Consider the following 115343-nt stretch of genomic DNA (forward strand, 5'->3'; position numbering starts at 1 on the left):
TAACATGCCGAATGGAAACCTTGTTGGGGCGCTACGCCCCTAAATTCCCATTTAATTAAGAACTGCATAGAAACGAGTTAAACGTTGCGCTAATGAATGGGTCAAGGGTGAGGGGTGGTGAGGGTAGATTTATAACCTTTTATTTTATTATTTTCTATACTATCTCCTTTTTTTATCTATAAAAAAAAATACGAAAGTTATAAATCTACCCTCACCACCCCTCACCCTTGACCCATATCTTATAATAAAAAGATAACGGGGAATCTTAAAAACTCAATCATCTTTTTCAGATTTGCCACAACGTTTCCAGAATACTCCATTATTTTATTCAAAACGGTACCGGCATGAACAAGATTCCCCTCTGTATCCTCTGCGTCCTCTGTGGTGAATAAATGAACTTTATAAAGCGACTATTGTTTTCTTCAAACCTAAACTTTTAACGAATAAGCATTATGAAGATACAGACGGGACGAGGAACAATTCCTCTTATCACTTTAATTGCCATTTGGTCTATTTCGGCATTGACTTCATTGCCGGGACTCGCTGTTTCACCTATATTGGGTGACCTTACAAAGATATTTCCGAAAGCTACGGATCTGGACATACAGATGTTAACATCACTGCCATCATTGCTCATCATACCTTTTATATTGCTGGGTGGTAAACTGACGGAGAAAGTCGATTATGTCCGTGTATTGAAAGTCGGACTCTGGCTTTTTGCCGCAAGCGGTGTTCTGTATCTGATATCCAATCGAATGTGGCAGTTGATTGTGGTTAGTGCTCTGCTCGGCATCGGGTCCGGACTTATTATCCCTTTGTCTACCGGATTGGTTTCCAGATATTTTGTGGGAACTTATCGGGTGAAACAGTTCGGGTTGAGTTCGGCCATAACTAATTTTACGTTAGTGATAGCAACTGCCGTGACGGGCTATCTGGCAGAAGTCAGTTGGCACCTGCCTTTTCTTGTTTATCTTCTTCCGTTGGTTTCCATTCTGCTGGTGGGACATTTGAAAGAAGACCGGTCCGGAGAAGCCGCTTTAACGGCATCTTCTTCGTCTGATACTGCTACTACTACGGCGGCAAATGTAGCAACTGCGAATGCGGCGACGGTGACTGTGTCGGAGACGAGTTCAGCGGACGACAGCAAAGCTGCCCGACACTCTGCCATAGACATTGGAGGCAGTAAATATGGTATTCACATCAAGCATCTGATAGAATTGATGCTTTTCTATGGGGTGATTACATATATCGTGGTAGTAGTGATCTTCAATCTGCCTTTCTTAATGGAAAAGCATCATTTCTCCAGTGGTAATTCCGGACTGATGATTTCGCTTTTCTTCCTGGCTATCACGGCTCCGGGCTTCTGTCTGGATAAAATTGTAGGCTTGCTTAAAGAACGTACGAAGGCATATAGCCTGTTGTCGATGGCATTGGGACTATTATTAATCTGGATAGCTCCGATAGAGTGGTTGATTATTCCCGGGTGTATTCTGGTCGGTTTAGGGTATGGCATTATCCAGCCTATGCTTTATGACAAGACCACGCAGACCGCATTACCGCAAAAGACCACATTAGCTTTGGCATTTGTGATGATGATGAACTACCTGGCTATTTTGCTCTATCCCTTTATCGTCGATTTTTTCCAGTGGGTATTCCATACCCAATCGCAAGAGTTTCCGTTTATCTTTAATCTGCTGATTACTGTTGTTACTCTTTTCTGGGCATATAGGCGCCGTCATACCTTTTTGTTTAACGACCAATTGAAATAAAAAATGAAGAATAAGAAACTGGAAGCCAATCTTAGCATGGCCGTCTCGAAAGTTTTTAGCGGGTTAAATATGAATGCCCTGAAGTATCTTCTGCCTTTGTGGATGAGTCCGCTGACAGGAGCAACCCTTCGCTGCACGTTTGCGGCAGCAGCCTTTTGGGTAATCGGGTGGTTTATGCCTCCGGAAAAATCATCCGCCAAAGATAAATGGCTCCTTTTCCTGTTGGGGGCCTTGGGACTTTATGGCTTTATGTTTCTCTACCTGGCGGGATTGAGTAAAACAACTCCTGTTTCCAGTTCCATTTTTACCAGCCTTCAGCCTATTTGGGTTTTTCTCATGATGATATTCTTTTATAAGGAGAAGGCGACCACTAAAAAAATAATAGGAATTTCTATCGGTCTGATAGGAGCATTGGTTTGTATTTTAACCCAGCAAAGTGATGATTTGGCGTCCGATGCTTTCACGGGAAATATGCTTTGTCTTCTTAGCTCTGTGGTATATGCTGTCTATCTGATTCTTAGTCAGCGTATCTTGACTGCTATCGGAGCAATAACCATGTTGCGCTATACTTTTTCCGGTGCTGCTGTATCTGCTATAATAGTAACGTTCATTACGGGATTTGATGCTCCGGTATTCTCCATGCCGTTCCATTGGACACCTTTCCTTATCCTGATGTTCGTATTGATTTTCCCGACCACTATCAGTTATATGTTGTTGCCTGTCGGTTTGAAATATCTGAAGACAACGGTGGTTGCCATTTATGGTTATCTGATTCTGATTGTGGCAACTATTGCCTCCCTTGCTTTGGGACAAGACCGTTTTAGCTGGACGCAGACGTTTGCCATTATTTTTATCTGTATCGGAGTTTATTTGGTAGAAGTTGCCGAAAGTAAGGAGCGATAAAAGTTTCTCGGTGTGGAACAGGTTGTTCCTCGGTGAGGAACACTTCGTTTCACACCGAGGAACACTTTGTTTCAAGGCATGGAACAAAAAAAGAGCGTCCTTCACAGAACGCTCTTGCTTATTTCATCATCATGTTTTATAGAGAGGAGTTGATTGCTTGTGCTATGGACTTGAATTCTCCATCCGACAATTTCAGTTTCGGATTCGAGAACAACATATCCGATTCCTTTTGAATAGGAATTAAATGAATATGTGCATGAGGAACTTCCAGTCCGATAACCGCTTCGCCCACCTTTTTACAGGGGAAAGCTTTTTCAATGGCACGGGCCACTTTCTTTGCAAATACATGCATAGCAGCCAGGTCCTCATCGCTCAAATCGAAAATATAGTCTACTTCCTGTTTGGGCACCACCAATGTGTGTCCCTTTACCAACGGATTGATATCGAGAAACGCAAAAAACTTTTCGTTTTCCGCCACCTTGTAGCAGGGGATTTCGCCTGCGATGATTCTACTGAATATTGTTGCCATAACTTTTATTGATAAATGAAGGCAAGCCCCACAAGGAGACCTGCCTTTACGTTAAATTGATATGTTTACTACTTCCAATGCAATTTTACCTTGTGGAACAGTGATTTCGGCTACATCACCCACCTTCTTGCCAAGCAGACCTTGTGCAATCGGGGTGTTAACGGAAATTTTTCCTTCCTTCAGGTTAGCTTCACTTTCGGAAACGATGGTATAAGTCATCTTCATACCGTTCTTTACATTCTTCAGTTCCACTTTATTTAAAATCTGTACAGAATCTGTTTTCAGCTTAGATTCATCAATGATTTTTGCGTCTGCAATGGTAGCTTTCAATTTGTTGATGCGCATTTCAAGCATACCCTGCGCCTCTTTGGCGGCATCGTATTCTGCATTTTCCGACAAGTCTCCTTTATCTCTGGCTTCGGCTATTGCCGCAGAGATCTTCGGGCGTTCCACTGTTTCCAGTTCCTTCAGTTCCGCCATCAGTTTCTTGTAACCTTCTTCTGACATATAAGCCATGATGTTTTCCTCCTTTAATTGTTTTAAATGGTCATATAAACAAAAAAGAATTCCAACATGAGCCATGTTGGAACCCTCTTATCATTATTTCTTTGCAAAGATAGACTTTTAAGTGATACGTGTCAAGTGAAAAAAGATGCTATGTAACATATTTAAATGAAATATGCTAAATTATAACAACTTAGAGCAATGACTTGACAGCTGCTTCCAAATCCTTGATATCTTCGCCGCGAAGCTTTAATTCGTTGTTACGGTTAATCAAAAAGATAGATGGAACTTGACGAACATTATATACAGCTACGTTGGTAGAATACACTCCGTTTCCATCGCGTACACAAACCCAGGGAAGGTTGTCTGCCGCAGTTTTCCAGTAGTGTTCGTCCGCATCGAGAGATACCTGATATATTTCCAGTCCTTGTTTTGCGTATTCATTATATAGTTCGCGAAGCATCAGGTTGTGAGGAGAACCGGCAGGCGACTGGAATACAGAGAAATCGAGCAATACGACTTTTCCTTTCAGGTCGGTCAGTTTGCGCACATTTCCTTTCACGTCACGCAGGGCGATGTCGATAATGCCGGTTTCCACTATTTTCTCTTGAGGAATTTCCAATGCTTTCGCCTGTGGCTGGCGCGTGTTCTTCATCCCCTTAATTACAATATTATAAAGGTTCTTGGAACGTACGGCATGAGGGAACGCATTGTTGAGGCTCGTAGCGACAGCAGCGAAACATTTCACATCATCTTTATTGTTCAACGGATCGAATATCAGATAATTATTGAGTTTTTGGAACAGGGCAAAGTAAGCGGCTGCCGTGTTGGGAGCAGCGAAAATATAGTTTACCTTGACATCTTCCTTGTAATTGTTGAGCAACGTTGCCAGACTGTCTTCAAATACATCGTGCCCCATTCTGTTACTGCGTAAAGCTGCCAGCAAGTCGTCCACCTCTTTTTGCAGGCGGATCTGCTTCAGCGTCAGCTCTTTTATCTTGTTGCTGTTTTCCGAACCTTCCACCGTGTAAGTAGTGGAGAAATCCACATACGGCGCTTTAATCTGAATCGTTTCGATAGAATCTACAGAAAAATTGATGATTTTGTCGTCAATCCGCAAGCGATAAAATTCGGGTGATTCGGGACGAGGCTGCTTGAAACTGAATGTACCTTCCCCCTTCAGCTTCACTGAATCGAGCGGAACAATACCTTCCAGACCGGAAGCTTCGAGATAAAGCATTTTACCATCGGCTCCTGATACATCCCCGTTCACCTGGAATTTAGGACCGGAACTACAAGCAGTAATAGTAAGTGCGGCGAGCGCTGCAAAAGTAACCTTTTTCATATAGTGTGTGTTATTAACGAGATGCAAATATACTTCTTTTCGAGATTAGTCAAAGCATTTTGCCGGGTTCTTCATCCTAATTTTGAAAAAAAATCAGTTCACCACTAACTTTTTACCTCATTTCCACCTGATTACCACGATAAATGTATATCTTTGCAGGAATTTTGAAAGAAAAAGTATAGATAAAACAATTTTTATGATTAACCCAATTGTTAAGACAATCGAGTTACCTGATGGAAGAACCATCACACTCGAGACGGGAAAGTTGGCAAAACAGGCAGACGGTTCTGTAATGCTTCGCATGGGCAACACCATGTTGTTAGCTACTGTTTGTGCCGCTAAAGATGCAGTTCCCGGAACAGATTTTATGCCTTTGCAGGTAGAGTACAAAGAAAAATTTGCGGCATTCGGCCGTTTCCCTGGTGGTTTCACCAAGCGAGAAGGTAGAGCTTCTGATTATGAGATTCTGACTTGCCGTCTTGTAGACCGTGCTCTCCGTCCTTTATTCCCCGATAATTATCACGCAGAGGTATATGTGAACATCATCCTCTTTTCTGCTGATGGTGTGGATATGCCGGATGCATTGGCAGGACTTGCCGCTTCTGCAGCACTTGCCGTTTCAGATATTCCTTTCAACGGACCGATTTCTGAAGTGCGTGTAGCGCGTATCGACGGTCAGTTCGTTATCAATCCTACTTTTGAACAACTGGAAAAAGCTGACATGGACTTGATGGTAGCCGCTACTTATGAGAACATCATGATGGTAGAAGGTGAAATGCATGAAGTATCTGAAGCTGAATTGCTGGAAGCAATGAAAGTGGCTCACGAAGCTATCAAGATTCATTGCAAAGCGCAGATGGAGTTGACTGAAGAGGTTGGAAAAACTGTAAAACGTGAATACAACCACGAAGTAAACGACGAAGACTTGCGCAAGGCTGTTCGCGAAGCATGTTACGACAAGGCTTACGCAGTTGCCGCTTCCGGAAACAATAACAAACACGAACGTTTTGCTGCTTTCGAAGCGATCCGCGAAGAATTCAAAGCTCAATTCTCTGAAGAAGAGTTGGACGAAAAGGCTGCATTGATCGACCGTTACTACCACGATGTAGAAAAAGAAGCCATGCGCCGTTCTATTTTGGACGAAGGTAAGCGTCTGGATGGTCGTAAGACTACCGAAATCCGCCCGATCTGGTGTGAAGTAGGTCCTCTGCCTGGCCCTCACGGATCTGCTATCTTTACTCGTGGTGAAACACAGTCATTGACTTCTGTTACTCTGGGTACAAAACTGGATGAGAAGATTATCGACGATGTTTTGGAACACGGAAAAGAACGTTTCTTGTTACATTATAACTTCCCTCCTTTCTCTACAGGCGAAGCAAAAGCACAACGTGGTGTAGGCCGTCGTGAAATTGGTCACGGTCACTTGGCTTGGCGTGCTTTGAAAGGACAGATTCCTGCTGACTATCCGTATGTAGTACGTGTGGTTTCAGATATCCTCGAATCTAACGGTTCTTCTTCTATGGCTACCGTATGTGCCGGCACATTGGCATTGATGGATGCAGGTGTGAAGATCAAGAAACCAGTATCGGGTATCGCTATGGGATTGATTAAGAATCCGGGCGAAGAAAAATATGCTGTATTGTCTGATATCCTGGGTGACGAAGACCACTTGGGAGATATGGACTTCAAGGTGACCGGAACAAAAGACGGTATCACTGCTACACAGATGGATATCAAGGTAGACGGTCTGTCTTATGACATTCTGGAACGTGCTTTGAACCAGGCTAAAGAAGGACGTATGCATATCCTTAATAAGATTACTGAAACAATTGCTGAACCACGTGCCGACCTGAAAGAACATGCTCCACGTATCGAAACGATGACAATTCCTAAAGAATTCATCGGTGCTGTGATCGGTCCTGGTGGAAAGATCATCCAAGGTATGCAGGAAGAAACTGGTGCTGTGATTACTATCGAAGAAATTGATGGTATGGGACGCATCGAAGTTTCCGGAACAAACAAGAAATGTATTGATGATGCAATGCGCATGATTAAAGCAATCGTTGCTGTTCCTGAAGTAGGCGAAGTTTATAAAGGTAAAGTTCGTTCTATTATGCCTTATGGTGCATTTATCGAATTCTTGCCGGGCAAGGATGGTTTGCTGCACATCTCCGAAATTGACTGGAAACGTCTGGAAACAGTAGAAGAAGCCGGAATCAAAGAAGGTGATGAAATCGAGGTAAAACTGATTGATATCGATCCGAAAACTGGCAAATTCAAACTTTCAAGAAAGGTTTTGTTGCCAAGACCGGAAAAGAAGTAAGAAAGCGATAACTTCTATATATAATGAAGGCTGTTTCAAATTTAATTTTGAAACAGCCTTCTTTTTTATTAGTATCCTCCGGAGTTGAACTGTTTTATATATAGAGTTAGTATATATTAGATTTATCCAGTTTATTAAAACCTTTAAAAAGATGAAAGACACCTTATTATATCCTCCCCAAAAAAGAATCGGAAAGTACCCCCATACTTCCCGATTCGAAACAGTCAAAAATCGACCTTAATCAATTTATTAACTTAACACGTCGCAAAGATATGAGAAAAATTTCTTTGAAAGAGCTTTTTTATTTAAAAAGTTTATGATACAGGCAAATATACCTGTTAATAAGGTCGTTTTTCTTGCTTTAAAACCAAAGCTTCACTCCTTTTAAAGGAACGCCCCCTTCCTTTAAAAGGAAGAGGCCGTTGGTTCTAAAGAAATCTGGTGGGGTGTTTATATCGAAATTTGGATTAATGATTTTTCAATTATATAAATCCGTTTACAAGTTTGTTTTATACTCCTCTTTTATTCGTATTATGTGTGCTAAGTTCTTTTCCAGTAATTCATTTAGCTCATTATCCGAAAAATATTCTCCTAAATAGATCGTGCTTTCTGTTTCAAAATCAAATGATTCGTCGTCTTCATTCACAACAATCTCAATTTTTCCTTGTGCATCTGTAGAGATCACTGCATTGTATTTAGTCATCAATTCTTTGAGCTCTTTTATGAACCTGTATTCTTTATTTGTCAATATTCTTTTCATGTTCGTAAGCTCTTTTGTTTTGTTGCCCTTTCGTGCGGTAAAGTTCGTGATAATTTAACACATTATACGCTGTTTGAAGTATTCATTTTATTCTATTTGTCAGGTTGTAATATTCATTTTATCCATATTATCACATCTATTCGTTTTTTTCGTATATTTGCTTCGAGCGAAACTTTTCATTTGTATATTTGTTGGATTTTAAAAAGAAAGAAAATAAAAATGGAAACAGAAGAATTGACAATTGGGAGAGTCCATCACGGACGCAATATACGTCGTACCCGTATTGAAAAGAATATGAACCAGGAGGGTTTGAGTGAATTAGTACATCTCTCACAACCTGCTGTTTCTAAATATGAGAAGATGAAGGTGATTGATGATGAGATGTTGCAACGCTTTGCACGTGCATTGAATGTCCCTTTCGATTATCTCAAGACTTTGGAGGAGGATGCACAGACGGTGGTGTTTGAAAATAATACGGTGAATAATTCAGAACAAAGTGCAGGTGGGGCAAACATCAGCATGGGTATAGTTAAGTCTGATACCGAAGATAGTATTAATGATAGTCGAGTTAACAACTTCAATCCTATCGACAAAATCACTGAACTCTACGAGCGTCTTTTAAAAGAAAAGGATGAAAAGTATGCAGCATTAGAACGCCGTTTGCAGAATATTGAAAAAAGTCTGCAGAAATAAGGGACAGATAAATTGAAAGGAATCGCAATATGATGAAACAAATACCTTACGGAATAACTGATTTTAGCCGAATTCAGAAAGAGAATTATTATTATGTAGATAAGACAATGTTCATTGAAAAAATAGAGATGCAACCGCCTTATCTGTTTCTGATACGTCCCCGTAGATTTGGGAAGAGTCTGACTTTGGCTATGTTAGAGGCCTATTATGACGTAAATCATGCTGAACAGTTTGACGAGTTGTTTGGTCAGCTATACATAGGTCAGCATCCGACGAAGCTTCACAATCAGTTTCTCATCATGCGATTTAATTTTTCGGAAGTGAGTTCCAATGTCAATGAAGTAGAACTATCGTTTAAGCTGCATTGTTGTAGCAAACTTAAAGATTTTGTCTTTAAGTATGAAGATTTATTGGGAAAAGAAATTTGGGATGTTCTTGATGAGAAAATACAAGAAGAACCCGGTGTTTTTCTGTCTGCGATTAATTCCTATGCTACCCGTAAGAAAAATATTCGTATTTATTTACTCATTGATGAATATGATAATTTCACCAATACCATTCTTTCAACTTACGGTACGGAGTTTTACAGGAAAGCAACGCATGGCGAAGGTTTTATTCGTGGCTTCTTTAACGTGATAAAATCCGCTACTACCGGAACCGGAGCTGCTCTTGAACGCTTGTTTATTACCGGAGTGAGTCCGGTGACGATGGATGATGTGACTAGTGGCTTTAACATCGGAACTAATATCACAAATGATTCATGGTTTAATGATTTGGTTGGATTCAGTGAGAAAGAGTTGCGTGAGATGTTGACATATTATAAAGAGCAGGGAGTACTTCAAGAATCTATAGATGAAATAGTTGCCATGATGAAACCCAATTATGACAATTATTGCTTTAGTGAAGATACATTGGAACAGTGTATGTTTAATTCTGACATGGCACTTTATTTTCTGAAATCTTTTGTACTTCATCATAAAAAGCCTAAAGAAATTGTAGACCCTAACATTCGCACTGACTTTAACAAGTTGGCATACTTGATAAAATTAGATCATGGATTGGGAGAGAATTTTTCTGTTATAAAGGAAATAGCCGAGCAAGGAGAGATTATTACTGACATTGTTACTCATTTTTCTGCATTGGAGATGACGGACCCCAGTAATTTCAAGTCTTTATTATTCTATTTCGGACTTCTTTCCATCAAAGGTGTAGATATGGTGGGAAGACCCATCCTGCATGTACCGAATTTAGTTGTAAGAGAACAGCTTTTTAACTTCTTGATACAAGGCTACATCAAGCATGATATCTTTAAAATAGACATGAACAAGATGAGTGCTTTATTTGAGAATATGGCTTTCAGAGGAGATTGGAAACCTTTGTTCGATTTTATCGCCAACGCTGTTCGTGAGCAAAGCCGTATTCGTGAATATATTGAAGGTGAAGCGCACATTAAAGGCTTCTTGCTTGCTTATTTAGGAATGTATCGTTATTATCAACTTTATCCAGAATACGAATTGAATAAAGGCTTTGCAGATTTCTTCTTCAAACCTAGTCTGTCGGTTCCCGTACTTCCTCCTTTCACCTATCTGCTTGAGGTGAAATATGCAAAAGCCGGTGCTTCGGAAAAAGAAATACGTGCCCTTGCTGATGAGGCGCGCGAACAGTTACTTCGTTATAGTGAAGATGAGCTGGTGGCAGAAGCCAAGGCGAAAGGTGAACTGAAGTTAATTACTATTGTTTGGCGTAGCTGGGAGCTTGCCTTGTTGGAAGAAGTAACTCTTTCTTAAGAAATAAGTACCATAAATGTTACTACAAGGTTTGCGGTTCATCCATCTCACCTGATTCTTGAAGAATTGATAAATAAGGAGATAGCAGGTAAAAGTATAGAGTAAAATAAGATGAAACCGATGGAACCGATAAATCAATAGTTTATGTTACTTGTAAACTTGTATCGGCAATTCTCCTTTCAATGCTCCTATGGCATTAAAAGCTAATGACTCCATTTCATTCTCTCCCGGATAAACATAGATGGGAGCCAGGAAAGAGATTCTTTTTTTCAGCCTTGAAACCACATAGTCCGAATAAGCGATTCCTCCTGTCAGGAGGATAGCATCTACTTTCCCGCAAAGTACAGTAGCACTGGCGCCTATCGCTTTTGCAACATTATAAATCATGGCGTCCAGTATTAATTCCGCCTTTTTATCTCCTTCTTCTATCGATTGGATGATGGCAGGCACATCGGTCGTACCTAAATGAGCAGTCAATCCGGCACGTCCGGAAATACGTTTCTTCAATTCGTCTTTGGTATGCTGACCGCTAAAACAAAGGTCGATCAGTTGACCGGCAGGAAGTGTGCCGGCGCGTTCCGGTGAGAAAGGGCCTTCGCCGTCCAACGCATTGTTGGCGTCGATGGCTCTTCCATGGTGATGGACTGCGACAGAAATACCTCCTCCTAAATGGCAGATGATTAAATCCAACTCTTCGTATTGCGTCCCTTGTTCTTTGGCGAAACGCCGCGCGATTGCTTTTTGGTTCAAGGCGTGCCAGATGGTAATTTTCGGCATTAACGGAGAACCTGTAATGCGGGCTATGTCTTCCAGTTCATCCACCACTCCCGGATCAGCGATGAAAGCCGGGCAATCGGGTAGGGTGGCGGCCAGTTCGCTGGCAATCAGTCCTCCTAAGTTGCAGGCATGGGTACGCATGGCATGCACTGTATCACGTTTCATGGCATCGTTCACCTCATACACTCCGCCCGGTATCGGTTTCACCAAACCTCCGCGTCCGATGATTGCGTCAAAAGAAAAAGGAATCTTGTTATTCTCCAATTCTTGTAATACCAGATTTTTGCGGAATTCAAACTGATCTATTACCTCGGGAAAAGCAGACAGCTCTTCTACGGAATGTTTTATATTGCTGATAAATAACGGAGTCTCGTTTTCGTAAACCGCAATCTTTGTAGAAGTTGAGCCGGGGTTGATAACCAGTATTTTCATGAATGGTGAGTTTTAAATGGTGAATTTAGAATGATGAGTTGGTGACCTGACTGGCCTGTTTTCTGCACTCGCAATCTCCTGACACTTGTAAGCATGCCATCGCAATGCTATAATATTTGGACAAGCCGGAATCGCTACGCGACGGAAGTACTACAGGACAAATAGGTCCTTGCAGTAATCCTGCCATCTCTGCTTTTGCAAACAGGGAGACAGATTTGTAGAATGCATTGCCCGATTCGATGTTCGGGAATATCAGTACGTCTGCCTGTCCGTTGATAGGAGATACAATCCCTTTAATATCACCACTTGCCTGTTCGCACGCAGTACGTACATCCAGCGGGCCGTCAATAATCACATTTCCGAATTCTCCCGCTTCGGCAAGCTCTACGATATTCACATAATCTAATGAATGAGGGAACTTGGCACTCACTTTTTCCGTACAGTGAATCAATGCGACACGCGGCTGCTCGATGCCAAAGTGGCGGCAGGTACAGATAGCATACCAAATCATCTCTATGCGTTGTTGTAGCGTGGGACGCGGAATGACCGCAGCATCCGAAAAGAAAAGCAGTTTATGATAAGTAGGAATTTCCATCACTGCCAAATGCGTGAGGATTTTTCCTTTCGGCAACAACCCTTTTTCTTTGTCGAGTATGGCGTGCAGTAAGTTGTCTGTATTGATAATCCCTTTCATCAAAATATCGGCTCCCCCTTCGCGAACGATACGGACAGCCTCGCGTGCCGCTTCGTCCGGATTTTCGATATGGATAGTTTTTACATATTCGGGATATTGTTTGAGCGTGGGATATTTCTTCAGAATTGTAGAATCTCCAATCATAAGAAATTCTGCAATTCCCTCTTCCAGCGCACGAGAGATGGCATACTCTGTGTTAGGATCGTTGGCACAGACCACGGCAATTCGTTTTCTATGGTTTAGTTTTTTGAGATGGGCCGTTAGCTGGGCAAAATTTAGAATAGGTTCCATAACGTTAGATTTTTAGCAAATATCAGAAAAATGATTGAAAAAATAACGATTATAACCCGAAAAAATGCATCCGTTATGTAACATTTTGCTATATTTCATTTGTTTTGACTGTTGGATGTGCATGGAACCGTTTTTTCCTGTATTTTTGCAGATGAAAACAAATGCATCCGGGCAGTCTGGTATTTTATCAACGAAAGTCAATTAAATAAGAATATATATGGATATTCAATTTCCTCCCTTTTTGCAGAAAGGTGATAAAGTGGTTATTGTATCACCTTCGAGTAAGATAGACCAACAATTCCTGAAAGGAGCCAAGAAACGGATAGAATCATGGGGCTTGAAAGTGGCTATGGGAAAATATGCCGGAAGTTCATCCGGGAGATATGCCGGAACAATCAGGCAACGGCTGAAAGATTTGCAGGACGCGATGGACGACCCTGAGGTGAAAGCTATTCTGTGTAGTCGCGGAGGGTACGGGGCGGTACATTTGATTGATAAAATTGATTTTACGGCTTTTCGTGAACATCCGAAATGGTTACTGGGTTTTAGCGATATAACAGCGTTGCACAATCTGTTTCAGAAAAATGGATATGCTTCTCTACATTCGTTGATGGCCCGTCATCTTACGGTAGAACCGGAAGATGATCTTTGTACGAACTATCTGAAGGATATCTTATTTGGGAATATCCCTTCTTATACGTGCGAGAAGCACAAACTGAATAAGCAGGGGACTGCACAAGGCGTTTTGCATGGTGGTAATATGGCGGTAGCATACGGTTTGCGGGGAACTCCATACGATATTCCGGCAGAAGGGACGATACTGTTTATTGAAGATGTCAGCGAACGTCCGCATGCCATCGAGCGTATGATGTATAATTTGAAATTGGGAGGCGTGCTTGAAAAACTGTCCGGACTGATTATCGGCCAATTTACGGAATATGAAGAAGACTGTTCGTTGGGTAAGGAATTGTATGCAGCTTTGGCGGATTTAGTAAAAGAGTATGATTATCCGGTCTGCTTTAATTTTCCGGTAGGACACGTGACTCATAATCTGCCGCTTATAAATGGCGCAAAAGTGGAACTTGTGGTCGGAAAGAAAAATGTGGAACTGAAGTTTATATGTTAATAAACCATTCCATCTGAACGATGCTGTGATGAAAATAACTAATTTTGAAGCCCTAATAGATGAAAGGACGATGAAAAAGAAAACTATGATAGTATTAATGAGTGCCTTTTTGTTATTATCAGCATTCTCTTGCGGAGGAGGTAATAAGGCAAATAGTACGAGTGAACAAAGCGAAGAGACAGCAGTGAATGTACCTCAATTTGATGCGGATAGTGCTTATTTGTATGTAAAGAATCAGGTGGATTTCGGACCTCGTGTTCCTAATACAAAAGAACATGTTGCCTGTGGCAATTACCTTGCCGGTCAGTTGGAGGCTTTCGGTGCTCAAGTGACTAATCAATATGCAGATTTAATTGCTTATGACGGAACTCTGTTGAAAGCGAGAAACATTATCGGTTCTTATAAGCCGGAAAGCAAAAAACGAATCGCTCTGTTTGCGCACTGGGATACACGTCCATGGGCTGATAACGATCCTGACGAGAAGAATCATAATACTCCGATTTTGGGTGCCAATGATGGTGCCAGTGGTGTAGGGGCTTTATTGGAAATAGCTCGCTTGGTCAATCAGCAACAACCGGAGTTAGGTATCGATATTATTTTGCTGGATGCAGAGGATTATGGTGCGCCGCAGTTCTATACGGGGCAGCATAAAGAGGAATTCTGGTGTCTCGGATCACAGTATTGGGCACGCAATCCTCATGTACAGGGATATAATGCACGTTTTGGCATCCTGCTCGATATGGTGGGCGGTGAAGGTAGCGTGTTTATGAAAGAGGGATATTCTGAAGAATTTGCTCCCGATATAAATAAGAAAGTCTGGAAAGCGGCGAAGAAGATTGGCAACGGGAAGACGTTCATGGATGGTAACGGAGGATTTGTTACCGACGACCATCTGTTCATTAATCGCTTGGCACGTATTAAAACAATCGATATTATTCCATATAATCAGGAGGGTGACTTTACTCCGACATGGCATACCGTCAATGACAATATGGAGCATATAGATAAGAATACGTTGAAAGCAGTAGGCCAGACGGTATTGGAAGTGATCTATAATGAGAAATAACAGGATTAAATAATTATTTATAATGTCAATTAATGAATTACAGGACGAAGTGATTGCAGAATTCAGTGACTTCGACGATTGGATGGACCGTTATCAACTACTTATTGACTTAGGAAATGAGCAGGAACCACTTGAAGAAAAATATAAGACGGAACAAAATCTGATTGAAGGATGCCAAAGTAGGGTGTGGCTTCAAGCGGATGATGTAGATGGTAAAATCGTTTTTAAAGCGGAAAGTGATGCTTTGATAGTCAAAGGAATTATTGCCTTATTGATTAAAGTCCTTTCAGGACATACTCCTGATGAAATCTTGAATACAGATCTTTATTTTATAGACAAGATTGGGCTGAAAGAGCATCTGTCGCCAACGCGTAGCAATGGTTTGCTGTCGATGGTGAAACAAATACGAATGTATGCATTGGCATTCAAAGCAAAAGAGGGGAAGTGAAAAACTTCCCTTTTTTTATGGTTGCTTTTTGGAAGTCAGATTGTTCATGGTCAGTATGGTGCAGATAAGTAGCAGGATTGAACCGACCAGAGCGACGAGATACGGGCTACCGTTAATCAGGTCATCCATATTCTCGGCTTCGGGATATTTGATGCTAAGATATACGGATAGCGAGTTGTTGAGCACGTGCATGAGTATACAAGGTATCAGGCTGCCTGTTTTGTAATAAGTCCATGCCAGCAGGATACCGATCAGAAATGCGGGAAGGATCTGGGCCGGATTTATATGAAAGACGCCGAACAGAAGCGCGGAAATCAGAATGGCTTTAGTCGGATTGTATTGTTGAAGTAAAGCGCGGGTGATTGCTCCGCGAAACAAGATTTCTTCAAGTACAGGACCGATGATAGCTATTGCAAGAATACCGCCCCAACCGGATTGGAGAATGTCGAAAGATTGCTCCATGATGTTGGGTATCCAGTCTAGCAGTCCCATAAGTGCAGATACCAGAAAGCCAGCGGTGAGAATAGCCAGCCCGCTACAAATTAGGAATGGCACTGATACAGGCGACCATGTCGCTTTCTTTTTACTGATATAGCCGGCTTTCCATAGATAAATACCCATCATAATCTGACCGGCTAATTGGGCCGGAATCATAATCATTTGCGTCAGGGCAACCTTATCCAAATCTCCTGTGGTGACTAACAAATAGATCGTACAGGGAATCATAATCAGGATAGGGGCGACAATCTGCGCAATGAGAAGGTCTATTAATATCAGTTTGATAGCCGTTTTCATTGGTCTTTAGTTAGTTGTAAAGAAACTATAGATAAACATAGCTAACATCGAAATAGCTATTACCACCAAAGAGATGCTCATAAATGACTTTTGCATAAGAATCTATTTTTAAATTATTATTGTTCGGTTATTGTATTATTTATTTTGTTTCTCTGCTGTTACTGCCTGCCTTGCTGGCAAGAAGAATAGCTTCCGTCTCTTCTGCATCTTTATGGAGTTGCACTATTAACTCGTCGATACTGGAGAATTTCAGTTCGGGACGCGTCCGTTTTACAAAAGTAAGCCGGATGAATTTATCGTATATGTCCGAATGGAAGTGAAGGATATTCACCTCAATGGTCCGGTTGGGCCCATTATCAATCGTGGGGCGGACACCTATGTTCAGCATCCCCATATATGTCTTTTTATCGAATGTCACCCATACGGCATATACACCATCCGCGGGGATCAGTTTATCAGGATCATCCACGCTTAAATTGGCCGTTGGAAAACCTATTTTGCGGCCTACCTGATAGCCGCCTACTACTATTCCGTCCAGGAAATATTCATATTTCAGGCAGTCGGCAGCCAGGTCTACTTCTCCTTGATGAAGAAGTTTGCGGATCAGGGAAGAACTTACCGGAACATTGGGTACGTTCTCTATTTCTATATTGCTGGTATATGCTTTGGCGCGGATCACTTCTATGCCAATTTCTTTTCCGTAGCGTACATAATCCTCGAAGCCTTCGCTGCGGTTGTGCCCGAAACGATGGTCATAGCCGATAACCAGGTATTTTACCTGATAGCGTTCTTTTAACAGCTGTGTCATGAACTCCCGGGCGGTAAGCCGGGAAACTTCCGGGGTGAAATCAAGCATCAGGCAGTAGTCTACCCCGATGTCTGCAAGCAGACTTATTTTTTCTTCCGGGGTAGTCAGAAGTTCCGGACGGTAATCCACATTCATCACTTTGCGGGGATGAACGGGGAAAGTAACTAATGCAGAGCGTAGACCTTTGGCGGCGGCTATCTCTTTCACTTGCTGAATCAGATAGCGATGTCCTGCATGTACTCCATCAAAAAAACCGATGGTAGCTACACTGGGTTCCGGGTTAATAGCCGATGTGTCACGTATAATCTGCATATCTCTAAAATTATTTGCTGTTGAAAAGATGGCTCCAGTCTTCGCCTGCTTTTGCTGTATAAGTGATAATTCCTAAATTTTGCGCTGCCTTACAGTTCATCTCGGAATCATCGATGAAGAGTGTTTCTTTCGGCTCGATACCGGCATCCTCTATGATTGCCTTGAAGATCTCCGGTTCGGGCTTGGCCATTTTCATTTCAAAAGAGAGATATGTTTTCTCAAAATAGTCTTCCACCCTAAATGTGCGGTAGGGAAACAGATGAATACATGTCCAGTCCCAGTGGATTTGGTTGGTATTGCTCAATAAATAGACGACATATTTCTCACGTAATTTTAATAATAAATCAAGTTTGTGTGTCGGTATGTCTACTAAAAAACTATTCCAGGCTGCATCTATTTGTGTGTCGCTCACTGCTTTGCCTATCATTTTATGAACTCCGTCACGGAATTCGGCGGGTGTAATCAATCCTTTTTCCTGTTGCATCAGGAGGCCGTTCGGATTATGGATGTCCAGTAGGTCCTCCACGTTCCGGAGCCCTAATTTCTGAAAGTTCTCAATGCAACGTTGGCGGTCGAGATTGATAAGTACACCACCCAAATCAATAAGAAGGTTTTTTATTCCTTTACTTTTCATTTCTGTTTTTTTTGTGAATAATACGTTGAACAAGGCGAATAAGTTCTCCAACCCATAACACCGTGGACGAAACGCCTATAATAAGAAGCCAGGTTTGCCAGTTGAGCGGCTCCGTACGGAATACAGCTCCACCGAACTGTACGATCAGGAATTGTCCGGCAAGAATAGCCAATACAATAAGTTCCATACCATACGATTTGGAAAGTCCCTTGAATGCCGAATCGGTAGTGCCGAATACACGGGCATTGAACAGATTCCAGAATTGCAGCATGACAAAGAAGGTGAAGAAAATGGTCAGGTTGTGTATATCCATACCTTCCGTGCTGTGGTCGAAATAATAAATCATTCCGAGCAGTACGATGAGGAAGATGGAGCCCACACCTAATATATTAGACCGCATTGCCTTACTGATAATAAAATCAGTGCTTCGACGGGGTTTCTCAAGCATCACGGTTTCGCTGGGCGGAATGGAAGCAAGTGCCAAAGCGGCAAAAGTGTCCATAATCAGGTTCACCCATAACATTTGTGTTACAGTCAGCGGAAGTTCCGTACCGATCACAGAACCTAACAAGACAATGAGCAGTGCTACGAAGTTGATCGTCAGCTGGAAAACAATGAAACGCTGGATATTCTTATACAGGGAGCGTCCCCACATAACGGCAGTTCCGATACTGTTGAAGGAGTCGTCGAGCAGGGTAATATCGCTGGCCTCTTTGGCAACAGAAGTACCTGTACCCATTGACAAACCTACTTGGGCATGATTCAAAGCCGGGGCATCGTTGGTTCCGTCTCCGGTTACGGCTACGACTGCTCCTTTTTGCTGAAGCAGCTGCACCAGGCGTTGCTTGTCAGTCGGGCGGGCACGGGACATGATTTTTAAATCCATCACTCTATTCAATGCTTCTTCATCGCTCAATTCAGCAAATGCAACACCGGTGATTCGATTTCGTTCGGTATCTGTTTCGGGGTTCCAAAGACCTATCTGGCGTGCGATTTCCGTTGCAGTTCCCGGAGTATCACCGGTCACGATCTTGATGCCGATACCTGCGGACTGGCATTTAGCAACCGCAGCAGGTACGTCCGGACGAATCGGGTCGGAGATGGCAACTACTCCCAAGAAATTCAGGTCGTTGGCTGAAACCAGTTCCGTACAATCGTTTGGCTCATTTTCTCCGACAATCTTGAATGCAAATCCAAGTGTACGCATAGCCATATTCTGATAGCCCAACAGTTGTGCTTCTACTGTGGAACGATATTCTACGGCGTCCACTCGTCGTCCGTCCAAGACAACTTCTTTACACTTGCCCAGAACAATTTCCGGGGCTCCTTTTATATAGAGTATTTTTTTCCCGATCAGTGGCGACTCAACAAGGGTTGCCATGAATTTCCGTTCGGTAGAGAAAGTGAGTTGGTCGAGGATATGTGCTTTCTCGCGAAGTTCCAGATAATTTTTTCCCTGCTTGTTAAGCCAGAGTAATAAAGCTACTTCGGTGGGATTTCCTACTCCTTTCGGCTTCTCACCGGTCGTTGACTCTTCGAGGAAAGCGGTTGAGTTAGCGCTGATTCCTTCCGCAATGAGTGTGCTGATATCATCATCGGACAAAACACTGCCATTTTTGATGCCGTAAAAATTAGGCTCGTGCACTTGCATCAGGTTTTGAGTCAGTGTACCGGTTTTATCCGTACAAATCACGGTGATGGCTCCCATTGTTTCGCAAGCGTGCATTTTCCGCACCAGGTTGTTGGTAGAAAGCATGCGGCGCATATTCAATGCCAGACTAAGCGTAACACTCATTGGCAATCCTTCGGGCACAGCTACCACAATCAGCGTAACTGCCATCATAAAATATTTCAGTGTCCGTTCGAAAACAGGAAGCCACTCGTGCCATCCGTTCAGTGAACCGAAATCAAAGAATAACAATACGTCTTTGACAAAGAAAATAAGGAAAGCGAGACCGGCAACGGTAAAACCAATCTTTCCGATGAGGTTTGCGAGTTTGGTCAATTGTATGTTCAGCGGAGTAGGTTCGAGATTGTCTTCCGTGCTTTGTCGGGCTACTTTCCCGATTTCAGTAGCATCTCCCACATGCAGCACGCGCATGGTGCCATGACCGTCCACCACTGTCGTTCCACGCATCACCAGATTGGAAGCATAAGTTGCCTCTTCATCAAAGTCAGCTTCTACAGTTGTTTTATTAATAACGGGTTCGCCTGTCAGATTAGATTCGTTTACTTGCAAAGAGATGGCTTCCAGTAATTCTCCATCGGCAGGAATTTCTTCACCGGTTTCCAGAATTACAATATCACCTACCACTATGTCTTTGCGGGGAATTTCCTGTACACGTCCGTTTCGGATCACTTTTACCAATGTTTCTTCATTGACTGCATTCAGCAGATCAAACTTTTTGCTGGCATCATACTCAAAAAAGAAACCGATTCCGGTAGCCAGTAAGATAGCTGCTATAATTCCGATTGTTTCAGCGTATTCGTTTTCGATGATAGAAATGATTAACGAGAAAGCGGCTGCTACTAATAGTACGCGTACAACCGGGTCTTCAAATTTTTCCAGATAAAGTTTCCAGAGGGAAGGACGCTTGGGAGGTGTTAACAGGTTAATACCATTTTTCTCCCTGCTTTGTAGGACTTCGTCATCCGTAAGTCCTAAATGATAATAGTCATTTTTATTTGTACTCATGCAGATACATGCGTTTAGTTTGAACCGCAAAAATACAACATAAAATTGTGATAAAATGTTTAATTAAAACTTTTTATGAAGTCGAATTTGTTACCGTGGTTTACCACATGTGCGATAAGGAATTGTAAACCAGAATGTAGAGCCTTCACCTTCTACGGAATCCGCACCAATCTGACCGCCTAGTTTCGTGACAATGGTTTGAGAGATAGAGAGTCCCAGTCCGGCTCCTTTCTTATCTTTGTTCAGTTTTACAAAACGCTCGAATACATCCGGTAGTTTTTCTGCCGGAATTCCGGCTCCGGTATCTTTTACATAAAAGTAAAGTTCGGTATCTCTTGCCTCATATCCGATACGGATACTACCTTCATGGGTGAATTTAATGGCATTACCGGCAAAGTTGGAAAGCACCTGTGCCACCCGGTTACGATCCGTTTGAATCATGCACGAAGAACGAGACGATTCTGCTATAATTTGTATCTTTTCTCCAGCGTCATTGACTCTCATCTGGAAAAGTTGTTGTAAATCTGAAAGCAATAGATTGACGTCGACCGTTGTCTGTACAAATTCCAAGGTTCCGGCTTCGATTTTGGACATATCCAGAATGTCGTTGACCAACTGCATCAGGAGATCAGCATTCATTTTTATGATTTCCTGGTATTGAGCCTTTTCCTCTTCGGTATTTGCGCTGCCCAATATCTCTGCAAATCCGGTAATAGCGTTGAGAGGGGTACGGATCTCATGGCTCATATTAGCTAAGAAGGCAGATTTTGAAATATCGGCTTTTTCAGCTTTTTCTTTGGCTAGTCTCAATTCATTTTCGGCCTGTTTCCGTCGGGTGACGTCATGTACGGTGATAACCATATTCTCTTCTTCATTGAGAAGGAAGTAGGAGCCGGATATGACTGCATCACATTCCACAGTCGTATTATCCGATGTGACTACGGATAAAGTTGCTTCAAGATCCGTGAAGTTCCGTCTCTGTTCGAAGGCCTGACGTATGGCAGTACGTATCGGACAGGAACCGCAGAAGCTATGTGTGCCGCAGCCTCCTTCGGCAGCCAATGCGTTACGGCATTGCAGCAGGTCGCCCACTCTTTTTTCTTCTGTTCCTTTTCTGGTTCCGGTTTTTTGGTAATAGTTGGTCTTCAGTACTTTAAAATCGTTATCTATTAGCAGAATAAAAGCATGTACATTCTTTAAAACGGCACCGGCGATATGGCTGGTACGTTCCAACTTTCTGGATTCACGGAACAATCGTTGTTGCATCCGTAGGCATTTCCTGCGTTCCCATAAAAAACTGATTAGTAGGACTGCGCATAAAACTATTAAAGTTGACAATAGTGCTATAAGCATAGTATAATATTGTTGTTTTAGCTTGATAATATGACTACAAAGATAGCTTTTTTCTTTAGTTTGGAAAATAGTGTTGAACAAATATCCAGCTATTTGTGTTATATTATTCAGAAAACCATTTAAAAATACGAACGTTATGAAAAAGTACATTTGCACGGTCTGTGAATATATTTACGACCCCGAACAAGGAGATCCGGAAAGCGGAATTGAACCAGGAACAGCCTTTGAAGACATTCCAGATGATTGGACTTGTCCGTTATGCGGAGTCGGCAAAGAAGATTTTGAACCGTACGAAGGATAAAACCAAGAGAGAGAGAATTATTTAAGAGGAGAATGGCCGGGTGTATAGATATATGCCCGGTCTTTTTTGTTTTTCTGGAGGATGATTTAAATTAAAAAGGAGAATCAGTAATGCTATGATAGACTGATTCTCCTTTTTTATCATTCAATTAAGCTCTATCAAGAAGCTTTTTTCTCTTTTACATCACTACTGGCTTCTACTACATTCACCACGTAGTCACCTAGTTTTTCACATTCGGCGATAATATCCATGTAATAAACTCCCATCTGATAATCGTATTCTTTGTTGTTTACGTCCAGAATGTTCTGATTCTTCAGTTGGTTACGGTAGTTATTAATTTCATTCTCGATGTTGAAGGACTTATTGATGTCAATGTTCTGATGTTCCGGTTTTTCTACTACCACAATCATTTGAGCAAGTGCATCGTTAGTCAGCTTCATCATGAAATGAATATGCTCATATTGTTTCTCGGTAAAATCTTGGTTGGTCTGACGTTTCCGGTTGATGGTACGTGCCAGGTTATAACAGCTGTCGCCGATACTTTCAATTTCCGTCACTTCACGCAGCATGGCACGTATCTGTAATTTACTTTCAGAGCTTAACCGACCTTCAGATACTTGATTCAGGTAGTTGGCTATTTCAAGTTCCATGTTGTCGCTGATATTCTCATACTTCTCGATCCGGCTGAACAGCTTGTTGAAATCGTCATCCTTTTCTGTGTGTAGCAAATCCTGCACCATGCCGAACATCCGGTGTGTACGTTCTGCAAAAAGATGGATTTCTTTGCGTGCCTGAAGGATAGAAAGTTCAGCGGTAGAAAGCATACCACCGGTGATAAACCGCAAACGGGGCTCTTCGTCCTCTTCTTTGGGGTGGATAAGAGCACATACGGTACGTTCAATCAGTTTAACCGCCCATATCAGAATACATACATTACAGATATTGAAAATCGAGTGGAAAGCCGATAACTTGTAGGAGATGGCAACTTCCGGATTGTTACTTTGGAAAAAGGTATCTACTACCCAGTTTACCAGTTCCATGAAAGGATGGAAGACAATCAAGACCCAGATAACGCCGAACACGTTAAAAACAAAATGAGCCAATGCTGCCCGCTTAGCCTGTGTATTGGCTGTAAGTGCGGCAAGATTGGCCGTGATAGTGGTTCCGATGTTTTCTCCCAAAACAAGTGCTGCTCCCAGTTCCAGACTGATCCATCCGTTGGCGCACATAATCAATGTAATTGCCATGGTGGCGGCGGAGGCCTGTACAATCATCGTCAATATAGTACCGATGAGTAAGAACAGAATGATGGAGAAGAATCCCATGTCCGTGTAGTTCTGTACGAAGGCAAGCATTTCCGGGTTGGCGTTCAGGTCGGGCGCGTTTGCTTTCAGATAAGAAAGCCCCATGAAAAGGAAAGAAAAACCGAAAATGAATTCACCGATGGACTTGCGGTTGCTTTTGCCGGAGAAGATGAGCGGGAGGGCGATGGCTAAGAGCGGAAGAGCGAAGGCAGCCATATCAACCTTAAATCCGAAAATTGAAATGATCCAGGCAGTCACGGTAGTACCGATATTAGCACCCATAATGACGCTGATGGATTCGGCAAGTGTGAGCAATCCGGCGTTTACGAAACTTACGACCATCACTGTCGTTGCTGAAGAAGACTGGATAAGAGCTGTTATCAACACTCCTGTTAAAACTCCCGTTACCCGATTGGTAGTCATTGCCGTTAGAATACTTCGCAATCTGTCACCCGCGACCTTTTGTAAACCCTCGCTCATAATCTTCATTCCGTAAAGGAAGAGTCCTAATGAGCCTATGAGCTTTAAAAAATCATAAAAAGAATATTCCATCTATAATATTTTTAATGGTTATTTGTTCTCTATCTGATTATAAGTATATTAGTCCCAAATTATTCACCTTTTAACGAACTCGATGAAACAGATGTTACAAATATGTTGCAAAAATAACAATATTTCCAAAGAATTCCCTATCGGAAGCTCACTTTTGGATATTTATTACGGTTTTAATCTTAATTTTCCTTATCAAGTAGTAAGTGCCAAGGTCAATAATCGTTCCGAGGGACTGAATTTCAGAGTTTATAATAATAAAGATGTAGAGTTTCTGGATGTGAGAGATCAGTCCGGTATGCGTACGTATGTCCGTTCGCTTTGTTTTGTCTTGTTTAAGGCTGTCACGGAACTGTTTCCCGACGGAAAATTGTTTGTAGAACATCCTGTTTCAAAAGGCTATTTCTGCAATTTGCGGATTGGCCGTCCCATCGAACTGGAAGATGTGACACGCATCAAGCAACGGATGCAGGAGATTATCGCGGAGAATATTTCCTATCATCGCATCGAATGTCATACGGCTGAAGCTGTGCGTGTTTTCAGCGAACGGGGAATGAATGATAAAGTGAGATTACTGGAAACTTCCGGTTCGCTCTATACCTATTATTATACATTGGGTGATACCATTGATTATTATTATGGGAATCTGCTACCCAGTACCGGATATCTTAAATTATTCGATATCGTGAAATATTACGATGGATTGCTCCTTCGGATTCCGAGTCGGGAAAACCCGAATGTGCTTGAAGATGTAGTGAAGCAGGAAAAAATGCTGGATGTCTTTAAAGAATATCTGAACTGGAGTTATATCATGGGGCTTAACAATGCCGGAGATTTTAACCTGGCCTGTGAAGAGGGACATGCAACCGATCTGATAAATGTTGCAGAAGCACTGCAGGAGAAGAAAATAGCCCAGATAGCCGATACCATATTCCATCGTGGTGAAAACGGTAACCGGGTAAAACTGGTATTGATTGCCGGACCATCCTCTTCGGGAAAGACAACTTTCAGCAAACGGCTTTCTATACAGCTAATGACCAATGGACTGAAACCATTCCCGATCTCTTTAGATAATTACTTTGTGGATCGTGAAGAGACTCCTCTGGATGAAAACGGAAATTATGATTATGAATCACTGTATGCACTTGATTTGGAACTGTTCAATCAACAGTTGCAGGCACTCCTGCGCGGTGAAGAGGTCGAACTGCCTCGTTTTAATTTCTCCCTTGGCAAGAAGGAGTATAAAGGTGATAAACTGAAAATAGAAGATAATACGATTCTGATTCTGGAAGGTATTCATGCCCTGAACCCGGAACTGACGCCGCATATACCGGCTGAACGGAAATTCAAGATTTATGTTTCGGCATTGACCACCATCTCTTTGGATGACCATAACTGGATTCCGACAACTGACAACCGTCTGTTGCGTCGTATTATCCGTGACTTCAATTATCGGGGATATTCGGCACGTGAAACGATATCACGCTGGCCGAGTGTACGTGCCGGTGAAGATAAATGGATTTTTCCCTATCAGGAGAATGCCGACGTAATGTTTAATTCAGCGTTGCTTTTTGAGTTTGCAGTACTCCGTTTGCATGCCGAACCTATTCTGATGGGTGTACCGCGCAACTGTCCTGAATATTGCGAAGCATACCGGTTACTTAAGTTTATCAAATATTTTGTTCCTGTACAGGATAAGGAGATTCCGCCTACGTCTTTACTGCGCGAATTTTTGGGAGGTAGTAGCTTTAAATATTAAGTAGAAAAATTAGGATATATTCGTTATTTGTACTTTCTTTGCAGAAAATATGAATTACCTTTTGTTGTAGTAAGGCAAGAGAACACAAAATAAACAATATTTGAATAGGATTCTTTAGGGGAGAATACTGTATAATGACTGTTATACTAAACTATAATATTGAACCTTTGGTTACTTTTGCTGTTATAAAAGGACTACATGCAACAAAAAAAATGTGAATATGATTTTTTATAATAGTCTTTTAGCAAAGTGGTTCTTGGGAAAAGGAAAGAAACACTATTTTATGTTAGGCTGGTTTTTCTTTACCCGGTATAAATATCTGGAAGTTTGGGAAGATATGGAGTTACGGATACATGCAAAGCAATATTGGGAATGCTTTTCTCTGACTCTGATACCAGCGTTGATTTTGTCATTACTGTTTTCATGGTGGTGTATGATACTACCATTCATAACTTATGACCTCCTTTATTGGTTTGAAAAGATCATCTACCACCATTCAATATTTAATTGGGAGGCGATAAAGCATAGCGGTGATACGCTTTATCTCCGAAAGAGAAAAGCGTATGCCTGGAAGAAAGGTTACGGGAAGAAAGAGTTGCCCGTATCCAGATGGAATGATTGATTCTTTATTTTAAATGCTTCTTTATCCAAAGCAGATGTCCATACTCCGTATCGTTAGAGGTCCAATGCTCATTAATAGGAGTAATTAGGGCTTCTTTCGGACAGTTTAGTACATTGTATACAATATAACTGGTGGTTGGAGGACAGGTGTCATCATTGAATCCCCATGTTATATAGGTGTCTGCTTTTATCAATTTAGCAAAGTTCACTACATCATAATAGGCCATTGTCTTTATTTTTTCGGGGGTATCCATATCTACCGAATTTCTAAAGAAATGAGGATATCCACCGGCACGTCCGGCTTTATAGCCTGCCATATCGCTTAATGCAGGATGATTGGCGACACAAGCTGTCACCCGTTCATCCAGTCCGGCGGTGATTAATGCCAGGGCGCCTCCCTGACTACCTCCTTGTGCAATTACATTTTTGCCATCCCATTCCGGCAGGGAAGTTAGAAAGTCGATACCGCGTACACAGGCCAGATATACCCGTTTCATATAATAATTATCACGACTGTCGAGCCCATTGGTCAGATAGCCGTTTTCTCTGCCATTGAAAGCGTTGCTGATTTCTTTAAATTCTTCATCAGTCATTTCCGGATTCAGGCCGTGTATCTCGAATTCAAAACGGATGCATCCTTGCTCCGCATAATATTTATGACGTAGAGGTTCTTTGATGGTTTTGATACCTGCTCCCGGAGGGCACAGGACAACCGGAAACTTTCCTTCTTTTTTCGGATAGAATAAATATCCGTAGACGCATTGCCCACGTTTGTTCAGTTGCAATTTTACGAGATAACAGTCTATTTCATCAGTGGAATATTTTTCGACATGTTCTTTGGTATACGTTAGGGGAAACTCCTTTTGTTCCGCTTTTGCCTTTTCCCAAAATTCCTTGAAATCGGAAGGCATGGTGGTATACGGACGAAGTTTTTCCGGTGAAAATCCTACTTTGATATGATGTGAATAGGTCTTTCCATCTACGGTTGCTTTCAGGCGACAGTCGCGGAATCCCGGCTCTTTCATTGTGCCCACAGGAATCACTCCCCTGCCATTCTTTAAAGTTACACTTCCTTTGGTATCGGCAACAGGCATCATATCACCACCTATTTCATAAGTGACGGTTACGTTATCTCTGGGGATACCGTATTTATAGAATTGTACCTCCACAGTTGCTTTTTCTCCTGTTTTATAAAGCCAGTCGGCATGATTGGGTACGGTGACCCAAAGCACATCGCTTTTATAAGGATAGTTTTCAGCTACGGCGGATAGCAAGGTAAGTGACAATAGCCATACAGATAAAAGTAGTCTCTTCATGGTGTTATTCATTGTTTTATCTTAAAGCTTCCACCTCTTCCGGTGTCAAAGGAATCTTCTTACCTAATCGGCGGGCGCCGGTTTCTGTAATTAGATAATCTTCCTCATTGCGGATACCACCGAAGTCCTTATAAGTTTCCACTACATCATAATTGATGAAATCGGTAAATTTCTTTTCTCCTTTCCACATGTCAATCAGTTCCGGAATAAAATAAATACCTGGTTCTACCGTGTGTACAAATCCCGGTTCCAACGGAATGGCGAGACGTTGCGATTTGCGACCGAACTGTGTGCTCTTCGGCTGACCGTTATATCCTACCCATATCTCTCCTAGATTTTCCATGTCGTGTACATCCAATCCCATCATGTGACCTAATCCGTGAGGATAGAATAACGCATGAGCACCTTCGCGGACCGCATCTTCCGTATTTCCTTTCATCAATCCGAGTGCCTTCATACCGTCTACCATGACACGGGCAGACAGTTCGTATACCTCCATATAAGGAATACCCGGACGGAGGGCTTTTACAGATTCCAGATGCATCGCATTCTGAATCTCGTATACTTCGCGCTGGCGGGCTGTAAACTTTTTGTCGGCAGGAATGGTAGACGACATATCGCCTGCATAGCCTGATTCTACTTCTGCGCCTGCATCAATTAGGAATAAATCACCCGGTTTTACTTTATTTCCATGATAGTGGTTGTGTAAAGTCTGTCCGTTGATAGTGGCAATGGTGGCAAAAGAAAGCTGGCAGTTGTTAGATTCGGCTACCCGGTTCATTTCCGCTACCACTTCGTATTCATACATGCCCGGACGGAGCACTTTCATGGCGGTGATGTGCATATCGGCAGTTACATCGCAAGCCTTCTCTATTTCTACAATTTCTTCGGCAGATTTGTAATTACGTTGGGCGATAACGGCACGGATGAATGGAACAGAACCTTCCTGGCGTGTAGGGGGAATACCCAACCAATCCATCAGTTTCAATTTATGCTCGGGACGGTAAGGTGGCAGATAATGAACCGCTTTCCCTTTCTGGACGCACTTGTGGAGATAGCTTGTAATTTCTGCGGACGGCATCAGATTTTTTACGCCCACACGTTCACATTTTTCGTGTAATGTAGGTTGCGATCCCATCCATACGATTGCGTCGATAGACAGTTCATCTCCAAAAATGATTTCTTTGTCTTCATCAATATCGATAATAGCCGAAAGGCCGGCGCATGAAAGTCCGAAATAATAAAGGAAAGTAGAATCCTGACGATAACGGAAGGTGTTATCCTCGTAGTTCAGTCCGCACTCGTCATTTCCGAGAAATAACAATACCCCGGAGCCTAAATTCTTTTTTAGCAGGGCTCTTCGCTGCATATACGTTTCTTTGGCAAACATATTGTCCTAATTTTTAGTTTTGTAGCAAATTTACATAAAAACGTTGGAATAAACGAATAAAGTTGGAAGAATATGTGTCTTACTCATGAACATCCTAAACACATAATAAAGAAGTTTATTTCAGTAGTTTCCTCTTTCCGTCACCTTCTAATATCTTCATTTGTTGAATGGCAATTTGATTGAGCTTAATCAGCCGTTCACCTTGTGGGATGCTTTGATTAATAAAGACAGCATTGAGATTTTCCATATTAGAAAGACAAATGAGTTCGTTGATAGAGGCATAGTCGCGGATATTTCCTTTTAGTTCGGGGTTCTGTTCATGCCACATCTTAGCTGTCATGCCGAACATCGTTACATTTAGTATATCAGCTTCGTCGGCGTAGATAATACTTATTTGTTTGGGGGTAACTTCGGTAGGAATTAGATTTTGCTTAATAGCGTCAGTATGAATACGGTAATTAATCTTAGATAGTTCTCTTTTTGCATTCCATCCTACTTGAGTCTGTTCTTGCTCTTTTAAACGTTGGTATTCTTTAACAAGCAACAATTGAAAACGAGGACTGATCCACATTCCGAAATGGTAGGCAATGTCACGGTGAGCATATGTGCCTCCATATCGTCCTGCCTTTGAGATAATGCCGATAGCTCCTGTGCGCTCAATCCACGTCTTTACAGAAAGTACAAAATTATTGCTTCCGGCTGCATTTTAATTGTACCGAATTCGGTACAATTAAAATTAGTGTTGTATAGCATTTCCTATTCACCTATATATTCAAGGGTACTTTTCAGACTAAGCCATCTGAAAATAATATGTTCTTGCATTTGACTGCGTGCCATATCGGTTAATGAAATATAATCGTCATCATGATATGATACGACTGCAATCTCTGTATTCTGTACTTTTATCTTTGTCATGTCAGTCTTTTAGGTTTTAACTTTTCAAAGGTACGATAATATATTAGTAAATAACCGAGTAATCCAATTTCCTTTTATACCTTTTTAAAAACAACCTTCGGCAATACAATCTTGGCTTCTTTCTTATCTTCCTGTTTTTCCCAATATACAACGAAGTTGACAGAAGCTTTTTCCAGTTTATAATCTTTCTGTATTAATTCGTTGAGTATATCTTTAAACTTTTTAGAGAAACGTAGAATCTCATTATTTGAAAAATCTGTGCATCCTTTCTCTGTAAGTCGTAGAGACATACCGCTTTTTAGGGTATTTATTGCAGCCTGGCAATGAGAGTCAATGAAGAAATCAAGCCATAAGTCTCTATGAGTTAACGTATAACATAAACTTTGCGGAGCCGGATATGTATTGCTGTTTATCCGGTATTCTGCAAGACCATTAGCAATATTGCTCAGATAATGTCCGTTTGTGTGAATAGACAGATTTTGTTTGGCACGAGTGATGGCGACATAGACTTCACGCTTCTTTTCGTCCGAAAGTGATTCTATATTAGTAAGGAGCAGAAAAACATTGTCGAATTCTTTTCCTTTCGCTTTATGAATAGTAGAGACAACAATCGCTTCACCTTGAACCGGATAAAAATCTTCCAACTTTGACTCAAAAAGATAATTAGTCCAATCCGAGTGATATTTGCGCGAATAGACTTGTTCAAAATTGAGTATTATATTGCGACATATTTCCCATGATTGGGCATGGCCGAATTCTCTTTTAAGGCATCTCTTAGCAGTTTCCCACCGTTCGTCATCAATAAGATGAGTATCTTGACTCAGATCCAATGCCCGGTTGAAATAACGAATCTCGTCTAAATCACCCAGATAAAAGTTTCCACTATTAGTTTGTACCAACCGGACAGGCATCCCTTGTTCCTGTAAAAGACAAGCTATAAAGACAGCGTCCTCATTTGTTTTTGTAAGTATGCCGGTGGTGCCGGCTAGCGGACTTTCGAGAACATCCTTTATTAGCGGAACAATTAAATTGTCGGATTGATATTGTGTAATACGGATGGAACCTTTTTCAAGTTGATGGGCTTGTATCGGTGTATGTTTCATCCGGTGCGGGATCAGATTGACGAACGCGTTGGCAAATGCAACGAGATTGCTCCTGCTTCGAAAATTCTCGCATAACTCATAATGCCGTGCCTGATAGTTGGTAATAAGAGACTGCATATGCCGGGAGTCGGAATTTCTGAAAGCATAGATATTCTGGTCATCATCTCCCACAGCAATAACTTTCAATGATTCATTCTTTTCGATAAGTGCTGCGATAAGTGCGAACTCGTCTTCTGTCATATCCTGGGCTTCATCAATCACGAGTACGCTTTTGGTGATGCGGCTGATTTCCACTTCGCTGTTTCTAATCTTTTCTACTGCATCCTTAATTACGGATTTTGATTTCTCGATAGACCCTTGGCGTCCCAACAAATCAAAGCAATAGGAGTGGAATGTCTTTATCTCAATATACCCCACCGCATTACCTATTAAATCGTGTAACCTGCTTCGGAATTCATTGGCGGCTGCTCTGGAGAAAGTGAGCATCAATAATTGTTCATGCTTCACATCTTCCATTAACAGGAGAGAAGCCAGTTTATGCACAAGCAGGCGTGTCTTTCCGCTTCCCGGACCGGCGGCTACAACGATATGCCCCGGTTGATTGTCATTAACGATTTCCAACTGCGTTTTGGATAATTCCCCAAATAACTGCCTGTATTTGCCCGGTGTGATTCGTCGGTTAATTTCATCCTTCCGGCTGCCGGGAAAATACTTCTGAATAAAAGAAGTACTGTTCAAACTAAAATAATCGTCTACAAGTCGCAAGGCAGCCTGATAGTCATGGACCATTTTCCGGGCATATTCGCCTACAATATGTATCTGTTGTATCTTATTGGTGTAGAACTGTTCCAACTTACGGTAATCATCCTGTTTATATCGTATATTAGTAGCCCCCAACCGCTCAATGTTCATCCGGTTATATATCACAAGAAACCCACCCTCTATCTGTAAAGCTCCCATTCGGGAGAGATAAAAGAGAGTATCTTCTATTTCTTCGAGAGTGACTGATTCTTGGAACAGAACATTCTGATTCTCGTAAGCCTTCTTTAATTCCAAAATGGAAAACTCGACAAGAATTTCTTCTCTTGTTACAGATTCAGTATCTGATTCGATTTTATTGAAAAGATAATCGATAATGAACTCGGACAGGCAATGCCTGTTCTCACATCTTTTTTCGAATGGAATGCCGGTTTGCGGACGAAGATAAACGGAAATATGATTTCTGTTGTCGTCCCGATAGGAACGTTTTATCCAGTTTTTCTCCGCCCAGAAGTTTATAAGTGCTTTTAGCTTGTCCGGGCTTACATTTCTTTGAATTGCATTTTCCGCTTCTTCCCGTAATTCCTTCAGATTGACTATTTTTTGTTCTTCCTCAAAAACAGTCAGTAGGAAATTCTCTAGCTTATTATAAAATCTGATTATTTCCAGTGAACGGTTGCACTGCTCTTTTCTTAAAATATAAGCAGTGAGGTCACGTGAGTCAGCCAGTATCTTTTCTTCCCGAAGCAGGGTGATGATTTGAATAACCTCTTCATTGGAGATGCCTAGATGGTCGGAGATATAATCAATCCGGGATTCCGGTACTTCGCTGTTTGCATGCTTGCGACTTTTGGTTGAAATCAGTTTCTTGATGATTCGTGTAGCCTGCATCTTCTGTTTCTCGTTGAAGCGGGGAGACAGATTTATTTTGTCAATAGCTTCTTGAGCCGTTTTGGCCAATATGCTGTCGGCAAACACCCGGGGAGAGTTTTGTCCGCGATGCAGATAACCGGACTCTTCAAGTGCCGCTATGGCAGTGGTGACACGGGTTTCTATGTTGGTTACGTTTTCATCCCATCCGGCTTTGCGTGCTATCTCTAAAGCGGACTGGGAAACCTTGGGGCGAAGACGGGTAATTTCTTTAATGGATTTCCATACTTGCTGTATTTCTCCGATATGCAATTTGGTCTGGTTGAGCAGGATAAAATGTTTATTCAAGTCTTCCTCATCGAAGAGAATATAACAGGAAGCGTTGATGTGCTCGTCGCGTCCTGCCCTGCCTGCTTCCTGAACATAATTCTCGAGAGAATCCGATATTTCATAATGGACGACTAGACCGACATCTTTTTTATCCACTCCCATTCCGAAGGCAGAAGTAGCTACCATAATCTGTATGTTGCCGGCGATAAAATCATTCTGGTTTTCTGTCTTATCCTTAATGTCCATTTTCCCGTGAAAAGCGGCAACCGAAAATCCATCCTGTTTCAGGCGTGCTGCCAGTTTGGTAGCTGTACGGGTACGGGCGACATAAACAATGGTCGGACAGCTTTTCTGCTCGATAATATCTCTCAGACTATTGTATTTTTCATTTTCCTGATTCCGCTCGAAAACCTGATATTGCAGGTTGGTCCGGCTGATGTCGCTACGGAACAGTTCGAGACGGATATTTAATTTATCCTTAAAGTAGGTAGAGATATCCTCAATAACTTTCTGTTTCGCCGTGGCTGTGAAACAGGAGACGGGTATCGGCTGTTGCAAACCTTTCTTCTCCTGAAGCTGTTTAAGATAATCACCTATATAAAGATAATCCACACGGAAATCCTGCCCCCAAGAAGAGAAACAGTGTGCTTCGTCAATAACAAAGCGGACTACTTTCCGTCCTAATAGTAACCTTTCGATACTTTTTGACCTTAATGATTCCGGTGATATATAAAGTATTGAAGCGGAACCGTTTTCTACACTTTCGAAGGACTTGGCACGTTCTATAGGATCCAACAGTCCGTTGATAGTGACAGCGTCAGTGATGTTGTTTTTTCGCAGATTATCCACCTGGTCTTTCATTAAAGATTGCAGGGGAGAAATGACTACGGTAAGTCCTTTTACCTGTTCCCCGCTCATTAGAGCTGGTACTTGGAAAGTGATAGACTTTCCCCCGCCGGTAGGGAAAACAGCGAGAATCGATTTCCCTTCTACCGCCGCTTGTACCGCATTCTCCTGTAAAGGCTGGTTGTTGTAAGTACGATAAGCGTCAAAACCGAAAAAATGTTTTAATCCACGGTGTATATCGAAAGCCTGGTTGCAATAGACGCACCCTGTCAGGCAAGGAGTATTGCGCAACACGTACATGATTGATTCCACTCTTGGAAAGTTATGCAGCACCCATGGCGGGGTGATGGAATACCGATCCCGGCAATTGATAAGTGCAAGGCAATAAGCCAGTTCGATGGGAGCCCGGGAAATATAGTTTTCGAGCTGGGCATGCTCGCATACTTCCTTTGCGAAACGACGACGGATAACTGTTTCCGGATTATCGTACTTTCCGAATGGTATGGTATAAGCAATGAAATCGAAGAAAGACTTAAATTCGTCAGTAGGATGCAGCAATGAGTAATAGATATATTTCAAATCTTCGTCCAGGCGTCCGAAGGCTTCCACTTCCGCTAGAAAAAGTTCATGCGCTTTCATCGAATCATTCAGCGGATTGTTGAGGCTGTCCGTTTGCAACTTGTCATCCTTTAGTAAATGATGGTACGGTTTGGCAGGAAACAGAAGTGGGGACAGATAGAGCGTATCTATTGTTTTGGGCTGTATATACCCGGTTTGTTGAAATAGGGGAATGATATATTTAAGATCGTGATTGAGTATATTGTGCCCGCCTATGTATTCCGTTTGCGTGATGAATTGTATGAATTGGGCAGGCGAATTGGCATGAAAAGGGACTCCGTCGTTGCGGATGGCTCCCATGTCCAATATTTGACGATTTACAGGATTAACTTCAAGGTCGATGAATGTGATATTTGTCATACGTGTTGTTTTATTTTGTAAATCAACTGTCCAAAGATAATACTAACTGATTGAAATTTCGTGAACTTCGGTGGATAAATATTTGTTCATTAGATAATTTTAGTGTTATAGGATTAAAAATTATCTCCCTAATCTGTGTAATCTCTCGTTAAAAAGTTACTTTTGTAGCGAGAAATAGTAGAAAGCAAAAACGAATATGGCACAAGGTTCCCGTCAAATACAATCTCAGGCGCAACAGCAAGTACAAACGCTCTCGCCCCAGCAGATTCTGGTCGTGAAACTGTTGGAGCTTCCCGCAGTAGAGCTGGAAGACCGTATCCATGCTGAACTGCTTGAAAATCCGGCACTTGAAGAAGGTAAAGAAGAAAACACTGCGGATGAGTATGCTGATTCCGACACTACGGAAGATGGCATGGATAGCGATGCCAACGATTATGATTCTTTGAGTGATTATCTGACTGAAGACGATATTCCCGATTATAAATTACAAGAAAACAACCGTTCGAAAGATGAACAGGCGGAGGATATTCCGTTCTCCGATTCCACTTCTTTTTATGAAATCCTGAAAGAACAGTTGCGTGAACGCAACCTGACTGAACATCAGCGTGACTTGGTGGAATATCTGATCGGTTCATTGGACGATGACGGACTGCTCCGTAAGTCATTGGAGAGCATCTGTGATGAACTGGCGATTTATGCCGGCATCGAATCGACAGAAGAAGAACTGGAAGAAGCACTCTGTATCTTGCAGGATTTTGATCCCGCTGGTATCGGTGCCCGTAGCCTTCAGGAATGTCTGTTGATACAGATTTGCCGGAAGAAGGATGAAGAGAAGAAGCCCAATCCGATACTGGAGTTGGAAGAACGTATCATTAGAGAGTGCTATGAAGAATTCACCCGTAAACACTGGGAGAAGATTATAAAGAAACTGGACATTGATGAAGAGACTTTCCAGGAAGCTCTTAATGAGATAACCAAGCTGAATCCCCGTCCGGGTGCTTCTTTGGGAGAAGCGATCGGCAGGAATCTCCAACAGATAGTTCCCGACTTTATCGTGGAAACGTATGATGACGGAACCATCAATATAAGCCTCAATAACCGTAATGTCCCCGAACTCCGTATGAGTCGCGACTTCACGGAAATGGTGGAAGAACATACCAAAAACAGGGCTAATCAATCAAAAGAATCCAAAGAAGCGATGATGTTCCTGAAGCAGAAAATGGATGCGGCACAAGGATTTATCGATGCTGTGCGGCAGCGTCAGAATACCCTGATGACTACCATGCAGGCTATCATTGACTTACAACGTCCTTTCTTCTTGGAAGGAGACGAATCTCTGTTGAAACCGATGATTTTAAAAGATGTGGCTGAACGTACCGGACTGGACATTTCAACGATCTCCCGCGTGAGCAACAGTAAATATGTGCAGACAAATTACGGCATCTATCCGCTCAAATTCTTTTTCAGCGACGGGTATACCACAGAGGACGGTGAAGAAATGTCTGTCCGTGAGATACGCAAGATTCTGAAAGAGTGTATTGATGGGGAGGACAAGAAGAAACCGCTGACAGATGATGAATTGGCGGACATCTTGAAAGAGAAAGGTTATCCCATTGCTCGTAGAACGGTAGCCAAATACCGCCAGCAGTTGAATATTCCGGTTGCGCGACTTCGAAAATGAGAACGAATATAAAGTATTAAGTATAAAGTATTAAGTATTAGTGCTGATGGACAGAGAGAGAGAACATATCATAGCGGATAAGACAATGTTGCAGGTGGCGAGAGCTACTTCGATGGTCTTTACTCCATTTTCTATTCCGTTTTTATCGTTTCTGGTGTTATTCCTGTTTTCTTATCTTCGTATCATGCCGATACAATATAAGTTGATTGTGTTGGGAATTGTTTACTGCTTTACCATACTGACACCTACCATTACCATTTTCCTGTTTCGTAAAATCAATGGCTTTGCCCGTCAGGAGTTAAGTGAGCGCAAGAAACGTTATGTACCGATTCTGCTGACTATCATCTCGTATGTGTTTTGCCTGTTGATGATGCGCCGGCTGAATATACCTTGGTATATGACAGGTATCATCCTCGTTTCTTTGGTAGTATCTATTATCTGCATTGCAGTGAATTTGAAATGGAAATTGAGTGAACACATGGCAGGAATAGGCGGAGTGATCGGCGGACTGGTTTCTTTCAGTGCTTTGTTCGGTTACAATCCGGTCGGATGGTTATGCCTGTTTATATTGATTGCCGGTATATTAGGTTCTGCACGAATTGTATTGGGACATCACACGTTGGGTGAGGTGCTTTCCGGTTTTGCGGTTGGCTTGATATGTGCCCTTTTGGTACTTCATCCGGTGAGCAACATCTTATTTCGAGTATTTTTATTTTAAAACAGTATAAATCCTAAAAACTAATTATTATGAACTTTCCACAGAATTTGAAGTACACGAACGAACACGAATGGATTCGCGTTGAAGGAGACATTGCATACGTAGGTATCACTGATTATGCTCAAGAACAATTGGGTGATATCGTGTTCGTAGACATACCGACTGTTGGTGAAACGTTGGAAGCCGGTGAGACATTCGGAACCATCGAAGTAGTGAAAACAATTTCCGATCTTTTCCTGCCTGTAGCAGGTGAAGTGATGGAACAAAATGAAGCATTGGAAGAAAATCCGGAACTGGTTAATAAAGATCCGTATGGCGAAGGTTGGTTGATTAAAGTGAAACCGACAGATATAAAAGCTGTGGAAGATCTGCTGGATGCCGAAGCATATAAAGCTGTGGTAAACGGATAATTCTTACCTCACTTTAAATTGTAAATAGTAAATCGTAAAATAGTAAATCAAAATGACTCCAATTGTAAGTATTATCATGGGTAGCACGTCCGACCTTCCTGTTATGGAGAAGGCTGCGCAATTGCTGAATGATATGCATGTACCGTTCGAAATGAACGCGCTTTCTGCTCACCGCACGCCTGAAGCTGTGGAAGAGTTTGCAAAGAATGCCCGCAACCGTGGCATTAAAGTTATTATCGCCGCTGCCGGAATGGCTGCCGCCCTTCCCGGTGTAATTGCAGCCAACACTACACTGCCGGTGATCGGAGTACCCGTAAAAGGTTCTGTGCTCGATGGTGTAGACGCACTTTATTCTATCATCCAGATGCCTCCGGGCATTCCTGTGGCAACGGTTGCTATAAACGGAGCGATGAATGCCGCTATCCTTGCCATTCAGATGTTGGCATTGAGTGACGAGAAATTGGCAGAAGCTTTTGCTGCTTACAAAGAAGGACTGAAAAAGAAAATCGTAAAAGCAAACGAAGAACTGAAAGAAGTTAAGTTTGAATATAAAACAAACTAATGTGATTTACGATTTGACAATTTACGATTGACGATTGAAATATCTTCGTAAATCGTATGTTGTCTTTGTACATGGTATCTTGTCTTTCACATTGTGCATAAAGTATTTTTAATCGTAAATCGTAAAATCATAAATCAAAATGGTTGATCTATTCAATTATTTTCGAAGAGAAACCACAGAAGTAAATATTGGGGCTGTGCCGTTGGGCGGCCCCAATTCTATTCGTGTCCAGTCGATGACCAATACGTCTACGCAGGACACGCAGGCTTGTGTGGAACAGGCGAAACGTATTGTTGACGCAGGTGGCGAGTATGTCCGCCTCACAACGCAGGGTATTAAGGAAGCGGAGAATCTGATGAATATCAATATCGGACTGCGCAGTCAGGGATATATGGTTCCATTGGTTGCCGATGTGCATTTCAATCCGAAAGTGGCAGATGTAGCTGCTCAATATGCGGAAAAGGTGCGCATCAATCCGGGAAACTATGTAGATGCTGCGCGTACTTTTAAGAAACTGGAATATACAGACGAGGAGTATGCGCAGGAAATACAGAAAATCCATGACCGGTTTGTCCCGTTCCTGAATATCTGTAAGGAGAATCACACTGCGATCCGGATCGGTGTGAATCATGGTTCTTTGTCCGACCGCATCATGTCACGCTATGGTGATACTCCCGAAGGAATGGTGGAATCCTGTATGGAATTCCTTCGTATCTGTGTAGCGGAGAACTTCACAGATGTGGTGATTTCTATCAAAGCCTCCAATACAGTGGTAATGGTGAAAACCGTTCGTCTGTTGGTGGACGTCATGGAAAAAGAGGGGATGACTTTCCCGCTACACCTCGGAGTGACAGAAGCCGGAGACGGAGAGGACGGGCGTATCAAGTCTGCTCTCGGCATCGGCGCATTGTTGAGCGACGGGTTGGGCGATACCATCCGCGTATCTTTGAGTGAAGCGCCCGAAGCTGAAATTCCGGTGGCCCGTAAATTGGTGGATTATGTTCTGTTGAGGCAGGATCATCCTTATATTCCGGGATTGGAGGCGCCTGAATTCAACTATCTGTCTCCTGAACGCCGGAAGACAAAAGCGGTCCGTAATATCGGAGGCGAACATGTGCCCGTAGTCATTGCCGACCGCATGGACGGAAAGACGGAAGTAAATCCGCAATTCACTCCGGACTATATTTATGCCGGAAGAGCCTTGCCCGAACAACGGGAAGAAGGCGTGGAATATATTCTTGATGCGGACGTATGGCAAGGAGAGGCCGGAACCTGGCCTGCTTTCAATCATGCGCAATTACCGTTGATGGGTGAATGTGATGCAGCGCTTAAATTCCTGTTTATACCCTATATGGCCCAAACAGATGAAGTGATAGCCTGTCTGAAGTACCATCCGGAAGTGGTAATCATCTCTCAAAGCAACCATCCGAACCGTTTGGGTGAGCACCGTGCATTGGTGCATCAGCTAATGACGGAAGGTTTGCAGAATCCGGTTGTCTTCTTCCAGCATTATGCGGAAGATGATGCGGAGAATTTGCAGATAAAATCCGCAGCCGATATGGGAGCCTTGATTTTTGACGGTCTTTGCGATGGTATCTTCCTGTTCAATCAGGGCAGTTTGAGCCATGCCGTTGTCGACGCCACTGCTTTCGGAATCTTGCAGGCCGGACGTACCCGTACCTCTAAGACAGAATACATATCCTGTCCCGGTTGCGGCCGTACGCTTTACGACTTGGAGAAAACAATCGCCCGTATCAAGGCAGCCACTTCACATTTGAAAGGCTTGAAGATCGGCATTATGGGCTGTATCGTGAATGGTCCCGGTGAGATGGCGGATGCTGATTACGGTTATGTAGGTGCCGGACGGGGTAAAATCAGTCTTTATAAAGGCAAGGTCTGTGTAGAAAAGAATATTCCTGAAGAAGAGGCGGTAGAACGACTCCTGGAGTTTATCCGAACAGATCGGGAAGAGAACCAACAATGATAATTGGGCACGGAATACAGGTGATGGGAGACTGATCTCATAGAAAACCTGTCATCCGTGCCTAACTATGTACTACATATCTTCCAATGACAAACACATTGTTTCAATAGTATAACGAGGCAATAGCTTTTTCTTCAAATGTTCAACTTTCTGTTCCAGCAACTCTGGCTTAAAGTTTTTACGTTGGCGTTTTACTTCAGCAACTACTGCTTTGTTTTTTTCAAGACCGAGTGCAACAATATCTATTTCGTTTTGATTCCCTTTGGCTTCCCACCATGACCCGATGGCACGGAATTGATAACTTTCTGCGAATTTCTGTTTGAAGTAAAGTTCTAATATCTTTCCGCTGTAGGTTGGATAATCAGCTTCTATGATATTACGCAGCCCTACAAAGTTTTTAATTTCTATCAATGAACGGTTACGATCGAAGTAATTGAACCAAAACCTAATAAAATTATCACATATTTCATATCGGACAGTTGTTGAGCTCTCTTTAGCTAAAATGGGACGTTGGCGTATGATAATATTATAATCGTCTATCAGACGTTTCAGGTAGCCACCTGCGCTTTTTTCTCCTAGTGCTGCCTCAATTTCTGCTTGTGTATTTCTGCCTCCGGCAATTGCACTTAAAATAGAAAAGTAGGTTCCGTAATTTTTTCCAAATTCTTCTATCAACAAATTTTTTCCTTCTTCGGTAAAGGGAGAATTATCGCGAGCCATAAAATGGATCATGCTTTCCACGTGAAGCGTATGGTTGTCGCAAAAAAGTTCCACGTATTTAGGCACCCCGCCAGTAAAAGTATAAAGTGCTAAAAGATCATCATTCGAATGTGTCGGGGCATATTCATGCATGATTTCTTTTAGAACAGAGAGACTAAAGGCTGACAGCTTGATTATGTTATCAGCTCTTCCGAAGAGTGGCTCTTTGTTGTCTTGGAAAATTTTTTGCATAAGGGAATAGATGGAACCACTGACAATCAAATTCATGTGTGAGGACTTCCGATATTGGTCCCAAATATTTTGCATATCGCTGAATATGGATTCATTAATAGTATAGAATTCCTGAAATTCATCAATAACCAGGTTGAAAGTCCGTTGTGTCGAAAGCTGCATTAGGTATTGGAATAAGTTTCGGAAACTTCGGATTTCTGTCGGAACAAAGATTTGTAGGGCTTGTGCGATAAGTGGGATGAATTCTTCGCACAAGGTTGCTTCATTTTTGCGCCCTATAAATAAGTAGACAGTGGGAGTTTGTTCAACGGCTTTCATGATGAGGCTTGTCTTCCCAATTCTACGGCGACCAGTAACGACTGTCATTCTTGAACTTTCCTCAAATGCCAATTGCTGAATTCGTTTTAGCTCTTTTAGTTCTTCTTCTCTATTATAAAACCTCATAGTCAGTGAATTATATTAGTAACTGTGGTTACTGTAACCACGGTTACAAAGATATTTATTCTTAGGGGAACGGCAAACTTTTTCTTTCTTTTTATAAATTCTTTACCCTTCCCAATTAAAAATTTTATGATCGTTTCTATTGATTTATACCAATTTTATTGTCAAACTGTCAGGGTGATATTCAAGTATATGAATATCAATACTATATCACCTGACAATAGATGCTGATAATAGGCTGACAATAAAATATATCTACTTTTACTGTCAGCCTTATTTTTATCTCTTATGATCCTTTTATGACTTGATAAATAATAGCTTTAGAAGCATGTTCTGAAGTAACGTCGCATTTTAGTAACAGCCTCCCAAAGTGATATCTACCTATATAGTTCCATTAACGTGCCTATGTAGTTGCCCTAGAGTGCCAGTATAGTTCTACTAAAGTACCGCTATCTTTACTTTGTCACGGCCGTGGTGACTTCTTCCCACAGCCGTGACGAGTTCCTACCACGGCTGTGGAAAGATCTCGTCACAGCCGTGGAGAGTTAACAATACTGATGCTTTAATGGAACAATACCTACTTGTTAAGTGAAAGATACCGGCTATATAACATTCATTTAATAGGGGGATTCATTTTAAAAAGCTGCTTTCTATGTGGATGGTATGGTTACTGCAGGCGATGATGTCCTTCAGGTGCTTATAAAATGGAACAGGCTGACAATAAAAGTTCTGATTTTTTATTGTCAGCCTATTGTCATGGCTTATTGTCAGCATGTAAACCGGTGATAATCATTATACTATCGGGAAAAAACTTTGGTTGACAATAAGAATCATCAAATTTATATGTAATCTTCTTCTGTCCTGTCAAAGTTCGTCCTGTAAAGGATAAGTAGCAGTTGACAACTAAAGAAAATAGTAGCTACAGTTGGAAAGAAAAAGAAGTCTTGCTTAATATATTAAGTATGTTTTTGCTATATTTGTGCAATATAAAGAGCATATTTTATGGAAAAACGAATAATAAAGGCAATTATAGCCGAGCGTCAGCAAGAAATTAGTAAGATTCAGCTGGTTGAAAGACCGATATCATTACTTGGGATGAAGAAAGGACAATTTCAGGGAATGAGTTGGATATAGAAGTCGTGCCGGTTTGGAAATGGCTGTTGCGATATTGCTGACATTGAAAGGTGCTAAAACCGATTTTGCAACTTTGTTGCATAAATCATTTGCTACCTTTGCATCAACTAAATGATGAATGTTATGGGACATTGTAGTTGTGGCGCTCACTCATGCGCAGCAGAAAAAAAGGTTGATGCAAAGGTTTCGGTATTCCATGAATATGGGAAAGTGATATTCTCTCTCCTGCTGCTGGCAGGTGGAATAATCATGAATGCTCTTGATTTAGCATTCTTCCGTGAAGGATATGTTTCTTTGATATGGTATATCGTAGCCTATCTTCCGGTAGGAATTCCGGTGATGAAAGAAGCCTGGGAAAGCATCAGGGGAAAAGACTATTTCAGTGAGTTCACCCTAATGGTTATTGCTACTTTGGGAGCTTTCTATATTGGCGAATATCCGGAAGGCGTAGCCGTGATGCTATTTTATACAGTAGGAGAACTGTTTCAGGGTAAAGCGGTAGATAAAGCCAAACGTAATATCGGAGCCTTATTAGACGTAAGACCCGAAAAAGCACTGGTACTTAGAGAGGGTAATCTTGTTACTGAAAGTCCTAAAAAGATAAAAGTCGGTGAAATCATAGAAATAAAGGCAGGTGAGCGAGTGCCATTGGATGGAATCATGCAGAATGAAGTTGCCGCCTTTAATACAGCTGCATTAACGGGCGAAAGCGTGCCTCGTAATATTCGGAAAGGGGAGGAAGTGCTTGCCGGAATGATTGTAACCGACAAGGTAATCCGACTTGAAGTGACGAGACCTTTTGACAAGAGCGCACTCGCCCGAATATTGGAACTTGTTCAGAATGCCGCCGAACGCAAAGCCCCGGCAGAATTGTTTATTCGCAAGTTTGCCCGTGTTTACACACCGATTGTTATCATACTGGCCGTATTAATTGTATTATCTCCATTTGTCTATTCACTTATCAATCCTGCATTTGTATTCACATTTAATGATTGGTTATACAGAGCTTTGGTCTTTTTGGTGATTTCATGTCCATGCGCATTGGTGGTTAGTATTCCATTAGGCTATTTTGGTGGTATCGGAGCGGCATCCCGATTGGGTATTTTATTCAAAGGCGGTAATTATCTGGATGCTATCACCAAAATCAATACGGTGGTATTCGATAAAACAGGAACCCTGACAAAAGGAACCTTTGATGTGCAGGCTTGTAAAAGTGCAGGCGATATTTCGGAAGAAGAATTAGTGAAACTGATTGCTTCGGTAGAAAGTGATAGCACACATCCGATTGCCAAGGCTGTTGTAAACTACGCAAAAGAACAAAACATAGAACGCGTAACCGTTACCGATACGAAAGAATATGCCGGCTTCGGATTGGAAGCAACGGTAGGCGGAATACCGGTTCTGGTTGGTAATTGCCGGTTACTGTCCAAGTTTGATATATCCTTTCCGCAAGAATTGTTGAAGATAACAGATACCATTGTAGTCTGTGCTGTTGGAAACCGTTATGCCGGTTATCTGTTGTTGGCTGATGCCTTGAAAGAAGATGCAAAGGTAGCTATTGACCGCTTAAAAGCTTTAAATATTGAAAACATACAGATATTATCCGGTGATAAACAGAGTATTGTTACTAACTTTGCGGAGAAGCTCGGCATATCGAAAGCCTATGGCGACTTGCTGCCGGAAGGGAAAGTGAAACACCTGGAAGAATTGCGTCAGGATGAGGCAAACCGGATTGCATTTGTCGGCGATGGAATGAATGACGCACCGGTGCTTGCTTTGAGTCATGTCGGTATTGCTATGGGAGGATTGGGCAGTGATGCAGCCATTGAAACAGCCGATGTCGTGATACAGACAGATCAGCCGTCGAAAGTAGCCGAAGCTATCAAAGTAGGAAAGTTGACACGAAGAATCATTTGGCAGAATGTATCACTGGCATTTGGAGTGAAATTGCTTGTATTGATTTTGGGAGCCGGTGGAATCGCTACTCTTTGGGAAGCTGTCTTCGCAGACGTAGGCGTTGCGTTGCTTGCTATTATGAACGCCGTCAGAATACAGAAAATGATAAAATAGGAGAAAGATGGAAGAAGATATTTATTTGGATAAGCTGGTCAGAAGAGACATTAAGCCAACTGCAATAAGGCTCTTGGTGATAAAAGAGATGATGCAGGCAGAGCGTGCAGTGTCATTGCTTGACCTCGAAACATTGCTCGACACAGTTGATAAATCGACCATATCCCGTACTATTGCTCTCTTCTTGTCTCATCACCTCATACATAGCATAGACGATGGAAGCGGCTCGTTGAAGTATGCCGTTTGCGACAACTCTTGCAATTGTGTGGTACAGGATTTACATTCGCATTTTTATTGTGAGAAATGTCATCGTACATTCTGCCTGGAAGGTACCCATATCCCGGTGATTGATTTGCCTAAAGGATTTACTTTGCATAGCATTAATTATGTCCTTAAAGGGATTTGTCAGGAATGTTCCTCTCCAAAATAAGAAAACTTTTGTGATTATGTAGCGGAAAGCCTAAAGCTATTTATTAATTTGGACACAATAATCACTGTTTTATATGACTTAAGCGCCTAAAATGTCTATTTAGGCGCTTTCTTTATTTTAATCATTTTTTTATTCTATAAAATATTCTCACCTTTGCGAAGTAATTGGGACTGCCGATATTCTATGTGAAAAATACAAATAACGAAGAACGGCAATAAAAATATGCAAACATAACATTTTAAATGCATTGAAATATGACTAGAAAATTGTATTATTTAATTCCTTGCCTGATGATGGCAATGGTAACATTTACGGGGTGTGGTAACGACGATAATGATGGACCGACAGGCGGTGATGTATTATCAGCCGAGAAGAGTAAAGAGAAATTGAGTGAAATCGGACAGAACTTAATCAATCTGGTAAATGCTGACGATCAGAAACAGTTGGCACAAGTAGGGAATTACTTCTCGGAAATCGTAGGCTCTTTGGAAATTCAGGAAAAAGCAAATGTACAGCAGATGGTACATTCTTTAGTAGCTGCTTCACAGGGTAATATGGCTAAAGTGTACGCTATGGCGGCTGTCAACAATGAAATGTATCAGGCTAGTGACTATTATGGCGTTTATACCTATAATGAGAGCAGAGACGAGTGGGAACGCACCAACTCTGATTCTGAACTCGCATTGAAGTTTGGTTATGAGGGTCAAACAGCTGAAATCAAGATTGCAGCTACCGGCAATACAACAGATTTTACTTATGATGGCGTTACAGTGAAAGTTCCGGCTAAACTTACTTCTACTATTAAACTGGGAACAACTACTTTGACTTCTCTTGAGATTGCTACAGCAAACGTAAGCAGCTCTCCAAGAAAAGCAGATATTACAGTAAATATAGATGCAAACGGTTACAAAGTATCTACTTCAGTAAGCGCAACACCTCAAGTTGTGAAAGCCAACTATTCAATCAACATAAAAGGAACAGAAGCCGTAAAAGGTGAAGCTTATCTGAACGGTAGCAACATGACAGCAGACGAAGGCGCAAACGAGAATGTTGGAGATCGTTTTAAAGATGCGCGCATAGAGGCAAATATAATGGGTGAGGCTACTGTGCTTATGCAATGTAGTAGTTACAAGGATTTAGCTCGTGAACTGGAACAAGTGGATGACCAGTATGATAATGCTACTGGAATGTGGGGCCAATCTCATGAAGCTGCACAAGCTGCTGCAAATGTATTTAAGAAGTATCTTAGTGGAAGTCTGACATTCGGAGGAAGCAATGAAGCGTCTGCTACTTTGACATTCCAACCTTATATTGACTATTCATATACAGATTCTCAAGGAGTGAAGCATGAATACTGGTATACAGAGCCTCTGTTACAGTTTGAAGATGAATCTTTGATTAGCTTTGAAGATTATTTTGATGCTGCTTCCGGACCATTCAAATCATTAGCTGACAGCTTCGATGCATTGGTTAGAAGTTTTGAAGGATTCATAGAATAAGCATGGGGTATAGATTAGATAAATGTGAGTAAATTGACGAGGACCGAGGAAGGGAATAATTCTCTTCTTCGGCTTTCTTTTTTATAAGTAAAGTGAGTTGAATGTGATAAGATACATATTGGTACTGTTTGCGGTATTGGGAGATATAGGTGTATATGCCCAAACGGGAACACGTGGCGATGATACGATTCGAACTGATTCTATTTGGAGGATTCAGGAGGTGGAAGTGGTGGCGTCCAAGAAATCTCCTGCGTTGCAGCGTAGTGCAAAAGGTGATTGGAAGCTTGATCCGAATGCGGTAAACTTCATGCCGCGTATGCTGGGAGACAGCGATCCGATCAAGACTTTTCAGTTATTGCCGGGAGTGACTACTGCCGGCGAATTGAATGGGGGACTTTATGTACATGGTAGCGAACCGGGACATAACCTGATATGTATAGATGGTGTGCCTGTGTACAACTCTTCACATCTGCTGGGCTTTTTTTCTATATTCAATAATGATCATTTTTCTTCTTTCTCACTCAATAAGTCTTACCAACCGGCAGACCGCGGCGGAAGATTGGCAGCGGTAGTAGAAATGACTCCTCGTGATTCGGTGGTGCAGCGGGCAAGCGTGTCCGGTAATGTCGGTATATTGGCTTCGAGAATTACCGGTGCAATACCGGTTACTCAAAATAGTGCTATTTATCTATCCGCGAGAGTCACTTATGTAAATCCGATAATCTCCTTGATAGAAGGGGGATTTGAGGATAACACAAGGCTTCGTTACGGTTTTCAGGATTATAACCTTACTTATGTGTGGAAGCCGAACCCTAAAAACAAAATTGTATTGAACGGCTATGTCGGCAATGACTTGTTGAAACTGAAAGAACACCAGTATCAGGTAGACTTCAAAATGCAGTGGCTCAACGCTGTTACTTCTTTGAAATGGGAACGTCAGTGTAGCGAGAAGACGTTGTTGACACAAAGAGTCTATATGACGCATTACCGTACCAATCTGCGGGCAAATCAGAATACGCTGAATATGACGATGCCTTCCCGATTGACGGATTTAGGATATATGGGAAATCTGGACTGGCAGTTGGGGACATGGAAGATGAAGACGGGTGGAAGTTTTATACATCATATACTTCATCCGCAATATCCTGAATCGGTGAATATTTTTGAAGGTATCAATGCCGGAGATCCCGGCAGATACGAAATGGAAGAATTTGCTATGTATGCCGAAGCAGAGAGAAAGTGGGGAAGATTGGCAATGAACATGGGGTTGCGTTATAGTGGCAGTGTACAGGATGGGTATTATAACGGAGGAGCGGAACCCCGTATTCGTCTGGAATATGAATTGCCAAAGAACAGAACATTGAGTCTTTCCTATCAACTGAACAGGCAATATATGAATCAGATAACAGTATCAAGTGCCGGATTGCCCATTGATTTCTGGATGCCTTCGACGAAAGATATATCAGGGCAGAAAGTTCATTCATTAGACGTCTCTTTCTCGCAGCCGCTTCGAAATGGAGAGTATGAATTGTTGGTGGAAGGTTATTATCGGAAATTATCTCATCAAACGATATTCAACGGCGGACTGTTGGATATGTTTAATCAGACGTACCGGATAGAAGACCATGTACTGACAGGGAAAGGACAGAATTATGGGGTAGAACTGATGCTGCGGAAAAGCAGAGGACGCTGGAATGGCTGGATTGGCTATACACTGGCCTGGGCTGATCGACAATTTCCGGAGTTGAGAAAAGGAAATACATTTCCTGCCAAATATGACCGTAGGCATAATTTAAATGCAATGGTTCATTATACGTTGGACGATCATTGGGATTTTGTGATGACATTTGTATATGCTTCGGGTAATGCGGTGACATATCCAAGGGCAATGTATATGATAGGTGAGAATGCGGTTTGTGTATATGATGAGTATAACAGCAGCCGTATGCCGGCTTATCACAGAATGGACTTGTCGGTGAACTACTGGCTGGGACATACCAAAAACAGTTGTATTAATCTGTCACTTTATAATGCTTATATGAGGCATAATCCGGTCTTTGTGCAGGTTGGCGTTAAGCCATCAGAAGATAAATCCGGCTTGCTCATTAAGAAGAAAAATATGTCTCTTTATAGTTTGTTGCCTTCAGTCAGTTATATATTTAAATTTTGAAGATGTTGAAAGCTTTTTTATATAGTTGGATAGTGATGCTGGTTGCAGTTTTTACCTCCTGTGAGCCGGATTGGGATTTTGACAGTGACTATGAATCGGAAGTCGTGGTGGAAGGTGGTATCACGGTAGACGGATTTGCAAAGGTATACCTTTCACAAAGTAAAATCCTGAATAGTACATGGGATAGTATAGCACTTTCCAAACTGCCTGTCATGAGCGCTAAGGTAACCGTTAGTGATGGGAGTCAGACCGAAATTCTGGTAGGAAGAATAGATAAAGGCAGATTGCCTTACTTTGTCTATACCGGTTCACAAATCAGGGGAGAAGTAGGCAAAGTGTATACGCTGACTGTCATGTATCGCGGGAAAGAAATAACAGCGCATACTACCATTCCTGAACCGATTTTACTGGATAGCATACGTTTGCAGCCAACCGAAGGATGTGATACGCTTTATCAGGCTACTGCGTATTTTAATGATCCGGAAGGTGAAGCCAACTATTATAAAATATTCACTCAAGTGGAAGAGAAAGATGAGGACTATTATAACGCGTTTATGGGTACATTTTCTGATGAGATATTAGTGTCTCCTGTCGCAACAGCAGAGATTTACCGGGGATTCCGGCATACGGAACTCAACAAGTATACTCCTTTTTTTACTCCTGGTGAAAAGGTGGGCATTTGTTTCTCACAAATAACGGAAGAGGGTTTCCGCTTTTGGAGTCAATATGAAAATGAAGTAATCAACAGTGGTAATCCTGTGTTTCCCAATACGACTAATCTACCTGGTAATATAGATGGAGGGCTGGGTATTTGGATGGGGTATGGAACTGCCGTTTATCATGTTGAAGTGAAGAATACCTGTTATCATTACAAGCATTGATTCTTTTTTTCATTATCTCTGAACTTGAATAATAAAGGCCGAACCCCGGAACGATAAAAAGATCGTCAGGTTTCGGCCTTCTGCTTTCGCTAATATTGTTTGATTAGTCAATATTGGGATTCAATGCATGCCAGTCCTTGATGGCTGGGATGATCCCCATTTCAATCACTTCGTCACGAAGTTTACATAAGTGTTCGTAGCTCTTTTCTAATTCTTCCTGTTCGGCAGGAGTTCCGGCTATTTCTTTATAAGTAACGCCGTCTTTAGTAATCGAAGTTTCCATCGCCATCATGATATGGTCGAATTTGCCATTGGAAACATACGTTCCGGCAGGCCAGCGGAATGGCTGTCCGCCCATAGCAGCAGCAATCATTTCGATAGACAGATAAGCCGGGCTTTGGAAAGAAGAACGACCGCGCAGGTCGATGATATGTTTTCCACCCTGGATGACACGTACTTTCAGTGCTTCCCATTCCGTCAACGGAAGACGGGTTGTACCGATGAAATCGGTCAGGGGTTCTCCTTTTATTTTGGTGGTAGATGCAAATACAGCCATTTGTTCTCCATGACCGCCATACGTACGGCAATTCTGAATGTCGGAAGCGGGGATATGGAAGTATTTCACCAGTTCGTTTTGCAGGCGGGTGCTATCCAACGCAGCCAATGTAGAAACTTGTGAAGGTTTCAAACCTGAATACAATAAAGTAATCAAGCCGGTGATGTCTGCAGGATTAAAGATGACAACGATATGTTTTACGTTCGGGCAATATTGACGAACGTCTTTTCCGAATTGAGCGGCAATCTCTGCATTTCCTTTCAACAGATCTTCGCGGGTCATACCTGCCTTACGGGCTGCTCCACCGGAAGAAACAATATAAGAAGCTCCGGTCAGCGCTTCTTTGATGTCGGAAGTATAGGTAAGGTTGACACCTTCAAAACCGCAATGATACAGTTCTTCAGCTACTCCTTCCAAAGCTGGTGCGAATGGATCATAGAGACAAATATTCGGAGTGAGTTTCATCATCATGGCTGTTTGTGCCATGTTGGAGCCGATCATTCCGGCAGCTCCCACAATCGTAAGTTTCTCGTTGGTTAGAAATTCCATAATTTTATATGTTTAAAAAGGTGAATAATTTACTATTTCTTTTTGTCGCTACAAAGTTAACATATTAGAAAGCAAATTGTTCATTGCAAATAGTTTTGCCCGATAACGAAAAGTTATAGCTGACTGATTGAGGGATCTATTCAAAATAGATTATCTTTGCTGCTTATATAATATAATAGATAAGAATATGAGCATCGAATTAGGAAAGTTCAACCAGCTTGAAGTCGTGAAGGAAGTCGATTTCGGCGTATATCTCGATGGTGGGGAAGAAGGTGAGATTTTGTTGCCTACCCGCTATGTGCCCGAGGATTGTAAGATAGGAGATTTTTTGAATGTGTTTCTTTACCTGGATATGGATGAGAGGCTGATTGCTACGACACTAACCCCGTTAGTGCAGGTCGGACAGTTTGCTTGTCTGGAAGTCTCCTGGGTAAATCAATACGGAGCTTTCCTGAACTGGGGATTGATGAAAGACCTGTTTGTTCCGTTCCGTGAGCAGAAGATGAAAATGCAGGTTGGACGGAAATACGTGGTTCATGCACATGTGGATGAAGAGAGTTACCGTATTGTAGCTTCAGCAAAAGTGGAACGTTATCTGTCGAAAGAAAAGCCGGAATATACTCCGGGAGCAGAGGTGAATATTCTTATCTGGCAGAAGACGGACTTAGGCTTTAAGGCAATTATAGATGATATGTATAGCGGTTTATTGTATGAAAATGAAATATTCTGTCCGTTGGAGACAGGGATGGAAATGAAAGCTTTTGTGAAACAGGTGCGTGAAGATGGTAAGGTCGATTTGATTCTTCAGAAACCCGGTTTTGAAAAGATTGACGATTTTTCGAAAACGCTGTTAGACTATATCAAAGAGCACGGGGGACGAATCAACTTAAATGATAAAAGTCCTGCGGAAGATATCTACGACACGTTTGGTGTCAGCAAGAAAACCTTTAAGAAAGGAGTGGGCGACTTGTATAAGAAACGTCTGATTACCTTGCACGAGGATGGCATTGTTTTGGTGGATTCCTAAACAGAATAGGGATTTCCCTACATACGAATAGAGAGAATCATTGGGGTGGGGAGTTTCCTCACCCTATTTTTGTGGTATCAGATTAAAGATATAAATAATAAAACGAGATAAGTTATGCGTAAGATTATAATAAGTTTCTGCATCCTGTTCGCTGCCCTTTCCTTACAAGCGCAGTCTGTTAACGGAATCCGTATCGATGGCGGGAATACTCCGATACTTGTTTACTTGGGAGGAAACCAAATCAGTTTGCCTACTACTACCTGCTTTATAGCCAATTTGAATCCCGGACATTATACTGTTGAAGTATATGCCACCCGCTTTACCCGTCCGGGAGAGCGAGTATGGAAAGGAGAAAAATTGTATAAAGACTATGTTTATTTCGATGGTAGGGGAGTGAAAGAGATATGGGTAGACGGACGTGATGACGTGCACCCGGAAAGACCCGACCGCCCCGGACAGGGGGGACATCGTCCGGGACAAGGAGAACACCGCCCAGGATATGGTTACAACAGGGTCATGAACGATCAGCTCTTTCAAACGTTTTATAATGAGATGAAGAAGGAGCCTTTTAAAGATGATCGTATAAAGTTGCTTAATGCTGCATTGGCCGGTTCTGATTTTACATCTGCCCAATGTCTCCAACTGACCAAACTTTATACATTTGACGATGACCGGATGGAAATTATGAAGATAATGTATCCCCGCATTGTAGATAAAGAAGCTTTCTTTACAGTGATTAATACCCTGACATTTACTTCCAGCAAGGACAAGATGAATGATTTTATGATAGGGTATGGTCGGCGTTGATACTATTAACTGTACGGTTATAGAGATATGTTACGCATGTTTATTGAGGAATATTATCGGAATAATAAATGATAGGAGATTAAATGATGAAACGAATACTGTTTTTACTCTTTGCGGTCGGTCTGACTGCCAATATGACCGTAATGGCTGGAATGAGCACCAGCAAGGTACGTAAGGAGACACGTTTTCTTACCGATAAGATGGCGTATGAATTGAGTTTGAGTACACAGCAATATAATGATGCGTATGAGATTAATTACGACTTTATTTATTCTGTCCGTAATATAATGGATTACGTAGCACGTGGTTACGAATGGGCATTGGATGATTATTATGAAGCTTTGGATATCCGTAACGATGATCTTCGCTGGGTATTGAGTGATGCGCAGTATCGCCGGTTTCTTGGTGCCGAGTATTTCTATCGGCCGATTTATGTAACCGGAGGGAAATGGAGTTTCAGGGTGTACATCAATTACCCGAACCGTAGCTTGTTCTATTTTGGTGTGCCTTATCATTACCGTACTTATTGTGGAGCGCATTATCGTCCGCACTTTCACCATACAAGTTACTATCGGGGAAGATATACTAATTTCAACCATTACTCTGCACCGCACCGGGTGAGAGATCAGAGAGTATATCACTCTTATCGTCGTTCGGACTTCGGTTCTGTCCGGTTCCGTCCGAATACTTCCACTCGTCCGCATAATGCACCGACACGTCCGGGTAATTCTTCCCGTCCGGGTTCATCAACAACACGTCCCGGAACGTCTCGTCCAAGCACATCTACTCGTCCTGATACGTCTCGTCCCGGAACGACAACGCGACCTGGTACGTCTACTCGTCCTCGTCCGGAATCAGGAGATAGACCTTCAACTTCTGTCAGACCGTCTACACCGTCCGGAAATGAGAGACCGAATAAAGAGGTTGTTCCTGATAGAAACGGGAATACAAACAGAGTAGAAGGAGATCGTAATTCCGGTCGCCGTCCGGAAACAAGTTCCGGTTCTTCAAGCTCTAATCGCAGACCGACAAGCGGAAGTTCGACAAGTAGCGGTTCCAACCGTGAAAGTGGAAAAACAAGTAGTAGTTCAAGGGAAAGTTCAAGTAGGCGAAACGATAGTAGTGGTTCCTATAATAGAAATAACAGTTCTGATAGAAACAATAGTTCTTCCAGTCGTGGTAGTTCCAATCGTGGCAGTTCTAGCTCCAGTCGTAGTAATTCCAGTCGCAGTAGTGAAAATACTACCAGCCGTCGCAGTAGTACTACCTCTAGCCGTAGTAGCGGTAGTTCGAGTTCTACTCGAAGCAGCGGTAGCTCTACCCGGAGCAATGTTTCCAGCGGACAAACAGAAAGACGCTCTTCTTCCGGAAGCACGAGAGGTAATAGCACTCAAAGCTCTTCCCGTTCCTCTGAAAGAAACAGCAGTTCAAGAAGATAACCTATTCCTTTATTATTTATATCAATCTCATTGCTCCTCAGCGGTAGGAGAACTAGACTCCGGTTTTTCACCGGCTAGACTATTCCGGGCGTCGCCCGTAACTTGGATGTCGGGGCGGATACTATCCGCCTCGATTTCACTTATTACTCCTTGCTGTGCAAGACGTTTTGCAATCAGTTTGTAGTAACCTTCCATATTCTCCTTTAATTGTCCGCCTTCTGCAAAAGAACTGCGGAAATGCTTGGGTTTCGGGATAATGGAAGCCAGGAAAATACTTTCTTCCGTGGTCAGTTGCGAAGGGCGTTTCTTGAAATAATAAGCAGACGCTTCCTGAATACCATAAACGAGCGGTCCCCATTCTACAATATTCAGATATACTTCGTACATACGTTCTTTGGAAGTTAGTCTTTTATTCTCTATCAGCCACACAATCAATGCTTCTTCCAGTTTACGCGCAAAGTTCTTGTTACGGTTCAGGAATACATTCTTTACCAGTTGCATGGTGATCGTACTTCCTCCGCGTGCAAAGCGTTTCACTTGCAGGTCGTAAATCAGTGCTTCCCGTAAGGCATCGGGCAGAAAACCGCGATGATAAAAGAATGCTCCATCTTCGCTTTGCATGACAGACATTCTTAGAATGGGGGAAATGCTGTCCAAGGGTGTAAAGTGTTTGCATGAAGGACCGATAGGGAAGGTTCGTACCGGCACTCCATTCTCATAAGCTGTGTAAATGAACTCGTCGGACATTTTGGAGAGTGAAGTAGCTCCGTAACTTATGATATGGAAATCTTTTTCTTTCAATTCAGATTCCAGTTTGAGACTATCCAGTTGCGCAAAATCAATGTCTAACAGAAAATGATAAGCCAGCTCGCCACTTGTCTTGATGCCTTCCAGATTACTGAATAATCCTTTCGGCAGAGAACTGAACAGATCGTCTGCCGGAAACCAGGATTTGTTGACTGCTGCAGTGAAATGCCAGTTTCCCTTCTCCTTCTCGACCCGTAAATAAGGATGAAACTGGAGTTTGTTGAAGTCAACAATGGTGGTACTGTCCAATTCAAATGAGTGTCCGTTTATGTTCATCTCGTAACAGAGTTGTCCGCGATCGAGATGAATGATTTCAGGAGAGAGGGCTTTATGAAATACGTCCAGTCCGTTCACTCTTGCTTTTCCTTTGAGATAGACTTGTTTGGAAGACCCTATTTCTTTCGTCAGGCTATACGATAAAGTGTCAAAGGTTATCTTAGCACCATATCTACGTGTTATATAAGGTATGGAAACTTTTAGAGAATCAGATGAATAAAGCGTTGCTTTTAATGAGTTGTAATGTTGGTGCAGTTCACCATTGGCTATCCAATGCTGTGCTAAACTGTCTTCTTGTATGGTGATGACGGATTGAAAATGATTTTCTTTAATGATAAAAGAAGGAAGAGTGAGAGATACAAAATTATTGTTTTTTCTTTCCGTGATACAGACATTGTTTAGTTGTCCGTTTTCGGGCATAAAACCATAACATAAATTTAATATTTTGTTGATTCTTTCTGCGTAATTTGTTTGGGGGGCCGTTTGTGGCGACGTTCGAGTGAGATATTCTGGTTTCTTTCTAAAAAGAAAATCGTAGTTGGCGACGGAATCCCGCTTTGTGAATGCAAGTGTAATTCCGTCTGCGGCTACATAACGTATCTTTATTTTTCTGCTTAGTAATTTCCAGAAGTTCAGTTTGACACGAGTGGATGTGAGTGTCAGTAGTGTGTCTCGTTGTTCGGGTACAACAGAGAGACCTTCGAGGATGATTTCATTCAATCCATTCATTTTCAGATTATCGTAATGAATACGTAGCCCGTGAGTTTGCTCAATATGGGAGGTACGTTTGTCGACTATGCTTCTTAAGAGAGCGTTGCGACTTAAATAAAGACTGATGAGACAGATGAGTAGACCCCCACTGGCTGACAGCAGAAGAATATGTTTCTTACTGTTCTTTTTCATCGTTTGATTTTGATAATTTATCGGATGCAAAGGTAGGCAATATTCTGTTTCGTAGTATATAAACTGTTTTTTTAATTGGTTGTTCGATTCTAAGCGTACAACTGTTCATTTTCGTACACCACTCTGTTTTGCAATCTTTCTGATTATTAGCTTGTTATCTTTTTGGCACGCTCGTTGCATATCTATAGTCGCAAGCGGGCAACGAAGAAAAATGAAAAAAAGGTTCAGAATGTTGCAACCGTTTGAAACACTTGATCCGTCTAATAAACAGAAGAACAAAAAACAGAATGTTGAACAAATAAAAAATATACAATTATGAAAACTACAGTATTATTCAGAATGATCGTTTTAGTTGCTATGGTATTTGCAGGTATCTCTAATGCAACAATGAAGGCACAAAACAATAACTTCATTACTAATGAAGAAACAGTAGGTGATCTTGTAGTATCGAAGGTGATTTACAGATTGGATGGTTCTCTTTATCGTCACATGAAATATGATTTTACCTATGACGATCAGAAGAGAATGGCTACCAAAGAGGCTTTCAAATGGGATGCTTCCACTGACAAATGGCTGCCGTACTTCAAGATTGATTATACTTATTCTTCTAATGAAATCACTTTGGTATACGCACGTTGGAATGACTCACACAGAGCTTACGATGCATCTGTTGAAAAGAGCGTGTACGAATTGAACGACGCTAATATGCCGGTAGCTTATATGAACTATAAATGGAATGATAAATGGATTGAAGAATCTAGTGTGAACTGGGCTATGAACGTGGCTACTCCGGCAACGAATGAAGCAACTCTGCTGACTGCCAGCAGATAAAAATAAACAGGAGTTGTGAAACTCCTTCTCTCTCTTAATTTAACTGCATTAAAAACGGTGGATTGCCCTGTGAGGAAATCCACCGTTCTGTTTATCAGATAAACAGCTTATATTGATTTGTATTACTTTCCGGTGCGGTGCCTATTTAATGAGCGGCAAATATTCTCCATAACCTTCCTCTTTCATTTTCTCTTTCGGGATAAAACGAAGGGAGGCGCTATTGATGCAATAGCGTAATCCGCCTTTCTCTTTCGGACCATCTGTGAATACATGTCCCAGATGCGCATCCCCAGTTTTACTGCGTACTTCCGTACGTATCATGCCATGCGAAGTATCTTTCTTCTCTGCGATGATATCTTTTTGAATCGGCTGGGAAAAGCTAGGCCATCCACAACCCGAATCGAACTTGTCGGTAGAAACAAACAAAGGCTCTCCGGTGGTAATATCAACATAAATGCCTGGGCGGTGCTCATTCCAGTATTCATTGTGGAAGGCCGGTTCGGTGGCATTCTTCTGGGTTACTGCATATTGTTCCGCCGACAGTTCCTTGCGGAGGGTTGAGTCATCCGGTTTTTGATACACTTTTGTTTTCGGTGCATTGGCTTTGCGTGCCATTTCAAATAAAGCAGGATTGATATGGCAGTATCCTCCCGGATTTTTATCCAGATAGTCCTGATGGTAAGTCTCTGCCGGATAGAAATTAGTCAATGGCTTTACTTCTATAGCGATAGGAGTCTTATATTGTGTAGACAATAGTTTAATAGTCTGGTTAATGACAGGAAGATCTTCTTTATTTATATAATAAATTCCGGTTCTATACTGTGTTCCCCGGTCATTACCCTGACGGTTGAGGCTGGTAGGGTCAATTGTCTTGAAATACAGATCGAGCAGCAAATTTAAATCTACCGTTTTAGGATCATAAACCACCTTTACCGTTTCCGCAGCATTGGTTTTTCCTGAACAGACCTGTTCATAACTCGGATTGGCAACATTACTGTTGGCATATCCTACTTGAGTACTTTCTACTCCTCGAATTTGTTTCAGGAAATGTTCTGTTCCCCAGAAGCATCCTCCTGCAAAATAGATTTCTGCTTGATTTTTCATTGGTTTAGCAACTCCTAAAAATGTATTACTAATCACTACGATCACTATGATGATAAAATACTTCATATCCGTTAGTTCTTTCTATAATAACGAATGAACCAACGGATATGTTTTAAGGAACTACTATACTAAACTCAAATATATTTCTTTTTATTCAATGACTTGTCCTTTGTAGAAATCCAGAATTTTAGTCCGGAACAGATACTCGTATTTAGATTGTAATTTATCAGAGAGAGATTTAGTCAGATTAAGTTTTGCTTCATTATATTCTACAAAGGTAGCCTTGCCATTATTGAATTTCTCACTCATCAAGCGGAAAGACTCTTCGTTAGCTTTCACTGCCACTTCACTGGAGTTGTACTTGCTTTCTGCAGCTAGAGCATTATACCAAGCCTGTTGAATCTCTTTGTAGAGTACTTTCTTTGCGTTATCCAATCTCAAAGATAAGTCTATTTGTTGTAAACGAGCGGTGCGTACTCGGTTTCGTGTAGAAAAACGATTAAAGATCGGAACGCTCAAATTGAATCCTATATACTTATTTAGGTTGTTCTTTATCTGACTGCCGAAGCTGTTTTCTGATCTTCCGCTCACCGTATAATAATTGCTACCCAAACCGGCGCTGAAAGAGAGTTGTGGATAGAATGCACTTTGAGCAATACGAATGCTATTAAGACTACCTTGTAAACGGTATTCTGCAGCCTTAATACTTGGTTTGTAAGCAAGAGCCTGTGTATATATATCATCCGGTGGGGTGAGAGATTCGAACTCTAGTTCTTCCTTAGGACTTTCGAGCACGAATCCTTCAGGCGTAGGTAATTCCAAAAGTTGGGTGAGGTCTAATAATGACAACTTGTACGTATTGTCTGATTGTACAGCAGTCATTTCGTCCTGTGCGACACGGGCTTGTGCTTCGGCCACTTCAGAAGGGGATGCTTTACCTACTCCGTGAAGTCCTTGGATGCGCTTTAGCTGGTCTTTGCTTAAATCTACCTGATTATGAGCAACCTTACTTAATTCTTGGTTGAATAAAACCTGCAAATAAGCGGAAGTGACATTGATTGCAATGTCTTCTTTGGCTTTATTCAAATCTTCTATAGCGGCTTTTAAATCCAACTTGGCAAGTGAATATTGGTTGGATAACTGCAAACCGGTAAATATAGGTACATTGGTTCCCAAGCTGAAACTGGTATTGGCACTGTTAATGTCACTATACGAGTTGTCTATCGGAGAAGCAGTACGTCCCCAACTCCAGTTTTGGCTGGCGCTACCGCTCAAATTCGGAAGACGTGTCCATTTACTAGTGTTTACACTCACTTTATTAGCTTCAACACTGTTGGCCGATTGACGAATCTCTATATTATGCTCGATAGCATAGTCGATACATTGCCGCAATGTCCATGCTTGCGGAGAGTTGTTCTGCGCTTGGATAGAAGTGATTCCGATCCCGGCAAGCAGAAGGGCTGATATGGTTTTACGAATTATTTTCATTGAATTCAATTATTTATCTTTTTTCTCTGCACCCCGTACTTTGTCCTGTGCAGTTATTCCTTTCTTGATTTCTATTTTGATTCCATCACTCATTCCGGCAGTCACCTGCGTACGCTGGAACTTTTGTTCAGGCACTGAATCTGTCATGATGTACACAAATGTAGAGTCGCCATTAAACTCAATAGTGCTTTCGGGCACTGCCAATACTTGATTTGCTCTTTGCAACACGATTTCCGCATTAGCCGAATATCCGGAACGAATCTGAACGGAATCCGGAATGGTAATTGCAGCCTTGATTTCAAATTGGTTGGCACCGTTGGTTTCTACCCCTTTCGGAGAGATATATTCCAGAATGGCGTTGAAAGTCAGATTCTGCAAAGCTCCGATTGTCAGTTTGATCGGCATCTGTTCATGGATACGTCCCACTTCCGTTTCATCAATATTACCACGGAAAATCATGTCGTTCATATTGGCTACCGTAGCAATCGTGGTTCCATCATTGAACGTGTTACTCATAATCACAGAGTTACCGGCTTTTACAGGTACATCCAAAATCAACCCGTCAATGGTAGAACGAATCATCGTACTACTGAACGATGCACTGTTTTTAGTAATCCCTTCTTTTACGATTTCCAGATTATCTTTAGCCGTCTGTCTCTCTTCACGAGCTTGCTTCAAGGCTACTTCACTTTTCTCATATTCTTCCCGGCTAATCAGCTGATCTTCGTACAACTTCTTTACACGGGCAAAATCCGTTTCTGCCTGTGTTGCATTAATCTCTGCCAGGCGCACACGACTTTCCGCAGAATTCAGTTGACCGAGTTCAGGGATTACTTTTACCTTGGCGATAACTTCCCCTTTCTTCACAGCTTGTCCGGCTTCTTTGTACACTTCGTCGATAATACCCGAAATCTGCGGTTTGATTAAAATTTCGTCTCTCGGTTCCACTTTTCCGGTAGCTACTGTGGTCTTTTGGAGGTTAGTGACTTCCGGTTTTACTATTTCGTAAGTGATTACCTTGGGTTTAGACTTCTGATAAAGGAATACGAATGTTCCGACAAGAATGATAGCAATGACTACCAATAATGTAATTTTCAGATACTTTTTCATGACTTTATTTATATTTTTATTGTTTACGATTAATAATTGAAATCCCTCGCACCTCTTTATTCGTCGCGGATAGCTTCAATCGGTTTGATAGCCATAGCCCGGTAAGCAGGTGCGAGACCTGCCAACATTCCCAGTGCGATCAGAAGAGCACAAGTGCCGATTGCCAGTCCGAAGGTAACCTGAAAACGGACGTCTCCTCCATCGGCGTTTGCTCCCATCTCTACCAATTGCAACACCATGACGGCAAAAGAGATTCCACACATTCCTGCAATAGTAGTAAGCACCATACTTTCCGATAGAATCTGTTGCAGGATATCTTCGGGGCGTGCGCCGATTGCCCGGCGGATACCAATTTCGGTGGTACGTTCTTTCACGGTTACCATCATAATATTAGATACGCCGATGGCACCTGCCAACAGAGTCCCCAATCCTACCATCCAAACCAGTATGTTGATACCGGTAAACAGATTATCTACCATCGAAAACATTGCTTCCGCATTTAGGTACATAAGTGCCTGTTTATCATTGGGAGCGATATAATGCGCAGCTTTAATAATCTGCTCCATTTCCGGTTGTACGTCGGACACTTTGATTCCATGCTTCACGGTGAAGCAGATGACGTCGATCCGTCCCCCTAAGTTATACGTTTGCTGCATCGTGGTGAAAGGCAGGGTGACAGCTTCCGAAGCCCGTCCCTGTATGTTCATATCCCCTTCGGAGGAAGACATGCCGATCACCTGATAATAAATTCCGTCCACACGTATGTATTTTCCACAAGGATCCTCTCCCGGTTTGAACAGGCTTTCATAGATACGTTTTCCGATAACGCACACTTTACGTGCTTCCTGTATATCCACTTCGTTGATAAACCTGCCGTAGGCCATTTCTTGTGATTCGATGTGGAGATAGTCCGGATATAATCCTTTCACGCTGCAATCGTATTTCTTATCTTCGTATACAGCTTTGGAACCCCAACGGGCAATGGAAGGAGTAATGACCTCCACATCTTTGACTTTCGAACGGAGACGCTCGATGTCGATAGCTTCCAGATTCCACCACCTGCCTTTGCGGAATCCTTTGTAAGCTTCGCCCGTTTTCTGTGCGGCAAGGAAGCCGGAGTTGGTTGCGAATCCTTCAAAGTTCTTTTTCATCATGTCTTCCAGACCTTGTCCGCCGCCGATCAGGGCGACGAGCATAAAGATTCCCCAGAAAACACCGAATGCAGTCAGCAGGCTTCTCGTTTTATTTCTTGTAATGGTAATGAGGATTTCCTCACAGGTATCCATGTCTATTCTCATAGTCTTAATCTGCTCTAAGTGCTTCGATTGGTCGGATGCTGACTGCTTTTCGGGCAGGGAATAATCCGGCTAACGTACCAGCTATTATTAATGTGAGTGTAGCCTGTATGGCGATTCTTATATCTACTGTCGGGTTCAGGAAAACAGTTTCCGTCCACATTCCGGTATCCATTGTCTGATTGCCAAAGGCGTTATTCATCCATTCGGTCACTCCGATGCCCGCCACCATACCTATATATCCGAATATCGTGGTAATGGTGACACTCTCTACGATAATCAACCAGAGAATAGAAAGCGGCTTGGCACCCAGAGCTTTGCGAATACCGAATTCACGGGTACGTTCTTTTACGGTAATCAGCATAATGTTGGACACTCCTACAATCCCGCTTAACAGCGTGAAGATACCGATCACCCAGATAGCGATGCGTAGCATGTTCGAGCCTTGCTGCTGTTGCAAGTAGTTGGTAAACCGGTTCCAAATCCAGATAGCACTATGGTCTGTCGGGTCAAAGCGATGATTAGCCCCCAGCACCTTGCGGTAATGAGCTTCAAATGCTTCATTCGCTTCTATCGTTTCCAGGTTCTTGGTAGTCATGACGAGGTTATTCAACTTGTCTCCTTTGTTGTAAATCGTTTGCAGGGTGGTGAAAGGGATATAAGCGTCACTGTCTCCGCTGTCTCCTTTATCATTATACAGCCCTACTACCTGATAAACCACATTACCGGCATTGACAAACTGCCCGATAGGCTCGGTATGCGTTTTATCGAAAAGAATCTCTGCTGTCTTTTTATGGAGCACAATTACTTTCCGGCGCTCTTTAATATCAATTTCATTGATGAAACGTCCTTTGAAGAGTTTCACCACTTCTACTTCCGTATGGTTGGGATATACGCCGGAAAGATTCAAACTGACGTATTCTTGTCCGAAACTTAAGTTAATACTTCCTTGCCACACAGTTGCCCCGGCTTTAATGACATGGTCCGGAAAATAATGGTCGGTAGCATCCACGTCTTTATTATCCAGTTGCACTCGTCTTCCTTCTTTCAGTCCATCGTATGATTTGCTGGTCCATCCCGGAAAAATCTTGATGGAGTTCATGGCACGTTCGGAAGCCGATTGCTCGAATGCATGGATCAATCCGTTGCCTGCGCCTAACAGGACGATCAGCATAAAGATACCCCATGCCACAGCAAATCCTGTGAGAAAAGTCCTTAGCTTGTTACGCTTGATGGTACTGTATATTTCTTGCCAAATATCAATCATTTTTTTAAGTATTAGGTGATAAGTAGGTATTAAGTATTAGGTATTAAGTATTAGGCTGCGCTGCGACCGTATGGAATTAATACTTAATACTTATTACTTAATACTTATTTCATGAAACCGTCTTTGCCGAACGGAGAGGCATCGTGGTCGATATTATCTTCAATGCGTTCGATGACTCCGTCTTTGATGTGTATAATCTTGTCTGTTTGGTTGGCAACTCCGCTTTCGTGGGTGACAACCACAATTGTCATTCCCAGTTTATGAAGATCTTTCAGAATTTGCATCACTTCCACGGAAGTTTTACTGTCCAAAGCTCCCGTAGGCTCATCTGCCAGAATGATTTGCGGTTGGGTGATTAAAGCCCGTGCGATTGCTACACGTTGTTTCTGACCGCCACTCATTTCGTTGGGCATGTGATGTGCCCAGTCTTTTAAACCCAGACGGTCGAGATATTCCAAGGCAAGTGCATTTCGCTTCTTGCGGCTTATCCCTTGATAAAATAAAGGAAGTGCTACATTCTCTACGGCATCTTTAAAGGAAATCAGATTGAATGACTGGAAGATAAATCCGATCATGCGGTTCCGGTATTCGGCAGCTTTGGTTTCGCTTAAGTTCTTGATGAGTACGTTATTCAGATAATACTCTCCGGTGTCGTAGTTGTCGAGAATTCCCAATATATTGAGTAAAGTTGATTTCCCAGACCCGGATGCTCCCATGATGGAAACAAATTCTCCCTGTTCGATATTGAGATTGATACCTTTAAGTACATGGAGAGGCGCTCCGTTGTTGTAGGTCTTGTTGACGTTTGTTAGTTGTATCACAATTTTCTTTATTTAGATTCTGTTTTCTAATAATTTTCTACTATTAGACGGCTGCAAGATACGAAAAGTTGCAAAGAGGTTGAACTTTTTTTGAAAAACATTTTGTAGACTCAATCTTCTTTACGTAATTTGTGTGCAGTAAACTTAATGATTAACTAACCCTTTTAAATAAAAGTATCATGAATTCAAACATGGAAAAGCCCTACGTAGTAGGTATTGACATAGGCGGAACGAATACCGTCTTTGGAATTGTAGACGCACGCGGAACTATTATTGCCAGCAGTTCAATCAAAACATCTGGTTATCCTACAGTAGAAGAATACGCTGATGAAGTGTGTAAAAGCCTGCTTCCATTGATTATTGCTAATGGTGGCGTTGATAAAATCAGAGGTATCGGTATCGGTGCTCCGAATGGTAACTATTACACGGGAACGATTGAATTTGCTCCGAACTTGCCTTGGAAAGGAATTCTTCCGTTGGCTGCCATGTTTGAAGAAAGACTGGGTATCCCCACTGCTTTGACAAACGATGCAAATGCTGCTGCTATCGGTGAAATGACTTATGGCGCTGCCCGTGGTATGAAAGACTTTATCATGATTACACTGGGTACCGGTGTGGGTAGTGGTATTGTTATCAACGGCCAGATGGTATATGGACATGACGGTTTTGCAGGCGAATTAGGACACGTGATCGCTCGTCGCGATGGTCGTCTTTGCGGTTGTGGACGTAAGGGATGTCTGGAAACTTACTGTTCGGCTACCGGTGTAGCTCGCACAGCTCGCGAATTCCTTGCCGCTCGTACGGATGCCAGCTTGCTTCGTAACATTCCTGCAGAAAACATTACTTCAAAAGATGTATATGATGCAGCTGTACAAGGTGATAAATTGGCACAGGAGATCTTCGAATTTACAGGTAATATCTTGGGTGAAGCTTTGGCGGATGCTATTGCATTCTCCAGCCCTGAAGCCATTGTATTGTTCGGTGGCTTGGCTAAGTCCGGTGACTATATCATGAAACCGATTCAGAAGGCCATTGATGATAATATCCTGAATATCTATAAAGGTAAGACGAAATTGCTCGTTTCCGAATTGAAGGATTCTGATGCTGCTGTACTGGGTGCCAGTGCATTGGCTTGGGAACTGAAAGATTTGAAAGAATAATATATCATTATTATAATAAAGGTGATGAAGCCTCGGGAGTCTATGACTTTCGGGGCTTTGTTTTTAGATGCTATCCTGTGGTTGTGTTTATTCGGTTGAGATACAAAAAACGAAGTTAATAATAAATAACCCTATATTTTTGGTACTTTTGTGGCATATACTAAGAATAGAAGAAATACGACATGAAAAAAATATCCTCATTCACCGTCCTCATTATATCCCTGATGTTATTATTTATCTGTAATTCTGCAAAAGCCAATATGGCATCACCTTTCATTGAAGGAACCAAAGCAGCCAGTGCCATTTCGAGCAGGCATGTGGATATTCTACATGAAAGTATCTTTATTCAGATAGACGAGAATTTCCATACTGCAAAATATAAGGTAGAATACACGATCAAAAGTGACGTAGTCGGTAAGCAAATTCCTCTCCTTTTTTGTGCCGTTGACTATAAAGACGACTTTTGCGTATGGCTTGATGATCGTCCGGTAAAAGTGTTCGATATTCCGTTCAAAAAAGAAGAGGGGGAAGAATCTTCTGATTCTATATTCAGTGATTTCACTAACAGTTGTGATCGTTGTGACGACAACAACAGAAAAATAGAATGTCGATGGGACGATAATACGAGCGAAACATATTATTCTTTTGAAATGAAGTACTTCCAGCCCGAACTCTCGCAAGGTACTCATCGTATCCGGGTGGAATACACTGCATATCCCTGGCGAAACTGTCTTGATTGGATAACTAAATACAACTTTCGTTACTCTCTGTCGCCAGCCAAAAAATGGAAATCTTTCGGCACACTGGACATTACTGTTGAACAAGCAGGAAAGATAAAAGACTATTCAAGTAACCTTGGAAAGCCCCAAGAGGGTGGAATCAAACAAATCAACACATGGCATTTTGATTCGTTGCCCGAAGACGAATTCATGGAACTGACTTATAAGCCCGAACCGAATTCTTATGCTAAAATATTGTTAACCTTTGGTCCGGAAGGATTGGCAGCAGTGTACGGAATATTCTTATTTCTGCTACACTTGAAATTTATAACCTGTTATCGAAAGAGTAATCGTCAAAAGCGATTCTCATGGGTAGTCATTCTGGGAAGTATTTTGGTTCCATTCTTTATTTTGCTCTTTTTCATTTACTCCTACTCAATAATAGATTTTGTTATTGGCAAAGACGCTTCGCAAAGACATGGATATATTGCACTGATAATAATATTTTATCCCATTATATTACCCTTCTACTGGGTACTCATGTGGCTGATAGACAAACGTATAAAATATAAAATGTTGCATCAACAAGAAAAATAACACAATATTAAAAATCTTATTTGTTATTTTTATATGTCAGGAGGAACATTTCAGTGCAGAAACGAGTTAAACGGTGCGCTAATGAATGGGTCAAGGGTGGTGAGGGTGGATTTATAACCTTTTATTTTATTATTTTCTATACTATCTCCTTTTTTATCTATAAAAAAAAATACGAAAGTTATAAATCTACCCTCACCACCCCTCACCCTTGACCCATATCTTATAATAAAAAGATAACGGGGAATCTTAAAAACTTAATCGTCTTTTTCAGATTTACCATAACGTTTCCAGAATACTCCATTATTTTATTCAAAACCGTGCGGAATTGAATAATCATACGGTCAGTAAATTGAAGAAATAGGATTGCTTAGAGGATGGTAGCAATAAAAAAGGGAACCTCATAATGAATGAAGTTCCCTTTTTTATTTCGAATCGAAAAGTTCGGCTTAGCCGTTAACTCTTTTTTCTTTGATTCTAGCTTTCTTACCAGTAAGAGCACGCAGGTAGTACAATTTAGCGCGACGAACTTTACCTACCTTGTTCACTTCGATGCTATCGATAGCCGGTGATTCGATTGGGAAAATTCTTTCTACGCCTATAGTTCCTGACATTTTACGTACAGTAAAACGTTTCTTGTCTCCGTGACCGGCGATTTTGATAACAACACCACGGTACAACTGTACACGTTCTTTGTTACCCTCGATAATACGATATGCCACTGTTACAGTGTCTCCTGCTTTGAAGCTCGGGTGCTGTTTTCCGGTAGCAAATGCTTCTTCTGCAATTTTAATTAAATCCATTGTTGTTATTATTAAATTGTTTCATCGTTACAACGCAACATACCAAGTATCTCTTCTCTTGACAGCGATTGCGCGAAAGCGGTGCAAAGTAACGAATTATTTGCCAGATAGCCAAATGTTTTTGTATATTTGTAGCATATCTAAAAATAGCGAACATGAAACAGACTTATGTAAAGTATCTGATGGTGGCAGCGTTTGCAGGAGGTTTCCTGTTTACTTCCTGCCGGACCGCACGCGAGACTACGGCACAGTACGAAGTAACCAAAGTAGAGGGTAGCATGATAACGATTGATTCTGTTTGGGACACCACCCCCAACGTGAAAGCTACCGAAATCTTAAAGCCTTATAAGGAAAAGGTGGATGCGATGATGTATGAAGTCATCGGTACCAGTGCGATGAAGATGGATAAAGGAGCTCCTGAAAGCTTGCTATCCGACCTTGTCGCGGGTGTTCTACAGCAAGCGGCAACCCAGGTATTGGGGAAACCGGCCGATATGGGATTGGTAAATATGGGCGGCTTGCGTAATATCTTGCCCGAAGGAGATATCACGGTAGGAGATGTTTTTGAAATTCTTCCTTTCGAGAATTCCCTTTGTGTATTGACTATGAAAGGGACAGACTTGAGACGGCTTTGTGAAGCAATAGCGTCTCTGCATGGCGAAGGAGTGAGCGGTATCCGCCTCGAAATCACAAAAGACGGAAAGCTGCTGAACGCATTTATTGCCGGAAAACCGTTAAAAGATGACCAGCTTTACACAGTGGCTACTATCGACTATCTGGCAGATGGAAACGGACGAATGGATGCTTTCCTGCAGGCAGAAAAGAGAGTATGCCCCGAAGATGCTACCTTACGCGGACTGTTTCTTGATTATGTACGCAAACAAACAGCCGAAGGCAAAGTGATTACCTCCAAACTGGACGGACGTATTACGATAAAATAAAAAAGGAGAATCTAAAAATATTGAATATGAAAAGATTTCAGATATTATTCCTGCTATGTCTTGCATTGAGTTTCACTTTTTCAATCTTTGCGCAGGATACCAAAGAAGTGATCATTTTACAAACAAGCGATGTGCATAGCCGTATCGAACCTATCAATCAGAAGGGCGACAAATATTATAACAAAGGTGGTTTTGTCCGCCGGGCTGCTTTTCTCGAAGAGTTCCGCAAAGATCATAAGAATGTATTGCTTTTCGATTGCGGAGATATTTCCCAGGGGACACCTTATTATAATATGTTCCGTGGAGAAGTAGAAATCAAACTGATGAATGAAATGGGCTATGATGCAATGACAATCGGTAACCATGAGTTTGATTTTGATGTGGATAATATGGCCCGTATTTTTAAGATGGCTGATTTTCCGGTCGTTTGTGCCAACTATAATCTGGATGCTACGGTGTTAAAAGATATAGTCAAGCCCTACGTCGTTCTGGAGAAATATGGTTTGAGAATTGGCGTGTTCGGTCTCGGAACCCAGCCGGAAGGAATGATTCAGGCCAATAAATGCGAAGGAGTCGTTTATGAAGATCCTATCCGTGTATCCAACGAGATAGCTACCTTGTTGAAAGAGGAAGAAGGTTGTGATCTGGTTGTATGCCTGTCTCATCTGGGCATCCAGATGGATGAACATCTGGTTGCCGGAACACACAATATCGACGTGATTCTGGGCGGACACTCCCATACATTTATGGAAGGCCCCAAAACATACTTGAATATGGACGGAAAAGAGGTGCCTGTCATGCACACAGGAAAAAATGGTGTTCGTGTAGGCCGTCTTGATTTGACATTGAAACATAAATGAAGATAATTCCCTTAATAGTAACGCTTTTATTCCTTATCGCGGCCGGCACAGTTTCGAGTCCGGCGCAAAATGCTACCACCGTTGAGCCTCTACTGGTGTATAAAGCCCTTCAGGACAAGGACTGCTGGCACTGGGTTGATTCGGTGATGGATAAACTTTCCTTTAAAGAAAAGGTAGGTCAGTTATTCATCTATACCATTGCTCCGGTAGACACCAAACGAAATCTGGAACTGCTGCGCGAAGTCATCGACACTTATAAGGTAGGCGGCCTTCTCTTTTCCGGCGGGAAGATGCAAAACCAGGTCGAACTGACGAACGGGGCGCAGCGACAAGCCAAAGTTCCTTTGATGATTACCTTTGATGGAGAATGGGGATTGTCTATGCGCTTGCGCGGTACGCCTGTCTTCCCGCGAAATATGGTGCTGGGATGTATCCGCGACAACCGGCTGCTTTATGAGTACGGACGTGAAGTTGCTCGCCAATGCCGGCAGATTGGAGTGCAGGTAAACTTTGCTCCGGTGGCAGACGTGAATATAAACCCTAAAAATCCTGTCATCAATACCCGTTCTTTTGGCGAAGATCCGATCCAAGTGGCCGATAAGGTAATCGCTTATGCTTCCGGTTTGGAAGGTGGAGGGGTGTTATCTGTGTGCAAACACTTTCCCGGACACGGGGATACCGATGTCGATTCGCATAAAGCGCTTCCGGTACTTCCTTTCACTCGCGAGCGTCTGGATAGTGTGGAGCTTTATCCTTTTAAAGAGGCCATCCGTGCCGGACTGGGCGGTATGATGGTGGGGCATCTGCAAGTTCCGGTGATTGAACCTATTGGCGGACTTCCGTCTTCCTTGTCCCGCAATGTCGTGTATGATTTGCTGACCGATGAACTGGCGTTCAAAGGGCTGATATTTACCGACGCGCTTGCCATGAAAGGTGTGGCAGGAAATGGAAATGTCAGTTTGCAGGCTTTGAAAGCAGGTAATGACATGGTACTGTCTCCCCGTAACCTGAAGGAAGAGATACCGGCCGTACTGGCAGCTGTTGAAAAAGGGGAACTAAGCCGTGAAGAGATTGAAAACAAATGCCGCAAAGTCTTGACTTATAAATATGTGTTGGGACTTAAGAAGAAATCGTATGTACAATTATCCGGTCTGGAACAACGCATTAACAGTCCGCAGACACGTGACCTGGTTCGCCGGTTGAATTTAGCGGCAATAACCGTTTTGAGCAATAAGAATCATATCCTTCCTCTACATACAGACAAGGAACAGAAGATTGCACTGCTCGAAGTGGGAAATCCTGGAAAAACTGATGTATTGGCCAAACAACTTTCCCGTTATACCTCTTTGGCCCGCTTTTGCCTTCGCGCTAATCAGACAGAAGAGGAAAACCAACGGTTGCGTGATTCTCTGTCTACCTATAAACGAATCATTGTAGCCATTAGCGAACAGCGCTTGGCTTCTTATCAGCCTTTCTTTGCGAAGTTTGCTCCTCAAAGTCCGGCTATTTATCTGTTCTTCACTCCCGGGAAGATGATGTTACAGATTCAGCGGGCCGTGGCTCATGCTTCGGCAGTCGTGTTGGGACATAGTTATAATGTAGACGTGCAGCGTCAGGTCGCAGATGTGTTATTTGCCAAGGCATCCGCAGACGGACAGTTGTCGGCAAGCTTGGGAGAACTGTTTCCAACGGGAGCAGGAGTGACCATTACCCCCAAGACGCCATTGCATTTCGTGCCGGAAGAATATGGGCTTTCTTCCACTCATCTGAAACGCATTGATTCCATCGCATTAGACGGTATTCGTCAGGGAGCTTATCCCGGTTGCCAGGTGGTAGTGTTGAAAAACGGGCATATCATGTTCGACAAATCTTTCGGCACTTATGCGGGTAAAGGAAGTCCGCGTGTCGAATCTACCAGTATCTACGATTTGGCTTCCCTATCAAAGACGACGGGCACTTTGCTTGCCATCATGAAACTCTACGATAAGGGACGTTTCAATCTGACAGATAAGATTTCGGATCATTTACCGTTTTTGCAACATACTGATAAGAAAGATATAACGATTCAGGAAATCCTGTATCATCAGTCCGGTTTACCTTCCTGGATTCCTTTCTACCAAGAAGCCATTGATAAAGATAGTTATGACGGAAGATTGTTCAGCGCACGCAAAGACGCGCATCATCCGTTACAGTTGGGAACGACTTCATGGGCGAATCCGAAGTTCAAATTCAAAAGTGAATACGTCTCTCCCGTCAAGACTGGTGATTACACTGTTCAAATCTGCGATAGCTTGTGGTTAAACCGTTCCTTCCGGAAGGTGATGGAAGAGAAAATAATGGAAGCTCCGTTAAAGCAGAAACGCTATGTATATAGTGATGTCGGATTTATTCTGTTGGGTATGTTGGTAGAACAACTGGTCGGTATGCCTATGGAAGCCTATCTGCAACGTGAGTTTTACGAACCGATGGGGTTGGAGCATACAGGCTACTTGCCTTTACGCCGTTTTGCCAAATCGGAAATTGTCCCTTCCAACAAAGACCGTTTCTTGCGTAAAGAGACTTTGCAGGGATTTGTGCATGATGAGGCTTCCGCTTTCTTTGGCGGGTTGGCCGGAAATGCCGGACTTTTCTCTACTGCCCGTGATGTAGCCCGTGTTTATCAGATGTTGTTGAATGGAGGAGAAATAGACGGTCAACGCTATCTAAGCAAAGAAACCTGCCAGTTGTTTACTACGGAAACTTCAAAGATCAGCCGGCGTGGCTTGGGCTTTGACAAACCGGATGCTGATGATCCGAAGAAAGGAAATTGTGCTCCTGCCGCACCTGCCGGAGTGTACGGTCATACCGGCTTTACCGGTACATGTGCATGGGTAGATCCGGTCAATGAACTGGTTTATGTATTCCTTAGCAACCGGATTTATCCGGATGTAACAAATCGCAAACTGAACCAACTGCATATTCGTGAGCGAATACAGGGAGCTATTTATGATGCGATGAAGAAAAAATAAAAAAAGAAAGGTAAAAGGTGCCTATATTAAAAGCTACCTTTTACCTTTTTTATTATTAACGTAATATTCTGATAGTTGTCAGCCAGTCTTAGAAGGATACACCCAGGCGGAAGCCGAAGTTGCTCAATCCATCTACACTGTAATGCAGTACGTCAGCCTTGTTGGTACCATAGCTGTAGTACAAAGCAAAGTGCAACCCCGGTCCGTAAACCCATGGGAATACATTGATACCTACTTCAGGAGAAGCATAGAATCCCCAACTGTTTTCTCTTGCTTCCAGCATGCTGAAATTAGAGCGGATTTTAGCATATTCAGCACCTAATTTAGCACTGACGTATGGTTGAAAGGCTCCACCGCGATTCCACTGGTAACGTGCAGCAGCACCGAAAGGCAATTGGAAAATGGTATGTTGCTGATCGGTAGTCACTTCACCGGCGCCCATCTGGAAGGTTTCGCGACCTACATATTCGTGGTTGCTGTGATAGTTGAGGAAAAGACCCAAACCGATGTTAGGAGTCACGAAATAACCACCTTCGAAGTTCATACCCCAACCGCTTGCTTTATCAGCAAAATTGTTACTTAGCGGAGCGTTGAACTGCCAGTCGATATTCGCATATCCATTGTCCGATAGCTGTGCCTTAGCCGGCATGGCGAAGGCGATGGCAATAGCCGCCAAGGCTACTACCTTGAAGTATATATTTTTTCTTGTTTTCATAACAGTTGTAGTTGTTTATTTGTTAGTAAGATAAGGTGACTGTGTAAATGACTGGTTGACAGCTTCTACTGCAAGAGTACGGTTGATAGCTTTGGAACCAGTTTCAAATCCGGTCAGATAACTTGTCCATACAACAGGCAGTTTTTTACTGTCTCCCTGTTCGGCTTTCAAGTTCACCATTTCTGTCAGGAAGGAGTTGGTGCTATAACTATAAGTTACTGCATACGGGTAGTACCATCCACCACCCCAGTTGCCACCCCAGTAGCCAGGGCCCCAATATCCGGGATAACCCCACCACCATTCAGGTTGTGTGTAGCTGGTGAAATAATAAGTACTTGCGATGTAGCTTACTTGGATACCAAGATCTGCGCTTTCTTGGTCAGCTGCTGCTTCGTAACCTCTAGCTTCCATATTGTCTGTATAAGCTGCCAGAATTTGTTCTGCGCCTTCACCTTCGAGATATTCCGGTTCTTTACTATCACTGATGACCAGAATCTGTGGTGCCAGATAGAATGTAGGAACTTTGAAATCGGCTTTCTTGTCGTAGTTAGTGTATACCAGATAATTGTCATCCAGTTTACCCATGTCCGGGTCTTTTTCACATGAAGCGAGTGCAAAGACCGCCAATAAAATAGGAATTAATTTCTTCATATCTTTTATAATGTTTAGGTTATATAAAAATCACGCCCAGGTACCTTGGGCTTTTGATACAAACAACAAGAAAGGTGGAAAAAGGTTCGCGTGGAAATTTCTTTTGCCGGAAAATTAACATATTTCTTTGGCCCGGCGGAAAGAAAAACGGTGAGCGCTCTGCCCTATTATCAGGGAGTTTGCTCACCGTTTATTATTTACAGATATTTATTTGAAAAATCCGTTTATTAAAACAGAGGTTTTAGTAGATCCGGTATTTCTACCTTATCAAGTTCCAGTTCAGTTACCCGTTGTTTACCCAATTGAGTCAGATGGAAATACATCTGTCTCCGGTCTTCACTTCCGAGTGATCGGACGATTAGTCCTTTTTCTTCCAGTATCCGCAGCATTTTGGATGTGTGTGAGGGGCTTAGTTCGGTTTGTTTAGACAGGTTGGTAGCCGTCACTTTGTCCGAAGCCTCTTTAAGGGCACACAATATCATTGCTTCATTAAGCGTTATCTGGTACATTTTTTCAAATGCTGTTTCAAAGTTTCCCATTGCTTTGAATACATCACGCATTGCACATATTGTTTTCATACCTTATTTAAATATTTCATTTGTTCATTTTTTAAATAAATAGATTAACGTTTGCGTTATCCGCCCGTTCCATATACGTTGCTACGCCGCCAATGGTCACCTCGTCCAGGAGTTCTTCTTGTTTGACTCCCATCACGTCCATTGACATCTGGCAAGCAATAAATTCCACACCGTTTTCCAGCGCTTGCTGGCGCAGGGATTCCAGTGAATCAATCCCTTTTTTGTTCATGATATACCGCATCATTTTTCCGCCTATTCCGCCCATACTCATCTTAGAAAGTTTCAGCTTTTTGGAGCTGGAAGGCAGCATCATGCCAAACATTTTTCCGAAAATATCCTTTTCGGTTTCCGGTTTGTGCAACTTCTTGATGACGTTCAGTCCCCAGAACGTAAAGAAGATGGTGACTTTTTGTCCCGTAGCTGCTGCACCATTTGCGAGCACAAAGGTAGCTAAAGCTTTATCTAAATCATCACTAAACATGATAAAGGTTTTTCCTTTGCCCTCACATGAAGTAACAATATTGCACGATTTTGGTTCTCCTTTTTCTATGACAACAACAGATTTTCCTCCGGAGCTGTCTTTCGAAATCAGTTGATTGCCCGTTGAACTGCACCATGCGGCGGCGTCACGCGGAAATCCCGGATCGGTTGAGGTGATTTCCACCCGTTCACCTGACGCCAGTGTATCCATTGTTTTCTTCATTTTCAAAATCGGGCCGGGACATTGTAACCCGCAAGCGTCTACCCGAACTGTTTTAGCGGGGGTTGCAAGGGCATCGGCGGTGACGGCAGCCGTGGCAGTAACCGTGGTATCCGAAACCTTAGCAACCGCAGGTTGCCCAACTTGGGGACTACCTCCCTGTTGTTCGGGTGATTCGTCTATTTCATTTCCATTTTCTTCGCGTATGATAATCGGAGCAGTGGCGGCTCGATAAGTCTTCAGTCCTCCCGAGAGATTACGCACCTTGTCAAATCCATGTTGAGTTAATATCCGGTAGGCAAGATACCCCCGTAGTCCGACAGCGCAGAAGGTATAAATCATTTTATCTTTCGGCAGTTCGGCCAGTCGGTCACGAAGCTCATCCAGCGGAATATTCACGGCACCCGGTAGGCTGCCTAAAGAATATTCGTCCGGGGTGCGGACATCCAGGAGGAACTTATTTTCCATTTCAATGTCCCGCAACTCTCTCCAATATACTGGATTGGTTTTGCTGGTAATGATGTCTTCCGCTACATATCCTGCCAGTGCTACCGGATCTTTGGCCGAAGAGAACGGAGGAGCATACGCTTGTTCCACTTTCATCAGGTCGTAGATCGTTCCCTCGTGTTTGATGACAAGCGCGAGTTCGTCAATCCGTTTGTCCACTCCGTCGTAACCGACGATTTGTCCGCCGTACAATCTTCCCGTCTTTTTGTCGAAAGTGATTTTGATACTCATCGGCATGGCATCCGGATAGTAGCCGGCATGAGAGGCGGGATGGATGGTAGATGACATATAATCTATCTCTTCCTGGCGCAGGCGCTTGCCGGGTAAACCGGTTGAAGCAACGGTCATGTCGAAAACTTTTGCGATTGAAGTGCCGATAGAACCTTCGTAAGGTATTTTTGCCCCGAGAACGTTGTCTGCAACGATGCGTCCCTGACGGTTGGCAGGTCCGGCAAGATAGTTGAGCCAGGGTTTTCCGGTGATCGGATGGCGGAACTCGATTGCGTCACCGATGGCATAAATCGATTCATCAGACGTTTGCAGGTAATCATTCACGGCAATACCTCCTGCGGGGCCGATAGTCAGTTCGGCAGCTCGTGCCAGACTGGTTTCCGGGCGTACTCCGATCGACAGGATAACGATATCGGCAGAAATGGACTGACCATTTTTGAACGTTACTTTCAATCCTTTTCCCTCCCGGCTAAAAGAGGCGACAGCTTGTTCCAGATAAAGATTGACTCCTTTATCCATCAAGTGCTGGTGGACGAGCGATGCCATCGAGAAGTCGATAGGAGCCATCACTTGATTGCCCATTTCCACAATCGACACTTTCGCTCCCTGTGTATGTAAGTTTTCCGCCATTTCCAGACCGATAAATCCGGCTCCTACGATAACGGCTTTTCGCGGAGCGTGGCTCTTGATATATTCTTTGATCCGATCCGTGTCGGTGACATTCCTTAACGTGAAGATTCCGCTAAGGTCGATTCCCGGAAGAGGAGGACGCACCGGGGAAGCTCCGGTGGAGATGACTAATTTATCGTAGCTCTCCTCATAAGTGTCTTCACTGCTTTGCCGGATGGTCACTGTCTTTCTTTTCCGGTCAATAAAAATCGCTTCGTTTTCTGTACGTACATCTACACGGAAGCGTGTAGAGAAGGCTTCGGGCGTTTGCACGAACAATTTATCCCGTTCCTCTATCACTCCTCCTATATAATAAGGAAGGCCGCAATTGGCGTATGATATATACTTTCCTTTTTCCAAAAGGATAATTTCTGCTGTTTCATCTACTCGTCTGATTCGGGCAGCAGTGGTGGCTCCTCCTGCAACTCCCCCAATAATAATTATTTTCATCTGTTTATAGTGTAAATAGTTTCCTGTGGAAATAACAAACAGGGGCGAAGAAATGTTCATGGATTCAGATAAAAAAACTATATTTGCGCACCCTGTTTTTCATTCTTCTATATTAATGTAGACAATTTGTATGAATAAAATTCTTATTATTGACGATGAAGTCCAGATTCGCAGCCTTTTAGCTCGTATGCTGGAACTTGAGGGCTATGAAGTGTGTCAGGCAGGTGATTGCAAAACTGCCATCAAACAACTGGAAATTCAATCGCCCGACGTAGCTTTATGTGATGTTTTTCTTCCTGATGGAAACGGAGTGGATCTGGTTTTGAATATCAAAAAAATAGCTCCCAATGTGGAAGTGATTCTTCTTACTGCTCACGGCAATATTCCCGACGGGGTGCAGGCTATCAAAAACGGTGCGTTTGATTATATAACGAAAGGAGATGATAATAACAAGATTATCCCTCTCATTAGTCGTGCCGTAGAGAAAGCAAAAATGAATGTCCGTCTCGAAAAACTGGAAAAGAAAGTCGGGCAGATGTACTCGTTCGATTCTATCCTGGGGGAGTCAAAAGTGCTGAAAGAGTCGGTGTCTTTGGCGCAGAAGGTGTCTGTGACAGATGTTCCCGTATTACTGACGGGGGAAACAGGAACAGGAAAGGAGGTCTTCGCGCAAGCTATACATTATAGTAGTAAACGGAGCAAACAGAATTTTGTAGCAGTCAACTGTTCATCTTTCAGCAAAGAACTGCTCGAAAGCGAGATGTTCGGACATAAGGCTGGTTCGTTTACCGGTGCGTTGAAAGATAAGAAAGGGCTTTTTGAAGAGGCCAATAACGGAACAATCTTTCTGGATGAAATAGGAGAGATGGCTTTCGAACTGCAGGCAAAGTTACTGCGTATTCTCGAAACAGGAGAATATATAAAGATAGGTGATACCAAGCCGACACGGGTAAATGTGCGTATCATCGCTGCTACCAACCGCAATTTGCAGGAGGAGATCAAAGCCGGGCATTTCCGTGAGGACTTGTTTTATCGTCTTTCGGTTTTTCAGGTGCATCTTCCTTCGCTTCGCGAACGTACCGGTGATATCAGGATTCTTGCGACTGCTTTCGCCAAAAGTTTCTCTGAAAAACTCTCGTATGCCGTCAATGAGATGACTCCTGCTTTTTTGGAAGCGCTGGAACAACAGCCGTGGAAAGGGAATATCCGTGAGTTGAGAAACGTGATTGAACGCAGCTTGATTGTTTGCGAAGGTGGACGGCTGGATATCTGCGACCTTCCTTTGGAAATCCAGAACACTCATTATGAATGTTCGGACGATAGTACAGGTAGTTTTGAACTGGCTGCAATGGAGCGCAGGCATATTGCGCGTGTGTTGGAATATACGAAAGGGAATAAAACGGAAGCTGCCCGCTTGTTGAAAATCGGACTTACTACGTTGTATCGGAAGATAGAGGAATATAAAATCTGAATATACATTTTAATCAGGCCACGTACTGGCTTTCGAGAAATTGTTTGGATAGCGAACTGATTAGTTTGTTTTTATCTGTGCTGTGCACAGATAGTGTGAGCCGATGATATGTATTACAGACATATTTTCGTCCATAACCATTTCGGCATATTTGTGTAGTTCTCTTTCAATGATTCGCAGGGTGTCCCGGCTGGCTGTCAGCATCATCGAGATAGATACATTGGATGAGGCCATTGAGATGACATTGATTTGATATTTGTTGATAACTTCCAATATCTTACCCATAAACAAATATCCGGGCAATACATTCAATGAGGTAAAACGTACAAAGGTAGCCGAATCCTGTGAGAGGATGGCCTTGACACTGTTGCCTGTGTCATGGGAAGATATATAGAGTCGTTCTGTTGACAGATCGTGTGTATCGGTTAGGCGGATAACTATATTAGAGCGTGCCGCAAGGGTGATACAATCTGCGTAGAGCAGGTGTACTCCGCTGTTAATCAGTTGTTCGGCTTCTATGTAAGTTAGTGAATGTTGTTCTCGCAGACAATTCCGGTTTGCGTAGATATGGTTGATAGGAGTGGATAACAGCATTTCGTCCGCTTTGAATAGGGTGGCAAGCACTGTTGCATAGTAATCATTGCGTTGTTCGCTCATGAAGTCTATTTCACCATACACATTCCTGCAAATGGAAAGTGGGGCGATAAAAATATCTACATTTCGGTTCTCGTCAATGTATTGTTGGATAGATTCTTGAATATATGGGATGTCCGGCTTTCTTTCCAGGTTGATCTGTATAAGTTTGCCGGTATCTAATGTTTGGGCACAAAGCCCCTGTTGACGTAAGCAATAAGTGAATAAATCGCTGGATAATCCGTATATTTCCGCTTTTATCATTTTATCAATCAGTAAATCAGCTTTGTCTTCTACAAGTATATGTATTTTCTTTATGCACTCCAGAATCCGGTTTTTAATTTCCTGATTTAAGTGCGAATCTGTAATGAGATGATTGGCAAGGGTACAGCAATATGCTTCGATGGCATTGACTGTGGCATGAGAAGCTTCATCTTCTTTGTGAAACCAACTGATGGAAATAGCCTGTAACCACTCCTGTAATTGTGCCAATATAGGGACTACAGCTACATAAGGATGTTCTTTCTGAATACAATTGATTACTTGCTTCATTTCATCCTCATCTTTAATTTTCTCGAATTTACAAACTTTCATTGTTGTCTGATTATTTATTGGTTACTACTCTTTTCAAAATGATATGCCTTTTTTCAAAAGAGAAAGATATTTAAGAATCATTCCTTAGCTTTAGAATGTTGTATATCTTTATAAATCAATCTGTTAATGTTGTAATCGATGTTTTTAATACATCTCTTTACTATAAGTAATCTGCTAATACCATACCACATTGGGATATGAAAATAAGATTTCTTATCTTTGTTGCGTAATTGATTGAGAAACCAACAGTATTCATCTATTTATGAAACTCTGTATCTAGCTAAGCTCAACGAATAGCATCATTTCTAACAGGGCTATTCAGCTATCCGACAGGCAACTACTTGCCTGCCAAAGAGTTTTATATCCATTTTTATAAATTTACGGAACTGTGTGCTGCTATGATGTGGTATACCGTATCGTGCTATTTTTAAGTTGAGCAATGAATTATACATATAAGCAAATATGGCTCATCAACTTTCCTGTGATGATGAGCATTCTGATGGAACAATTAATCAATATTACCGACGCTATTTTCCTGGGGCATGTGGGAGAAGTCGAACTGGGAGCTTCTGCGCTTGCCGGAATCTACTATTTGGCTGTTTATATGCTGGGCTTCGGATTCAGCATCGGGCTGCAGGTAATGATTGCCCGGAGAAATGGGGAACAACATTATAAAGAGACGGGACGTACATTTTTTCAGGGATTATATTTCCTGTCGGGAATGGCAATCATTCTTTGCCTATTGCTCCATTTGGCTTCTCCCTTGATCCTGCGTCGGTTGATAACTTCGGATGAGATTTACCGGGCAGTGATTCATTATCTGGATTGGCGTAGCTTCGGCTTGTTGTTCTCATTTCCTTTTTTAGCTTTCCGGTCTTTTCTGGTAGGGATAACAACGACCAAAGCATTGTCCGCAGCAGCTATCATGGCTATCTGTATCAATATTTCTTTTAACTATCTGCTGATATTCAAACTGAATCTGGGTATATCCGGAGCGGCTATGGCTTCTTCTTTGGCAGAGTTCGGAGCTTTTATCGTACTCCTATTATATATGTGGGTGAGGGTAGATAAAGTGAAATATGGGCTGAAGGTCGTTTATGATGGAAAATTGTTAATAAAGTTGTTGAGGCTATCTGTATGGAGTATGCTTCACTCTTTTATCAGCGTTGCTCCCTGGTTTCTGTTCTTCGTTGCTATCGAGCATCTGGGAAGGACAGAGCTTGCTATTTCCAATATTACTCGTAGTGTTTCTACCGTCTTTTTTGTGATTGTCAACTCTTTTGCATCCACTACTGGTTCATTAGTCAGCAATCTAATTGGGGCGGGGCAGGGGAAGGAACTTTTTCCCGTTTGCCATAAAGTTCTTAGGTTGGGTTATGCCGTGGGAGTTCCATTGATAGTTATGACTCTTTGGGGTAACCAATGGGTTATCGGATTTTATACGAATAACGATAATCTGGTGAGACTAGCTTTCTATCCTTTTATAGTTATGCTGTTGAATTATGCTTTTGCACTGCCCGGATATGTTTATATCAATGCTGTTACCGGTACAGGAAAGACGAAGCTCGCCTTTATCTTCCAGTTAATCACCATTCTTGTATATTTGATTTATCTGTATCTGTTAAGTGAATGTTTTCATGCTTCTCTGACTGTGTATATGACGGCAGAATATTTGTTTGTTATTTTATTAGGGATGCAATCTATCATTTACTTAAAGAGGAAATCCAACTAGAATATGTATTTTTGTACTTTCAATACTTGATACTTTCTCGAAATGACTGAAGATATAAAGAATAAACTTTTGATGTGTGCGGAGATGTATCATCGCGCAGACTTTATACAAAGCGATCCGGTGCAGTTTCCCCATCGTTATACGCTGAAACAGGATATCGAAGTCAGCGGTTTGCTGACGGCGATTATGAGTTTTGGCAATCGCAAACAGATCTTGAAGAAAGTGGACGAATTGCACGGGCTAATGGGAGATTCGCCTTATCAGTATGTACTGTCCCGTCAGTGGGAGAGAGATTTCCCATCGGGAGCAACCAGTAGTTTTTATCGGATGCTGTCACATGCTGATTTCTATGGATATTTTCAGCGATTATACATTGCTTATACACAGTTTGAAAGTCTGGAAGAAGCCTTGAAGACATACCCCGGAATACCGATGGAAAAGCTATGTGCATTTCTTGAAGTCTCTGCCAAAAGCCCTCAAAAGAAACTGAATATGTTTTTGCGTTGGATGATTCGTCGGGACTCGGCGGTCGATTTGGGGATTTGGGAAAGTTTTGATCGTAGAGATTTGATTGTCCCTTTAGATACACATGTATGCCGGGTGGCACATTATTTCAAGTTGACGGATACGGAAACTTTTTCTTTGAAAAATGCCCGCCAGATAACGGCAGCATTGGCTGAGGTCTTCCCGGATGATCCTTGCTTGGGCGATTTTGCCTTGTTCGGATTAGGGGTGAATGGGGAGATTTAATGTATAATCTGATACAATGAAATTTTCGATTATAATCGAAAAATTTGAGAGTTGTTAAAATACTGTTAGAATAATTTATTGATATTTATTCTGCCTAGTTTTTTTGGGGGAAAAGCAATTTTCCGAAAAGAGGGTATTCAGTCTCCTAATAGTCATCATAATTCCACATTTATTTTATAGGAGTGTTCCAACTTTCTTGATGACCTTATTGAGTACTTATAACTATATAAATACAATTTTAGTAATGTTGAAGGATTATACGGTAGTGTCCCTTCTGATTGAAGTTTGACATGTTTAACTCCAGCTCATTTATAGACAAGATATCCACAAATAAATCGATAACCCTTACCCTAGAATTTGGTGCAACTAATTGTTCAAGTGTTGTCATTCGAACTTGATTCCTGTTTTCTCCTACTATGTAGTTTATAGATATATTGTTTAGTTTCTTATCCATAAATATACGAAAAATAAATGATAATTCAATATAGCTTCTAAGTTTTTTGCACAGACTCCTGAAGGCTTACTTTGTTTTGAGAGTGTGGGGATTGAAGAGGTAATGAGTGCATTCTTTGTGTTTAATATTATAATTCATGGATGATAATTTTTTATCTTTGTATTAGGAATCATTTATTTTTTGTATTTAAATTTTGTATAGGTATGGTAGACGTTTTGACAAAAGAGCAACGGCGGAAGTGTATGTCGAATATTCGTAGTAAAAATACGAGGCCGGAGATTCTTGTGCGAAAATATCTATTTTCCCAAGGTATTCGTTTTCGTGTTAATGTGAAAAGGTTGCCAGGGACTCCTGATATTGTGTTAAGAAAGTATAGAACTGTGATCTTTATTAATGGGTGTTTTTGGCATGGTCATGAAGGGTGTAAATACTATGTTTTGCCGAAGACCAATACAGAATTCTGGAAAGAAAAAATAGGGAAGAATAAAGAACGGGATTTAAAAGAACGAATGCAACTCCGAAATATGGGGTGGCATGTTGTCTTATTATGGGAATGTCAATTGAAAAGTAAAGTCCGGGAACAAAATTTGAAAGGGTTGTTATATACTTTGAATAAGATAGTATTAGAAAACTATAATGCAAAACATATAGACTGACTGTATTAGCTAATTATAAAAAATAGAATGGAATATTTCTCAGGGCAATGATGTACCAGCTTTGTCCTCTCTTATTTTGGTTATTAATACTATTAGTGAAGATGGTATTCGTTATTCTCGATAAAAAACTATATTTTTGTATCCAAATCAATAATTGAATGACAGCTAAGCAATTCATCATACAAGATATAAAACTCGTTGACTTTCCGGAAGAGGTTGATGTACAAAATGGCATCAAGATATATGGCGAAACTAGTTGGGAGAACCAATTGGCAGTGTTAAGTCATTACCTGCATAATAATGATTGCATTGGTAATGAACAAAACAAGAAAGAAATATTATATACTATCCGGGAATTTTTGGAGCGAAAAAAAAGTAATAAAGAAGAGACGATAACTGAAGAGTATGTAATGAAGGTTGCTGAAAATCCAGTTGAGTATAGTCTCTTTTCTGACTTTTTTAGGGTTCCTTTCCCAAGTCCTCAATCTCCCCAATTTACTTTTATTGATTTGTTTGCGGGTATGGGAGGTTTTCGTTTGGCAATGCAAGCACAAGGAGGAAAATGTGTTTTTTCTTCAGAATGGAATAAATATGCTCAAAAAACTTATTTGGCGAACTTCGGTGAAATGCCATTTGGAGATATAACGAAAGAAGTTACTAAAAGTTATATACCTCAATATTTTGATATTTTATGTGCAGGTTTCCCTTGCCAACCTTTTTCTATTGCCGGTGTTTCTAAAAAGAAAAGTTTAGGACGGGAAACGGGCTTTAAGGACAAAACTCAAGGTACACTTTTTTTTGATGTAGCGGATATTATTAGTCGTCATCGTCCTAAAGCATTTTATTTGGAAAATGTGAAGAATTTGATGTCACATGATAAGGGTAATACCTTTAAGATTATAAAAGGTACACTGGAAGAATTGAATTATTCAATTCATTTTCAGGTTATGGATGGGCAGGCTTATGTACCTCAGCATCGGGAGCGTATTATGATTGTTGGATTTAATCGTGAAATTTTTCATGGAGAAGAACAATTCTGTTTTCCTGAACAAAAACAATCTACACGGGGCATACGGGAGATTTTAGAGTCAGATATTGATGATAAATATACATTGAGTGATAAACTTTGGAGTTATTTACAAAACTATGCAGAGAAGCATCGTGCAAAAGGAAATGGTTTTGGGTTTGGGATGGTTGATCTTAACGGTATCTCTCGTACATTGAGTGCCCGTTACTATAAAGATGGTTCAGAAATACTTGTTCCGCAAGGAAATGGGAAAAATCCTCGAAGATTGTCGCCTCGTGAATGTGCTCGATTGATGGGCTATCCTGATAAATATCGTTTAGATCAAGTTTCTGATGTACAAGCGTATCGACAGTGTGGAAATTCTGTAGTAGTTCCACTCATAACTGCAGTTTCTGAACAAATTATTAAAACAATCAATAATTATGAGCAACATACTGGACTCTGCGATACAAAGTGTACAGCAATCTAAAGCTGCTTGGTGCCGGTTTATTACTGGAAATGATACAGGTGCAACAGGAAGTCATCAAGCTGGTTTTTATATACCTAAGTGTGCATCAAGTTTACTTTTTGATGAACCGGGGAAAAAAGGAGAAAATAAGGAGAAAACTGTACAAATAAAATGGCAGGATGATTTTACAACGGAAAGTTGTATGAAATATTATGGACAAGGTACACGTAATGAGTATCGTGTAACCCGTTTTGGTCGAGGCTTTCCTTTTTTTCAAGATGATAATGTTGGAGATTTACTCATTATTGCTAAATATACTGAAGAAGATTATTTAGGCTATGTTCTTAGTGCTGATGAAGATATAGATGGATTTTTTGCTTATTTCAATCTTGCTCCAGACGAAACAAATCAACTAATAGATGTCGCGGGTGTTATTAAACCAGACGAAAAAATAGTGCAACTCTTCCGTGATTTTGTTAGTCGTTTTGATAAATTTCCAGACACTCGACAAATGGCATTAGGAGCACGAGAATGTTATAATAAGGCTTATAAAATTGGTGAAAATGTTTTTAAAACTAATCCTGATGATGTCTTGTTGAATTGGGTGGATACAGAGTTCCGACTGTTTAAATGTATGGAAGAAAAATTTTATGCGGATATGATAACACATTCTTTTGATAGTATTGATACATTTATACAAACAGCTAATGAAGTGCTTAATCGTCGTAAGTCTCGTGCTGGTAAATCATTAGAGCATCATTTATCTGATATATTTGTACATAATGCACTTGTTTTTGAGGAGCAAGCTGTAACTGAAGATAATAAAAAGCCGGATTTCCTTTTTCCCAATGGTAAATGTTATCGTAATATACAATTTCCAGCTGGGGACCTTATTGTTTTGGGGGCTAAGACTACTTGCAAAGATCGTTGGCGGCAAGTTTTGACGGAGGCGGATCGTGTGGATGTTAAATTCTTATTTACTCTTCAGCAGGGAATATCAAAGAATCAGTTAAAGGAGATGCATGATTCCCGACTTACACTTGTTGTTCCTCAAAAGTATATTTCAAGTTTTCCACGAGACTATCAAGATGAAATAAAAGATCTTTTAGGATTTATCTTAATGGTAAAGGAGAAGCAGGAACATTTACCAAAACATTATTTTTTGTAGAAAAATAGGAGCTCTTCATAACTGTATGGAGAGCTCCGAATTCTTTGTTCTCAATATGATGGAGAGTCCCTTTAAGCTATACCTATAATTCTTTGATACCGATTGTCATTTTTACAATTTTCAAATGCGGGCCAATCTCGCACAGAATATTTGAGTAAATTGTCATCTTTTATAGCTTTAGATAAATAATCCAGCGCATTTGGTATATCACCGATGAGTGAATAAGCTGCAGCTATGACATCATTATCATACAAATCTTTATTATTTAGTATTTTATTCTTTATTTTCTTATCATCTAATTTATTGAGTTTGATATCTGCTATAAAATAATTAATTGCAATTTCTGGTATACAAGTTTGAGGGTTATCGTAATATTGTTTTAAGTCCCAATAAATTTCTTTATATTGTTTTAATTTTAATTTTGCATAAGAATAACTCACAAATGTGCTAACGTCTTTCTTATGTGTTTCCCAATATTTCTCAATAAGATTGCAGACAGTTTCATATTCTTCAAATTCGAGATTGTATAAGATAAGTATTTCATGGTCAATTTTATTATATTTATCTACAATAATTTGAGCTTTTTCTTTTTCTTGTATAATAGCATATAGCTTTATTAGCATATTATTTCTGAAGTAGTTTCCATTTTCGATATCTTCTAAAATTTTTATAGATTCAGCTATGTTGTCAAACTTTTTGGCAAAGATAGTTGCCTTTTTTAATAAATAGTCATAAGATGGGTTGTATTCCTTCTCAAATTCTTCCATGAATTTAGTTAGTTCATTTTTTTGATCTTTTTCTTCAAAATAATCAAGTAAAATTAAGACTGTTGATTCTACCCATGTAGGATCATCTGTTTGCTTAGCAAAACTATATCCATTAATCAAAAGCTTATCAATTTTTTCATTAATCATATTACTATAACGGTGGCAGACTTTTAGATAATTGGGATGATATTCGTTTTGCTCTTTATACTTTTTTAATAGAGATAATATTTCTTCTTTCTTTTTTTCATTTTCCTTCTTGTATAGATGACTATACCAGTCGCATAAATTAACCCATGCTTTATTGAATATACTTCCATCTAGTTTTATGCTGGTAAGATAACATGTTGTTATTGCATTTGGAGCGATGTCTGATTCTTCTTTATTAATTAATGAATTGTAATAATCAGCCATAAAGTCTCCTTTTTTTCTATATAAGCTATAGTCATTGGGATATATTGCTATAGCTTTATCTATATATTCTATCTTATCTTTTATTTCAGGGAACGAATTGACAGCTTCTATATAATACATCTCTGTATTAGGTTTAATTGCAATCAAGGAGTCTATTGTTTGTTTATATTCTATGTTGTTTTCGAGATTCATATTATGAAGTAATGCTAATTTCATTTCTAATAATTCAGCTTTGTAACTTGAATTATCAGAATCTTCTAATTTTTGTTCATTGATTAATTTATAGGCCTGTTCTGTTTCGTCTTCTAGAAATAAAATTCTTACTTTATTTAAAGTTTTTTTTTCTTCTTCGGAGATTTTAGATGAACTATCTTTTCTTGTTGTATTATCTTTTTTCTCTTTTTTTACATCTACGTGTTTGAAAAAATCTTCAAAAATATTGTGATTGACCATTTTCTTTAATCTTTTGGAGTCTTCTTGAATTATTTTAGAATTAGATTTTTCTACATATTCATTCGATGTTAAGCTTTTAATTAATTTAATTTGATGTTCACTGCTTAGAATTGCATTATCAATGGGCAATACACCTTTGTTTAAACGTTTATTAAGTTCAGCCATTAATTCGTCAAAACCTTCAATTTGTATGAAAAAGACTTTATCTTTCCATAGTAATTTTTTGAGATCATCTGAAATATTTTCATCTCCTTTTCTAATGCACCAATAAATACCATTTTTAAAGAATTCTTCTTTTTTCAATAGAAAAGATAAAATGTCCATAATTGATCTATCATTTCCTGCATATCCAACTACAATAAGTCCATAATCTTTAGAAAATTCAATGAATTTATTTTTCATATTTCCTTCTAATGATTCAGTTTCTCTTAAAGTACTTTTTATATCTTCGAATAAATAATCTCCATGAAGTTTGATTATTTTGGGACGTTTAGAAGTAACTGTAATACTTGTAATAGCAGAGTCGTGAGCACATACAACTGGACGGACATTAGAAAATCTATAAAAAGCTTCATTCAGTAAGTCGTCAAAATTTGTTGTGAATATTGCATTAAAATAGTTGTTTTCTATAAGTTTTACTAAATAAGCATACCCGATTGAAGGATTCTTGTTTGCTACTTCATTTTCAACAAATGCTCTTCTTTGTCGCTGTAAATCATATCGTTTTTCGAAAAGAGAAGAGTAGGGATTTCTTTCATCAAACCAGTTTTGTTTTTCGAAATATTCATCAGAAGTGATACTTGTATCATAGTCATCAGCATATTCAATGATTTCTTTTTTCCAATCATTTATTAATTGGGTTCCTGATTTTATACCTGAAGTTATGGAGCAACCTGCGCCCATAAGTAAAGAGTAATTGGGAGTTTCATCACATCTAATACTTAAGAATCTAACTAAATCTGATATTTTTTTTTCTTTATGTCTTAATTCAAACAGAATGTCTTTTGCGCTTTCCATAATAATATTTGAGTTATGTGATAATATATGTCGAATATGCAAATATAATATTAATTTATTCTTTTACATCATTATATTTCTGGAAAATGTATTGACAGTGTAAGAAGAAAATTAGTAATATGAAATATTTGATGATAGTTTTTATATATAATTGTATTTATGGAAAAGTTATGTTTTAAAAAAGCAATGTCATTTATGAAGATGTCCTATTTCACCATTTGTGGGAAAGATTTTGTTTGGTAGGACGATTTTATTTAAAAGGTCTCTAATTAGGATATGATGAATTCTGTAACGTTATATCTTTTTCATTTTCTTTCTCCACCTCTGAAACCCTCTCATCAAACTTTCCTCTTCCACCGACTCCTCCATATCATACTTTACCACAAACTCATGCATCGACTTTATATACATCACCCCATTTTTGAACTTATTTTCCAACAGAAACGAATAAAGCTCCGCTTTCATTTCCACCTCAATTTCCTTTTCGATAATAAAGATACTGTCCTGACCGAAGTAATTGTAGATTTCCGGATTCTTGCCCAGCCTTGGGCTGGGAAGAACAAAAGTGATATTTCCTGCTTCTTTCCAGGAGACGCCTTGCGGATGAGGAACAGATAATTGATGCAGGAAGTGATAAATGGGAGTGAGGTGGGAGAGGTGGATTGGAATGGGGAGCCTTGAAGGTGGATTGTTGTGCGATAGAAGTTCTAAACTTTGTCCGTACCGGACATACATATACCTCGCCAGATATGGCTTGATGGCAAACGTGACTGTAACCATGGGATTTGAATTTTGAATTGTTGAAATTTGTTGTATACTGATTGCCGCTTCGTGCGGCAGATTCCGTCGTGTTTGTTGGAAAAAATCCCATGGGTTACGGGGACGGAATTCTAATTCGGTAAGAAGTTGAAATTCAAATGGTTACAAATGCCGGTTTTTCCTTTAAAACCAACGGGCCGTTCCTTTAAAAGGAACGGCCCGTTGCACACCGAGGAATGACCTCTTCCTTTTAAAGGAACGGACGGCTCCCTAAAATCCATCGTGCAAAGCTATGCCTAATATTCTGATTTTTCAAAAGAAAGAATAGCGGTATTCTTTGTGTTATGTAAAGAAATATTATAAATGATATACATATCTAATTTATGCGTATGCATATTGGAGATATGTAATAAAAATATACTGATTACTAGAGCGTGTATTTTAACTATATTTATCAGATAACTATTCTTAAAGTGGAAAAACTTTTTATTCCATTTCTTGTTTCTTGCGTAACAGGCGGAAAAATAGTTCTGATAAGTAAGGTGAACTTTGTACTTTTACGTCTCAAACAAAAAAAGCAAGATATGATAACATCAGTGAAACTTATGCTGAACAAGAGCAGGATATTGAATAATGGTAGTTACCCTTTAGTATTTCAGGTGATACACAATCGGAGAAAAAAGTTACTGTATACAGGCTACCGGATGAAAGAAGAGGTGTTTGACGAGCTGGAAGGGAAGATTATGAATGGCGTAAGTTCTACTTTTACGGCTACGGAGGTTGTGAAAATGAACCGCGAGCTACGGAAGATGCGGAATCAGATTGATACACGGATCAGGCAGCTTGAGCGGACAAGGGAAGAATTTACAGTGGAGGATATTCTGGCTCAAAATGCTTTTGGTACAGGAAAACCACAGTTTTATTTATTGCGATATATCAATGCGCAGATTGAGCGTAAGCAGGAGTTGAAGAAAGTGGGAATGGCTGCGGCCTACAAGAGTACCCGTTCGTCGTTGGCAAAATTTATAAGTCGCCCCGATGTGCGGATGTCGGAGGTTGATTTGGCGTTCGTCAGGAGATATGAGGATTTCCTGTATAGTAACGGTGCTTCCGGCAATACGGTAAGTTATTATCTGCGCAACTTGCGCTCTTTGTATAACCAGGCGGTAATGGACGGCTATCATCCCCGTGTCGAATATCCGTTTGCTAAAGCGCAGACCCGTCCGGCGAAGACTGTGAAACGCGCTTTGTCACGGAAGGATATGCAGATTCTGGCGGACTTGGATTTGACGAATGAACCGCAACTGGAGTTTGCCCGCGATTTGTATCTGTTTAGCTTTTATGCGCAGGGAATGGCTTTTGTTGATATTGTTCTTTTGAAGAAGGTCGATATTTGCAATGGTGTGCTGACCTATTCCCGTCATAAGTCGAAACAGTTGATTCGTATAGTGGTGACTCCGCAGATGCAGGGCTTGATAGATAAATATAAGACAGAAAATGAGTATCTCTTTCCGATAATCAGCGGTGAATATGCTTCTGGATACAAACAGTATCGTTTGGCGTTGGGCCGTATTAACCGGCATTTGAAGAAAATCGCTGTTGTAGCTGATATTGAAGTACCGTTGACGACATATACTGCACGCCATACCTGGGCTACCCTCGCACGTGACTATGGAGCTCCGATTTCTGTGATTAGTGCCGGACTTGGACACACTTCGGAAGAAATGACACGCGTCTATTTAAAGGATTTTGATGTATTCATGCTCAATCAGGTGAATAGCATCGTTACAAACTTATCCAAATGAAATAATTATTTGTAATATAATCTGTTGAAAATTAGAATATATCATATTTTTATTTATCTTTGCAATATTGTAATCTATTCCGTAATAGAGATGCATATTAAAAATACCTTTGTTTCTTAATATATTTCACGCTGCAAAGTAAATGAAATTTTTCATTATTGAATTTATCATAAAGTCCAATAGTTTATTCATTTTGTACAGATAGAGATAATAATGGCTAACTCGTTTGATTGGTTGCCTGACATTGCTCTATCAGTTGTTTGGGGGTACATCCGAAATGTTGTTTGCAGTAACGGTTGAAGTTACCTTGCGAATCAAATCCCAATTCTTCAATGATATCTTTTATACATACTCCTGGTTCCGTCATTTTTTCCAATATTCTTTGGTTCTTTTGTTTCAGCATCCACTGTTTAGCTGTCATACCAAACACTTCATTGAATTTGGTAAAAAAACAGCTTCTTCCCATATTCGATAGTGAGATAAGCTGCTCTATATTATCTACTTTGGTATGATTGTGCATGACAAAATCTTTAAAATCCACTTCTTTTCCGATAATGGGGTGGAATAATGCTGCAATCTCCTGTTTTTCATAAAACCCTCGTAAAAGAAAGAAAAACTCTCGTTGCATCAGCCCGTGTAAGTGTGCGCAACTCATTCCGTTTTTGATGCAGTGAGTTAATACTTCAAGAAATAGTGTTAGTGGATAGCGTATTTTAATTGGTGAAAAGTCATATTTTATGTTGTTGCATACATTTGATAAAGACTGTAATATGAGCTTGTCACAGTTCTCTGCAGGTATATCGAAAAACATGGAGAGCAGGCTTGAATCGGTTTCCGCAAATCCTTTTAGCCGGGAAGAACGAGGGATGAGTATCATTTCTCTGGCATGAAACAGCTTGTTATGAAACTGGTTGCAACAAATGGTGAAATCGCCTTTCAGAAAGAACAGAAGATAATTTTTAGTTGTATTATCTTCTTCAAATGCTGCATTCTTGGCGAATTCAAGATATTTGAATCCGGTTTCAATCGTTGTCATGTAGTTTTGACATGACTGATGTTCTTCAATGTACAAAAGTTCGCTTTTTGTATGTTTTGTTTCCATGGCAATAACTGTTTTGATTGTTTAGTCTGTTACTTATCTGTTTGTTTCACAATTGTTTCAGTATCTATTTTTTTAATGAATTATATATCAGAATAATATTATTTATTTTGTTTGTTATGATTCATTATATTATGATATTGAAACATTCTGTTATTAGTTTCTGTAATATAATTCGTTGATAGTTAAATGTTTATTATTTATATGTAATTATGCATCTCTATTACGGAATAGAGATGCATAAGAAATAGTTTGAAAAGACTGTATAAAATGAATGATTGTATAAGAAATAAAGCCGGCATACTTATTGGTCTATTTACTTTGCTAGGATGTTTTGCGGTTAGAGCACAAGATATAGCAGTAAAAACGAATTTACTTTATGGCGGGTTGTTACAAACACCAAACATAGGGGTGGAATGGGGAATATCTCCCAAACTGACTGTTGACTTGTGGGGAGCCTACAATCCTTTTCCTTTGGGTAAGAATGGTTATGGTTCCAACAATAGAAAAATGAAGCATTGGTTGATACAATCAGAGTTTCGCTATTGGCTTTGTGAACGGTTCAATGGACATTTCTTTGGCGGACATTTGTTTTATGGACAATATAATGTCAGTAATATTCGATATTGGGGACTAGGTGACTTTAGAAGACAGGGAAATCTTGCAGGATTCGGATTCAGTTATGGGTATCAGTGGATTCTTTCACCACATTGGAGTATAGAAGGGACATTAGGGATCGGCTATGCACACCTGCATTATAGTAACTACCCGTGTAAGGAATGTGGTAAGCGTTTAAGCGTAAACAACCGTAATTATTTAGGGCCTACACGTGCCGCTGTATCTATCATATATTTACTTAAATAATATCCCAAATGAATAGTTTTCAGATTATAATACTTTCCTTTTTTATGAGTATAACGGTCATGTCAGTTTCCGCTCAAAATAATGATTCGATCAAGATCAATAATTTTTCTATAGAGAAGAATGCTCAAGGTGATTCTGTGAGTTTGAGATTTCATTTGATGATTGCTCCCGGCATTACAAAAGCAAATGATGAGTTGTTGCTTACACCTATATTGATAGATATAAAGGGAAATCACTCTTTTGCTTTCCCTGTCATACGCGTAAATGGCAAAATACGGGAGAAAATAGTTCGAAGACAAAAAGTGCTTCACTCATCAAAAGCAGAGAAAGACTTAATATATACAGTATCCAATCGGCAATGGAATACAATAACATGTTCAACTCCGATGTTAGCCAATCAACTTTGGATATGGCAGGCAAAGTTAGTGTTACGGCGGCAACTTGGAAATTGCTGTATGAAAAAGGAGTTGGATATGGTGGAATTGTTTACGTGGAACCGGACGGATGGATATTCTATTGTTAAGCCGGAAATAAAGAATAAGGTGGAAATACCGGAAATGTTACCGCATAAATGTGCTACGGAAGTACTGGCTGAAACAGAGAAATTTGTAGAACCCATAGATAACTATTCAGCGGGTAAAAGGATTCTGGCGGGCGAGCAGGAAGGAGCACAGATTGTTTATTTCAAGCTTGCAAAGGCAGAGATAGATAGCAATTATCTGGATAATGAGAGAGTGCTGGAACATATCATTGATGTAATTCGCCGTATTAGTGAAGATCCCGAAGTAGAGATAGCTCGCGTAGTGCTATTGGGGCTTTCCTCACCCGAGGGCGCTTTTGAATTCAATAAACAATTGTCTGGAAAACGAGCTGAAGCGCTGAAGCAATATATAGCCGACCGGATTGCTTTGGCGGATAGTTGCTTTGCGCTTGTGAATGGTGATGAGGGCTGGGAAGAACTACGTTATAAAGTGGAACACTCTGATATGGAATACCGTAAGGAAGTATTGAATATTATTGATTCAGTTCCGATAATGAAAGGCCGTGAGGGACAGTTGCAACGTTTGAAAAGAGGAGTGCCCTATCGTTATTTGGAAGAACACTTCTTTCCGCAATTGCGTCGAGCCGGATACATCAAGGTGTATTACCGGATGAAAAATGGAACCATATAAATCTCAATATATAATAATTTATTTTTTAATCATAAGACAAAAATGAGAAAGAATTATTTTCTAATCGGAGTATTTGCGCTGGCAACAATAACGTTTGCTGCTTGTAGCAGTGAGGACAAGCTAGGTGAAGAAAGAAGCGATGACAATGGTAATACCGAAGTCATAGAGGGAGAGCCTACTTGGGCGAAGTTTACATTTAAACTGGGCAAAGATGGTGTTGTAGCACGTGCAACGGGTGACACACATGAAGGTACTACTACAGAAAAAAACATCAAAAATCTGCGGGCTTATATCTTCAATGAGTCCGGTAGCTTTGAAGCAAAGACGGATAATGCTACTGTAGATGAACATGGCACGGAGCACACTGCTGTATTGAAACTAACTTCCGGTAAAAAGAAAGTGTATGTAGTAGCTAATATGCAGGACGACTGGATTACGTCTACCACTACAACTGCTCAATTTGAAGCTGTTACTTTGACACATTGTACGAAAGCAGGACGTATTGCCCATACCAAAGGTGTAGAAACGGCAGTTGCTGTATCGCGTGTCGGTAATTTTGATAAAATATCCGGTAATGGGAATGCGGCGACCAATGGTTTCCTGATGGCAAATGTATTAAAGGCAACCGAATACACATTATATCCCGGGATTTCTGCTGAGGATTGTTCGAAACCGGCGTATGATAGTTCGGCGGAAATGAAGAAAAACAATCATTTGGAGGTGTTCATATCCCGTGCTGCTGCTAAGTTGCAGGCTACTTATGTAAATGCGGATGCTTTGATATTGAAAGATAGTGAAAGTAATACATTAGGCAAATTACTTACTCCGACTTTTACGGTTCGTAATCTTCCGGTTCAGAGCTATATATTTCTGCATAATCATGTTGATGGTTTCCTTACGCCGTTCTATACAATGACTAATACTAGCTCTACATTTGCAGATTTCGCTAAATATTATGACGAGGTGAATGAGCCTAATTTGGATTTGAAAGCAAGTGCTGACGGGGAAGCTATAGAGTCTATATATTTGCCGGAGAACTCCAATCAGACACCGGTAAGGGGAAATACTACTTATGTGTTGGTGAAAGGTGTATTTGCTCCGGCGGCTAATGTGATGATTAATGCTGTTGAAGTGAAAAAGGATGGTGGCAATCTTAGTATCGAAAATAAATTAGACGGAACTGATTATACTACAGGAGGAAAAGATGTACCGCCATATTTTATTGTCCCGGAATGGGAAAATCAGATTTATACGGCTCCTGCAGACTTTAGTGGAAACTTGGCAAACTATGGCTTGGGCATGATTTTAAAGACTTATTTGAATAAAGCCGGAAAACAGAAATGGTTAAATGCAGTAGACGAGGGAAGTGCTGTAGACGAAGGTGATATAGAGAATTCTGTAAGTGTATATTATGGAAGCTCATTCTCTACTTCTGAAGGTATTTATTCAGTTGTTACCATCAAGAAATATTCGCATCCCAAGAATGCACTACCGGGCTATAAGGAAAGTATTGAAGGAACAATACGTATTTTTCAGTACACCGGAGGTACTTGTTATTATCGTGTGAATGTTGAAGATAATATGGACGGAAAGACGGAAGCCAACAACCTGTTCTATTCGGTAATGCGCAACCGTTTTTACAATGTAAATATCTCAAAAATTACTTCAATCGGTTATCCCGATGATGAAGATGTTACCGTGGACCCGACAGATCCCATCAACCAGAAAACGTACATGCAGGCACATATCACAGTGGAACCATGGACGAAAGTTGAACAGGATGCAGAACTGGGAATGTAATTGCTATTAGTCTGCCGGTTCATTAAAAATAGATTTTAACGGATTCTTTTGCCGGGGCATTGTCCCCGGTAAAAGAATCTAAAATCCCTCTCAATCACAATTTAACATGCATAGTACATTTTACCGGAAAAGAAGGATGGTGGCATACATATCAATGCTATTATGGCTTATTACAGGATGCGTTAATGAAGATTTTTCCGATTGTCCGCAGGGAAGTTTCCAGGTGGCTTTCGAATATGTTCATCACACGGACAATATTTGTCCCGATCGCTTCAACATTGACGTACAGCAAATAGACTTGTATGTATTTGATGCAGCCGGATGTTTTTTGAAATGTATAACTCGTAAAGGGACGCCTTTCCCGAAAGATTTTCGGATTGACCCGGAACTTTCTGCCGGTAGCTATACGTTGGTGGCATGGGGAAACTTGACTGATGAAGTGACTTTACAACCGGCCTTTATTGCCGGACAAACTACGCTTGAGCAGGCGTTATTATCACTCAACGCAGCTGAAGACCGTAGCGTGAACCATAGACTGACTCCTGTTTTTCATGCTATGAAACAAGTAGAAGTAAACGATGTGAAGGAACACACTGAAGTTCTTTCACTTATAAAGAATGAGAATCATTTGCATCTGAATGTGAAGTGGTTTGAAAAAAGCGGAATACCATGTATTCACCGCTGTGCGGATGGCGTGCGTGTCCGTGTACTTGATCCCAAAGGGGCGACCTATAAATTTGATAATTCTGTAGTTGCTTCGGGCAACGAATTGACATATTATCCATATCAGGGCGTAAATAATGATGCATGGAATCAATTTGCAGGCGTTTTTTCTTTGATGCGTTTGGTGGAAGGGGAAAAATTGACGCTACTGATAGAACGTTTGATGCAGGACGGCACAGCCAAAGAACTCTACCGTTCTGACTTAGTCGAACTTATCCGGATGCATCCATATACCCGCATCCAGTCGGAACTTGACCGGCAAGATGTGTATGAAGTAGAAATATCGCTTATAGATGATCTGGACGGTGACACGGATACTTATATGCAAACGGCTGTTACCGTATCAGGGTGGACAATCATATTGCAGGATACGGAAATGTGATACTTTATAATTAAACGAGAGAATGAGACTGAAATTAGTTTATATATATAGCTTCGTTGTGACATTATTATATCTGCTTACTGCTTGTACTGACGGAATAGAAGCATCTTCCGATAGTAATGGCCAGGGGGAAGGCAAGGAAATTCCTGTCAGTATCATGCCGAAACTTGTTGCAGGGGATGAAAATGAGGTATCACAATTGCGTGTTATCATTTTCTCGACACGTACTTCCAATCCTTACGGCCCTAAAGTTTTAGTCAGCAATCAATTGATAGATGTAAATGAAGATTATGTTGCCATTACCTATATAGGATACAATGATATTTATGTGATAGGAAATGAACCGGTAGATCTTTCGGGAATCAATAGCCCTGAAGAATTGAAAAATATTCAGATGAATACGGAAAGCAGCCTGAGTGCTTCAAAATTTGTATTTTTCCGGCAGTTGCTCAATGTGAATGTACGGAGTAAAAATGAGATATATCCGGAAGGGGCATCCGCTTCTGTTTCAAAACTGGAGATAAAGTTGCAACGAGTGATTGCCAAGTTAAGTGTGAAGTTTGACCTTAGTACGGAGATTTGTGAAAATGGAAACCCTACAGGTGAATTCGTTAATCTTGAGTCTATGGAGTTACTTCGTATTCCAAAGTATAGTTATCTGGCTTCCTGTAAATACAGGATAGAAGAGGGGTTTCTAGATAACCGCGTTTTTTCACTAGAAAATAGCAGTGCAGAACAGAATCATTTCACATGGTCATCCGGTGATATATATTTGCCGGAATATCTGCCGATGGATGAGATTTACAGAATGGTATTGCGCATTAAAGGGACATCAAGAGGAATCACCCGTATATATACTTTGCCGATTGGTGATGCGATGAATTCAATTGATTCACATTCTACAGAATGGAATATAACCCGCAACAGGCATTATAGTTTGAATATTAAAGCGATTACCGGTTATGGGGAGGAGTCCCTTGAAGTGAAATCCAACGTTTCCGGATGGTCGGAAGTCAATGTTCCGATTGAAATAACGGGAGCTAGTTTTCTTGCAGTCAACAAAAAGACGGTCGAAGTAAAGTCTTTACGCTTTTACTCGTATGTGCGTTTTGCTTGTAACGCTCCGGTTGAAGTGAAACTTCCCGATGAGGTGACAATCGGTAATCAACTGCAGATGACAATAGAATATGATGACGCGACAAAGAAAAGCGGTCGCGTCGGGTTCAGACGTGGAAATTGGAATACTGGTAATGATATCATATATGTAACTACATTAAAATCGGGTACCGCATCTGTTGAACTTAATCTGCAACTTTATAGATCTGAAACAATTCGTGTCGGAAATAACCTTGTTACTTGGGCTGAAGCCATGGGATATTGGGAAGAGGCTAACTGGATACGTACGGGAATTTATAATGATGAGTTTTATAAAAGAGCCACCCGGGAAACTGGATGTAGAGCATATTATCCTGAAGGGATAAATGAGAATGATGCAACAAGAGGGAAAGGATGCTGGAGATTAGCTACCATACGTGAAAACTGGGCGATTAATTCTGCTGAAGCATGGTGCATAGAGGAACATGATACAAATGATAGAAAGGCATATGTAAGTTACGGATCAGGAAATCTCATAGACAATTATAAAGAGAATAAACAATATCGCTATAACTGTACCCTTGATGTCCGTCCCCCTGAACTTTCAGATTTTATAGTCTCAAGTTCAGATGTAACGAATGTCACGAAGGAAAATGCGTCTTCTATATGTGCAAATTTAGGTAGTGGATGGAGATTGCCTACAGGAAAAGAAATGAATTATGTTTTCCTGAATGCCGGAACCAACGGGCTTCCCAATAATTTCTTTTCGGACAGTTATTGGGGAAAGAATGAGGACGGTACTTTCATTGTAGCAACAATGAGCGATCCGAACGGAAATGTCACGACGGATGAATTGCGAAATGGGAGACATACGGTACGTTGTGTGAAATTACGTTATCCCCCTATTGGATAAGGAAAATGATAGATATGATAGTGAAAAAGAAATATATTCAATTAGTCCTGTTTGTATTGCTTTTCTCTTTGGGGGCTTGCAATAGTGATGAAATGTCGGATATCAACGATACAACAGAAGTACAGGAGCAAATGGTTTTGAAACTAAGTGTGCAACAAGAGTCTGTTGTGTATACGCGGGGAACAGGTACCCCTGCCGATGAAGCAAAGGTTGAAAGTATGGATTTTCTGATATTCAATCATGACGGAAATATTGTTTATCATCAGCATCCTATATTGGAATGGACTGGAAATGAATATAAGACGACAGTAAACATTCCTTCGGCGACAGGAGAGCATACATTGTATCTGATAGCTAATTATCCGATGGAAGCAGGGACAATACATACTTTACAGGACTTGGAAAGCAGGATATGCACAAGTACGAAAGCACTTGTAAAACCACCCTTTGTAATGGCTACCAGGCGCATAACTCTTTCATCACTCAACATGATAGCTATTCGTAATGCGATGGAAAGTGACGGTAGCAATGGTTTCAGTTTAAAACGGAATGTTGCGAAATTCAGTGTGGGAGTGGCAGACAACAATTTTGAATTGATTTCAATAAATTGGTTGGGTTGTCCTGTGTCAGCCTCTGTATTGGCAGACGTGGATTATACCAGTCCGTCCACTTTGTCCGTCAGTAGCCTTGCTCCTTCGTCAAATCCTATTTATCTGTATCAGATTCGGAAAATGGGGTTGGATGCGCATAAAGGATTTCACATCGTTGTACATGGAAAATATACGGCAGCGGATGGGACAGAAAGGGAAGGATACTATAAACTCCGTCTATGTACAATAGATGATGCTACAGGAGAAAAAGTTCCGTTGACTTCAATTGTAGGCAATGATTACTATAAACTGAATATCCGGAGTGTTACGGGATTTGGCGCTAATTCATTCGAGAATGCAGAAAAGAATGGATTTACTAATGATATGGAAGCATTCATGTTATTAGAGTATAATGGTACACATGATTATCAAGAGAATTATTTGCAGAATGGTTATCAGATGGGATTTGAAAATTCCCGTTGGATTATATACAGTAATGAAATCTTGAATTCTTTTGTGTTAGGTCATTTCTACCGGTGCATCCGGGATGAATCATTGGAAGGTTACACCATGTTTGATCCGGATTATCCTAATCTTCAGCGTGGATTGATAACGGTGAAAGCAAATGGGACAGAAATAACGGGGGAAACAGTTTGTAATGATACTCCTGATAATCCCGTCGAGATGGACTTGTGTTTCACGGAATCGAGTGAAGTCGCAGGTACGGAATACTCTTTTACGAGTATTATCCAATATGGTGTTCTACAAAAAACGGTAACTGTTGAACGTCATTCCTCTATCGGTCGGTCATATACAGTGCTTCCTATGTTATATACGAATTACGGGGAAGTGTTCGATTCATGTGATTGGATCGGGATAGCTGAACAACGGCACGAAGGTGCTATTATTTATCCGCAGTTAGACTCTGCTAATGATTACATTTTTGTCCATGTAAAGGAAAATGGCACAGGCAATGCACGTGAAGGAAAGGTGCGTCTGTTTGGTAGGAATGGATATTTTGAACTTCGGATACGTCAGGAAGGATAATTCAAATAGTGTTAAGAGTGAAAGGAGATATGAGGATGAATATATTAAACGATATTTTGGAAAAAGAAGGTGATAATCGAGGCTCTGTTTATTTGTATTGTCTAGAGGATTCATGGAAAGCATTCGGATATTCTGCTTTTTATCTGTCTTTACTTTATCCGGGGATGAAAATCGTGAAATATGATAATCCGGATATTATATGCTTTTTTGTGTGTATATCGGATGACTGTCTGATGGAAATATTCGAGATGAGCCGGATATATGTCGGGAATGAATGTATAGAGATGAAAGTGCCGGAAAGGATTTGCGGTGGAGAAAACGAGTATGTCAAATGGTGTAATGAATTGTGCTTGAACTTGTAGAATTATGAATAAACGAAGATTAAGATTATTACACCTTTTAAGATTGGTAATCCATCAGAAATATATAAGACTTCTTTATATTACTTTAGGCGTGTTTTTACTTTTATGTACTTGTTCTGCCAATTCTGGTAAATCAAATGCTATGGCAAAGCAACAAAAAGACAGCATACTGATAGAGCGCTTTTGGGATACGTATGATTTTACAGATACTATCCGGTTAAGCAGCTCTGCCACTACCGAAAAGATGCTGGTGGATTATCTTTCTCAATTGTCGGAACTGACAGAGGAAAGGGCTTGTGAAAATATCAGGAGATTGGTGTTGAAGACTAAAGTTAATAAGGTGGTAAACCGTTGGTTTCTACAACGGTTGGAGCATCATCTATATGAACCTGATTCGTCACTACGGAATGATAGTTATTATATTTCAGTATTGGAGGAAGCATTAACATCCGGACATTTAGATGGAATGATGCGTATACGTCCCTTGTATCAATTGAAAATGCTTAAAAAGAACCGGATAGGGATAAAAGCTGCTGATTTTACTTTCATTCTTTCTACGGGAGAATTTCAAAAACTATGGGATGTTTCCGCTAAATATACGTTATTACTGTTTTATGATCCGGATTGTATTTATTGTCGGCAATCAATGATGGAACTGTCTGAATCATCGGTAATAAATTCCTTCTTGCAACATAGTGGACTATCCCTATCGCAACTTGCTCTTGTTACGATTTGTACAGAAGGTGAAATGGATGCGTGGAAAGAATATCAGCAGTCTCTTCCTTCTGTGTGGATAAACGGTTATGATGTCAGGAAGGTGTTGACTGAAAAAGAACTATATTTTTTGCGTTCTCTTCCTTCGATATATTTGTTGGGAGAGGACAAGCAAGTATTATTGAAAGAGCCCTCTTCTATAGGTGAAGTTACCAGTTATTTATTAAATAAGTATGATGATATATAATAGTGGCATAGGAAAAATGGAATCATGACTTTTCCGCTGCCTGTGAAGGTAGCCTATTGTTTGTTTTGTTTGTGTGTGCATCTTTTTCCCGGTGGGGAAGAAGGTGCACTTTTTTATTATGATATTTATTAGTTTGAATATATTTGTTTATTTATTATTCTCCCCCAGGTATTGATTTTGTCGCTTTTTTCTGCTTTTCGTCGTTTTCTTGTCGTTTATTTAGTTCCTCTATGTGTGGCTGTATGTGTCTGAAATGCTTTTTAGTACTTTTCTGATGAGGCTGTTTGGTGTCGTTTCATCTCCGTGGAAGATGCTGCATCTTTGCATCGTTAACGTTAGCGAAGTGATAATTAAAACAGTATTCATTAAAAAAAGAAAAGTAGTATGGCTATTAGATTTAGAAGGGTGTCTCGCCTGTGTGACCCTACAAATAAAGAAGCAGGAAAGAAAGTGTATCCGGTGATTTCTTATCAGTATGATACAAGTGCGACGCTGGATGAGTTTGCAAAGGAGATTGCGTCTGCTTCTGGTGTTAGCGAGGGTGAAACGATTAGTGTATTGAAGGATTTCTGTACGTTATTGAGAAAGACATTGCTGGGTGGTCGTTCGGTAAATATCGCCGGTCTGGGATATTTTTACCTTTCCGCTCAAAGCAAAGGGACGGAGAAGGCGGAAGATTTTACAATCGCTAATATTTCAGGGCTTCGTATCTGTTTTCGTGCCAACTCGGACATTCGTCTGTTTACCGGGACGACTACCCGTTCGGATGGATTGAAGTTCAAGGATTTGGATCATATTAATGATTCGGGTAGCATTGGTGACGGTTCTGATGATGGAGGTGAAACTCCGGATCCGGATGGTGGTTCGGGTGGTAATGGTGAAGCACCGGATCCGGCAGCTTGATTCATAGATCGTTGAGAACTGTATGGTTTGTATGGAATGGGGCTTCGGCCTCATTCTTTCTTTATAACTACGTAAAAATATAAATATGCAAATAACTACAATCCTTGCTTTTATTACCGCTATGGGTGGTTTGGAAGCTGTGAAATGGTTAGTGAGGTATATCACTTGCCGTAAGACGGATGCACGGAAAGAGGAAGCGTCCGTGAACAGTATGGAAGAAGAAAATCGCCGTAAAAAGGTGGACTGGCTGGAAGAACGGCTGACTCAACGTGACGAGAAGATAGACGGGCTTTATATTGAACTTCGCAAGGAGCAGGAAGAGAAGATTGACTGGATACATAAATGTCATGAAGTGGAGTTGATACAGAAGGAGTCGGAAGTGAAGAAGTGTGAGATTAGAGGGTGCGTGAAGCGTATGCCACCTTCGGATTATTAACTGGTGTGTTTGAACTAATAATGAATTATCATGAGAAATATAGATTCTATCATAGTACATTGTTCGGCTACGAAAGCCGGGCAGGATTTTACAGCTGCGGATATTGACTGTTGGCACCGGGAACGTGGGTTCAACGGTATCGGGTATCACTATGTGGTCCGTTTGGATGGGAAATTGGAAAAGGGGCGGGATGTTTCTCTGGCCGGTGCTCATTGTAGAGGTTGGAATGAGCGGAGTGTCGGGATATGTTATATCGGTGGATTGGATGCGAACGGGCGTCCGGCAGATACCCGGACGAATGCTCAAAAACGGGTGCTTTATCAGATTATTATGGATTTGCAGCGGGAATATAATATTCTCCAAGTGTTGGGACATCGGGATACTTCACCGGATTTGAATGGTGACGGAGTGATTGAACCTTATGAATATGTGAAGGTTTGTCCCTGTTTTGATGTGAAGGAGTTTTTGAGGAGTGGGAGGGAGTTACTGTTTGTGTTGTTGGTGGCTTTGGTTGTGCCTGTATTGCTGTCGGGATGTAGGAGTAAGAAAGAGGTGATAAATAGGGAGAGTGAAGTTAGGGTTGATTCAAGTTTAAATAGTAGCTCCGGGAAAAGTCTTGTTAAAAATAAGGTTGCTTCAGAAAAGGATTCGGAGGTGGTAGAAGAGCATATCGAACAGGTGGTGTTTGTGTTTCCTGTTGATACGCTTGGGTTGAAGGCTGGGATGGTGGTGAAGACTGTGGTGGATAGGAAAAACGTTAATGAGAAACAACTTCTTCAAGAAGTGAATTCACTGTCTGTGAGCTTATCGGATATGAGTGCTAAGACAGAGATTCATAAAACGGGAGTTGAGAAAACTACTAATAGGACAACCGGAGGTTGGTATTGGTACGGAATTATTTTGCTGGTCTTGGTTATTGTGTGTTGGATTTGCAAAGTGAAGAGGAAGTGAGATGTTGTTTGTCTGGTACAAAGTTAGTTTTGATGAAAAATGGAGTCATGGTAGTGCTGTCTGTGAAACTGTGTACTTTTTTGTGGAGTTTGTATGTGTATTCCCATGGAAATGCGTATCTTTGAATAATCAAAATAGAGGAAAAATCATGGACGGGATATTACGTAAACTTCCTATTGGAATACAGACTTTTGAGAAACTTCGTGAAGGAGATTATCTTTATGTGGATAAGACTGCTCTTGTATGGAGAATTGCTTCAACGGAGACTCCTTACTTTTTAAGTCGTCCTCGTCGTTTTGGCAAGAGTCTTCTTCTTTCTACTTTCGAAGCTTATTTCGAAGGTAAGAAAGAATTATTTGAAGGGTTAGCCATAGCCGATATGGAAAAGGAATGGAAGAAATATCCGGTACTACATTTGGATTTGAACGCGGAAAAATATGATTCTCCCCAAGCTTTAGTCGAAATTCTTAGCAGGCAGTTGACGCAATGGGAACTGAAATATGGTAAAGGAGAGGATGAGGAAACTCTTTCGGGACGTTTTGCAGGTGTAATTCGTCGTGCCAGTGAACAGGCTGATCGTGGAGTCGTAGTCTTGGTTGATGAATATGATAAGCCTTTGTTACAGGCGTTGGATGATGGTGCTTTACTTGATGATTATCGTAAGACATTGAAGGCGTTCTATGGTGTGCTGAAAAGTTCAGACCGTTATCTTCGTTTTGTTTTCCTTACCGGTGTGACTAAGTTTGCGCAAGTCAGTGTGTTCAGTGATTTGAACCAGTTGAATGATATCAGTCTGAAACCTCAATATGCCACAATTTGTGGTATTACACGACAAGAATTGGAGGATACTTTTATTCCTGAACTGAATCGATTGGCAGAAACAAATGAACTGACTTATGAAGAAACATTGAACAAGATGACGGCTTTATATGACGGTTATCATTTTTGTGAGTTTGCGGAAGGAGTATTCAATCCATTCAGTGTGCTTAACGTTTTTGACGGGTATAAGTTTAGTAACTATTGGTTCCAAACCGGTACTCCTACTTTTTTAGTCGAACTGCTTAAAAAGAGTGAGTATGATTTGCGTACGTTGATTGATGGGGTAGAAGCCAATGCTTCTTCGTTTATGGAATATAGGGTAGATGCTAATAATCCGATTCCGTTGATTTATCAGAGTGGCTATTTGACTATAAAGGGGTATGACAAGCGTTTTGGAAACTACCTGCTGAAATTTCCCAATGATGAAGTACGATATGGATTTATGGATTTTTTGGTTCCTTATTACACATCAGTGGTAGATGATGAACGGGGCTTTTATCTAGGTAAATTTGTACGTGAATTGGAGAGTGGTGATGTTGACGCTTTTCTTACCCGCTTACAGGCTTTCTTCGCAGATTTCCCTTATGAACTGAATGAAAAGACCGAACGACATTATCAAGTTGTATTTTACTTAGTTTTCAAACTGATGGGGCAATTTACCGGGGCAGAGGTTCGTAGTGCCCGCGGACGGGCGGATGCAGTGGTGAAAACTCCGAAGTATATTTATGTATTTGAATTTAAACTGAATGGTACTGCCGAACAGGCTTTGCAGCAGATTGATGAAAAAGGCTATCTGATACCTTATCAGGTAGACGGGCGTGAGTTGGTTAAAGTTGGAGTGGAGTTCAGTGCAGAAAAAAGGAATATAGACCGGTGGTTATATTAGCTCGATAACCATGTTGTTAAAGGAGTTACGGAGCCGTTTGAGATTGTTCAAGCGGCTCTTGTTTTGCGGGTAGTTCTTCTTATCACTTGTTTTAAATCCAAATCATAATCTCTATTTCTTTATCAGTTGTGATCTTTTCCTTTTTTCTGATTTCCGCTTTGAGAGGAAGTAAATAAGTATCAAGTTTGGTGTCAAACCAGATTGCGGTTTCCCATTGGGTATTGCCGATTTTGGCCGTCATCTTCAACCGTCCCCAGCCTTCCTCTAAGAATCCGAGATTCTCTCTTATTTCTTTGGACATCTCTTTCGGCAGGCAGGCTATGTGCCAACCGCCCGTTCCGACGGTCGATGAGTAGTTCCAAACTTTTGCGGTAAACTCGTATTTCATTCCTTTATTTTCCATTGTACAAAAATAGGTAATAATAGAAGATTAGCTATAATTTTTTCTTTTAATTAATTTTCGATGTTTGTTTGAATACACATCTATTATAGGAATTGGCAACTGGGCAAAGTGGTAGAATAAGTCAAAGTTAACTTGTGCATAGCCCTTGTGGTTGCCACATAAAGCATACTTTTATCAATATTGGAATGATAGTTCTTGTCATTTGTTTGCGGAATGATTACTTCGTCAAATTCCAGTCCTTTCGCCATATGGGCGGAAGTGATGATAATCCCTTTCACATAAGCAGAACTTTGATTTGATAAAAGTGAGATGTCGTTTGCATATATCTGGAGCTTTTGAATAAGTTTTTTTGCTTGGGATTCTGTTTTGCAGATGATCCCTAATGAGGTATAATGGGAGTTCCTGAAGGAGTTTACTAAATCCGCAATACCTTGGATCTCTTCTTCTGTACTTTTGAATGGAAGAATCTTGGGGTGTTCTCCATGTCTCATAATCGGTTCTAATTCATTGTTCGATTGAATTTTTTGTGCAAAACTGGTGATCTCAAAAGTAGAACGATAGCTTTTGCAAAGTTTCATTATTTCTCCTGTTGCAAATGCTTTCTGAATCATACCGGCAGTGGAAGATCCATAAGGATTGACGGATTGGGAAGCGTCTCCAAGAATTGTTTTTCGACACGGATAAAGTTTTTGAATCACTTTGTATTGTATGGGAGAATAGTCTTGCATTTCGTCTATCAGAAGGTGTTTGACATAAGATTGGGTGTTGTTCCCATCCAATGCGATATGCAGATAAACCAAAGGAGCTAAGTCTGCATACTCTAGTATGCGGTTTTTGCGTGTCTTGAACATCTCCGGTTTTCCGATCCACTTAAAAAAGTCTTTATAGATTTGGAGATCGTTATTTCCCGCGAACATCTTTTTTATCTCTTTCTTTAGTTGGTTTTTCTCCGGAGTGCTAACTGTGAGATTATATTGTAGTTGCATCATCTCCAGAATGTAATCTGCCATAGTCTCAAATCGTTGACGTATGGGATAGCGGTGGAATCGTTTGAACTGTTCGTTAATAAATTCGGCAGGAACGGTGATGTATTTGGTGAGTTTTACGTCTGTTGCTTTGAAATAGTTGTTTTCCATGTAAAGGATGAATTTGTCAAGTAGTGATATAAACTCGAAGGAGGCTTTGTATTGAATCCGTTCGATAAAGTCGGGTGTCGGGTTTTCTAATAGTTCCGTCACTTGGTCGAAGAAATTCTGGTGTTTATATTTGTTGTCAATTACATCCGACAGAATTTGCTCCATGCTGGTTTCGGGAACGGTCTCTTCGCCAAGTTCCGGAAGTACATTAGAAATGTAATCGGCAAATACTTTATTGGGGGAGATGATTAATATGTCTTTGGAAGAAATCTGTCCTTTCTGTGCATAAAGCAGGTAGGCAATACGATGGAGCGCGATAGAGGTTTTTCCTGAACCGGCAATACCTTGTATAATAAGTACAGAAGCGTTTTCATTACGGATGATCTGATTTTGTTCCCTCTGAATTGTCGTGACGATATTTTTCATTTTGTTGTCGGCATTGGAACATAGTTCTTTTTGCAGAATATCGTCATGAACAGTTACGGAACTTTCAATCATGTACTCCATTTTTCCTTTGCGAATACGATATTGGCGTTTGAGTGAGATCGCCCCGTTAATTTTGCCTGCCGGGGAAGAGTAGAACGCCTCGCCTAATTCATGATCGTAGAACATGCTTGAAATAGGAGCTCGCCAATCGTAAATCAGATTCTTTTTTTGATTGAGGTCATAGAAAGTATGTATTCCTATATAGATTGGACTAACTTGGCTTTTGTCTTTCTTTTCCTGAAAGTCGATTCGTCCGAAATAGGGGATATCCAGTATTTTGCTTAGTCGCCTGCGTTTGTCAATTACATTTTCACCTAATGCAAAATGATTTAATATGCTTTCGCGCATGGAACGGATTTCGTGGGGATCGATATCTTTGTTCGACCATAGATAATCCTTGTACTCCTGCAGGGTGTCTATATGCTCTTTGACGGAAGTACTGGTAGTGTTAATCGTATCATGGATAGTGGTTATGACTTGCTGTAAATACTCTTTTTCCTGTTTCTCTGTTTGATTGAATATCATAATCTCTTTTTAGTTGTATGATGAAGAATTGAAATTGCAGGCAAAGTTAGCTCAACCCATTAAGGGATTAAATAGTTATTTATAGCTATATATGTATCCTTTTTCCTATTTTTGCATACTTACTTAATAAGGAAAAGATGAATATTCTTGAATTGGCAAAACGTAACCAGCAGAAAGCTTGGGAGATTATAGAGGATACCCGTATTGTTCGGATATGGGAGGGGATTGGTGCCAAAGTGAATCTGGTAGGTTCGTTGCGTACGGGATTATTGATGAAACATCGGGATATTGATTTTCATATTTATACTTCCCCTTTGGATTTGTCTGCCAGCTTTCGGGTGATGGCTGAATTGGCGGAAAATATGTCCATAAAGAAGATTGAATATACGAATTTATTACATACAGCAGAAGCGTGTATAGAGTGGCATGCATGGTATAAGGATATGGAAGGAGAACTCTGGCAAATGGATATGATTCATATCCAAGAAGGCTCTCGTTATGATGGCTATTTTGAAAGGGTGGCCGAACGCATTTCTGCGGTATTGACAGATGAAATGAGACTGGCTATCCTGAAATTAAAATACGAAACGCCTGATACGGAAAAGATTATGGGAGTGGAGTATTATCAAGCTGTGATTCAGGATGGTGTACGTAGTTATCCGGAATTTGAGGAATGGAGAAGATTGCATCCGGTGGTGGGTGTGGTGGAATGGATGCCCTAGCCAGATTGGATCACAGTGCGGGGAGAAAGATTGCATGTATTAACTTAGCAATCCACTCTCTTGTCCTAAACGAATGGCTTCAATGGAATTCTGTACACCTAACTTCCGTAACAAATTTTGTCGATGAATATTAACTGTATGAATGCTGATGCATAATTTGTCTGCGATTTCTTTACTTAACAGGCCTTTTTGAATAAGACGTAATACTTCTATTTCCCGATTAGTAAGATTGGTAGAAGGCATTAACGATAGGGAAGGAGAAAATATTTCTCCATTCTTTAGATTCAGGACGGTACAATCTACGGTTTCAGAGGCTTTTTGGTCGGGTGATATGTCCATGTTTCCTATGATAAGCCATGCTTTACCGTTGCGGTCCTGTTCCAATACCTGATGTCTGCTGGCGACACGTATGTACTGTTGTTTCGCATTAAGCATACGAAAACTGTAAATGTTAGAATAGCTATTCCGTTGCTCAAAAGGCAGGCTATAGATGAATTGGCTTAGTGTGACCTGTAATGCCGCCAGTTGTGCGCGATCATCGGGATGGATGCGCGATTCCAGATAATCACCCTGTCTTTCTAATGTTTCTATCTTGTGGCTGTCGTATCCCAGTAAATCAACAAAATTCGGAGAGGCGTAAGCATATTTGCATTTATAAACATCGACAACAAATGTACAGTTACGGCCCATTTTCGAGAGTTGATGAAGCATGGATTTATCCCGCTCCCATACAGCATAGTCAATGTCGGTAGCAGATAGATGCTGCTTTGCCCACATTTCTTCTCTAGTTGTAGTGTTTAGTTTCATTCTCGGATATATTTGTTGGGTGTATCTTAATAATTGTTCTGGAACAAAAATAGATATATTATGGGAAATGGTCAAGAATGAATGAGAGAATTGCTAATTGTGACTGTTTTGTGTGATTGACATGCTAACAAATGATAATAATTGAGCTTCTATTGAAAAATATAGAATAAAAACATAGTTATCTAATTTATTGTGTTACCTTTGTTCCCAGAGTTTGAGTTACGAATCATTATTGTGTAGTTCTTCTTTTTAATATATTATTAGTAAGTAGTCCTCTTCTGTAATTATCCTCCTCACTCCAAAATAGTATTTATTTTAATAAAATTTTTAGATGAACATTTACATTTCAGGTTTAAGCTATGGCACAACTGATGCCGACTTAACAAATTTATTTGCAGAGTTTGGAGAAGTTTCTTCAGCCAAAGTTATTTTTGATAGAGAAACTGGTAGATCCAGAGGATTTGCTTTCGTAGAAATGACGAACGATGGAGAAGGACAAAAAGCAATTGATGAACTGAATGGAGTTGAATACGACCAGAAGGTTATTTCAGTAAGCGTTGCACGCCCTCGTACTGAAAGACCGTCAAACGGTGGAGGCCGTGGTGGTTATAATAACTCTAGAAGATATTAATATCCGAATGAAAGCAGAAGATTCTGTCTTCTGCTTTCATTTAAAAGCTGTTTCCGTTTCATGATTCAACGGGGAATCTCTACTGAATAGAGAAGACGAAAAATCATTTTACATTTAAGTTCTGCTAATTCTGGCTCTTCTATGCAAAATTAGGAATTTCTAATCCTGTACTTTCCATTCTGAAAATAGATTTATTAGGCTTTTTTGTAATACAATACTCTTGAAATAGCCAAGGGCATATAGTTTAATAAATTATCCAACAAGGTAAATCATTCGTGACAGAACCAAATATTGAGCACTTGAATAAAGTATGCTCACTTCTATCTGTCTGTTTTGCCAATACAAAATAAAACATATGAAATCGTTCTTTATAGGAAATATTGAAATTAAAACACCTGTTATACAAGGTGGAATGGGAGTAGGAATCTCACTGTCCGGTCTGGCATCAGCAGTTGCAAATGAAGGCGGAGTAGGCGTTATATCATGTGCGGGTTTAGGATTGTTATATCCCAAGGGAAAAGGCTCTTATTCGGAGAAATGTATAAGTGGACTGAGAGAAGAAATTCACAAGGCACGTACAAAAACAGAAGGTATTATTGGCGTAAACGTCATGGTTGCTTTATCTAATTATGCCGATATGGTGCGTACTGCGATTGAGGAAAAGATAGATGTGGTATTTTCAGGTGCGGGACTTCCGCTTGATCTGCCGTCATATTTGACCCCGGAAAGTGTAACCAAGTTAGCTCCTATTGTATCTTCTTCAAGAGCTGCCAAGATTATTTGTGACAAGTGGCAAAAAAACTATAACTATCTGCCCGATGCAATTGTGGTGGAAGGGCCTAAAGCTGGTGGGCATTTAGGATTTAAAAAAGAACAAATACAGGATCAGCATTATGCTCTGGAAGCATTGATTCCGGAAGTGGTGATGATTGCATCCAGTTATAAAGAACAAAAGCAAATTCCGGTGATTGCTGCCGGTGGAATTTCGAGAGGTGAGGATATAGCACATTTTATGGAATTGGGAGCTTCCGGTGTGCAAATGGGTAGTATTTTTGTTACCACCCTTGAATGTGATGCTTCAGAAACATTCAAAGAAGTATATATTCATTCCAAGTCCGAAGATGTTCTTATTATAGAAAGTCCTGTCGGGATGCCGGGAAGGGCTATTGATGGAGAATTTATTCACAATGTGAATAATGGTTTGGAGAGACCTAAAAATTGCTCATTCCATTGTATAAAGACATGTGATTATACAAAAAGTCCTTATTGCATTATTAAAGCTCTATATAATGCAGCCAGAGGAAATATGAAAAAAGGCTATGCATTTGCTGGTAGCAATGCCTTTCTCGCAGAAAAAATCAGTAGCGTAAAAGAAGTAATGGCTACACTGGAACGCGAGTTTTTTTTAGCAACCCACAGACTGGCTTAATGATTGAAACTCTGCTTTTTCATGATTGAAATTGTCCGGGTTTCCCACTATATATAAAACTAATCGCTGTTTGAGTACAGCAAAAATAACATTTATGACATTTAAAGAATTAAATATAACCGAACCGATTTTAAAAGCAATTGAAGAAAAAGGATATACAGTACCAACTCCCATTCAGGAAAAAGCGATTCCGCTTGCACTGGCAAAAAGAGATATATTAGGCTGTGCGCAAACCGGTACCGGAAAGACAGCTTCATTTGCTATTCCTATCATACAGCATTTGCAACTGGATAAAGAGGCTGCCAGACGTCAGGGAATTAAAGCCTTGATATTGACGCCCACACGTGAGCTTGCCTTGCAAATCAGTGAGTGTATTGACGATTATTCAAAACATACTCGTATTCGCCATGGAGTAATCTTTGGTGGTGTAAATCAACGCCCGCAGGTTGATCTGTTGCGTAAAGGTATTGATATTCTGGTCGCTACTCCGGGACGTTTGCTTGACCTGATGACTCAGGGACATATACATTTGGACACTATCCAATATTTTGTATTGGATGAGGCTGACCGTATGCTTGATATGGGATTTATCCATGATATTAAGCGGATATTGCCGAAACTTCCAAAAGAAAAGCAGACTTTGTTTTTCTCGGCAACAATGCCTGATTCTATTATCTCCTTGACTAAGTCTCTGCTGAAGAATCCGGTGAAGATTTACATAACACCGAAATCATCTACTGTAGATTCTATCAAGCAGGTGGTGTATTTTGTTGAAAAGAAGGAGAAAAGCCAGTTGCTTATTTCGATATTGTCGAAGGCAGAAGATCAGTCAGTACTTATCTTCTCACGTACGAAACACAATGCTGATAAGATTGTGAAGATTCTGGGCAAGGCTGGAATTGGCAGCCAGGCTATTCATGGAAATAAGAGCCAGGCGGCAAGACAGTCTGCATTGGGCAACTTTAAATCGGGAAAAACTCGGGTGATGGTTGCCACTGATATTGCTTCCAGGGGGATTGATATTAACGAATTACCTTTGGTTATCAACTATGATCTTCCGGATGTTCCCGAAACCTATGTGCACCGTATTGGGCGTACAGGAAGAGCTGGGAATATGGGAACTGCCCTTACATTCTGTTCGCAGGAAGAACGTAAACTGGTGAATGATATTCAAAAGTTAACCGGTAAGAAACTCAATAAGGCTGATTTCACTATTTGAAAGTAAGCATTTACATTATTTATTCATTAAAAATATAGTATAAACTAAATATTATTTCTATGGCAAAATCCATGACAGTAGGTAAACGTGAAAATGAAAAGAAAAGAATCGCTAAGCGCGAAGAAAAATTAAAGAAGAAAGAAAATAAGAAACTATCGGGCAGCTCAAACAGCTTTGAAGATATGATTGCTTATGTTGATGAGAACGGGAGAATAACCTCAACTCCTCCGACAGAGAATGTCAGAAAAGAAGAGATCAACCCGGATGAAATAGTTATAGCAACTCCTAAAAAAGAGGATGAAGAGCCAACTATTTTGAGAGGACGGGTTGAGTTTTTTAATGAGTCTAGAGGATTTGGTTTTATTAAAGATCTTTCCGGCGTTGAGAAGTACTTTTTTCATGTAAACAATGTCGTTGGTAATATTGCAGAAAATAATATCGTAACATTTGATCTTGAACGTGGAGTGAAAGGGATGAATGCGGTCAATATCTCGTTGGAAAACAAATCTAAGCCGGAAAATTTAGCTCAAACAGAATCTGTATAAGAAGATCTGTATTCTGCTTGTGTATAACAAAAAACAAAAAATAATAATTTGAGATATGAAAAAAGGTAATATAATGCGTGATGTTATTTCATCCAGTCAGTTTACTGCAAACGTGATCAAGGAGTACAAAAAAGGTCTGGGAGATGTAGTGCTGGTAGCAATAACTCCGCGGACTACCATTGAACTTCCTGCACATTTGACTCAAGCAGAAATAGATGCTCGTATAGAGACTTATAAAAAACTACATAGCTCCAAAATATAGGTGTTTGTAGATGCAAAAAGTAAGGTAATAAAAAATCCCTTGAACTTCAAAAGTTCAAGGGATTTTTTATTACCGAATCGATTGTGGTGCCACCAGGAATCGAACATTTAAAGTTCTTTGTTCTTAAAGTCCTGATAAACAGCACTAAATCTTATATCGTTAAAATCAAAACCATTGAATTAGCCATATTCCTAATTTCAATTATTTCAATCTTTATCGCTGTCATTTTTTTGACGGTGCAAAGATATGGAAAAGGTTCGATTCCTCCAAATAGTATTGGCATAAAATTACAGAAAACTTTATAATGTATTCATTTATGCTGGAATGAATGGCATATATATGAAGAGAACGTCTTTAGGAAAATTTCCGAAGACGTTCTCTTCTATATTGCCGGCTTTTAAAAAGCTTCCAGCCTGTTTTCATCCAGCAGTTTTATAATATCCTTCTCTTTATAAAGTATCCTGCCTCCCAGCCGGTAATAGGGGATAAGCCCGGTTGTCCTGTGTTCAACCAGTGTCCGGCGTGTTATCTTCAGTGATTCGGACAGTTCAGCTTCGGTGATGTACCTGTCACCGTTCAGGACAGGTCTGTATCTGTCCGGTTCGCTTCTTAAGAGTTCAGTGATGTGTCCAATGTCCTGAAAGAACCGGATAATTTCCGGACTTTCCCTTGTCAGTAAGTCATGTGCCATATTTCTTTGCTTAATTGTTTCCTTTTTGTAACAGTCCTTCCATGTATGTGACGATGTCTTTTTTCCGGTAATAGATTTTCCTGTCTATCCTGCTGTACGGGATTTTTCCCGTGCTGCGTAAAGTAAGCAACTTTCTTGGAGAGATATCCATCATAATACATGCTTCCTGATTGTCCATCCATTCCGTCAGTCTTTCCTCCTGCCGTATTCCTCTTCCTGTCCGGATATCCCGGATGATTGAGCTTAACGCCTGCTTCATTTCTTCAAATGTTGCGGCTTCGATACTGATCACTTCCATAAGCTTTTGATTTTTTGTCCGATGCAAAGGTATGCTGCCGGTAAGTTTGTCTCCAAGTCTCTGACTACAGGTGTCAGCAGATGTCGTCAGATTTCACGGATAGATGGCCAAATTGTAAATCGTATTTACAATTTGTACCCGAACTTTACAATATCCGGG

The 115343-nt window shown here is 40.9% G+C and carries 95 protein-coding genes and 1 pseudogene; 56 read left to right on the forward strand and 40 right to left on the reverse strand.

Annotated features, from left to right (window positions below; all coding sequences use genetic code 11):
* Nucleotides 1-452 precede the first annotated feature (452 nt).
* A complete protein-coding gene (locus tag DW173_RS14155; protein ID WP_120144590.1) occupies nt 453-1769 on the forward strand; it encodes an MFS transporter in 1317 nt (438 codons plus the stop codon).
* Nucleotides 1770-1772: 3 nt separating this feature from the next.
* Nucleotides 1773-2672 carry a DMT family transporter gene (locus DW173_RS14160; RefSeq protein ID WP_004316636.1) on the forward strand — a complete coding sequence of 300 codons (900 nt, stop codon included), beginning with the start codon at nt 1773-1775 and terminating at the stop codon, nt 2670-2672.
* Nucleotides 2673-2808: 136 nt separating this feature from the next.
* On the opposite strand, the gene DW173_RS14165 is transcribed toward DW173_RS14160, so the two are convergent.
* From DW173_RS14165 to DW173_RS14175, 3 genes are all read right to left on the reverse strand, one after another.
* Nucleotides 2809-3201 carry an HIT family protein gene (locus tag DW173_RS14165; protein WP_120144591.1) on the reverse strand — a complete coding sequence of 131 codons (393 nt, stop codon included), beginning with the start codon at nt 3199-3201 and terminating at the stop codon, nt 2809-2811.
* A gap of 51 nt (nt 3202-3252) precedes the next feature.
* Entirely contained in the window at nt 3253-3717 is a 465-nt protein-coding gene (gene greA / locus DW173_RS14170) for a transcription elongation factor GreA (protein WP_032811363.1), read from the reverse strand.
* A gap of 181 nt (nt 3718-3898) precedes the next feature.
* The gene (locus DW173_RS14175; protein ID WP_004316642.1) at nt 3899-5050 is read right to left on the reverse strand and encodes a TlpA disulfide reductase family protein; all 1152 of its coding nucleotides are present in this window, start codon (nt 5048-5050) and stop codon (nt 3899-3901) included.
* Nucleotides 5051-5246: 196 nt separating this feature from the next.
* Between DW173_RS14175 and pnp the strand changes: the two genes are divergently transcribed.
* Nucleotides 5247-7373 (forward strand): polyribonucleotide nucleotidyltransferase, encoded by a 2127-nt coding sequence (pnp, locus tag DW173_RS14180; protein ID WP_004311937.1) that lies wholly within the window; start codon nt 5247-5249, stop codon nt 7371-7373.
* A gap of 496 nt (nt 7374-7869) precedes the next feature.
* Here the strand turns inward: pnp and DW173_RS14185 are convergent, their stop codons facing one another.
* Nucleotides 7870-8133 carry a hypothetical protein gene (locus DW173_RS14185; RefSeq protein WP_118408136.1) on the reverse strand — a complete coding sequence of 88 codons (264 nt, stop codon included), beginning with the start codon at nt 8131-8133 and terminating at the stop codon, nt 7870-7872.
* Nucleotides 8134-8352: 219 nt separating this feature from the next.
* On the opposite strand from DW173_RS14185, the gene DW173_RS14190 reads away from it, so the two are divergent.
* Entirely contained in the window at nt 8353-8826 is a 474-nt protein-coding gene (locus DW173_RS14190; RefSeq protein WP_004316645.1) for a helix-turn-helix domain-containing protein, read from the forward strand.
* 29 nt (nt 8827-8855) lie between these two features.
* On the forward strand, nt 8856-10613 hold the full coding sequence (locus tag DW173_RS14195) for an ATP-binding protein (protein WP_118408135.1): 1758 nt from the start codon (nt 8856-8858) through the stop codon (nt 10611-10613).
* 147 nt (nt 10614-10760) lie between these two features.
* Here DW173_RS14195 and buk read toward each other — a convergent pair whose 3' ends face one another.
* Nucleotides 10761-11822 (reverse strand): butyrate kinase, encoded by a 1062-nt coding sequence (gene buk, locus DW173_RS14200; protein WP_008018575.1) that lies wholly within the window; start codon nt 11820-11822, stop codon nt 10761-10763.
* A 25-nt stretch (nt 11823-11847) separates the two neighbouring features.
* On the reverse strand, nt 11848-12807 hold the full coding sequence (locus DW173_RS14205; RefSeq protein ID WP_008026160.1) for a phosphate acyltransferase: 960 nt from the start codon (nt 12805-12807) through the stop codon (nt 11848-11850).
* A gap of 217 nt (nt 12808-13024) precedes the next feature.
* Between DW173_RS14205 and DW173_RS14210 the strand changes: the two genes are divergently transcribed.
* The 3 genes from DW173_RS14210 (at nt 13025) to DW173_RS14220 (ending at nt 15447) form a co-directional block, all read left to right on the forward strand.
* Nucleotides 13025-13933, forward strand: a complete 909-nt coding sequence (locus DW173_RS14210) for an LD-carboxypeptidase (protein ID WP_015531658.1) — start codon at nt 13025-13027, stop codon at nt 13931-13933.
* A gap of 70 nt (nt 13934-14003) precedes the next feature.
* Nucleotides 14004-14999, forward strand: a complete 996-nt coding sequence (locus DW173_RS14215) for a M20 family metallopeptidase (protein WP_004316652.1) — start codon at nt 14004-14006, stop codon at nt 14997-14999.
* A 22-nt stretch (nt 15000-15021) separates the two neighbouring features.
* On the forward strand, nt 15022-15447 hold the full coding sequence (locus DW173_RS14220; protein WP_004316653.1) for a SufE family protein: 426 nt from the start codon (nt 15022-15024) through the stop codon (nt 15445-15447).
* A gap of 15 nt (nt 15448-15462) precedes the next feature.
* On the opposite strand, the gene DW173_RS14225 is transcribed toward DW173_RS14220, so the two are convergent.
* From DW173_RS14225 to DW173_RS14245, 5 genes are all read right to left on the reverse strand, one after another.
* A complete protein-coding gene (locus DW173_RS14225) occupies nt 15463-16242 on the reverse strand; it encodes a CPBP family intramembrane glutamic endopeptidase (protein ID WP_120144592.1) in 780 nt (259 codons plus the stop codon).
* Between the two features lie 139 nt (nt 16243-16381).
* Nucleotides 16382-17362: a bifunctional riboflavin kinase/FAD synthetase gene (locus tag DW173_RS14230; RefSeq protein WP_009040172.1), complete on the reverse strand. Its 981-nt coding sequence runs from the start codon at nt 17360-17362 to the stop codon at nt 16382-16384.
* A 10-nt stretch (nt 17363-17372) separates the two neighbouring features.
* Nucleotides 17373-17996 carry an HAD family hydrolase gene (locus DW173_RS14235; protein ID WP_120144593.1) on the reverse strand — a complete coding sequence of 208 codons (624 nt, stop codon included), beginning with the start codon at nt 17994-17996 and terminating at the stop codon, nt 17373-17375.
* Nucleotides 17986-20691 (reverse strand): calcium-translocating P-type ATPase, PMCA-type, encoded by a 2706-nt coding sequence (locus DW173_RS14240; protein ID WP_120144594.1) that lies wholly within the window; start codon nt 20689-20691, stop codon nt 17986-17988. The genes DW173_RS14235 and DW173_RS14240 overlap by 11 nt, the downstream gene beginning before the upstream one ends.
* Before the next feature lie 90 nt (nt 20692-20781).
* Entirely contained in the window at nt 20782-21957 is a 1176-nt protein-coding gene (locus tag DW173_RS14245) for a sensor histidine kinase (protein WP_120144595.1), read from the reverse strand.
* A 223-nt stretch (nt 21958-22180) separates the two neighbouring features.
* Between DW173_RS14245 and rd the strand changes: the two genes are divergently transcribed.
* Nucleotides 22181-22345: a rubredoxin gene (rd, locus tag DW173_RS14250; RefSeq protein WP_004306971.1), complete on the forward strand. Its 165-nt coding sequence runs from the start codon at nt 22181-22183 to the stop codon at nt 22343-22345.
* Between the two features lie 158 nt (nt 22346-22503).
* On the opposite strand, the gene DW173_RS14255 is transcribed toward rd, so the two are convergent.
* Entirely contained in the window at nt 22504-24201 is a 1698-nt protein-coding gene (locus DW173_RS14255; RefSeq protein WP_120144596.1) for a Na/Pi cotransporter family protein, read from the reverse strand.
* 82 nt (nt 24202-24283) lie between these two features.
* Between DW173_RS14255 and DW173_RS14260 the strand changes: the two genes are divergently transcribed.
* Both DW173_RS14260 and DW173_RS14265 read left to right on the forward strand, forming a co-directional pair.
* A complete protein-coding gene (locus DW173_RS14260; protein WP_008016291.1) occupies nt 24284-25957 on the forward strand; it encodes a nucleoside kinase in 1674 nt (557 codons plus the stop codon).
* Between the two features lie 220 nt (nt 25958-26177).
* A complete protein-coding gene (locus DW173_RS14265; RefSeq protein ID WP_008026182.1) occupies nt 26178-26579 on the forward strand; it encodes a hypothetical protein in 402 nt (133 codons plus the stop codon).
* A 4-nt stretch (nt 26580-26583) separates the two neighbouring features.
* Here DW173_RS14265 and DW173_RS14270 read toward each other — a convergent pair whose 3' ends face one another.
* From DW173_RS14270 to DW173_RS14290, 4 genes and pseudogenes are all read right to left on the reverse strand, one after another.
* Nucleotides 26584-27894, reverse strand: coding sequence for an acetylxylan esterase (locus DW173_RS14270; RefSeq protein WP_087317869.1), 1311 nt, complete (start codon nt 27892-27894; stop codon nt 26584-26586).
* A gap of 16 nt (nt 27895-27910) precedes the next feature.
* The gene (locus tag DW173_RS14275) at nt 27911-29284 is read right to left on the reverse strand and encodes an aminopeptidase P family protein (RefSeq protein ID WP_015531661.1); all 1374 of its coding nucleotides are present in this window, start codon (nt 29282-29284) and stop codon (nt 27911-27913) included.
* A 115-nt stretch (nt 29285-29399) separates the two neighbouring features.
* Nucleotides 29400-30199 (reverse strand): annotated as a pseudogene (locus DW173_RS14280) (KilA-N domain-containing protein).
* 74 nt (nt 30200-30273) lie between these two features.
* The gene (locus tag DW173_RS14290) at nt 30274-35085 is read right to left on the reverse strand and encodes a RecQ family ATP-dependent DNA helicase (RefSeq protein WP_087317833.1); all 4812 of its coding nucleotides are present in this window, start codon (nt 35083-35085) and stop codon (nt 30274-30276) included.
* Nucleotides 35086-35281: 196 nt separating this feature from the next.
* Between DW173_RS14290 and rpoN the strand changes: the two genes are divergently transcribed.
* The 5 genes from rpoN (at nt 35282) to DW173_RS14315 (ending at nt 40440) form a co-directional block, all read left to right on the forward strand.
* A complete protein-coding gene (rpoN, locus tag DW173_RS14295; RefSeq protein ID WP_074558636.1) occupies nt 35282-36766 on the forward strand; it encodes an RNA polymerase factor sigma-54 in 1485 nt (494 codons plus the stop codon).
* A 46-nt stretch (nt 36767-36812) separates the two neighbouring features.
* Complete coding sequence (locus DW173_RS14300) at nt 36813-37484, forward strand: hypothetical protein (protein WP_004316578.1); 672 nt, start codon at nt 36813-36815, stop codon at nt 37482-37484.
* A gap of 29 nt (nt 37485-37513) precedes the next feature.
* On the forward strand, nt 37514-37894 hold the full coding sequence (gene gcvH / locus DW173_RS14305; protein WP_008644974.1) for a glycine cleavage system protein GcvH: 381 nt from the start codon (nt 37514-37516) through the stop codon (nt 37892-37894).
* Nucleotides 37895-37946: 52 nt separating this feature from the next.
* Nucleotides 37947-38456: a 5-(carboxyamino)imidazole ribonucleotide mutase gene (gene purE, locus DW173_RS14310; protein WP_004296231.1), complete on the forward strand. Its 510-nt coding sequence runs from the start codon at nt 37947-37949 to the stop codon at nt 38454-38456.
* 139 nt (nt 38457-38595) lie between these two features.
* Entirely contained in the window at nt 38596-40440 is a 1845-nt protein-coding gene (locus DW173_RS14315) for a 4-hydroxy-3-methylbut-2-en-1-yl diphosphate synthase (RefSeq protein WP_004316580.1), read from the forward strand.
* Between the two features lie 72 nt (nt 40441-40512).
* Here the strand turns inward: DW173_RS14315 and DW173_RS14320 are convergent, their stop codons facing one another.
* The gene (locus DW173_RS14320) at nt 40513-41835 is read right to left on the reverse strand and encodes an ATP-binding protein (protein ID WP_120144598.1); all 1323 of its coding nucleotides are present in this window, start codon (nt 41833-41835) and stop codon (nt 40513-40515) included.
* A gap of 999 nt (nt 41836-42834) precedes the next feature.
* Here DW173_RS14320 and DW173_RS24335 point away from each other — a divergent pair.
* The 6 genes from DW173_RS24335 (at nt 42835) to DW173_RS14350 (ending at nt 50016) form a co-directional block, all read left to right on the forward strand.
* Nucleotides 42835-42966, forward strand: a complete 132-nt coding sequence (locus tag DW173_RS24335; protein WP_008026195.1) for a hypothetical protein — start codon at nt 42835-42837, stop codon at nt 42964-42966.
* 123 nt (nt 42967-43089) lie between these two features.
* The gene (locus tag DW173_RS14330) at nt 43090-45036 is read left to right on the forward strand and encodes a heavy metal translocating P-type ATPase (protein WP_008026196.1); all 1947 of its coding nucleotides are present in this window, start codon (nt 43090-43092) and stop codon (nt 45034-45036) included.
* Between the two features lie 7 nt (nt 45037-45043).
* Nucleotides 45044-45466 (forward strand): Fur family transcriptional regulator, encoded by a 423-nt coding sequence (locus DW173_RS14335; protein WP_120144599.1) that lies wholly within the window; start codon nt 45044-45046, stop codon nt 45464-45466.
* Between the two features lie 254 nt (nt 45467-45720).
* A complete protein-coding gene (locus DW173_RS14340) occupies nt 45721-46965 on the forward strand; it encodes a hypothetical protein (protein ID WP_120144600.1) in 1245 nt (414 codons plus the stop codon).
* A 103-nt stretch (nt 46966-47068) separates the two neighbouring features.
* Nucleotides 47069-49135 (forward strand): TonB-dependent receptor plug domain-containing protein, encoded by a 2067-nt coding sequence (locus DW173_RS14345; protein ID WP_147402052.1) that lies wholly within the window; start codon nt 47069-47071, stop codon nt 49133-49135.
* Between the two features lie 2 nt (nt 49136-49137).
* A complete protein-coding gene (locus DW173_RS14350) occupies nt 49138-50016 on the forward strand; it encodes a DUF4249 family protein (RefSeq protein ID WP_120144602.1) in 879 nt (292 codons plus the stop codon).
* Between the two features lie 103 nt (nt 50017-50119).
* On the opposite strand, the gene DW173_RS14355 is transcribed toward DW173_RS14350, so the two are convergent.
* On the reverse strand, nt 50120-51121 hold the full coding sequence (locus DW173_RS14355; protein ID WP_008644979.1) for a malate dehydrogenase: 1002 nt from the start codon (nt 51119-51121) through the stop codon (nt 50120-50122).
* 187 nt (nt 51122-51308) lie between these two features.
* Between DW173_RS14355 and DW173_RS14360 the strand changes: the two genes are divergently transcribed.
* From DW173_RS14360 to DW173_RS14370, 3 genes are all read left to right on the forward strand, one after another.
* Nucleotides 51309-52148, forward strand: a complete 840-nt coding sequence (locus DW173_RS14360; protein ID WP_120144603.1) for a S1 RNA-binding domain-containing protein — start codon at nt 51309-51311, stop codon at nt 52146-52148.
* A 114-nt stretch (nt 52149-52262) separates the two neighbouring features.
* The gene (locus DW173_RS14365; protein WP_120144604.1) at nt 52263-52955 is read left to right on the forward strand and encodes a DUF4476 domain-containing protein; all 693 of its coding nucleotides are present in this window, start codon (nt 52263-52265) and stop codon (nt 52953-52955) included.
* Nucleotides 52956-53041: 86 nt separating this feature from the next.
* Nucleotides 53042-54394 (forward strand): hypothetical protein, encoded by a 1353-nt coding sequence (locus DW173_RS14370; protein WP_120144642.1) that lies wholly within the window; start codon nt 53042-53044, stop codon nt 54392-54394.
* 27 nt (nt 54395-54421) lie between these two features.
* On the opposite strand, the gene DW173_RS14375 is transcribed toward DW173_RS14370, so the two are convergent.
* Nucleotides 54422-56380: a biosynthetic peptidoglycan transglycosylase gene (locus tag DW173_RS14375; RefSeq protein WP_120144605.1), complete on the reverse strand. Its 1959-nt coding sequence runs from the start codon at nt 56378-56380 to the stop codon at nt 54422-54424.
* 315 nt (nt 56381-56695) lie between these two features.
* Between DW173_RS14375 and DW173_RS14380 the strand changes: the two genes are divergently transcribed.
* Complete coding sequence (locus DW173_RS14380; RefSeq protein ID WP_120144606.1) at nt 56696-57211, forward strand: DUF3836 domain-containing protein; 516 nt, start codon at nt 56696-56698, stop codon at nt 57209-57211.
* Nucleotides 57212-57352: 141 nt separating this feature from the next.
* On the opposite strand, the gene msrB is transcribed toward DW173_RS14380, so the two are convergent.
* The 6 genes from msrB to DW173_RS14410 form a co-directional block, all read right to left on the reverse strand.
* On the reverse strand, nt 57353-58381 hold the full coding sequence (msrB, locus tag DW173_RS14385) for a peptide-methionine (R)-S-oxide reductase MsrB (protein WP_120144607.1): 1029 nt from the start codon (nt 58379-58381) through the stop codon (nt 57353-57355).
* 84 nt (nt 58382-58465) lie between these two features.
* Nucleotides 58466-59803 (reverse strand): TolC family protein, encoded by a 1338-nt coding sequence (locus tag DW173_RS14390; protein ID WP_120144608.1) that lies wholly within the window; start codon nt 59801-59803, stop codon nt 58466-58468.
* 9 nt (nt 59804-59812) lie between these two features.
* Nucleotides 59813-60913, reverse strand: coding sequence for an efflux RND transporter periplasmic adaptor subunit (locus tag DW173_RS14395; RefSeq protein ID WP_120144609.1), 1101 nt, complete (start codon nt 60911-60913; stop codon nt 59813-59815).
* A gap of 56 nt (nt 60914-60969) precedes the next feature.
* Complete coding sequence (locus DW173_RS14400; RefSeq protein ID WP_120144610.1) at nt 60970-62211, reverse strand: ABC transporter permease; 1242 nt, start codon at nt 62209-62211, stop codon at nt 60970-60972.
* Nucleotides 62212-62215: 4 nt separating this feature from the next.
* Complete coding sequence (locus DW173_RS14405) at nt 62216-63475, reverse strand: ABC transporter permease (protein WP_120144611.1); 1260 nt, start codon at nt 63473-63475, stop codon at nt 62216-62218.
* Between the two features lie 104 nt (nt 63476-63579).
* Nucleotides 63580-64296 carry an ABC transporter ATP-binding protein gene (locus DW173_RS14410; protein ID WP_008026229.1) on the reverse strand — a complete coding sequence of 239 codons (717 nt, stop codon included), beginning with the start codon at nt 64294-64296 and terminating at the stop codon, nt 63580-63582.
* A gap of 179 nt (nt 64297-64475) precedes the next feature.
* On the opposite strand from DW173_RS14410, the gene DW173_RS14415 reads away from it, so the two are divergent.
* Both DW173_RS14415 and DW173_RS14420 read left to right on the forward strand, forming a co-directional pair.
* Nucleotides 64476-65456 carry an ROK family protein gene (locus DW173_RS14415; RefSeq protein WP_004315007.1) on the forward strand — a complete coding sequence of 327 codons (981 nt, stop codon included), beginning with the start codon at nt 64476-64478 and terminating at the stop codon, nt 65454-65456.
* A 182-nt stretch (nt 65457-65638) separates the two neighbouring features.
* Nucleotides 65639-66772: a hypothetical protein gene (locus DW173_RS14420; protein WP_147334273.1), complete on the forward strand. Its 1134-nt coding sequence runs from the start codon at nt 65639-65641 to the stop codon at nt 66770-66772.
* A gap of 446 nt (nt 66773-67218) precedes the next feature.
* On the opposite strand, the gene rplS is transcribed toward DW173_RS14420, so the two are convergent.
* A complete protein-coding gene (gene rplS / locus DW173_RS14425; protein WP_008026232.1) occupies nt 67219-67572 on the reverse strand; it encodes a 50S ribosomal protein L19 in 354 nt (117 codons plus the stop codon).
* A gap of 155 nt (nt 67573-67727) precedes the next feature.
* Between rplS and DW173_RS14430 the strand changes: the two genes are divergently transcribed.
* From DW173_RS14430 to DW173_RS14440, 3 genes are read left to right on the forward strand one after another with little or no spacing between them, the layout of a single operon-like run.
* The gene (locus DW173_RS14430) at nt 67728-68513 is read left to right on the forward strand and encodes a 5'-nucleotidase C-terminal domain-containing protein (protein ID WP_015531672.1); all 786 of its coding nucleotides are present in this window, start codon (nt 67728-67730) and stop codon (nt 68511-68513) included.
* Between the two features lie 26 nt (nt 68514-68539).
* Nucleotides 68540-69373 carry a bifunctional metallophosphatase/5'-nucleotidase gene (locus DW173_RS14435; protein WP_118195729.1) on the forward strand — a complete coding sequence of 278 codons (834 nt, stop codon included), beginning with the start codon at nt 68540-68542 and terminating at the stop codon, nt 69371-69373.
* Complete coding sequence (locus tag DW173_RS14440; RefSeq protein WP_120144612.1) at nt 69370-72381, forward strand: glycoside hydrolase family 3 N-terminal domain-containing protein; 3012 nt, start codon at nt 69370-69372, stop codon at nt 72379-72381. The genes DW173_RS14435 and DW173_RS14440 overlap by 4 nt, the downstream gene beginning before the upstream one ends.
* 88 nt (nt 72382-72469) lie before the next feature.
* Here DW173_RS14440 and DW173_RS14445 read toward each other — a convergent pair whose 3' ends face one another.
* The 4 genes from DW173_RS14445 to DW173_RS14460 all read right to left on the reverse strand — a co-directional run bounded on the left by DW173_RS14445 (nt 72470) and on the right by DW173_RS14460 (nt 76882).
* Nucleotides 72470-73096 carry an outer membrane beta-barrel protein gene (locus DW173_RS14445; protein ID WP_008019936.1) on the reverse strand — a complete coding sequence of 209 codons (627 nt, stop codon included), beginning with the start codon at nt 73094-73096 and terminating at the stop codon, nt 72470-72472.
* A gap of 15 nt (nt 73097-73111) precedes the next feature.
* The gene (locus tag DW173_RS14450) at nt 73112-73747 is read right to left on the reverse strand and encodes a DUF4136 domain-containing protein (RefSeq protein ID WP_004314298.1); all 636 of its coding nucleotides are present in this window, start codon (nt 73745-73747) and stop codon (nt 73112-73114) included.
* 227 nt (nt 73748-73974) lie between these two features.
* Entirely contained in the window at nt 73975-74325 is a 351-nt protein-coding gene (locus tag DW173_RS14455) for a winged helix DNA-binding protein (protein WP_004314299.1), read from the reverse strand.
* Between the two features lie 31 nt (nt 74326-74356).
* Nucleotides 74357-76882: an FAD-dependent oxidoreductase gene (locus tag DW173_RS14460; protein ID WP_120144643.1), complete on the reverse strand. Its 2526-nt coding sequence runs from the start codon at nt 76880-76882 to the stop codon at nt 74357-74359.
* Nucleotides 76883-77012: 130 nt separating this feature from the next.
* On the opposite strand from DW173_RS14460, the gene DW173_RS14465 reads away from it, so the two are divergent.
* Entirely contained in the window at nt 77013-78353 is a 1341-nt protein-coding gene (locus DW173_RS14465; RefSeq protein ID WP_120144613.1) for a sigma-54-dependent transcriptional regulator, read from the forward strand.
* A 60-nt stretch (nt 78354-78413) separates the two neighbouring features.
* Here the strand turns inward: DW173_RS14465 and DW173_RS14470 are convergent, their stop codons facing one another.
* Nucleotides 78414-79580: an aspartokinase gene (locus DW173_RS14470; RefSeq protein WP_120144614.1), complete on the reverse strand. Its 1167-nt coding sequence runs from the start codon at nt 79578-79580 to the stop codon at nt 78414-78416.
* A 439-nt stretch (nt 79581-80019) separates the two neighbouring features.
* Between DW173_RS14470 and DW173_RS14480 the strand changes: the two genes are divergently transcribed.
* Nucleotides 80020-81312 (forward strand): MATE family efflux transporter, encoded by a 1293-nt coding sequence (locus DW173_RS14480; RefSeq protein ID WP_120144615.1) that lies wholly within the window; start codon nt 80020-80022, stop codon nt 81310-81312.
* Nucleotides 81313-81354: 42 nt separating this feature from the next.
* Complete coding sequence (locus DW173_RS14485; protein WP_008771269.1) at nt 81355-82062, forward strand: TIGR02757 family protein; 708 nt, start codon at nt 81355-81357, stop codon at nt 82060-82062.
* A 155-nt stretch (nt 82063-82217) separates the two neighbouring features.
* Here DW173_RS14485 and DW173_RS24155 read toward each other — a convergent pair whose 3' ends face one another.
* Nucleotides 82218-82298: a hypothetical protein gene (locus DW173_RS24155; protein ID WP_232286474.1), complete on the reverse strand. Its 81-nt coding sequence runs from the start codon at nt 82296-82298 to the stop codon at nt 82218-82220.
* 421 nt (nt 82299-82719) lie between these two features.
* Between DW173_RS24155 and DW173_RS14495 the strand changes: the two genes are divergently transcribed.
* From DW173_RS14495 to DW173_RS14505, 3 genes are all read left to right on the forward strand, one after another.
* Nucleotides 82720-83172: a very short patch repair endonuclease gene (locus tag DW173_RS14495; RefSeq protein ID WP_008997367.1), complete on the forward strand. Its 453-nt coding sequence runs from the start codon at nt 82720-82722 to the stop codon at nt 83170-83172.
* Between the two features lie 158 nt (nt 83173-83330).
* Nucleotides 83331-84668, forward strand: a complete 1338-nt coding sequence (gene dcm / locus DW173_RS14500) for a DNA (cytosine-5-)-methyltransferase (RefSeq protein ID WP_004315885.1) — start codon at nt 83331-83333, stop codon at nt 84666-84668.
* The gene (locus tag DW173_RS14505; protein WP_120144617.1) at nt 84622-85815 is read left to right on the forward strand and encodes a type II restriction endonuclease; all 1194 of its coding nucleotides are present in this window, start codon (nt 84622-84624) and stop codon (nt 85813-85815) included. Before dcm ends, DW173_RS14505 begins: the two co-directional genes overlap by 47 nt.
* 71 nt (nt 85816-85886) lie before the next feature.
* Here the strand turns inward: DW173_RS14505 and DW173_RS14510 are convergent, their stop codons facing one another.
* Together DW173_RS14510 and DW173_RS14515 are read right to left on the reverse strand one after the other, a co-directional pair.
* Entirely contained in the window at nt 85887-88463 is a 2577-nt protein-coding gene (locus DW173_RS14510; RefSeq protein WP_120144619.1) for an SIR2 family protein, read from the reverse strand.
* A 294-nt stretch (nt 88464-88757) separates the two neighbouring features.
* The gene (locus DW173_RS14515; protein ID WP_120144620.1) at nt 88758-89243 is read right to left on the reverse strand and encodes a hypothetical protein; all 486 of its coding nucleotides are present in this window, start codon (nt 89241-89243) and stop codon (nt 88758-88760) included.
* Between the two features lie 563 nt (nt 89244-89806).
* Here DW173_RS14515 and DW173_RS14520 point away from each other — a divergent pair.
* Entirely contained in the window at nt 89807-91027 is a 1221-nt protein-coding gene (locus DW173_RS14520) for a site-specific integrase (RefSeq protein ID WP_120144645.1), read from the forward strand.
* A 217-nt stretch (nt 91028-91244) separates the two neighbouring features.
* On the opposite strand, the gene DW173_RS14525 is transcribed toward DW173_RS14520, so the two are convergent.
* Entirely contained in the window at nt 91245-92129 is an 885-nt protein-coding gene (locus tag DW173_RS14525; RefSeq protein WP_120144621.1) for a helix-turn-helix transcriptional regulator, read from the reverse strand.
* A 267-nt stretch (nt 92130-92396) separates the two neighbouring features.
* On the opposite strand from DW173_RS14525, the gene DW173_RS14530 reads away from it, so the two are divergent.
* The 12 genes from DW173_RS14530 to DW173_RS14585 all read left to right on the forward strand — a co-directional run bounded on the left by DW173_RS14530 (nt 92397) and on the right by DW173_RS14585 (nt 106030).
* Nucleotides 92397-92990: a DUF3575 domain-containing protein gene (locus DW173_RS14530; RefSeq protein ID WP_120144622.1), complete on the forward strand. Its 594-nt coding sequence runs from the start codon at nt 92397-92399 to the stop codon at nt 92988-92990.
* A gap of 8 nt (nt 92991-92998) precedes the next feature.
* Nucleotides 92999-94162 carry a DUF3868 domain-containing protein gene (locus tag DW173_RS14535; RefSeq protein WP_120144624.1) on the forward strand — a complete coding sequence of 388 codons (1164 nt, stop codon included), beginning with the start codon at nt 92999-93001 and terminating at the stop codon, nt 94160-94162.
* Nucleotides 94163-94204: 42 nt separating this feature from the next.
* On the forward strand, nt 94205-95962 hold the full coding sequence (locus tag DW173_RS14540; protein ID WP_120144625.1) for an Mfa1 family fimbria major subunit: 1758 nt from the start codon (nt 94205-94207) through the stop codon (nt 95960-95962).
* A 106-nt stretch (nt 95963-96068) separates the two neighbouring features.
* Nucleotides 96069-97067: a FimB/Mfa2 family fimbrial subunit gene (locus DW173_RS14545; protein WP_004315016.1), complete on the forward strand. Its 999-nt coding sequence runs from the start codon at nt 96069-96071 to the stop codon at nt 97065-97067.
* A gap of 22 nt (nt 97068-97089) precedes the next feature.
* A complete protein-coding gene (locus tag DW173_RS14550; RefSeq protein WP_008645035.1) occupies nt 97090-99075 on the forward strand; it encodes a hypothetical protein in 1986 nt (661 codons plus the stop codon).
* Nucleotides 99076-99080: 5 nt separating this feature from the next.
* Complete coding sequence (locus DW173_RS14555) at nt 99081-100712, forward strand: fimbrial protein (RefSeq protein ID WP_199722843.1); 1632 nt, start codon at nt 99081-99083, stop codon at nt 100710-100712.
* A 35-nt stretch (nt 100713-100747) separates the two neighbouring features.
* The gene (locus tag DW173_RS14560; RefSeq protein ID WP_229077587.1) at nt 100748-101074 is read left to right on the forward strand and encodes a hypothetical protein; all 327 of its coding nucleotides are present in this window, start codon (nt 100748-100750) and stop codon (nt 101072-101074) included.
* 142 nt (nt 101075-101216) lie between these two features.
* Nucleotides 101217-102035 carry a DUF5106 domain-containing protein gene (locus DW173_RS14565; RefSeq protein ID WP_120144646.1) on the forward strand — a complete coding sequence of 273 codons (819 nt, stop codon included), beginning with the start codon at nt 101217-101219 and terminating at the stop codon, nt 102033-102035.
* 384 nt (nt 102036-102419) lie between these two features.
* Nucleotides 102420-102938, forward strand: coding sequence for an HU family DNA-binding protein (locus DW173_RS14570; protein WP_120144627.1), 519 nt, complete (start codon nt 102420-102422; stop codon nt 102936-102938).
* Between the two features lie 85 nt (nt 102939-103023).
* Nucleotides 103024-103374 carry a hypothetical protein gene (locus DW173_RS14575; RefSeq protein ID WP_004296148.1) on the forward strand — a complete coding sequence of 117 codons (351 nt, stop codon included), beginning with the start codon at nt 103024-103026 and terminating at the stop codon, nt 103372-103374.
* Nucleotides 103375-103404: 30 nt separating this feature from the next.
* Complete coding sequence (locus DW173_RS14580) at nt 103405-104325, forward strand: N-acetylmuramoyl-L-alanine amidase (RefSeq protein WP_120144629.1); 921 nt, start codon at nt 103405-103407, stop codon at nt 104323-104325.
* A gap of 148 nt (nt 104326-104473) precedes the next feature.
* The gene (locus DW173_RS14585; RefSeq protein WP_120144648.1) at nt 104474-106030 is read left to right on the forward strand and encodes an ATP-binding protein; all 1557 of its coding nucleotides are present in this window, start codon (nt 104474-104476) and stop codon (nt 106028-106030) included.
* A gap of 91 nt (nt 106031-106121) precedes the next feature.
* Here the strand turns inward: DW173_RS14585 and DW173_RS14590 are convergent, their stop codons facing one another.
* Nucleotides 106122-106418, reverse strand: a complete 297-nt coding sequence (locus DW173_RS14590; RefSeq protein WP_008026284.1) for a DUF1905 domain-containing protein — start codon at nt 106416-106418, stop codon at nt 106122-106124.
* A gap of 98 nt (nt 106419-106516) precedes the next feature.
* Nucleotides 106517-108580, reverse strand: coding sequence for a HelD family protein (locus DW173_RS14595; protein WP_120144631.1), 2064 nt, complete (start codon nt 108578-108580; stop codon nt 106517-106519).
* Nucleotides 108581-108717: 137 nt separating this feature from the next.
* Here DW173_RS14595 and DW173_RS14600 point away from each other — a divergent pair, with 137 nt between their 5' ends.
* Nucleotides 108718-109302, forward strand: a complete 585-nt coding sequence (locus DW173_RS14600) for a hypothetical protein (protein WP_009040208.1) — start codon at nt 108718-108720, stop codon at nt 109300-109302.
* A gap of 39 nt (nt 109303-109341) precedes the next feature.
* Here the strand turns inward: DW173_RS14600 and DW173_RS14605 are convergent, their stop codons facing one another.
* Nucleotides 109342-110109, reverse strand: a complete 768-nt coding sequence (locus tag DW173_RS14605; RefSeq protein WP_074707321.1) for a LuxR C-terminal-related transcriptional regulator — start codon at nt 110107-110109, stop codon at nt 109342-109344.
* A gap of 331 nt (nt 110110-110440) precedes the next feature.
* On the opposite strand from DW173_RS14605, the gene DW173_RS14610 reads away from it, so the two are divergent.
* The 5 genes from DW173_RS14610 (at nt 110441) to DW173_RS14630 (ending at nt 114195) form a co-directional block, all read left to right on the forward strand.
* Complete coding sequence (locus DW173_RS14610) at nt 110441-110740, forward strand: RNA recognition motif domain-containing protein (RefSeq protein ID WP_004315028.1); 300 nt, start codon at nt 110441-110443, stop codon at nt 110738-110740.
* 355 nt (nt 110741-111095) lie between these two features.
* The gene (locus DW173_RS14615; protein WP_120144633.1) at nt 111096-112169 is read left to right on the forward strand and encodes an NAD(P)H-dependent flavin oxidoreductase; all 1074 of its coding nucleotides are present in this window, start codon (nt 111096-111098) and stop codon (nt 112167-112169) included.
* A 94-nt stretch (nt 112170-112263) separates the two neighbouring features.
* A complete protein-coding gene (locus DW173_RS14620) occupies nt 112264-113388 on the forward strand; it encodes a DEAD/DEAH box helicase (protein ID WP_120144634.1) in 1125 nt (374 codons plus the stop codon).
* Nucleotides 113389-113447: 59 nt separating this feature from the next.
* Nucleotides 113448-113933 (forward strand): cold-shock protein, encoded by a 486-nt coding sequence (locus DW173_RS14625; RefSeq protein ID WP_008026293.1) that lies wholly within the window; start codon nt 113448-113450, stop codon nt 113931-113933.
* 55 nt (nt 113934-113988) lie between these two features.
* A complete protein-coding gene (locus tag DW173_RS14630; protein WP_055236044.1) occupies nt 113989-114195 on the forward strand; it encodes a hypothetical protein in 207 nt (68 codons plus the stop codon).
* A 397-nt stretch (nt 114196-114592) separates the two neighbouring features.
* Here DW173_RS14630 and DW173_RS14635 read toward each other — a convergent pair whose 3' ends face one another.
* Both DW173_RS14635 and DW173_RS14640 read right to left on the reverse strand, forming a co-directional pair.
* On the reverse strand, nt 114593-114886 hold the full coding sequence (locus DW173_RS14635; protein ID WP_004323236.1) for a helix-turn-helix domain-containing protein: 294 nt from the start codon (nt 114884-114886) through the stop codon (nt 114593-114595).
* A gap of 10 nt (nt 114887-114896) precedes the next feature.
* A complete protein-coding gene (locus DW173_RS14640) occupies nt 114897-115184 on the reverse strand; it encodes a helix-turn-helix domain-containing protein (protein ID WP_120144636.1) in 288 nt (95 codons plus the stop codon).
* Nucleotides 115185-115343 lie beyond the last annotated feature (159 nt).

It is taken from the genome of Bacteroides sp. AM16-13 (assembly GCF_003602705.1).
GTDB classification, from domain to species: domain Bacteria; phylum Bacteroidota; class Bacteroidia; order Bacteroidales; family Bacteroidaceae; genus Bacteroides; species Bacteroides xylanisolvens.

Bases quoted from the DNA above. Each gene is read 5' to 3' on its own strand.
- DW173_RS14380 (WP_120144606.1), top strand. From the start codon at position 56,696: ATGAAAACTACAGTATTATTCAGAATGATCGTTTTAGTTGCTATGGTA.
- DW173_RS14225 (WP_120144592.1), bottom strand. From the start codon at position 16,242: ATGAAAACGGCTATCAAACTGATATTAATAGACCTTCTCATTGCGCAG.
- DW173_RS14400 (WP_120144610.1), bottom strand. From the start codon at position 62,211: ATGAGAATAGACATGGATACCTGTGAGGAAATCCTCATTACCATTACA.
- DW173_RS14545 (WP_004315016.1), top strand. From the start codon at position 96,069: ATGCATAGTACATTTTACCGGAAAAGAAGGATGGTGGCATACATATCA.
- DW173_RS14515 (WP_120144620.1), bottom strand. From the start codon at position 89,243: ATGGTTACAGTCACGTTTGCCATCAAGCCATATCTGGCGAGGTATATG.
- DW173_RS14395 (WP_120144609.1), bottom strand. From the start codon at position 60,913: ATGAAAAAGTATCTGAAAATTACATTATTGGTAGTCATTGCTATCATT.
- DW173_RS14610 (WP_004315028.1), top strand. From the start codon at position 110,441: ATGAACATTTACATTTCAGGTTTAAGCTATGGCACAACTGATGCCGAC.
- DW173_RS14290 (WP_087317833.1), bottom strand. From the start codon at position 35,085: ATGACAAATATCACATTCATCGACCTTGAAGTTAATCCTGTAAATCGT.
- rpoN (WP_074558636.1), top strand. From the start codon at position 35,282: ATGGCACAAGGTTCCCGTCAAATACAATCTCAGGCGCAACAGCAAGTA.
- DW173_RS14535 (WP_120144624.1), top strand. From the start codon at position 92,999: ATGAATAGTTTTCAGATTATAATACTTTCCTTTTTTATGAGTATAACG.
- DW173_RS14465 (WP_120144613.1), top strand. From the start codon at position 77,013: ATGAATAAAATTCTTATTATTGACGATGAAGTCCAGATTCGCAGCCTT.
- DW173_RS14580 (WP_120144629.1), top strand. From the start codon at position 103,405: ATGAGAAATATAGATTCTATCATAGTACATTGTTCGGCTACGAAAGCC.
- gcvH (WP_008644974.1), top strand. From the start codon at position 37,514: ATGAACTTTCCACAGAATTTGAAGTACACGAACGAACACGAATGGATT.
- DW173_RS14205 (WP_008026160.1), bottom strand. From the start codon at position 12,807: ATGGAACCTATTCTAAATTTTGCCCAGCTAACGGCCCATCTCAAAAAA.
- DW173_RS14530 (WP_120144622.1), top strand. From the start codon at position 92,397: ATGAATGATTGTATAAGAAATAAAGCCGGCATACTTATTGGTCTATTT.
- DW173_RS14575 (WP_004296148.1), top strand. From the start codon at position 103,024: ATGCAAATAACTACAATCCTTGCTTTTATTACCGCTATGGGTGGTTTG.
- DW173_RS14555 (WP_199722843.1), top strand. From the start codon at position 99,081: ATGATAGATATGATAGTGAAAAAGAAATATATTCAATTAGTCCTGTTT.
- DW173_RS24335 (WP_008026195.1), top strand. From the start codon at position 42,835: ATGGAAAAACGAATAATAAAGGCAATTATAGCCGAGCGTCAGCAAGAA.
- DW173_RS14460 (WP_120144643.1), bottom strand. From the start codon at position 76,882: ATGAAAATAATTATTATTGGGGGAGTTGCAGGAGGAGCCACCACTGCT.
- DW173_RS14230 (WP_009040172.1), bottom strand. From the start codon at position 17,362: ATGCAGATTATACGTGACACATCGGCTATTAACCCGGAACCCAGTGTA.
- rd (WP_004306971.1), top strand. From the start codon at position 22,181: ATGAAAAAGTACATTTGCACGGTCTGTGAATATATTTACGACCCCGAA.
- DW173_RS14365 (WP_120144604.1), top strand. From the start codon at position 52,263: ATGCGTAAGATTATAATAAGTTTCTGCATCCTGTTCGCTGCCCTTTCC.
- DW173_RS14370 (WP_120144642.1), top strand. From the start codon at position 53,042: ATGAAACGAATACTGTTTTTACTCTTTGCGGTCGGTCTGACTGCCAAT.
- DW173_RS14265 (WP_008026182.1), top strand. From the start codon at position 26,178: ATGATTTTTTATAATAGTCTTTTAGCAAAGTGGTTCTTGGGAAAAGGA.
- DW173_RS14505 (WP_120144617.1), top strand. From the start codon at position 84,622: ATGAGCAACATACTGGACTCTGCGATACAAAGTGTACAGCAATCTAAA.
- DW173_RS14485 (WP_008771269.1), top strand. From the start codon at position 81,355: ATGACTGAAGATATAAAGAATAAACTTTTGATGTGTGCGGAGATGTAT.
- DW173_RS14275 (WP_015531661.1), bottom strand. From the start codon at position 29,284: ATGTTTGCCAAAGAAACGTATATGCAGCGAAGAGCCCTGCTAAAAAAG.
- DW173_RS14585 (WP_120144648.1), top strand. From the start codon at position 104,474: ATGGACGGGATATTACGTAAACTTCCTATTGGAATACAGACTTTTGAG.
- DW173_RS14495 (WP_008997367.1), top strand. From the start codon at position 82,720: ATGGTAGACGTTTTGACAAAAGAGCAACGGCGGAAGTGTATGTCGAAT.
- DW173_RS14340 (WP_120144600.1), top strand. From the start codon at position 45,721: ATGACTAGAAAATTGTATTATTTAATTCCTTGCCTGATGATGGCAATG.
- msrB (WP_120144607.1), bottom strand. From the start codon at position 58,381: ATGAAGTATTTTATCATCATAGTGATCGTAGTGATTAGTAATACATTT.
- DW173_RS14185 (WP_118408136.1), bottom strand. From the start codon at position 8,133: ATGAAAAGAATATTGACAAATAAAGAATACAGGTTCATAAAAGAGCTC.
- greA (WP_032811363.1), bottom strand. From the start codon at position 3,717: ATGGCTTATATGTCAGAAGAAGGTTACAAGAAACTGATGGCGGAACTG.
- DW173_RS14445 (WP_008019936.1), bottom strand. From the start codon at position 73,096: ATGAAAACAAGAAAAAATATATACTTCAAGGTAGTAGCCTTGGCGGCT.
- DW173_RS14330 (WP_008026196.1), top strand. From the start codon at position 43,090: ATGGGACATTGTAGTTGTGGCGCTCACTCATGCGCAGCAGAAAAAAAG.
- DW173_RS14195 (WP_118408135.1), top strand. From the start codon at position 8,856: ATGATGAAACAAATACCTTACGGAATAACTGATTTTAGCCGAATTCAG.
- DW173_RS14360 (WP_120144603.1), top strand. From the start codon at position 51,309: ATGAGCATCGAATTAGGAAAGTTCAACCAGCTTGAAGTCGTGAAGGAA.
- DW173_RS14165 (WP_120144591.1), bottom strand. From the start codon at position 3,201: ATGGCAACAATATTCAGTAGAATCATCGCAGGCGAAATCCCCTGCTAC.
- DW173_RS14550 (WP_008645035.1), top strand. From the start codon at position 97,090: ATGAGACTGAAATTAGTTTATATATATAGCTTCGTTGTGACATTATTA.
- DW173_RS14480 (WP_120144615.1), top strand. From the start codon at position 80,020: ATGAATTATACATATAAGCAAATATGGCTCATCAACTTTCCTGTGATG.
- DW173_RS14630 (WP_055236044.1), top strand. From the start codon at position 113,989: ATGAAAAAAGGTAATATAATGCGTGATGTTATTTCATCCAGTCAGTTT.
- DW173_RS14595 (WP_120144631.1), bottom strand. From the start codon at position 108,580: ATGATATTCAATCAAACAGAGAAACAGGAAAAAGAGTATTTACAGCAA.
- DW173_RS14245 (WP_120144595.1), bottom strand. From the start codon at position 21,957: ATGCAACAACGATTGTTCCGTGAATCCAGAAAGTTGGAACGTACCAGC.
- DW173_RS14175 (WP_004316642.1), bottom strand. From the start codon at position 5,050: ATGAAAAAGGTTACTTTTGCAGCGCTCGCCGCACTTACTATTACTGCT.
- DW173_RS14525 (WP_120144621.1), bottom strand. From the start codon at position 92,129: ATGGAAACAAAACATACAAAAAGCGAACTTTTGTACATTGAAGAACAT.
- DW173_RS14625 (WP_008026293.1), top strand. From the start codon at position 113,448: ATGGCAAAATCCATGACAGTAGGTAAACGTGAAAATGAAAAGAAAAGA.
- DW173_RS14420 (WP_147334273.1), top strand. From the start codon at position 65,639: ATGAAAAAAATATCCTCATTCACCGTCCTCATTATATCCCTGATGTTA.
- DW173_RS14435 (WP_118195729.1), top strand. From the start codon at position 68,540: ATGAAAAGATTTCAGATATTATTCCTGCTATGTCTTGCATTGAGTTTC.
- DW173_RS14565 (WP_120144646.1), top strand. From the start codon at position 101,217: ATGGCAAAGCAACAAAAAGACAGCATACTGATAGAGCGCTTTTGGGAT.
- DW173_RS14520 (WP_120144645.1), top strand. From the start codon at position 89,807: ATGATAACATCAGTGAAACTTATGCTGAACAAGAGCAGGATATTGAAT.
- DW173_RS14640 (WP_120144636.1), bottom strand. From the start codon at position 115,184: ATGGAAGTGATCAGTATCGAAGCCGCAACATTTGAAGAAATGAAGCAG.
- DW173_RS14540 (WP_120144625.1), top strand. From the start codon at position 94,205: ATGAGAAAGAATTATTTTCTAATCGGAGTATTTGCGCTGGCAACAATA.
- DW173_RS14190 (WP_004316645.1), top strand. From the start codon at position 8,353: ATGGAAACAGAAGAATTGACAATTGGGAGAGTCCATCACGGACGCAAT.
- DW173_RS14600 (WP_009040208.1), top strand. From the start codon at position 108,718: ATGAATATTCTTGAATTGGCAAAACGTAACCAGCAGAAAGCTTGGGAG.
- rplS (WP_008026232.1), bottom strand. From the start codon at position 67,572: ATGGATTTAATTAAAATTGCAGAAGAAGCATTTGCTACCGGAAAACAG.
- DW173_RS14430 (WP_015531672.1), top strand. From the start codon at position 67,728: ATGAAACAGACTTATGTAAAGTATCTGATGGTGGCAGCGTTTGCAGGA.
- DW173_RS14390 (WP_120144608.1), bottom strand. From the start codon at position 59,803: ATGAAAATAATTCGTAAAACCATATCAGCCCTTCTGCTTGCCGGGATC.
- DW173_RS14620 (WP_120144634.1), top strand. From the start codon at position 112,264: ATGACATTTAAAGAATTAAATATAACCGAACCGATTTTAAAAGCAATT.
- DW173_RS14210 (WP_015531658.1), top strand. From the start codon at position 13,025: ATGGATATTCAATTTCCTCCCTTTTTGCAGAAAGGTGATAAAGTGGTT.
- DW173_RS14570 (WP_120144627.1), top strand. From the start codon at position 102,420: ATGGCTATTAGATTTAGAAGGGTGTCTCGCCTGTGTGACCCTACAAAT.
- DW173_RS14320 (WP_120144598.1), bottom strand. From the start codon at position 41,835: ATGAGGTTTTATAATAGAGAAGAAGAACTAAAAGAGCTAAAACGAATT.
- DW173_RS14450 (WP_004314298.1), bottom strand. From the start codon at position 73,747: ATGAAGAAATTAATTCCTATTTTATTGGCGGTCTTTGCACTCGCTTCA.
- DW173_RS14220 (WP_004316653.1), top strand. From the start codon at position 15,022: ATGTCAATTAATGAATTACAGGACGAAGTGATTGCAGAATTCAGTGAC.
- DW173_RS14415 (WP_004315007.1), top strand. From the start codon at position 64,476: ATGAATTCAAACATGGAAAAGCCCTACGTAGTAGGTATTGACATAGGC.
- DW173_RS14560 (WP_229077587.1), top strand. From the start codon at position 100,748: ATGAATATATTAAACGATATTTTGGAAAAAGAAGGTGATAATCGAGGC.
- purE (WP_004296231.1), top strand. From the start codon at position 37,947: ATGACTCCAATTGTAAGTATTATCATGGGTAGCACGTCCGACCTTCCT.
- DW173_RS14455 (WP_004314299.1), bottom strand. From the start codon at position 74,325: ATGAAAACAATATGTGCAATGCGTGATGTATTCAAAGCAATGGGAAAC.
- DW173_RS14615 (WP_120144633.1), top strand. From the start codon at position 111,096: ATGAAATCGTTCTTTATAGGAAATATTGAAATTAAAACACCTGTTATA.
- DW173_RS14300 (WP_004316578.1), top strand. From the start codon at position 36,813: ATGGACAGAGAGAGAGAACATATCATAGCGGATAAGACAATGTTGCAG.
- DW173_RS14240 (WP_120144594.1), bottom strand. From the start codon at position 20,691: ATGAGTACAAATAAAAATGACTATTATCATTTAGGACTTACGGATGAC.
- DW173_RS14350 (WP_120144602.1), top strand. From the start codon at position 49,138: ATGTTGAAAGCTTTTTTATATAGTTGGATAGTGATGCTGGTTGCAGTT.
- DW173_RS14335 (WP_120144599.1), top strand. From the start codon at position 45,044: ATGGAAGAAGATATTTATTTGGATAAGCTGGTCAGAAGAGACATTAAG.
- DW173_RS14605 (WP_074707321.1), bottom strand. From the start codon at position 110,109: ATGAAACTAAACACTACAACTAGAGAAGAAATGTGGGCAAAGCAGCAT.
- DW173_RS14315 (WP_004316580.1), top strand. From the start codon at position 38,596: ATGGTTGATCTATTCAATTATTTTCGAAGAGAAACCACAGAAGTAAAT.
- DW173_RS14590 (WP_008026284.1), bottom strand. From the start codon at position 106,418: ATGAAATACGAGTTTACCGCAAAAGTTTGGAACTACTCATCGACCGTC.
- DW173_RS14215 (WP_004316652.1), top strand. From the start codon at position 14,004: ATGAAAAAGAAAACTATGATAGTATTAATGAGTGCCTTTTTGTTATTA.
- DW173_RS14255 (WP_120144596.1), bottom strand. From the start codon at position 24,201: ATGGAATATTCTTTTTATGATTTTTTAAAGCTCATAGGCTCATTAGGA.
- DW173_RS14270 (WP_087317869.1), bottom strand. From the start codon at position 27,894: ATGAAGAGACTACTTTTATCTGTATGGCTATTGTCACTTACCTTGCTA.
- DW173_RS14510 (WP_120144619.1), bottom strand. From the start codon at position 88,463: ATGGAAAGCGCAAAAGACATTCTGTTTGAATTAAGACATAAAGAAAAA.
- DW173_RS14375 (WP_120144605.1), bottom strand. From the start codon at position 56,380: ATGAAAAAGAACAGTAAGAAACATATTCTTCTGCTGTCAGCCAGTGGG.
- DW173_RS14440 (WP_120144612.1), top strand. From the start codon at position 69,370: ATGAAGATAATTCCCTTAATAGTAACGCTTTTATTCCTTATCGCGGCC.
- DW173_RS14260 (WP_008016291.1), top strand. From the start codon at position 24,284: ATGAAACAGATGTTACAAATATGTTGCAAAAATAACAATATTTCCAAA.
- buk (WP_008018575.1), bottom strand. From the start codon at position 11,822: ATGAAAATACTGGTTATCAACCCCGGCTCAACTTCTACAAAGATTGCG.
- dcm (WP_004315885.1), top strand. From the start codon at position 83,331: ATGACAGCTAAGCAATTCATCATACAAGATATAAAACTCGTTGACTTT.
- DW173_RS14355 (WP_008644979.1), bottom strand. From the start codon at position 51,121: ATGGAATTTCTAACCAACGAGAAACTTACGATTGTGGGAGCTGCCGGA.
- DW173_RS14635 (WP_004323236.1), bottom strand. From the start codon at position 114,886: ATGGCACATGACTTACTGACAAGGGAAAGTCCGGAAATTATCCGGTTC.
- DW173_RS14405 (WP_120144611.1), bottom strand. From the start codon at position 63,475: ATGATTGATATTTGGCAAGAAATATACAGTACCATCAAGCGTAACAAG.
- DW173_RS14235 (WP_120144593.1), bottom strand. From the start codon at position 17,996: ATGAAAAGTAAAGGAATAAAAAACCTTCTTATTGATTTGGGTGGTGTA.
- DW173_RS14470 (WP_120144614.1), bottom strand. From the start codon at position 79,580: ATGAAAGTTTGTAAATTCGAGAAAATTAAAGATGAGGATGAAATGAAG.
- DW173_RS14155 (WP_120144590.1), top strand. From the start codon at position 453: ATGAAGATACAGACGGGACGAGGAACAATTCCTCTTATCACTTTAATT.
- pnp (WP_004311937.1), top strand. From the start codon at position 5,247: ATGATTAACCCAATTGTTAAGACAATCGAGTTACCTGATGGAAGAACC.
- DW173_RS14160 (WP_004316636.1), top strand. From the start codon at position 1,773: ATGAAGAATAAGAAACTGGAAGCCAATCTTAGCATGGCCGTCTCGAAA.